Origin of the sequence: Collinsella sp. AF23-2, assembly GCF_003459245.1 — a bacterium.
Lineage (GTDB): Bacteria > Actinomycetota > Coriobacteriia > Coriobacteriales > Coriobacteriaceae > Collinsella.
The window spans coordinates 115,343-230,685 of the sequence record NZ_QRVG01000001.1 but is presented as its reverse complement, the minus strand read 5'-3'; the positions used below and the strand labels follow the sequence as shown (position 1 = coordinate 230,685).

The following is a 115,343-nucleotide window of genomic DNA, read 5'->3' as shown; positions in this document are numbered from 1 at the left end:
CTGGCCCTCGCGAACCGCATCCGCGCCAATCGTACGCGCGCGTCCAACGGCCGCAACCACAATATCAGCCGCGCGGCACTCGGCAGCCAAGTCGCGCGTATGCGTATGGCACATTGTCACCGTGGCATTGCGAGCCGTAAGCATGGCGGCAACGGGACGACCAATCACCAGCGACCGACCGACGACGGCAACCTTGGCCCCATCCAGTTCAACACCGTAATGGTCCAGCAACGCCAACACGGCCTCGGCCGTGCAAGGGGCAAAGCCCTCCCCGCGACCCGAAAGCGTGGTAAGCAGCGACGCCGGCGTCATGGAGTCAACGTCCTTGGCAGGATCGAGCGCCGCGGCAACCGCATCCTCGTCAAGGCCGGCGGGCAGCGGGCGAAACAGCAAGCAGCCGTGGACAGCGGGGTCGGCGTTGATGCCCTCGATAGCCGCCAGCAACTCATCCTGCGAAACATCAGCCGGCAACAACACACGACGCGCCTCGATGCCAACCTTCTCACAGCGCTTGAGGGCGCCACGTTCGTAAGACAGGTCGTCCTCGCGCTCGCCCACACGCACGATAGCAAGCGTCGGCACAACGCCGCGCTCGCGCAAAGCCGCGCAGCGAGCAGCGAGATCCTCAGTCAAAGCGCGGGCAACGGGAGCGCCTTTAAGCAGCACGGCCATGGCTATCCCCTCTTCCTTGCGGCGTCGGCGGCACGGCGCGCCAGCGCATCGGCGCGCGGCAGCCACGTATCCAGCAGCCCATCACACGCCGCCTCGAGCTCCTCGGCGCGCGCCCGGTCTTTCATAGACGTGGTATTGGCAAAGAGCGTCAAGCTCGCGCCCTGCATGGCGGCGCGGCAGAACACCGCACCGCATGCCACGTCGGACAGCAGCTGGCGCGAGCCCTTATCGGCCATGTCCTCGAGCAGCGCCAGCGCGCGTCCGCAGGCATCCATAATCCGATACGGAGGCATGGCCGCCACGCGCAACGCATCCTGAATCGCCGCGGGCCGAGCCGGATCATCACGGGAAATACCGTATGCCGCGGACACCTGGCCGTATGCACGAACATCCTCGGCAACCAGACCCACAAGTTCCTGCGCCAACTCGTCTGCCTTGGCAAATGCGCGCGTCAGATCGTCCGCGCGATCCGCAAGCGCGGGATTGGTTGCCCCATAACGAGCGACCATTCCGCAAAGCGAGGCGCCCAGCGCGCCCACAAAGGCGCTCGCACTGCCGCCGCCGGGCACCGGCTCGCGTGCGGCAAGCGCCTCGGCAAACTCTCGACAGGTTTTATCCATCATCTCTTGGCTCATGCGCACGCACCTTCAAGTCATATACACGGTCGGGCGGCAACCGCCAACCAACCACATCGAACACGTAATGGTGCTAAGTCTAGCCCATAAGCACATGAGCGTCAGCGCACCTGGCCATCGCGGATTTCTATGACACACGATAGGCGGCAGCGACGCAAACATGGGACACATGGCCCACGTTTCGGGACTCTCGGACGGCGGCAACTGGGGCATACATATAGATAAGGAGCCCCATGCTGGGGCAACGCTCGCCACGGCGCCGGACACAGAACGGAGGAATCACCACACAGCAAATAAAGCCATCATGTGCAAGCGCAACCGCCGATTGGCGAACCGCTGCACACGATGCCCCTAACAGACAAGGAGGACGCCACCATGAAGAAAAAGACCCTATCGATCCTTTCCCTTTGCATCGCCCTCTTTGCCGCGCTCGCCCTTGTGGGCTGCGGCGGGATCGCATCGGGCGGAGGCAGCAGCACCTCAAAGAGCGAAGGCAAGGAAAAGGCCCCCGTCGCCGAAAAGACTGACTTTATCTGGTTTAAGGTCGAGATGCCCGAGAGCGTTGGCGTGAGCGACTCCGCCGGCAAGAACGCCGACAGGGTCCAGCTCACCTTCCCCGAGAACGAGAACACCACAGTCGACCGCTTTATCCCCGTTTGGGAAGAGAAGATGACGGCAGAAGAAGCTCTTGCCGATGAGGGTCGAAAGAACAGCATGTTCCAGTGGAAAGTTGGCGACCCCGTCGAGTACAACGGCAGGACATGGCTCACCGGAACGTGCGAGGACAACCGCGGCACCCATACCTATCTCTTTACCGACGTTGAACCGGGAAGCGTCTGCGTTCTCATCGCGAACTTCGATCAGCACGAGAAAGAAGCCGAGACGCTCCTCAACTCCATCGAGTTCCCCGATGACATGGCGAAGGCAGTTGCCGAGGCACGCGAAGTTGAGATTTCGAGCATCGAGATCAAGTAACGGGACCCCGCACACGCCCACGTACGCGCGCCCCATTAAAACAACGGGCACCCAACCCCGGGGAGGGCCGACAACATCGGCCCTCCCCTCTTTTGCGCCCGCGCATATTGCCACTTAACGGCGCAAATCCGGCCCTCAGAATGGGACACATGGCCCACCCTAGCGAGCCGTCCACGCGTACAGTAAAGGCAGGTAATCCATGGGCGGTTACAGATCGAGGAGGACACGACCATGAAAAAGAAGGCCTTAGCGATTCTCACCCTCTGCATCAGTCTCTTTGCCGCGGTTGCCCTGGTGGGCTGCGGTGGCAGCGGCGGCGCTACCGGCAGTGGCGGTGGCGGCGGAGCAGAAAAGCCAGCCGTGGATATGAGGACCGACTTCATTTGGTTTAAGGTCGAGGTCCCCGAGGGCGTCGAGATCACCGACGTTGCCGGTGACACGGCCGACAGGGCCCAGTTTAAGTTCACCGAGAGCGAGCATGCGAGCGACCGCTTCATTCCCGTCTTCGACCCCGACAAGAACGCCGACGAGCTGTTCGACTACGAGGCAAAGTGGAAGGCCAACTCCGGATGGACCGAGAGCGACCCCGTTAAATACAACGGCAAGACCTGGCGCAGTGCTTACTTTACGCACTCGGGCGGCGTAACGACCGAGTACTTTACCGACGTTGACGGCGGCAGCGTTTACGTGCGCATCGATAACGTCGAGGAGCACAAGGATGCCGTCGAGACCATGATGAAGTCTCTGGAGTTTGCCGATGATATCGCCAAGGCCAAGACCGAGGCCATGGATGTTAAGCTCGACGATATCGAGATCAAGCGCTAAGCGACTGGCGAGCGCAATGGGAAACACGAGCGCAGCGCAAGCAAGCGACAGTAACCCAGCGCTTCGTACCAAGGGAGGGCCGGCCACCGACCCTCCCTTTCTTATGCCGGTAGCCGACGAACGCAAGGATGCTGGGTACCCAGATCCCCCAAGCCCGGCGGCAGCACAACATGAACAAGCACCCCAGCACGTCCGCCCACCGATTTATAACGCCGCGCAGACAATTTAAGCCGACACCTTTAAACAACTAGGCAGTATAGTGACCAAAACGAGCGCATAACCGCACCCTGCGAATGGAGGAGTTATGACCGAACACCACGCCATCAGTCGCCGAGCATTTACGCTGGGCCTAGGACTTGCGGCGTTGTCGCCGCTTGCAAGCCTGCCCGAAACCGCAGCGCTGGGCATTCCCCTGCGCGCGGCATTTGCAGAAGACGCACCCACACCGGCGGCCACCCTCGACAAGTTCGTCATTCGCCTTCGCCCCGCGGGCTATTTTCGCACCGCGAGCGTCAACGAAGACGGCAACGTCATCGGCAACGTCTGCCACCTATTTAATGACGGCACGTCCAGCAAGCTCATCCTTGAGAACGTAACGACCAAGAATGACGATACAAACTGGTATGCCATCCGCACCCTGCTCAATTTCGAAGAGCACAAGAAGACGGGCTACAGCATTTGGTCGGTCGATGGCGACTCGGACAAAGATGGAAAGGTCATCCACGTATGGAGTGGCGAGCATGACGGCAAGGCCAGTCGCTCTTTTGCGTTCAAGCGTCAATCAAACGGTACCTATATCATCCGAGACCGCACGGTCGAGAAAGAAACCGAGAAAAAAGACATTAAGTACCTGGCCATAGAAAAGGACGGCAAAGACCAGGACAACAATAAGATCTGCCATAAGAGTAAGAGCATTCCGTGGGAGCTCGAGCTTGTCGGCTACAGCATGGACAAGACCAATGCCACAGTTAGCAGCATCGACTGGACCACGTATAGCAGCTACGTCGATGGGCCATGTTGGATGAAATACGTCGACGACAACAAGTTCCTCGACGAGCTGAGCATCCCGGGTACGCATGATTCGGGCAGCTGCAGCGTCGACAACGACACCGAGCCCCAAACCTCGCTTGCAAAGTGCCAGCAGGATTACATCCCCACGCAGTTGCTCGAAGGCGTTCGCTACTTTGATATTCGACTCGGAAAGGGTGAGAACCCCGGCATCGACCACGGAGATTGCTACCTGCTCAAAAAAGACGGGAACTTTATGCATCTCTCCGATGTCATCGGGTACTTCAATACGTTTTTGAGCGAAAACCCGAAAGAAGCGCTCATCATACTCGTGTCGCGGGGCAACGACGAGGCTACCGACGAAAGCCTCACGACGGCTTTTGCCAATGTTATGGACAAGAACCCCAATCTGTTCTACACATCGAGCCGCATCCCCACGCTGGGCGAGGTGCGCGGGAAAATCGTCTTGCTGCGTCGATTTACGCTCGCCGGCAGCAGCGTAAGCGGCCACACGTGGGGCCTCGACCTCACCGAATGGGACGACAAAATCGCAGCGCACACCGACAGCGCCTCTATGTGTCTCGTTCGAGACGAGCGGGGCTTTGAAGCCGTGGGGAAAACGAGTGACGAAAAGCCCTATTGCACCAAGGTATATGCCCAGGACCATTACGAATGCACCGGAACTGACAAGATCAGCTGGGTCGATATGGCCCTGCAGGAGACGGCCAAGCTCACCCGCAACGAGGTAGATGTCGAGGACGATAACGGGGCCAAGGAGCAAGTCCTGGAGCGCTGCTGGTCTATCAACTACACCAGCTGCACGAACCACAAGCAAGGAAGCAATCCTTTTACCGCGGCGCGAGTCGTCAACGAGCATCTGTACAAGAGCCCGTACATCAATCCCAGCGGCATCGAGGATACAAAGTCAGATTACCTCAAGCACATTGGCATCATCGCATCCGACTTTGTTGATGCGGCGCTGGCCCGGAGCATCTATCAGCGCAATTACGATACGGAGCACAAGCAGACGGCTTCGTACTATCTCCCGTACTATCTCCCGACCCGCATGCGCATGACGTACGGCGACTCGCTGAGCGATGCCTCGCTCCAGGATGGCAAGACCGTTGGCGAGGGTCATTTCCGCCTTGCCGACAGCAGCAAAGCGCTCAACGCGACAGCTTCGGGCGATGCGTTTGACATCAAATATGTGGATGTCGACGCCCTGGGCAACGAGACCGTTACGGGGCTGCAGGGCTCTGTGCCCATCGATATCGATCGACGCGCGCTGACGCCCCATTTTGAGGGGCTTGAAGGCCTTAAGGCCGGCGAGGACGTGCGCGCCAAGATCACGGCGCTGCTCGACGGCAAGCTCGAAACCGATGCCTGCACGGCCCAGCTCGAGTTTGTGCACGACGCGAACGGCGCTCCGGGCACGGCAATGGCCGAGGGCGAAACATTTGCCGCAGGGACGTACTGGGTGCGCGCGAAAGGCCTTTTGGGCGACGCAGCACAGAACTACACGCTCGCCAGCGATGGAGCAGCAAGCTTTACCGTAGCGGCCTCGAGCAGTGCAGGCGGCACCGGCAGCGGCACGGGTTCCAACGCAGGCGGCACCGACAAGAACGGCGGCGGCAACAAGAGCGACCAGGGCAAGAGCTCGGGCGGAAAACTCGCCGACACGGGCGACGGCTCCGGCATTGCCGCCGGGCTCGCCGCTGCCGCCGTGGCGACAACGGTCGCCGGCGCGGCAATGCTTGCCAGTGACCGCGACAATACCGAGGACGTTAACGAATAGGCAAGCCAGTTTTTTTGGGCGCATCAACTCAATCGGGGCGCAGAATACCGTTCTGCGCCCCGATTTTCACCTTGGCCCAAACGTCGCCATAGGCTACATCACCATGTTCAGCGCGTTAACAAACTCCTGGGCCTTCGCACGGCTGCTCAGGCTAAAGACGCAAGCAGTCAACAGCCTGTTACGCAGAAAAACATCGCGGCCTTTGATTCTATTGACGCCCGTAATGTCCTTAAGATAGACAATTTCGGTGTGCTTGCCACCAAAAGCGCCCTTCTTGAGCACCTCAATACGGTTGGGGTAGACCTTAACGTCTTTAAACCTACCCGAACCTTTGTCCTGGAACAGCAAAGTGTTGTTATCCATGCGTGTCACTCCCGCGGGGTTCGCTAAAACTGCCTCTATGGCCACATTTTAGTCACCGCAAGGCTCCCATGCGAAGGTGCCAGACAGCACAGCAATTCGTGTCCGCGCGAGGCTTTAAACTAAATGCGATAAAGATGCATTCCACAAGAGGAAAGTGGGGCGACAGTGATGGGCGAACTGGTAAACCGTGGAGAATCGGCAATCGTGCCAGAAGTTTTTTACAAGCAGGTTTCCTCGATTCTCAACGCCGCTCGCGACAAGGCCTATACCGCCGTTAACTTTGCGATGGTTGAGGCGTATTGGGATATCGGCAAGAGCATTGTTGATGAGCAGGGCGGAGAGGAGCGCGCCAAGTATGGAGAGGCGCTGCTCAAGGCCCTCGCAATCAGACTTACCAAGGTTTTTGGTAAAGGTTTTGAAGCAAGAGAGATGCGTAAAATGCGTCAGTTCCATCTTGCATTTCCAATTCGGGACTCACTGCGTCCCGAATTGAGCTGGACACATTACCGCAGGTTAATACGTATTCCTGACCCCGAAACTCGAACATGGTACATGAACGAATGCGCCGATTCTCGCTGGAGCACGCGTCAGCTCGAACGCCAGATCAACACCATGTTCCGAGAGCGCCTACTTGCCAGCAAGGACAAGGAGGCCGTCACCAAGGAAATCCAAAAGAGCGCCCCGGCTCGTCGCCCCGAGGATATCATCCGCGACCCATACGTACTGGAGTTTTTAGGTTTCACGGACGATGCTGCGTTTCGCGAGAGCGATCTAGAGCAGGCACTCATAACGCATCTTCAGAAGTTCCTGCTGGAGCTTGGCCGTGGCTTCGCTTTCGAGGCGCGCCAAAAGCGCATCACCTTTGATGGGCGCCATTTCTATATTGACCTTGTGTTTTACAACTATCTGATGCGCTGCTTCGTGCTCATCGACCTTAAGACCGATGACCTTACGCATCAGGACCTGGGCCAGATGCAAATGTATGTGAACTACTACACACGCGAGCTCATGAACGAAGGCGACAATCCGCCCATAGGCATCGTGCTCTGCGCGGACAAAAGCGATTCGATTGTCGAGTACACGCTGCCCGAATACAACGACCAAGTGTTTGCCGCCAAATACCTGCCGTATCTTCCAAGCAAGGAAGAGCTGGCGCGCGAGCTGAGTGCCGAGTACCGCGCCATCAACGAAGCGACTAATGGCGAAACGCAAGGGTAGCGGCACGTTGCGACCGATACCCCCCCACGGTGTTTCATATCCCCCGACATAAGAGGAGCGCTCCTTGACAGACGGACCGAAAACAACATTGCGCGACTGCATCTATGGACTTGCCGTCGGCGACGCGCTGGGCGTTCCCTACGAGTTTATGCCTCGCGGCACGTTCGAATGCACCGACATGATCGGCTACGGCGCGCATGGGCAGCCCGCCGGCACCTGGAGCGATGACACGTCCATGACGCTTGCTGCCTGCGACTCGATTAGGGAGCTCGGGCATATCGACACCGCAGACATGCGCAGCAAGTTCGTAAGCTGGATTGCCCGTGGCAAGTATACGATCGACGGCGTTTTCGACTACGGTGATACAACCGCCCGCGCACTTCACTCCGGTAAGGGAGGCTCCGGCGAGCGCGACAATGGCAACGGATCGCTCATGCGCATCGCTCCCCTGGCGTTCACCGATGCAACAGACGAGGAGATCTGCGAGGTCTCCGCCATTACGCACGCCCACAGAACGTCGACCGACGCATGCGTTATATTTGTCGAGCTGATGAGAGGCGTGCTGAATGGCACACTTCCCTCGTGGGCGCTCCAGCTGACAAGCATACCGGAGCAGGGAATCAGGTCCGGCGGCTTCGTGCGTGACACGCTTAAGGCAGCCACCTGGTGCTTCGTCAACACTAACAGCTACGAAGAGTGCGCACTTGCCGCCGTCAACCTGGGCGACGACACCGACACCACCGCAGCTGTCGCAGGTGCGCTCGCCGGCACGGCCTACGGCATCGATGCAATTCCGCAGGAGTGGGTCGACGCCCTACGCGGAAAAGAGCTGATTGAGAACTGCTTGTTTTAGGGCGCCATTCAAGAAATAAGGTAGGAGGCATCATGGATAGGAAGATCGCGAATATCGATGAGTTCCAAATGGACGAAAACGAGACCCCGATACTCCCAACGGGACTGAGGGAGGAAGAAAACCTTTACGTCCTCCCCGACGGGCGTTACCTCCCCTGCGGGGCCTACAGGACCGCGGACGGCGGTTCGCTCATTTATGAGCCATCCGAACTAAGCTTCTTCGGGCAGATGCTTGCTCAATTCAAAGAGAGCTAAAGGCTTGATTGCCCGTTAGATCGACACTGCTCCAAACCAGGGGGTGGGCAGGATGTCTCCCACCGCGGCCTGTGAGGTAAAATCTTGACTGCCGCGGAATCCGCCTGCGGGCAACGCTCCGATCTCCGATTGGGGTGAAGCCTATGAACTTGTTTCTTGAAATCCTGCGCCTTTCGATGTATGTGACCGGCATTGCCCGGAACCTCTACTCGATCTGGCGGGCATATAAGCAGTAACGGATAGCGAAGGGAGTCATGCAAAGGGCCGGCTGCAACCGACCCTTTTGACGATAATACCTGCGTTGCCCGCGTCTCCGAAGTTTGAGTAGCTGAGGAGCGGGTTCCGCGGCACATCCTGATTTTACCCAGCGGCAAGGCTCTTTTACAGCCGTTCCACCGTTTATTTACATCTGCCAATCAAGACGAGGCTACTACGCACCTTTATTACACACGATGTTTTCAGCCTGGTATAAACAAGTTCAATAATAGAATGCAAATCCAACCATCATGTCTGATTACGAAAGGATTTTTGCCTTTTCTGCAGCAAACTCTTCCTCGGTAAGTACTCCACTCTCACGCAGTGCTGCAAGCCTCTCAAGCCTTGCAACTACATCAACCACTATCCGCCAGCGTCTCAATAGTCTGTGAAACCTGCGGATACCGCTCGAGCTCCTTCGATAGGGCATCGACTATCTTGGCAATATTCTTTGCATTTTTGCCCCCGTTTAATACGTTTGCCCTGACCTTAGATGACGACTTGACAGTAACGCCAGATCCGCCTTCAACTGGAACAACCGAAATACTGATATTTTCGCCCCAAGACCAAAGGCTCATACCAATCTCGGCTGCAACTGTTCTTGTTGTGGGCGATGCACTATCAACTTTTACTTTAGGCAGCTTTTCCATAGCTGCCTTCAAGGCATTAAACGTGTCGTCAGGAGAATACGGTACCTGAAGCTGAAGCTGCTGATCCGCAAAACCCATAATCTGGCCTCCGCTTCTTACAAGATTAAGGCTATCGGCAATGGTAGCACGTTCCCAGCAGTCTTAAATTCGTCTCATGACCTTGCGATGCAGCCCGACGCCCCGGCACCACTCCCCTACTTACCAAAAATCGCAGCGAGCAATCCCTTGCGTTTGGGCTTCTCCTCTCGGTAAGAACCCTCCGTCGCCGCTGCCACCTGACGCGGTTGCTCGCCGCCTCCACGGCGCACGATCTGGTACAGAAACGGCGACTTAACGTATTTGACCTCGATGGGCGTGGCATGCACGGTGCTCTCACCGGACAGATGCAGGCTCGGATTGAGCGGCGCCACGACGTGCGTCTCGCGTTTGTCGCTAAACACCACCGCGGCCGCGCGACCCGTCTGGCCGTTCACGGCGATGCGCACCTGCTCGCCGTCGCGGCTGTCCGTCGCCGGGCGATCGACAAAGTAGACCGGCACCATCACCAGACCATCCTTGTGCTTGCGGGCCTTGCGCGCCCATGTGCGGATGCCATTTTTATTGAGCCCCAGCACCGCCTCGGCATCGTTGCCTGCAACATCGAGCGCCAGCTTATCAATAACCACCTGGTCCTTGGTGGACGCATCGACGGAAACGACACGGAAGTCGCCTTCCTGCATGGCCGGGTCAAACGGCCCCACCTTGCCAAAGTCCCACGGCTCCAAAATGCCCATAAGGCGAACGTCCAGGTAGTTGGCCCGGGGGTATGCCCAGTCGAGCACCTCGTAGTACACCAGGGTCTCCTTGCTCATGCCCTTGCCCGGGAAGGACGCCATCATGCGCAGGTCCGCCAGCGCCATGGGGAAATAGAAGAGCATCATGTCGTTTTGGATCGCGTCTTCCACGTCGTGCCCGGCAAAGGCCTCCGGGTACTGACGCACCAGCTGCAGCGCGTTGGCACGTGCCTGCTGCGACGATATCTCACAGGGGACACCCTGTTCGGGAACGTATTCGGCACCCACGCCCATGGTCAGGCGCTTGCTAAAGGTGCCAGGCTTGAGAAGGTCGGCCACGCCAATCTTGTTGCCGCACGACGGGCACTCAAACACACGTTGGGTCGATGACCCCTCAAAGGACGCGCCGCAGAAGGGGCAGGGAATGCTCACGTGCGTCGCCTCTTGGAACTCCTGCGCCGTTCCGCGATCTTCCCACAGCAGATGCTCCAGGACCGACTGATTGCGCCAGTACGAATTGAAGAAATACCAGTCCGGGTCCTCTGGGCGCTCGAGCTGCGAGACGTGCGTGAGCTTGAGCAGCCCGTCAACCACCGTCAGCGGCGTATGACGGATACCCAGGGCGCTCTTGGGCTCCCCGGCATCCGCCTTCCACGGAATGACCGCACCGCAATAGGCGCACTCAAAGCTGCGCTTAGCCTGGTGCGAGTACATAGGGCCGCCGCAGTTTTGACATTTAATGGCAAACATCTCGTCCATGGAAACGTCCTCCTTTGCACAGGGGCTGTCGACATTAAGTATGTCGAGCAAGCAGGCACATGCCCATACCCATGTGGCCCAAAATGGACCACCCAGGCAGACGAGAAGGCCCGCTCGTTAGCACCGGCAGACTATTGCTGCATTTTCTGAGCATCGGTGCACGGCGCCCCCGCGCGAGCTACACTATCCCCTTAAACATGATTGTGAGGACGACCGCTATGCTATTTGTAAATCGGCTGGTACATACGCTTGTTCCCGGCAGCGAGAGCGAGCCGGTCGATGCATCTTGCCGCACCAACGCGGGCTTTTCCGCAAGCCTCGTCTGCATTGGCCTCAACATCACCCTGTGCCTGGCCAAGGGCGTCGCGGGCCTGCTCGCCGGCTCCGTCTCGCTTATCGCCGATGCCTTCAACAACCTCTCTGATGCCTCGAGCAACATCGTGAGCCTGCTCGGGTTCCGCCTTGCCAGCCGCCCAGCAGACGAAGGCCACCCCTATGGCCACGGCCGCTACGAGTACCTAGCCGGCCTGTTCGTCGCCGTCCTGGTTTGCGCCGTCGGCATCAATCTGATCCTCGAGTCGGTCACAAAAATCATCAAGCCCTCGCCCACCGTGTATTCGGCGCTCTCCATGGCCGCCCTTGTTCTGTCCATGCTCGTCAAATTCTGGATGGCCGCGTTCAACCGCGCACTGGGCGACCGCATCGACTCGGAGACGCTCATCGCCACAGCGCAGGACTCCAAAAACGACGTCATTACCTCGGGCTCGGTCTTGGTGGCGGCGCTTATTTCGCAGACGACCGGCTTTGACCTCGACGGCTGGGCGGGCCTGGGCGTGGGCATCTTCATTTGCATCAGCGGCATGGGCCTGGTGCGCGACGCCATCAGCCCGTTGCTGGGGCAAGCGCCCGACCCCAAGCTCGTCCAGGCAATCCGCGACAAGATCATGTCCTATCCGCAGGTCTTGGGCACACACGACCTCATGGTGCACGACTACGGCCCCGGTCGTCAGTTTGCCAGCGCCCACGTGGAGATGCCCGGCGAGGGCGACGCGTTTGAGCACCACGAGATTCTGGACACCATCGAGCACGACATCAAGCGCCAGATGGGCATTGGTATCACGCTGCACTGCGACCCCATCGCGACAACCGGCGATGACTTGCGCGGCTGGGTCAAGCGCGGCGTCATGCAAATCGATCCCGCGCTCTCCATCCACGACCTGCACGAGCACGACGGGTTCGTTTCGTTTGACCTTGTGCGTCCCGACGGCTTTGACATATCCGACGAGGAGCTGCTGGAGCTCGTCACGCGCATCGTGCACGAGCGCCGGCCCGACGTCTCATGCGTCGTCACGTTTGATTCGGGCTTTAGCTCGCCCGACCGTCCAGCAGAACAGCTGTAGCCTGTTTAACAGCTAGTTTCCCTGCGCGCCCGAGATGCCGTTTTGTAGGGCGTTCCAGGCATCTGTCGCCATGTCTCCCAAGTTCTGCGCGGTATCGCCCAGGTTTTGTGTCGTATCGCCCAGCTCTTGCGCCTTGTCTCCCAATTCCTGCGCCTTGTTGCTCAGGTCCTCCAGCATGTTGGAGCTCGAGCTGTCGGTGCCGCTTTGGCCGTCGGACGAGTTGCCCGAGCTGTTCTTATGCGTGAGTTGAATTTCAAGGTTACCGTTGTCGTTATAGTAGGCAGAAGTAACAACCCAGTTGGCATCGACGACGGGCGTTGAGCCATCATCAGTCAGGACCACGGCATTCGAAAGATCGGCGCCGCGCGACTTGAGGATCTTCTTGGCGTTGGACCAGTACTGCCCCGGGATATCGCTCAGATCGACGGTGCCAGACGAGGCGGACTCGGTTTGCTCGGCAGTGGTATCGGCCGTTGAACTCCCCCGCTTGTTGAGCATGCCCGACACGATGGCAAACACAACCGACAGCGCAAAGAAGATCGCCAGCACGATGAGGATCTTCTTGATCACGCTCGACGAACGCGACGGCTTCTTCTCCTCGTCCTCGCCATATTGCGGAATCGACTTGGGGTACTCGCGATACGGCTCGCGCGACTCGTAGCGAGACCGTGCCGTGCGAGGCATATACGTCGTCTGCTGAGGCTGCGGAATGGGATTTTGCGGCAGGTCATCATAGGGATTCGGCGTCGAGGCAGCATAAGAATCCTGCGGCGCGTAATCAAACGGATCCGGAGCTGCGTTGCCATAGGGGCCTTGCGAAGATGCAGCGTAAGAATCCTGCGCCGAGTCGCCATAGCCCATAACCCGGGTGGGCTCGGCAGAAGGCTGCGTCGCGGCGGGGTCGGTATAACCGGGGTTGGGAACAACGCGGGTCGCATCGGCGCTATCGCCAGCCTGCGCGGAACCGTAGCCACCCATTACGGTCGTCTTATCCTGGTCCATGCAACGATTCCTTTCCGTCGCCGTAAGCATCAAGTTATGCATGCATTCTACCCGCGCAAAAGCCTATGATGGGCAGAGCCCGTCGGTATCTACAAGACAAGCGCGGCTAGAAAACAAAAGCCCCGCCGTGCCTTGTGAGCACGGCGGGGCGGGCAAGCGGCTATGAGCAGCGAGCTTAGAACAGGCCGGTGATGTTGCCGTCGTTGTCGACGTCGATGTTTTCGGCCGCGGGGATCTTGGGCAGGCCCGGCATGGTCAGAACGCTGCCAGTCAGTGCGACCACAAAGTGGGCACCGGCGGAAACCTTGAGCTCACGCACCGTGATGCGGAAGTTCTCGGGAGCGCCCAGGGCCTTGGCGTTGTCGCTAAAGCTGTACTGCGTCTTGGCGACGCACACCGGCAGGTTGCCAAAGCCGTTCTCGCGCAGCTCGGCGAGCTGGCGCTTGGCGGCCGGCGTAAAGTCGACGCCGTCGGCGCGGTAGACCTTGGTGGCAATGGCCTCGAGAGCGTCGGCCACATCGGCGCCGTCCTCATAGGCAAACTTGAGCTCGCTCGGCTGCTCAATCAGACGCATGACCTCATCGGCCAGCTCGAGCGCGCCCTCGCCGCCCTTGGCCCAGACCTCGGAAAGCTTAACGTTGACGCCGAGCTTCTGGCACTCGGACTCGATGAGCTCGAGCTCGGCCTCGGTGTCCGTCGGGAAGCGGTTGATGGCGACCACACAAGGCAGACCGTAGACATTCTGGATGTTATCGACGTGACGCAGCAGGTTGGGCATGCCGGCTTTGAGGGCCTCGAGGTTCTCCTCGTTGAGGTCGACCTTGGCGACACCGCCGTTGTACTTCAGCGCACGAGCGGTCGCGACGACCACGACGGCGCTGGGGCGAACGCCCGTCATGCGGCACTTAATGTCGAGGAACTTCTCGGCACCCAGATCGGCACCGAAGCCGGCCTCGGTAATGGCGACATCGCCAAAGCGCATCGCCATACGCGTGGCCATGATGGAGTTGCAGCCGTGGGCAATGTTGGCGAAGGGACCGCCGTGGACAAACGCGGGCGTGCCCTCGAGCGTTTGCACCAGGTTGGGCTTGAGCGCGTCCTTAAGCAACGCGGCCATGGCACCCTGGGCCTTAAGGTCGCGGGCACGGACGGGCTCGCCGGCAAAGCTGTAGCCGACGACGATCTCACCCAAGCGTTCCTTGAGGTCGCTGATGCTCGTAGACAGACACAGGATTGCCATGACCTCGGAGGCGACGGTGATATCGAAGCCGTCCTCGCGCGGCACGCCCTGGGCCTTGCCGCCAATGCCGTCGATGACGTGGCGGAGCTGACGGTCGTTCATATCGACGACGCGCTTCCAAGTGATGCGCTTAACGTCAATACCGAGCTGATTGCCCTGCTGAATATGGTTGTCGAGCATGGCGGCCAGCAGGTTGTTGGCAGCACCGATAGCATGGAAGTCGCCGGTAAAGTGCAGGTTGATGTCCTCCATGGGGATGACCTGGGCCCAACCGCCACCGGCGGCACCGCCCTTCACGCCAAACACGGGACCGAGCGAAGGCTCGCGCAGGGCCACGGCGCTCTTGACGCCGCGACGACGCAGGCCATCGGCCAGACCGATGGTCGTGGTGGTCTTGCCCTCGCCCGCAGGCGTTGGGTTGATAGCGGTCACGAGGACGAGCTTGGCCTGGTGATCAGTCGGCTCGTTGAGCAGTGAATAGTCGACCTTAGCCTTGTCGAAGCCGTACGGAATAAGGTGCTTAACGTCGACGCCGGCGTTCTTGGCCACCTCGGTAATAGGCAGCGGCGTGACAGAACGTGCGATTTCGATGTCAGTAGGCATGAGCGGTCCTTTCGTTACCGAATGAGAAAAAGACCAATTCAGCATAGCACGGGCGCGCAATAGTAAAACACCCGTAACCGATGAATGGCGATATGTTTATCCAATGCTCAGCGATAGCCTACAGACTAGCCAAAACAAAGCGCCCTAAACGGTAGGTTCAATCCCCAGGTGCTCAAAGGTGCGAAGGGTTGCCTGACGGCCCTGCGGTGTACGAATCATCAGCCCGCACTGCAGCAGATAGGGCTCATAGACATCCTCGAGCGTGCCCGGGTCCTCGCCCACCGCGCTGGCAAGGGTCGTAAGTCCCACGGCACGACCGGAGAACGTCTTGGCGAGCGTCTCCAAAATGCGAATATCCATCCAGTCCAGACCGAGCTCGTCGATCTCGAAGAACTCGAGTGCCTGACGGCAGATATCGAGCTCAATGGGACCGTTGCCGCGCACCTGTGCGTAATCGCGCACGCGCTTGAGCAGGCGGTTGGCAAGACGTGGCGTGCCGCGCGAACGCGAGCCGATCTCGAGTGCACTGGGGTGGTCGATCGTCACGCCCAGGATAGTCGCCGAGCGCGTCACAATCTGCGCGAGCTCCTCGACCGTGTAGTAATCCAGGCGATATGAAATGCCAAAGCGGTCGCGCAACGGGCCTGTCAACATGCCTGAGCGGGTCGTTGCCGCCACCAGCGTAAACTTGGGAATATCCAGGCGAATCGAGCGCGCCGCCGGACCCTTGCCAATCACGATATCGAGGGCAAAGTCCTCCATCGCGGGGTACAGGACCTCCTCGACCGAACGGTTGAGGCGGTGGATCTCGTCGATAAACAGCACATCACCCGGCTGCAAGTTAGTAAGGATGGCCGCCAGGTCGCCCGTGCGCGCGATGGCGGGGCCACTCGTGGTCTTGATCTGAGCGCCCAGCTCGTTGGCGATAACGGTGGCCAGCGTGGTCTTGCCCAGGCCCGGAGGACCCGAGAAAATCACGTGGTCGAGCGTCTCGCCACGGTTCTGCGCCGCTTCGATCAACACGCGCAGGCTCTGCTTGATGTGCTCCTGGCCACAGTAGTCGTCCAGGCGCTGGGGGCGCAAAGTGCGGTCGACATCGAGGTCCTCGGCCGTCAGCTCCGAGCCCACCATGCGCTCGCCGTGCGCCATGGATGCCGCCGGCGAGTTGCCGGGCGTCGCCCACAGGTCCTGAGAGTCATCGGCTTCCCACATCACGCATCCATTCCGAGTCGCTTAAGCGCCGCGCCGAGCAGATCCTCGACACGCATATTCTGCCCATCATACCCGCTCAGGGCAACATCGGTCTCCTGTGGGCTAAAGCCCATGGAAAGGAGCGCCGCACGGGCGTCATCGATCGCCGAAGGAGCGGCGGCGGGAACCGGCATCGCAACCTGGCCGGGAATCACGTCGACCGGCACAAAGCCCTTATCCTTGGCAAAGGTGCTCTTGAGTTCCAGGATCAGGCGCTGAGCTGTCTTTTTGCCCACACCGGGTACCTTGGCCATGCCCTTGTCGTCCTCGGCCATCACCAGCGAATACAGCTGCCCCACGGTATAGGTGGAAAGCACGGCGAGCGCCAGACGCGGGCCAACGCCCGAGACAGACACGAGCCGATCGAACATCGTGCGCTCATCCTTAGAGGAAAAACCGAAAAGTGTCATGGCGTCCTCGCGCACCTGCATACGCGTGTAGAGGCGGACCTCGCCGCCGGGCGTCGGCAACGTGGCCGCAGTGCTGCCCGAGATGCCGAGCTCAAAGCCAACGCCCGACACATCGACGACAGCAGAGCTCATCGTGGACTCGACAAGCGTTCCGTGGAGCTGGGAAATCATCAGTATCCGGTTCCTCTCTGTTGATAGAACTCGCCACCGGTGAGGGCGCGGGTGCGGCTGAGGTTTACGTGGCAGATGGCGCAGGCCAGGGCATCGGCGGCATGGTCGGGATGCGGGTCGTGGTCGAGCTGTGTGAGTGTGCGTACCATGTAGGCGACCTGCCGCTTGTCCGCGGCGCCGGTGCCCACCACAGCCTGTTTGATCTGCATGGGCGTGTACTCGCCAATCTCGAGCGCGCACTCCGAAAGCGCCACAAGCGCAGCACCGCGGGCATGCGCCGTGGGGATGGCCGAACGAACGTTGGCGCCAAAGTAGATGCTCTCGACAGCAGCCGTGTCGGGTCGATAACGCTCGACGACATCCTTAAGGTCATGGGCGATATGCGACAGGCGCACCGCGAGCGGACTTCCGGCACTGGTCTCGATGCAGCCGTAGGCACGGCAGCGAACCTCGCCACGCCGCTCCTCGATAATCCCCCAACCCGTATGAGCCAAACCGGGGTCAATGCCCAAGATAACCAAACCAACCTCCCCTCGTCTTTTACCAAGCGCAAGGCAAGGCCCCGCGCATCATTCACGAACGTCTGTTCTAGAATAACACAACGCTAGCCCTATAAGTCAGCCGAGATAGAATTGTAGGTTGAGCATACGCAAGCGGGCACGCAGAGACCTAGTTCTGGCTAAAGAATGGGAACTGTCGGGGATCAACCGGCGGCTGCGGCATCGGCGTGCCCTGGGGTCCACCCTGCGGGCCACCCTGGCCGCCCATCATCTTATCGATGGCGTCCTGAACCTCGCCCTCGAACTTTTTCATTCCCTCGTGTAAACGACGCTGACCGTCTTCAGAGCGCAACTCCTCCATTTGTTCGGGCGAAATACCCAGTAGCTCGCCCAGCACGCCCATCATCTCGTTTCGCACGCGCTCGCTAGTATCCTCGTCAGCAAAACGGCGCACCTCGGCGCGCGCCAGCGAATCGACCGTCATACGCTCCTTGCCGTTAAGCCCCAGGTCGGACCACGCGAGCATGTACGGCCAGGAGCGCTCGGCAAACGAACGGGACGAAACGATCGGCGCCGTCGGCAACATGCGGCGGGCAGCCTCACCCTGACGCACGAGCATCAGCAGCAGCGAGCAGGCCTCAGGCTTGCCAGCGGCCATCGGGATGTCGTCGAAAGATCGATTGCGGTCCACGTGCGCCTCAAGCGCGCCATCGATCTCACCCGGCTCGACCCCGCCGAGCAGCTGTGCCGCGCGGTCGAGCATATCGACCGGACCGTCGAGCGTCGAGAGCGCCTGCGCCAGCACGCGCTCCATACAATCTTCCACCGCGTTGAGCGTCACGAGCTCTTGGGGCACCACGGCAGACGCGCGGTTGCGCACACGCGCCACAAACTCAAGCGTCGACAGGTACACATCGCCAAAGGGCGCGTAATCGCCCTGGTAGCCGCCGCAAAGCGCCGGCGCCGCCAGCGCGTACTCGGTTTTGGACAGCGGACTCAACGCCATCGCACCCAACTCGAGCGCCGTGTCCTCCAGCATGAGGCCCAGCGTACGCGAGCGCAGGCGCTCGGCGTCGCCCGCCGACACATCGCGGTCGAGCACGCGCGCGGCATCCGGCGCATCGCGCTCAACCGTGCGAATATGCAGGCGCTCGGCAATGGCGCGAACGGCGGCACAGCGAGCAGCCTCGGCCTCCTCCTGCGCCGGCGTAAAGATGCGGTTGCGCCCCAGCACCAGGCCAATCACATTACGTGGGCCCAGAGCGTCGACGGCCAGCGCCGCCAGCAGGGACGACGGCAAGTCGCCCTCGAGTGCCACCACGGCGCGCGACGCACCGTGGGCCCGGGCGTTGTCGCGCACGGCGAGCACCAGCGCCTGCCACAGCCACTCCTCGGAACGGAACTCGGGCAGTTCGTGATCTTCCAGGGCATCGAGCATCACGCCGCGCTGAATCTCCTGAACCAGCAGGCTCTCCTCAAAACACGGCGCTTGGGCCACCACGCGACCGCAGTCGTCGAGCACAAACGAACCGCCGGTATACACCGACTCGTCATAGGCACCGACCGGCGCCATACAGGCAAACCACACGCTGCGCTTGGATGCGATCTTGCGGTAGGCGCCGCTGCGAACGGCGGCAATGGCGGCAGTCTCGCGGTCGGTCATGTCAAACGCATTGAATTGGAAATACGCAATGAGGTCAACACCGGTCGGCAACATCTCGAGTTCGCGGTCCAAGTCAAAAATCACGGCGATGCGCACGCCGTCCACGTCGAACACCGGCGGCGCCCAACGCGTGTCGTTGTTCTCGCCACGCTGCAGGGCAATGCTCGAACGCGCCGGCACCACATGACCGTCCTTGAGCATCATGTAGTCGAGCAGCGGCTGACCCTCAAACGAAACCGCCGCGGGCACGATGCAGATCATGTCAAGCTCCTGGATGCGCTCGGCGACACCAGTCAAGCCGGCAAGCATGTCGTGCTCAAAGTCGGCAGCGCCCACCAGGCCACCGGGCATGGCGCCCATAAAGAGCGGAGCCGGAACGCACAGCACGCGCGCCCCGCGCTCGTGGGCCAGACGAGCCTGGTCCTCGATGCGGCCGCAAATGCCCTCAATATCACCCAGGCGCATATCGATCTGTGCAAGCGCGAGCTTCATGGCTCAGCCCTTTCCGTCGTAAACCATCGAAATCGTAGTAAAAGCGCCGGCCGCATGATGCAGCCGGCGCTCGCATGTGCATATGCTAGCTATGATACCCCGAGCGGGGGCGCGCTCCTAGAACGTCGCGGACCACAGCCCGTGCAGGTTGCAGTAGGCATAGACGGTACCGGTCTTGGAACCGCCGGCAAAAAACGTCGCGGGCTTCATGCCGGGCTCAAGGTAATGGACCTCTAAGCGGCCCTCGGCCTCAAGGGCGATCCACTCAATATAGTGCTCGGGCAGGCTGGGGTGCTCGACCGAGCCAACGCGTGCGCGAATCACGTGACCGTCGCGCTCGGTCTCGACAACAGGCACGTGCTTCTCGTGCGCCGCGTCCTCAGTGTTTGCGGTCAGTTCCGTGCAACCGGCAGGGGTTGCAACGTCGTTGCCAAGGGCGGCAATGAGCTTACCGTCGGGGTCCTTAAAGAATTTCGCCATGATGTTCTCCTTTGCTGACGTGCCAATGTTCTTGATGGTTCTTATGCCCAAAGGCAGACAAACCATCCACGGCATTGCAAATGAACACATAACGGGCGGGGACGATGGGGCAGCGTGCGCTATCCGCCCTGGCGGCCCCACCCGAGCGGGTTAGCGCCCGTCGCCGCCCAGCAGCGCCAGAACATCTTCGCGGGTAAACAGCGCCGACGAGATGCCGTCGCCGCCGAGCACGCTGTTGACCAGGTCGCGCTTGGACTCCTGAATCTGCATAATGCGCTCCTCGATCGTGTCCTTGGCGATGAGCTTGTACACGGTCACGGTATGTTGCTGGCCAATACGGTGCGCGCGGTCGGTCGCCTGGTCCTGCGCTGCCACGTTCCACCACGGGTCGTAGTGGATGACCACGTCGGCCGCCGTCAGGTTAAGGCCCACGCCGCCCGCCTTGAGCGAAATCAAAAAGACCGGAACCTCGCCCGCTTGGAACTGCGCGACCATCTTGGCGCGGCTCTCCTTAGACGAAGCGCCCGTGAGCTTAAGGAAGGCGATGTCCTCCTTGGCCAAGCGCTTACCGATGATATCGAGCATACCTGTAAACTGGCTGAACAACAGGATGCGATGCCCGCCGTCGAGTGCGCCGTGCACGAGCTCCATACACGTATCGAGCTTGGCGCTCCCCGCCTTGTAATCCTCGTAGTGTAGACGCGGGTCGCAGCAGATCTGGCGCAGCTTGGTGAGCTCGGCGAGCACCTTGAGCTTGTCCTTCTTAAACTCCCCAGCCTCGCGGTGCTGCACCTGCTGGGCGATGCGGTCCTGGTTGGCCAGGTAGAGCTTGCGTTGCTCGCCGGTAAGCTGTGCCATGACGGTGTCCTCGATCTTCTCGGGCAGGTCGGCCACCACGTCTTCCTTAACACGGCGCAGCACAAACGGCGACACGAGCGCCTGCAGGCGAGCGGCGCTATCGCCCTCGGCATGCTCGACGGGGCTCTCAAAGCGCTTGGCAAACGACTCGCGCGTCCCCAAAAGGCCCGGCATCAAAAAGTCGAAGATGCTCCAAAGCTCGGACAAGCGGTTTTCGATGGGCGTGCCCGTCAGGGCAAAGCGCACGCCGGCAGGCAGGCGCTTTGCGGCGCGCGCCACCTGCGTGAGCGGGTTTTTAATGTACTGGGCCTCATCGAGCACCACGCGGGCAAAATCCTGCTCGACGTACTCGTCGATATCGCGCCGCATAAGATCATACGACGTCACAACCACGCTATGCTCGGCCACGCCGGCAATCTGTACACGACGTTGAGCTTTGGCGCCCACGATGGCGCACACATCGAGCGACGGGGCAAAGCGCTCCAGCTCGGCGGTCCAGTTGTACACGAGTGAGGCCGGGCATACCACGAGCGTGGGCTTGGTGTCCCCCGCCTCCACGCGCGCCAGAATATGCGCAATCATCTGGAGCGTTTTGCCCAGGCCCATGTCGTCGGCCAAGATGCCGCCAAGGCCCAGGTGTTCGAGCGAGCCGAGCCACTGGTATCCGTCGACCTGGTAACCGCGCATCGTTGCCTTGAGCGAGGCGGGTACCGTAAAGTCCATCTTGCCGAGCGTGTCCAGGCGCTCGACGGTGCGGCTGAACGCGGCGTCGCGATCGGCCTCGAGCGCCGGCGTGCGCGCGAGCATGCTATCGACAAAAAGGGTGCTCGACGCGGGAAGCGACACGCCGTCGAGCAGGTCGACGGCATCGACACCCAGATCTTCGGCAAGGCCAAACGCGGCGCGCGCTCCCTCATCCAGGCGCACGATGTCGCCGGACGTCAGGCGCGCAAACGTCTGGTGGCGCTTGTACGAATCGAGATAGACGGCAAGGTCCGCGGCCGAAAGCCCGCTCGCGCCCAGCTCGACGTCGAGCAGGTTACTCTTGACGGTCGCACGCACCGAAAGCTTGGGCGCAGGGCGGACCGAGACCTGGCGCAGACGGTCACTGAGCATGACCTCACCCAGCTCGGACAGGGCGGACAGACCCTCGGTCAGCAGACAGAACAGGCTCTCATCATCGCGCTCCTCAAACGCCAGACCGCCCTTGTAGAAATCGAAGTACAGGGCCGCTGTATCCATAACGCGAAACTCCGCCACCTCGTCGCGGGGTGGCACACCGGGGCGCTGCTCTTCGAAGGGGCTGCCCGGAGCGCCCAGGCTAAAGAGATCCGCCGACCAATCGCCGTAGGTAACCGTAATTATGCAGGTCACGAGCCCATCGTCGACACCGATCGCCATAGCAAAGCTCGGCTCGGGTGCCACGGTATCGAGCGCGGCGGGCGCGGTGAGGTCGGTGTAGTCGCGCAAAATGGGCAGCGCCATACGGCAGAACTCACCCACCTGCTCGGCGGCAATATGGGCGGGCGTGCGGCACGGCAGCAAGCGCGACAAAAAAGGTGCGGCATGCTGAGCAAATGCAGCGTCGGTACGGCGCGCGCGGCGCGTGTCAACCAAGTAGGCGGCATCGCCCGACGCAAAGCAGTACATATCGGCGGGCAGGCGCAGGTCATAGCTACCACCAGCCGCCGGCGCGATTTTGGCGGCAAGCAGCGGTGGGCGCTTAGCGGATGCCTCGTCCTCCCCTTGCGGAGACAGCTCAACCGCCACGTCGTAGGTGCGATGCGTCGTCATCCCCCGCGACCAGGCGGGCTCAAAGGAGATGGTCTGGCCGCGCAGCAGGTCCAGCACATATACGATGCTATGCTCGGACAGCGGCAACTGACGCTCGGCAACAAAACCGCTGCGGGCAAAGTCGTACGACGCCGAACGCAAGCTTGTGATGTCATCGAGATAGGCAACTGTCGTCACAACAAGGTTGAGCAGCTTTGCCGATGTTTCGTCAAAGGCCTCAGGTGAATGGACAAACGTGAGCTTCTTGCCATAGGAGAACGTGCCGCCGCGCACGTAGGCATCGGCCATGCCGTCGATGTCCTTGACCACGTAGGAGACCGATCCACAGCGAATGCGGAACTCGAGCGCCCAGCTAAAGCGGTCAGCGAACAGCGGATTGTAGTACGGCACCAACGAGGGCTCCAATGCCGCTTTGGGGGCGTCGGGATCAACGGCACCGGCAAGCTTGCGGCGCATGCTCGCCAGCTCATCCATGCGCGCGTCCGAAAGATCGGAGAGCGCCGCCACAAGGCTCGGGCTCGTGGGGACGGGCGCCGGAAAGGGAAAGTTGGGGTTGACGGCCGGCGCTTTGGGTGCGGTGCGCGCGGGCTGTTTCGACTGCGCCGTAAACGTGCGAACCGGCGTGCGCAAACCTTCGACGGGCTCGGCGCCGCTGGCATCCAAATACGCCAGAGCCGTGGCAATAGCGTGCTTGCACATACCGGGGTAACGATAGGCGGCGGGGCAATCGCAGTCGTAGTCGATCACCTCGTGCTCGTCCATGTCGAGCGCCACGTGCGTCTTGTACAGGTCGCCACGCGAACCGCGCACCGAGCCCTCGACCGTCACGTTTTTGGAGAAGCGCGAGCCGCTGTCCTCGATCGACAGCACGGCGCCGTTGAGCATGAGCGAACGCCCCTTCATAAAGGTGCCGCTCAACGCCGCCTCTTTGCGAAGCGCCTGCACAAACGTCCCCTGCGCCATCACTTCCTCCAATCTCACCCGGGGTAGCTTAGATCACCGTCACGCGACCCTGGTTACCCACAATGGCCTTGGCCTCGGCCAGCAGCGGAATCGAGCGCGCGTTGACCTTGGCAGGCACCTCGGCGCGCAGCACGCGCCCGTCCACCTGCTCGATAAAGATCTCCACGCGGTCGCCGCCCGGGTTAGCGGTGAGCACCGTGGCCAGGCGCGCCATATTGCCCTGGCTAAAGCGGCTGTTGGGCACCATGACCTCAAACACCTTGGGCTTGTTGTTCTCCTCGTTGAGCTCGAGCGGCACGATCTCCTGCGCGATGATCTGGTCGCCGCGGTCCGAGCGCTCGAGCTTGCCCTTAATGCGCACAAAGGCATCGGACAGCTGCGCGCCGGTCTCGGGATCGACCTCGCCGTACAGGTACCCCTCGGCCTCCTTGTAGGTCTTGGGGAACACGACGACGGTGGCCTCGCCTTCCATGTCCTCGAGCTGCACGATGCCCATGGGGTCACCGTTTTTGGTCACGCGCTTGGACACGCTCGAGACCATGCCGGCCCACCACAGCGCCTTGCCCTCGGGAATTTCCTGGTTGATGGTGCCGCCCGTAGGATTCTGAACTTCGTAGCCGGTGTCGATCTGCGAGAACGAGAAGTCACGCGCCTTGGCTAGTGCATACTCAAACGGGCGCAGCGGGTGGTCCGAGACATAGATGCCCAGAACCTCCTTCTCCTGACTCAACTTAAGGTGGCGGTCCCATTCCTGGCCATCCGGATCGGGCACGCTCACCTCAAAGCCCGAGCCCTCAACGTCGCCAAACATATCGAAGAACGACGTCTGGCCGCTCGCGCGATCCTTCTGGCGCTTCACCGCGGCATCGATGATGTTCTCGGGGTTGTTCTTGTCCACAAAGTGCATCATCTGGCGACGCGGATACCCCGTGGAGTCGAAGGCGCCTGCCTTGATGAGCGATTCGATCACGCGACGGTTGGCCTGGCTCGAGTCCACGCGCTCGACAAAGTCGTGCAGCGTCTTAAACGGGCCGCCCGCCTCGCGCTCGGCAATAATCGCCTGTGCCACGCCGGTGCCCACGCCGCGGATGCCGGCCAGACCAAAGCGCACGCCCTCCTTGGTAGCCGTAAACTCGGTACCGGACTCGTTGACATCTGGCGACAGCACGGGGATGCCGTCGTGACGGCACGCCGAAACGTAATGAACGATCTTGTCGGTCTTGCCCGTATAGGACGTCAGAACGGCCGCCATGTACTCGTGCGGATAGTGCGCCTTGAGCCACGCCGTCTGCATAACCAGGATGGCGTAGCCGGCGGAGTGCGACTTGTTAAAGGCGTAAGATGCGAACTCGAGAACATCGTCCCAAATCTTCTGGGCGACCTCGCGCGTGTAGTTGTTCTTGATAGCGCCGTTCATCCAGTGGTCGTAGGTGGTCTCGTCCGAGCCATCCTCCCAGTGGAGCACCGTCGACGTGAGCAGCTTGATTTTCTTCTTAGCCACGGGCTTACGGATACGCGAGTCCGATTCGCCCTTGGAGAAGCCGCACATCTCGACGGAGATGAGCATAACCTGCTCCTGGTAGACCATGGTGCCGTAGGTTTCGCCCAGGATGTCGTCCAGGCGGTCGTCGTAGGAGACGGCCGGCTCCTTGCCGTTCATACGGTTGATGTAGGACGAAACCATGCCGGCGCCCAGCGGGCCCGGGCGGTACAGAGCGATCAATGCCACGACGTGCTTGTACTCGGTGGGCTTCATGTTCTTGATCGTGGCCGTCATGCCGGCGGACTCGACCTGGAAGACGCCGGCGGTGTGGCCGGAACCCATGAGCTTAAAGATCTCGGGATCGTCAAAGGGGATCTCTTCCTCTTTGATGTCGATGCCGAAGTTCTTTTTGATGTTTGCCTTGGCCTTGGAGATAACCGTCAGCGTGCGCAGGCCCAAGAAGTCCATCTTGAGCAGGCCCATGTCGGCAACGGTATGGCCCTCGTACTGGGTAATCTCGACGCCGCCCTTGGTGTCGAGCTTGGTGGGCACATGCTCGTTGACGGGGTCGCGGCAGATCAGAACGGCGCACGCGTGCACGCCCTCGCCACGGGTGAGGCCCTCAATCGAGAGCGCCGTGTCGATGATGCGGCGGGCGTCGTCATCCTTTTTATAGGCCTCGGCAAAGTCGGGGTTAAACAGATCCTCTTTGCCGGGTTGCTTGTCGAGCACCTGCTTGAGTTTGACCTTGGGGTCGCTCGAGACCATCTTGGACAGGTGCTGACCCATGTAGACCGGGTAGTCCAGGACGCGCGCGGCGTCGTTGATGGCCTGCTTGGCCTTGATGGTCGAGTAGGTGATGACGTGGGTGACCTTCTCGGGGCCGTAGAGCTGGCGAACGTGCTCCACGACCTCGAGGCGCCGCTCATCGTCGAAGTCCATATCGATATCGGGCATCTCGGTACGCTGCGGGGACAGGAACCTCTCGAACATCAGGCCGTTCTCGAGCGGGTCGAACGCGGTGATGTTCATGGCGTAGGCGACGATAGCGCCGGCGGCCGAGCCACGGCCGGGGCCGACGCCGATGCCGTTGTCCTTGGCCCATTGCACGTACTCGGCGACGATGAGGAAGTAGGCGGCAAAGCCCTTGTCGCAAATGACCTTGTATTCGTACTCAAAGCGCTCTTTGATGTTGACGCCACCGATCTCGCGCGTGGCCCAGTCGTCACCATAGTGCTGGCGCAGGCCCTTCTCGCACTCGCGGCGGAACTGGCTCTCGTGTGTCTCGCCGGGGTCGAGCAGCGGGAAGCGCGGCAGGATGATGGAGTCCCAGTCCAGCTCTACGTAGCACTTGTCGGCGATCTCGAGCGTGTTGTCGCAGGCCTCGGGGCAATACGGGAACATCGCCCGCATCTCCTCCTCGGTCTTCATATAAAACTCCGAGCCGGTCATGCGCATGCGGTTGGGGTCGTCGACCTTGGCGTTCATGCCAATGCACATGATGACGTCCTGCACCGGCGCGTCCTCGCGGCGCAGGTAGTGGAAGTCGTTGGTGGCAATGACCTTGACGCCCACCTGCTTGGCGATATCGATGAGCGTGCGGTCCATCTGCTCATCGGTCAGGCCGTTGTCGGTGGTGATGCCGTGTTCCTGGATCTCGATATAAAAGTCGCCAGGTTCGAAGGTATCACGGAAGGTCTCGGCCCACTTGATGGCGCCCTCCATGTCACCGCGGTCGATGTATTTGGGAATGATGCCGGCGATACAGGCACTCGTGCAGATCATGCCCTTGGCGTGGCGGCGCAGGTTGTCGAGCGTCACGCGGGGCTTGTAGTAAAAGCCCTGCACGGCTGCCTCGGAGACCGTCTGCATCAGGTTGACGTAGCCCTCCTGGTCCTTGGCCAGAAGGATCATGTGGTAGAGCTCGGGCTTATGGTCGCGAGCAAGGGTCTCGTCCGGCGTAAAGTAGACCTCGCAGCCAAAGATGGGCTTGATGACCAGAGGCGGCTTGAGCTCGTCGATGTTGCCCTTCTCGTCCCACATGGCCATGTCCTTCACATACTGGGCATGCTCGCGCGGGTTTTCCTCGGGATCGGGCTCCACCAGCTCGTCGCGGCGATCCTTTTCCAAGAAGGCCTTGTCGTGGCTCCAGGTTTTGTACTCAGGCGTGTTGTGGTTGACGGCGTCGCAGGCCAGCGCCAGGTCGGGCACGCCATACATGTAGCCGTGGTCGGTAATGGCGACGGCGGGCATGCCCAGCTCTACGGCGCGATTGACCATATCCTGGATACGGGTTGCGCCGTCGAGCATGGAGAAAACGGTGTGGTTGTGCAGATGGACGAATGCCATGTGATGAGCTCCGATGCGGGTTCGTGTTCTGACTGAACGATTTTACCGCACGGCGCGGACGGCACCCGAACCTAGCCAAACCCACACGGCTCCTCTTGCAGTTGCGGTGAAATGCGGACTGTTTGGCGGCTTTTTTGGCCAGAACAGTCCGTATTCCACCGCAAGTTATTGGGGGATGGGGCGTGGGCAGCTCCGGTTGAGCTAGAGGTTGTAGGTGACTACCTGAGGCTCGGCGGGTTCGACGAAGATGGTTGGATTCGCCTGCTCCACGCGAACGAACTTGACGGTCACGGCCTCAAAGCCCGCCTTGTGCAGAACGTCGGCGTAAACGCGCGTCTGCAAGGCGTGTTTCTCCTGCAGCTCCTCCGGCGTCTCGTCCGGCGTGCCACCCGTCTTGTAGTCGATGACCAGCGCGCGCGACGGATCGGCCGGGTCGGTGGCCAGTGCATCGATGGCGCCCTCGGCATATGCACCGTAGCGGGCAATGTCCTCGTCTTCGCAACCCAGCGAGAAGAATGGTACCTCGGCACGAACGCACGGCCACGCGAGCAGGTCGGCACGAACAGCCGACTTGAGCCAGCGGTCCAGGGCGACGTCGAAGCGCTCGCGCTGCTCCGGCGTCAGGCGCCACAGACGCGCCAGCGCATCGGCACGCGCGGCGGGCAGCTCATCGGCACCCATCTCGATCAGCCACTGGCAGGCGGCATGGAACGCCGAGCCCAGCGCCATGGGGTTGCCGGCAGGCTCAACGGCGGCCACGTCTGCATCCGTCATCTCCGAGCCATCCGACTCCGCATCATCGCCAGCCTCGTCCATGGGCACGCGCGTCTCGGCGGCACGGTCCTCGGCCTCGGCATGCAGCGCCGCGGCGATTGACGAGTAGCTATACGAGTCACGCATCGGATACGGACAGATGCCCATGCGCACGCCCGCTGCCTGGGGATACACAAGCTCAAATGAATCGGCCTTGGGGTCGGCAGGACCGGGCACAGTTGAGCGCGAAGCATTATCAGCGACATCGACATCGCCGCGAACAAGCCTGCCCTCGGCATCCAGCGAAGCGTTAGCCTCAGACGCCTGCTCGCCAAACGTAAAGTCCGACAGCGAGATGAGCTCGTAGTCGCCCGGCTGGGAGTTGTCGAACACCAAACGGTCGCTATCGAGCTGCGGCATGTCCAGACTGTCGGTCGGCAGGATGCGGCGCAGCACGTCGTAGGTCAGATCCGTCTCGACATCGAAGGTCGGCGCCGTCACCTTGCCGCGGCTCACGCCGGCGTCCATCGCCAAAATGACCAACTCGCGCGCTCGCGTCATGGCGACATAGAGCAGACGAGCCCGCTCCTCGAGCGAAAGCTGCAGGTCGGCGTTGCGCAGGCGGGCAAACGCCTCGGCGGGAGAGCCCGTCGCGCAGACGTCCTCCATAAGCTCCGGCGGCAGCCACAGCGACGTGCCCTTGCCCTTAAACGCGTGTTCAAACTGCTTTTTGACGTCATCGCCCTTCACGAAGGTCCCGTCGGCAAGCTTAACGCCATCGAAACGAGCCGGCAGCGCCACGACTTGCGCCCCACCGTCGACGCGACCCATCTGCGCCGCACCCGAGGACTTACGCACGCCAAAGCACTCGGCGACCGCCACGACCGGATACTCCAGACCCTTGGACGCATGCACGGTCATGATGCGTACCGCGCCGTCACCCTCCTCGTTGAGCGCGCCCGGGGCCTCCTTGCCCGCCAAGAAGCGGTCGAAGGCGAGCGCAATGGAGCGCGGCGAGTTGCCGAACTCGGCCTCCGCCTCGGCCACGGCGTCGAGAGCCTTGAGCACGTTGGCGGCAATGGCCTTGCCCTCGGGACCGCGCTGCGCCAGGCGCACGAACCAGCCGGAGGCATTGACCGCGTCGCGCGCGACGGCGGCGAACGAATCGCGCCCCACGCGACGAAGTGCGTAGCGTAGCACCTCGCGGGCGCGCGTCACGAGCGGCAAGCCCTGCAAGCCCGGCACGTCGAAATCGCTCATGATGCCCGCGTCGATATTCCGGCGCGAGGTCTCACCCGTCTCGCTATCGAGCTTGGTCGCCAGCGCCAGGAACTCCTGGGCGCCGAGCGCAAACATCGGCGAGGCCAGCAGCGGCATAAGGCCCTGCGCCGTATCGGCCGGATTGGCAAGCGCGCACACCAGGGCGCGCACCGTCTGCACCTCGGCTGCTTGGGCAAAGACCGAGCCGCCCGCGATGACGCAGTCGAGCCCCTGGTCGCGGAAGGCCTGCGCATAGACATCGGCGTTGGTCATGCGACCCAGCAGCAGGACCATGCTGCCCTGGGGCTGTTCTTTATCGGCAAGCGCGCGGAAACGCTCGGCAATCGCACGAGCTTTCGCCTGCGTTCGCTCCTGCGTGCTGCCACCGGCAACGAAGACCGCCTGGCGGCGCGAAGCCTTTGCCTTGAGCTTGTCCTCGCGATCGTCACTCGGCTCAAGATCCAAGAACCCCTGCATCAAACCACCAGTATCGCCGTCAAAGACGCGCGCCACATAGCGCAGCACCTCATCGTGGCTGCGGAAGTTGCGCACGAGCTTGACGAGCTCGCCGGCGGGGACATCGGAGACGGCAGCCGTCTCGGGCGCAGCAGAGGAGCCCACCTTGCGCTCCTGGCGACGGAATACCTCGACCTCGGCGCCACGGAAGCGGTAGATCGACTGCTGCGCATCGCCCACGGTGCACAGCGCGCGCTCCCCCGCGCCCGTCAGATAGCGAATCAGATCGACCTGCATCTGGTCGGTATCTTGGAACTCGTCAATCATGACCATCTTAAAGCGGCCCTCGTAGGCGGCTCGGATGGCGGGATAATCGCGCAGCGCCTCGTATGCCATGCGCAACAGATCGTTATTGTCGAGTGCGGACTGGTCAGCCTTGAGCGCACGGTACTCCGTCTCTACGGCACGGGCAAGCCCCGTCAGCGCATCAAGTGCCGGGTCACCGCAAGCCAGCACAATATTGACGAACGTGTCGGCAGCCTCTGCCTTGAGAAGCTCGACATTCTCCTTTGGGAACATCTTACTCGCCCGAGGCATGCTGCATGACATCATGAGCCGCGCCACATCCGCCATGGTCTTGCCGCTCGCCTCGAACGCGTCGATGGCCTCGAGCGCCACCTGCGCTTTCTCGGTCGTGGCCTTGCTTGCGCCCAGCGCCGCACGATAGGCATCGGCAAGCGCCGAGGTGTCGGCCTGGCCACGCGCCACGCACACATCGTCCATCCCGCCCGGCAGCTGGCTCGAGAGCTCCAGCAGGTCGCGCACCAGGCCTTTGATGGTGGTACCGGCGCCAAACTGCCCGCCCTCGCCCGCCATGGGATACCAAGCGTAGAGGGCCTTGAGCGAAGCGGCGAGCTCGGACGCGGCATCGGGCGCCGTCGCGCGCCCCAGCACATGCTCAACAGCCTGATCCATAAGCTCATCGGTATCGGTAAGCACCGTGAACTCGGGGTCGATGCCCAGCTCCAGCGCATGCGCGCGCAGGATGCGCGAGCACATGCCGTGAATGGTCGAAATCCAAGCGTCGTCGACCGTCAGGGCCTCCTCGTCCATCCCCTCGTCGATAAGCGCACGGCGCACGCGGTCGCGAATCTCGGCCGCAGCGTCTTTGGTAAAGGTAATGGCGAGCACTTGGTCCAGATGCTCGACAAACGGACCGGATTCGGGCGAGAGCGCGTAGACGATGCGGCGCGTAAGGGTAAAGGTCTTGCCCGAACCGGCGCCCGCCGAGACAAACAGCGGGCGGTCGAGCGTTTTGACGACTTGCAGCTGTTGCGGCATCAAAGTCGAAAGATCCATGGTCTACACGTCCCTCCTTACAAACGTTCCTTCGTGGTTATACGAGCAGCGCGCATGCGCGGCCTGCGCCGACGTCGGATCGACAGCGGCGACGTCGCCCGCCTCGAGTTCGCGCAAGCGCTCGGCGATGCCGGCCTCCACGCGGTCGAGCAGCGCATCGAAGTCCATGTTGCCGCCCTCGCCCGGAAAGCCCTTCTTAAGGCCCGGAATGCGGCCGTCACCGCGCTCTTCCTCGAGCAGCTCGGCGCTCGCGGCACCGCGCAACGCCGGCTTGCCGCCCTTGGTCGAAAAGTAGAGCGCCGCGCGGGTGTCCAAATCCAGCGCCCGGCGCATGGCCTGCGCGTAGATGAGTGTCTGGGTATGGGGCGGTAGCCAGCGCGGATCATCGATGGGGGCCTCACCCGACTCCTCGTCGCGAACCGTGGGGTCGGCGAGCTTAAACTCCTCGACACCCGAACGATGCTTGTAGTCGATTACCACGGCGCGATTCTCGGCATCCACATCCACGCGGTCGATGCGCCCGCCGAGCGGCCAGCCGGCATACTCAACTTTAAGATCGTTAAAGGCAAACTCCAGATAGCGCGGAGCAAAGGGGGCAAGCGCCTCGGACTCGTAGGCAAGCACGCCCTCCAGCTGCGGCAAAATCTCGGCCACCTGCCGCTCCTCCACCGGGGAGAGCGGCACAAGCGGGCCCTCCGTGCCTCGCTTGCCGGCGTGCTCGGCCAACGTCTCGTCAAAGATCTCGCGCAGCAGCTCCTGAGCGCGCGGCAGATTCTCGGGCGTCACGCGCTCCATGCCCTCCTGGGGCAGACGGGCATGCAAGTGTTCCAGCACGTCGTGGACAAAGTTGCCCTTCTCCATATTGCCAAAGCCAGCGTCGATCGACTGGGGCTTCACGCGGTACGAGACGAACCAGCATAGCGGGCAGGTCGAATAGGCCTCGATCTGCGAGGCAGACGTCAGGCGCGGCACCAGCGGCGCATCCTCGCCCTCGCCATCGCGACGACGCAGGACCAAATACGGAATGGCTTCATCGCTCAGATGCTGAGGAGCTTCGCAGGTCACGCGCTCGCGCCTAAGACCTTCGCCTGCCGCGGGATCGAAGTCCCTTACGATATCGCCCTCACCCACGCACTTCGCCTTGTCGGCGCCAACGGCCTTAGCGTCGTCAGCGGCCTTGTCGGCGTCAGCGGCCTTAGCATCGTTAGCGGCCTCGGCATGCGCCCGCAACTCGGTCCACACGGCCGCCGGATAGCACTCGCGCGCCTGACGATCGTGGGTCACACGGGCGAGCGTAACCGGACCACGCGACGCTTGTATCGCGCGGCCAAAGCGTGCGCGCAGCAAGGCCGCAGGCTCAAGCGTCACACCGCTGCGATCTAACTCTGCCGTCAGCGTTGCCAGCGGGCCCTCCTCATGTGAGAGCGGATAACTGTCCAGGTCGACGTCGGCAAACAGCACGGCATCGTAGCTGCCGGGGCGCAGGGCCGCCGCATCGGCAAGCGAAGCAAAGCGAACCTGGGCGCGTGGCGCACGGTCAACCTCGTAGGTCTCGTAATCGTAGGCGGCGCTACGCTTGTCCACCTTGGTGCGAATGTCATCGAGCACGGGCACGGTCGCGGCCTGCGACACGTCGAGCGCGCGAGCATCGTTCATAAGGATGTCGATCCCGTGGCGCAGCAGGGCCACCTCCGCCTGGCGACGGGCCTGACCGTCGAGACCACCAAGCGCGCGATCGGGCAGTGCCTCGGCAACGGCAAGCATGGCCTTGAGCGCCGTCACGGGCTTGTCGCGCCACAGCGCCTGGAACACGTCCGAGACCACGCACGGCACGTTCTTAAACCAGTTCTCGTCGCTCGCCGCTTTACGCGCGCCCCTCACCTGGCCCTGCACGCTCTGCAGCAGGCTCTTGACGCCCGCAGTGGTCTTGCTGCGCGACAGTCGCATGTTCTTATCGAAGGTTCGCGCGCTGGCGGCATCGGCGCCCGAAAGCGGACTGTAGATCCAGTCAGTAAGCTCCGGGGCGGGCCACCACTCGGTCTTGGAGGCGGTGCCCTCGTCGGCGGCCTTCATGCGCTCGATCAGATTGGCGAGCGCCGTGAACTGCCTGCCCGCAATGGATTGGGAAAACGCCGTGAACTCGGCCGTCTCGGCAGCAACGTGGCGCGCCGCCAAACGGGCAGCGAGTTCGCCGAACAGCTGGGGTGCCCGGGCGGAAACCACGAGCACGCGCGTGGGGTCGGAGTTTGTCGCGGCGCCGTCGCGCGACACGGACTCATCACATGCCGTGACCAGGTTCTCGAGAGCATCCACATAAGCGCGGGCGCGGGCATGGGGGCCGGCCACCTCTATAAAAATAGGCTGAGCAGCAGGCACAGAAGCGGTCTCGGACGCGCCGGCGTCCTCCCCCAACGGGGCGGCCTCAAACAGCACACCGCGGGCATCAAAGGCGGCAGCCAGGTCCTCGCGCATCGCCGCCTGCTCGCAAGCGAGCAGCACGACAACCTCTCCCCCGCTGCTCGCCACGGCCGACAACAGCTCGAGCAGGCTATGCGTAAACGACGTGACCCCACGCACGCAGACGGCGCGGGTGCACGCCGGAAGGTTGTCTGTCAGCACCTCGGCCATAAGGTCAGCCGCCTCGCAGGGCTCGACCATGTCTCGACGATCCAAGCCGCTCGCATAGGCGCTCAACAGCTCGAACACGCGGGCCTCGGCGTCGCTTTTGGGCTCGGGCCGAGCGGCGGCATCGCGACGGCGTTCGTCGCCCGTCCCCGCCACGCCCGGCAACACGTCGCGGGCCATACGCGCAAGCATGCGTACCATGCCTTGGCTGCGCGAGAGCGGCTGCAGAGCAGCGTCGTCGCGGCGGTCGATCATGTCCGAGAACAGCATCTGGCGCTGAAGGTTATCCACAAAGCTGCGGCCATCGCCCATAAGCTCCCACAGCGAGCGGAGCCACGATGTGGGCGTCTTGTAGTCGATACCCAGCGAAACCCCAGCTTCTGCCGCATCATGACGGCACAGGTCGAGCTCGGCAAATGTTGGCGCCAACAGAACAGCGCGCCCGTGGCGGGCAGCCAGGTCGGCCAGCAGCGCCGCCTCGGCATCGCTCAAATCCGTGCCGGCATTAGTGGTATAGATTCGAACAGGCATGGTCCTCCACTCAAACCGTTCGCAATATTCAACGCATCTATCCTACCCGCCTGCACGGACAACCTGACCCCAATGCACCAGATCCCCTCGATGATCCGTTTTCCTCCGTCCCCAAGGGATCAATTTCGACACACAAAAACCGCCCCCGAAGGGACGGTTCTGCGCAATTCGTTTGTTGCCGCTGGCCTACTCGCCATCCTCCAGTTTGATGAGGATCTTGCGATAGCCGCCGTACTCGCCGTTGAGTGCCTTTGAAACGCGGCTCACCGTAGTGGACGAAGCGCCGGTGCGGGCCTGAACCTCAACATAAGGCTCGCCCTCATCCAGATAACGCGCAACCTGCAGACGCTGCGATAGATCGCAGATCTCGCGCGGCGTGCAGATATCGGTCAAAAACGCTTGGATATCCTTCTCGTCATCCAAAAGACTAAATGCGTGGACCAGCTGCTTGACATCAGGCTTGTCAAACATGTTCTCGATATTCATCGATCACCGCCAAACCCGCCAAAAGGCATCGAAGTTGATACTGACATCGGGCATCGTTCGCCCGTTCTATGCAATAGGGCAACGCCTGTGGCTTTTGCCCGTAGCAGTTTAGCACACCACCAAACTAAAGCGACAAAACTCTCTGCCAGCGGCGCGTTTTCTAGGACGAACGCCGTTTTGAAACCGAATGCGCACGTAAGCTCCACGAATATCTGAGACAATGGGCGGCCGAACAAGGCGGCACACCCGAGCGGCCGTCCAAGCTGCCGCAGCAAACCGCTTCACGCGACACCGACGCACCCTGCGCAAGAAAGGATTCACACCATGCGCTTTATGCTTAACTGGCTCTTTACCTCGATCGCCATCGCGATTGCCACGTTCCTCGTCCCCGGCATCCAGCCCTTCGGTTTTGCCGAGGCCTGGGTCTGTTTCGCCTTCGTGGGACTGTTCCTGAACATCGTCGATTCGCTCGTCAAGCCGTTCCTGACGGTTATCTCGCTGCCGCTCACGATCATTACGCTGGGTATTTTTCAGCTCGTAGTCAACAGCTTTATGCTCGAGCTGGCCAGCTATCTGTCGGTCAATCTGCTGGGCGCGGGCATCTCCATCGCCAGCTTTGGATCGGCCTTTATGGGCAGCATCCTGGTGTCCATCATGCGCAGCATCCTCGACAGCATCGCCGAGGGCTAAAACGGCCATTCCGGCCGCGCCCGTCTCAACAGCCCAAAACGAAGGCCGCCCATCACAAAAATGGGCGGCCTTCTTATTTGCCAAGTCTCAAAGGGCGAGAGAATCTGCCATTTCCACCCCGTCCCCAAATGGCAGGTGGGCTAGATCACGTAGTCGTAGCCTTCGTTGGGAGCGACAAGTTGATCGAGCGTCACACCGTCGAGGTAGTCGTTGATAAGCTTGTCCAGGTTCTTCCACACGTCGAGCGTGGGGCACTCGTCAGAGCGCGAACAACCCTTGCAGTCGCCATCCAGGCAGGCGACCGGCGCCAGGCTGCCCTCGGTCAGGCGCAAGATCTCGCCCACCGTGTACTGCTCGGGCGGGCGCGTGAGCACATAGCCGCCGCCCTTGCCGCGCATGCCCGAGAGCATGTTGGCGCGCACGAGCGTAGCCAGAATATTCTCGAGGTACTTCTCCGAAATACCCTGACGCGCCGCAATCTCTTTAAGCGGGATACGGCCTGTCGCCTGGTGCTCGGCCAGGTCGACCATAACGCGCAGGGCATATCTGCCCTTTGTGGAAACCAACATATATATAGCTGCCTTTCGGTCTTTTAATTCGTAGAAATTCTAGCCGAAAAATTGGTTTTGAAAATACCTATTCCCGTCAAGATGGTTAATCGACTCGTAATAATCTTCTATTTCCTATTGCGTTACTAGGCTTTGGTGTCTACTATGCTTGCCAACAGCAAAACGAACAACCTATAAGGTTTGTGGGTTTCGCTGCCACACACACCGTAAAACCACACGGTATCCAGTCATTTGAACACTTTGGAGGTTCACCATGAGCAATGTTTACACGTCCATCGATCAGCTTATCGGCCACACCCCGCTTCTGGAGCTCACCCACTTCGAGGCCGACGAGGACCTCAAGGCCCGTGTGCTCGTCAAATTGGAATACTTCAACCCCGCCGGGTCCGTCAAAGACCGCGTCGCCAAGAACATGATTGACGAGGCCGAGAAGGCCGGCAAGCTCGTGCGCGGTGGCGACTACACCATCATCGAGCCCACGAGTGGCAACACCGGCGTCGGCATCGCCTCGGTGGCGGCGGCCCGCGGCTACAAGGTGATCATCACTATGCCCGAGACCATGTCCGTCGAGCGCCGCAAGCTCATGCAGGCATACGGCGCACAGCTCGTGCTCACCGACGGCTCCAAAGGCATGAAGGGCGCCATCGCCAAGGCCGAGGAGCTGCAGAAGGAGACCCCCAACAGCATCATCGCCGGCCAGTTTGTGAACCCCGCCAACCCCGCCATCCACAAGGCCACGACCGGCCCCGAGATCTGGGACGACACCGACGGCAAGGTCGACATCTTCGTCGCCGGCGTTGGCACCGGCGGCACCGTGACCGGCGTGGGCGAGTTCCTCAAGGAGCAGAACCCCGAGATTCAGGTCGTCGCCGTCGAGCCCGCCACCTCCCCGGTGCTCTCTAAGGGCCAGGCCGGCCCGCACAAGATCCAGGGCATCGGCGCCGGCTTTGTGCCCGACGTCCTCGATACCCAGGTCTATGACGAGATCATCCCCGTCGAGAACGACGACGCCTTTGCCACCGGCCGCGCCGTGGGCCACAAGGAGGGCGTGCTCGTGGGCATTTCGTCCGGCGCCGCCGTGTGGGCCGCACTGCAGCTGGCCAAGCGCCCCGAGAACGAGGGCAAGACCATCGTGGCGCTGCTCGCCGACACCGGCGAGCGCTACCTGTCTACGGCGCTCTTCCAGGACTAGAGCTTCTCGTTCTTAGAACGAGTCCAAGGCACGCCGGTCTCCCCTCTCTTCTGGCAGCCTGAGCCCATCTCGTTCGGATGTCCCACGAGACGTCCGAACTTGCTACAATGTCTGCGGCGCGGAACCAGCCTCCCGCGCCGCTTTTCTTTTTTGGCCATATGCCACCAAGGAGAACCTCCCCATGCACAACAAGCGCGTGCTCGTCGCCATGAGCGGCGGCGTCGATTCCAGCGTGACCGCGTATCTGCTAAAAAGTCAGGGCTACGAATGTGTCGGCGCTACCATGCGCCTCACCTGCCCCGCACCCGACCCCACCACGGGCATGAGTAAGGTCGACCGCGACATCGCCGATGCAAAGGCCGTCGCCGAGCGCCTGGGGATACCCCATCACGTGCTCGACTTGCAGCAAACCTTCGACCGCAACGTGATCGAACGCTTTGTGAACGCCTACCAGGAGGGGCTGACGCCTAACCCGTGCATCATCTGCAACCGCCATATTAAGTTTGGCGCGCTGCTCGATGCGGCACTCAATATGGGCTGCGATTACATCGCCACGGGCCATTACGCCAAAACAAGCCAAGCGGCAGACGGCACCCGGCAGCTGCATCGCGGCGAGGACCCTAAAAAGGACCAAAGCTACTTTTTATATTCGCTTACGCAGGAGCGCCTGGCGCACACGATCTTTCCGCTGGCAGGCCTGGACAAGGAGCACGACGTGCGCCGCATTGCCGCCGAGCAGGGCTTTGCCAACGCCAAGAAGGCCGAAAGCGAGGACATCTGCTTTATCGCGGATGGCGACTATGCGGGCTATATCGAGCGTCGGTGCGGACATCCCGCTACACCGGGCGATATCGTATGGCGCGACGGCAGCGTGGTCGGGCGCCACAACGGCGCGCTGCGCTACACCATCGGCCAGCGCAAGGGCCTGGGTGTCGCGATGGCGCATCCCGTGTATGTGACGGGCGTCGACGCCGCCAACAACACCGTGCATCTGGGCGAGGCCGAGGACCTGACGGCCACAGCGCTCACAGCCAACGACTGGATCTGGAGCGCCCCTGCCGACCGCATGGAGGCAAAGCTCGATGCCGGCGGCATTCGCGTGGGCGCCAAGTACCGCTACCGTCAAAAGGACCAGGCGGCGACCCTTACACGTGGCGCCGACGGACAAATGCTGCTGACTTTTGATGAGCCGCAGCGAGCCATCGCCCCCGGCCAGGCCGTCGTCGTCTACCGCGGCGACGTCGTCCTGGGCGGGGGCACCGTGACCGGCGCACTTAAGTAGCCGCGGGTTTATCGCTGCACGTGTCGAAGTACCTCAACAGCGGCACCAACCTCGATTATGCGACGCTCGAGGCCGCGGCGGATGGCCTCGAGTCGACCCTCCGCCGTGGCCCATTCGCTCTGCGAAAGAATCTCGATCGCCTCATCAACAAATCCGTTGAGCCGCGATGAATCGAACCAATCGAGCGAATCCGCAAGCGCCAGCTGGACGGAAGGGTCGGGTCCAAACGGCTTGGCGGCAAACCCAAACTCTCCAGCTACGAGCACAGCGGTTGGCACGTTATACCACAGGCAGTTGCCGCTATCGAACAGCGGTGCATGCCTTATCTCCAAGGTATCGACATTGCGGATGATGCCGAAGTTTCGCCAATGGCGATCGCTGTTGGCCAAAAGGGCATCGCAAACGATCATCTGCGACATAGACCTTCTCACGGCAGCCTCGTCTGCTCCATGCTTACCAAGGAAGCGGCAGTACCGGTCGTACGTCGAGCTTCCTCGCTGACCGCCAAGGGCGTTCTTAACGTAAACGGCTGGAACGTATTCCTCGCGGCCATCAAGAAAGTCATCGCACAGACACACAGGGCCATCGAACATCCGCTCAACCGTATAAGGAACAAACTCGCCCTCCGACAGCAAGCGACGGTGCAGGGCCGTTGCAACCGCCTCGTTAAAGGGTCGCTGGTCATCCATGCCGCATCCTTTAGCCAAGACGCGAACGCCGCGGCGGATCACCCATGATTTAGGGAGCTCGCCCTCGGACGTGTTGTCGGGGTTTTTAAGGCCGATGCCCTCCAGCCAACCCGAACGCCCCTCGGGCGCAGACCGCTCAAAATCATTCTCGAAGTAATTGATGTTTTGCCATTTGAGTTCGTCGCAATCGGTCGGCCGCAGCCAATAGCAATCCGAAAGCGAGAGGCCCAGGCACTGAACCGGCACCTCAACGCCGCTGACAACCCCCAGCTCGCGGTAGCGCGAGATAAGCCCAGGGCGAACATCGGGCACCGACCGATGCCCCCACCACGCGTTGAGCTCCCGCTTATTCACCGTTGGAGAAAAGCTCGAACACGTGTCAAACGGCATTCGTTGCGTATCGAGGACCTCGGCGATTTCGAAGGGAAACTCGCGCGTCGGATCAAATGAGACATGCGCGACCTCATGGTCGGCCGACATCAGCGTAAACTTGCGCCCCACATCGGCTGCAGGACGGCGCCCTCGTTTGCGGACCTTTTGATAGGCGATCGCGGAATTATACTCAACCATCTTCCGTCCACCCACAGTATTGCATGCGAGCGTTCCGGATGCCGCCAGTTGCGATATGCGAGCCTTTGTGACGCCTAGTAGACGGGCGGCATCACCCATAGATAAGTATTCCGATGTATCCATGCGCCGCATCACCTCGTTAAGTATTTCACGCGTTAAAATAACTTATCTTATACAGGATAATACTAAACGGACTGAATTGAAAAAAGGCCCGAGCAATCGGGCCTTAGAGCAATTGGTCAGCCAAGCTATGAACCGCTTCCCCTAGCGCTGAACGTAGGCGCGAACGAGCTCGTAGGTATTGCGCGCGCCGTCGATGTGGCTGCGCTCGTAGTTGTGGCTCGCGTACACGCCGGGACCGATCAGGCCGTGGCGAATGTCGTAACCAGCCGAAAGCGTAGCCTCGACGTCGGAGCCGTAGTGCGGATACACATCGATCGCGTAGTCGAGCTCAAGCTCGCGCGCGATGTTGGACAGCGTCGTCACCAGGTCGTAGTTGTACGGACCGCCCGAATCCTTGGCGCAGATCGAAACCATGCGCTCGGTGCAGCCCAGATCGTCGCCCACGCAGCCCATGTCCACGCTGATCATCTCGCGCGTGTCGGCCGGCACAAAGGCGCCGCCGTGACCGACCTCCTCGTACACGGTAAAGAGCAGTGACACCTTGCGCGAGAGCGTCACCTCGCCGTCAGCAACGGCGCGAGCCAGACCCAGCAGAATCGACGCGGACAGCTTGTCGTCAAGGAAGCGGCTCTTGATGTAGCCGCTCTCCGTCACCGTGGTGCGCGGATCCATAGCGATGATGTCTCCAGCCTGAATGCCCAGCTCGAGCACGTCGTCCTTGCTGTCGACGTTCTCGTCGAGCAGGATTTCCATGTTCTTCTCGATGGTCTTGACCGGCTCATCGGCCACATGCGCCGAAGGCTCGGTATTGAGAACCACACCCGTGTAGACATTGCCATCGCGCGTGTAAACGGTGCAGTTCTCGCCATCGGCCGTAGACCACTGATGCCCGCCAAGCGTCGTGGGACGCAGGCGACCATTGTCCTTGATGGAGCGCACCATGGCGCCCAGGGTATCGACATGGCTCGCCAATACGAGCGGCTCGCCCTCGCCGCCAAGCTCAACCAACACGTTGCCCTTATTGGAGCGCTCGGGGCCAAAGCCCATATCGCGCAACGTTTCCATTAGATAGTCAGTAGCCGCACGGGTATAGCCCGTAGGTGAAGCAATAGAAGTCAGCGTCTTCAACTGGTCAGTAATATAGGAGAGCGTCTCCTCTAGAGAAGCATCAACATTAGAAGCCATATGCATCCTTCCAAGTAAAACTAAGACCGAGCCCCGATTTTAACCTTTCTGCACGTGCAATACTCTAGAAACCGAGCCGACTCCAGACGTCCCCGCACCGGTTTTGTGCACGCGCTCGGTTTACAGTCCCAATCTTGCATAAATCCTATCGGTATCTGCATAAATATGAGGCATCTATTTGCTTCGTCTCAGGGTACCCCACCTTGGACCGTGCAAAATACGGAGTATTCAGCACCGTGGACCCCGTCAGCCCCATCGCAAACGGCAAAGCGACGCGGTTACAGCAGTGTTGCAGGTCGTCGCAAACCAAAAACGCGGTGGCAGCCCCCTCCGCTCATCGATAGCCCGCCCACAAGGGCTGTCGATGGGCGTCTGCGGGCCACTGCGGCCCATTCACAACGTTATGCATTTTTCAGAGCTTGCTGAATACTCCCAAAAATGCACGCTGAGAAGTGCACCACCTATCCGCAGCGGGCAGCATGCCTTGGTTTTGCCCATCTTGGGGCATCGGCGCGGCACAAAAAGCCCCGCCGCGCGTAGCACGGCGGGGCCAGCAGCAAGTCAAAAGACCATACGCCTACGGGCGAAGGACCACCAAACTGGGCTAGGCAGCCGGGCAGATCTTCTTGAAGAGCTCGATGACGTCGTCGAGCGTCGCCTCGCGCGGGTTGCCCGGGAAGCAGGCGTCAGCCATGGCGTCCTTGGCCAGGACCTCGATCTCGTCGGCCTTCATGGCCTCGCAGACATGCGGAATGTTCACGTCGGCGGAGAGTTGCTTGACGGCGGCGATGGCGGCGTCGGCAGCCTCGTCGGTGCTCATGCCCGTGGTGTCAACACCCATGGCAACGGCAACCTTGGCCAGGCGCTCAGCGCAAACCGGCTTGTTGAACTCCATGGCGATCGGCAGCAGCATGGCGCAAGCGACGCCGTGCGGAGTGTCGTAGTGGGCAGACAGGGTGTGAGCCATGGCATGGTCGATGCCCAGGCCGACGTTGGAGAAGCCCATGCCGGCGACATACTGGCCAAGAGCCATACCCTCGCGGCCGGAGCCGGGCTGACCAGACTTGGCCTCGGCAACGGAGTCGCGCAGATTCTCGCTGATCAGCTTAATGGCCTCAAAGTGGAACATGTCGGAGAGCTCCCAAGCACCCTTGGTGGTGTAGCCCTCGATGGCGTGGGTCAGAGCATCCATGCCGGTAGAAGCGGTCAGGCCGGCGGGCATGGAGGCCATCATGTCGGGGTCGACGACGGCGACCTCAGGGGCGTCGTTGGTGTCGACGCACACGAACTTGCGGACCTTCTCGGGGTCGGTGATGACGTAGTTGATGGTCACCTCGGCGGCGGTACCGGCGGTCGTCGGCACAGCGATGGTGAACACGGCGTGGTTCTTGGTGGGAGCAACGCCCTCGAGGCTGCGGACATCGGCAAACTCGGGGTTGTTGATGATGATGCCAATGGCCTTTGCGGTGTCCATGGAGGAGCCACCACCGATGGTCACGATAGCGTCAGCCTCGGCGGCCTTGAAGGCCTCGACGCCGTCCTTGACGTTCTGGATAGTGGGGTTGGGCTTGATCTCGGAGTAGAGGCTCCAAGCGATGCCGGCGGCGTCGAGCTCGTCGGTCACCTTAGCGGTAACGCCAAACTTGACCAGATCGGGGTCGGAGCAGACGAAGATCTTCTTGTAGCCGCGACGCTGGAGCTCGCCGGGAATCTCCTTGATGGCGCCGGAACCATGATAAGAAATGGTGTTGAGAACGAAACGATTAGCCATTGATAGCCTCCCATCGTGTGCGGGGCACCCATTACGCCCCACGCTATGAGTCCCATCCTAACGCTTTTGAAACCAAAAACACGTGAGAACGTCAAAATTGTTAAAGCGTTTCAACATAATAACGGAGCCCCAGTCCTTCCCTCCCGACAGCAGCGAAGGCTAGATTATAGGAGCAATCGCCCAAAGGATACGACCAACTCAGCCTATAAATTGTTTCTGTTTTAGCAATATATGTTTGACAATACGTTTATAAAAGGATACTTTATAGTAATTAATATGCATGCAGCAAATAGTGTCATTCATTTTGTTAGAAATTGCCCATGCGGTTATTGCAGCTGCATGTACTGCAACGTACAGCGTAATTCTCCGCACGAAGCAGAAGACGGTTCCAATTCGATCGAGGCGATGACGCGTGATGGCTACTGGTCCTAAATCGAGCAAGACGGCTACAAACGAATATCGAATCTCAATTGAAGGTAACCCTTATCCGCATGCTCTGGCTCTCGTCAACCCAGCGGGAGACAACCTCAACATCAAAAGACATGGGTTCACGGGTCCACTAGGACAGCTATTGAGTCTTAAATACACCGTTTATGACGATGCAAATGAAAAGCTCTTTACTGTCGTCGACGGTGGTTTTAGTAACATGCCCAGGGTTGCGCTCATCATCGAACACAAGGAAGTTGCGGTGTTCGATTATGGCCTAAACAGACTTGAGATGAAGTGCGTAACGAACATACCGAATTACACAATAAAAGGTAACTTCCTATTTGGAGATTACGATATATTCAGTCAACGGGAAGTGAAGCTATCTTCAGTTAACGTCCTTCAATGTGATAAACAATCGTGCTTTAACATACAGGTTTTGGATAAAGCCGAATTAGCCGCCGCAATTGGAATACCCACAGCCATTGCCCTTCTGAGGGCTCGGATTGAAGAGCATCTCGAATAAATTGCAAAAAGCAGTTCGTAACAACATTCAGGAGCTAGATAGTTTTTTTTCTGGCTCCTGAATGTTGTTACGAACATGCACCTTAGCGCTTAAGACTCGTGGTCTGCCAGTCAGCTACGATGCGGGCCCATTTCCTGTGCAAGTCGCGTTCGCGATCGATAAACATGATGGCAAACGCGATAAACAGCAGCATGCTCGCCACCGCAATGGCGTGCAGCCCCATGCGCTCGATGCACCAGTTGCCCTGCACGGCGCCAAACACAAAGGTGAAGATCACGCCAAAGTACAGTGCGCCGTTTTCCAAAAAGCCGCGCTTGTGGGTGATGATATAGTCGTCCACGTTTTGCAGGGCGTTGCGCAAGTTGCCGATGCACATGGTCGTAGCGATGCCGTGACCGTGGATCTTGCGGAAGCTCTCGACCTGCATACCGCAAGCAAACGAGGTAAGGCAGTTGGCGAGCAGGTTGAAATCGCCACCGGGGATAAAGCTCACGCCCAGCAAGATGACGGCTTCAAAGAACACCGTCACCTGGCGCCAGTGAATCACACTGCCAAACCGCTCGTGAACCAGGTCGGCAAGCATAATGCCCACGGCAAACGACACCACGGGAAAGAAATAGCGTCCCGCCAGAGCCCAGTTGCCCTCCGAGATGCTCACGCCCACCAGCAGGATGTTGCCCGTCTGCGCGTTGGCGAAAACATGGTCGCGCCCAATGTACGAATACACATCCATAAAGCCACCGGCGAGCGCTAAGATGATGCCCAGCTCAATAGACTCCGATATCTGTTTGGCACGCTGCATCGTCGTGCATCCTCCTTGTTGACGACCCTCTCGTGCGTTGGCGGAGACATAGCCGCCGTTCATACTGTAACCCATTGACAACATGGCGTGTGCGCGAGACGGGTTCTCCAACGCGCAGATACACAGTCTGGAAACAAACGGCGGGCGCGGCACCGACACCCGAGACCTCGTGTACTCCACCAGTCTTTTTAGCCCCGTCCCAAAAAGACTGGTTACAATTACGTGCAGCATACAAACACCGGGAGGGATCGTGGCAAAAAAGCCCCAGGACGCTCAGCACAACCAGCACGGCAAGCATGCCCAGCGCGGCCAGCAGCAAAAGCGTGGCGGCAAGGCCCAGGGTGGCCACGCCACTCATGCCCAGGCAGCGCCCGCCCGCCCCTGGCGCCCGGGCCGCGATAAGTTCCTCCCCGTCAGCCGCGCCGACATGGATGCGCGCGGTTGGGACCAGTGTGACTTTGTCTACATCTGCGGCGACGCCTACGTGGACCATCCCAGCTTTGGCATGGCCATCGTCAGCCGCGTGCTCGACGCGCACGGCTACAAAGTGGGCATTATCTGTCAGCCCGACTGGACCGACCCCGCCAGCATCACCGTGCTCGGCGAGCCGCGCCTGGGCTTTCTCGTCAGTGCCGGCAACATGGACTCCATGGTCAACCATTACTCGGTGACCAAGCATCGTCGCCACACCGATGCCTACACCCCTGGCGGTAAAGAGGGGCACCGCCCCAACCGCGCCGTCACGGTCTACGGCAACCTCATCCGCCAAACGTTCAAGGACGCGCCCATCATCATCGGCGGCATCGAGGCGAGCCTGCGTCGTCTGGCCCACTACGACTACTGGCAGGATAAGCTCAAGCGCTCGGTGCTGCTCGACTCGGGCGCCGACATCCTCATCTACGGCATGGGCGAGCACGCGATCGTCGAGATCGCCGACGCGCTCGACGCGGGCCTGCCCGTCGACCAAATCACCTATATCAACGGCACCGTCTACCGTACCAACTCGCTCGACGAGGTCTACGACTACGACCTGCTGCCCAGCTGGGACGACCTTGCTGCCGACAAGCTCAACTACGCCCGCAGCTTTAACGTGCAGCAGCAGAACATGGATCCCATCACCGGGCATCGCCTGGTAGAACCCTACCCCAACAGCGTCTATGTGGTGCAGAACCCGCCGAGCGCCACCCTCACCACCGAGGAGATGGACGAGGTGGCCGAACTCCCCTACGCACGCGATTGGCATCCCGATTACGACGCAGCGGGCGGCGTCCCGGCTTTTGCCGAGATCAAGTTTTCCATTAGCTCCAACCGCGGCTGTTTTGGCGAGTGCTCGTTTTGCGCCCTCACCTTCCACCAGGGCCGCGTGCTGCAGATGCGCAGCCACGACTCGATCATGCGCGAGGCCGAGCTGCTCACGCGCGACCCCGAGTTTAAGGGCTACATCAACGACGTGGGCGGACCGACGGCCAACTTTAGCCGTCCCGCCTGCGACAAACAGCTCAAGCACGGCGTGTGCAAGAACAAGCGCTGTCTGTGGCCGAGCGTATGCAAGAACATGGTGGTCGATGAGAGCGGCTACACGCAGCTGCTGCGCGACCTGCGCCAGCTGCCAGGCGTCAAGAAGGTCTTCGTGCGCAGCGGCATCCGTTTTGACTACACCATGGCCGATACCTCGGACGAGTTTTTGCGCGAGCTTTTGGAACACCATGTCTCGGGCCAGCTGCGCGTAGCACCCGAGCATGTGAGCGACGCCGTGCTCTCCGTAATGGGCAAGCCGAGCCGCGCCGTCTACGACGCGTTCTGTCGCAAATTTGAGCGCTTGAACCGTGAATACGGACTCAAGCAGTACGTGGTTCCGTACCTGATCTCGAGCCACCCCGGCTCGACGATGAAGGAAGCGGTGGAGCTTGCCGAGGCTGTGCGCGACATGGGCTACATGCCCGAGCAGGTACAGGACTTCTACCCCACACCGTCCACGATGAGCACCTGCATGTACTACACCGGCGTTGACCCGCGCACCATGCAGTCGATCTATGTGGCGCGCGACCCGCACGAGAAGGCTATGCAGCGCGCGCTCATCCAATATCGCAAGCCCGAGAACTACAAGCTCGTGCGCGAGGCACTGGAAAAGGCTGGCCGTCGCGATCTGATCGGCTACACCAAGCATTGCCTGATTCGCCCCGTGCCGCCACGCCCGGGCGAGACCTCTGCCGGCGGCGGGCATGGCACCGGCAAGAAGGGCGGCAAGGTACACGGCGGCGCCGGCGCTGGCAAGGGGCCTAAGGGCAGCAAGGGCCACGGCGGCATGTCGCGCGCGCAGAACACCGCAGGCCGCAACCGCGCAGCTCAGGGGCGTCAGGGTGCCAACGGAGGCGGTCGCCGCAACTAGCGAAGTGGTGCACTCGCTGCGTCCATCCCACACGCTTGGCGCAGCGAGCGCATTGCCTCCACCAGGATCACGCCGGCGATTGCGACCGTGATTATCACGTCGAACGGCGTGTTCACAAACCAGAGCAACGTCATGAGATACGACCCGGCGTTAAAGGCAAAATGTAGCAGGATCGTGTAGCGGAGCTTTCCGGTCGTCACGAGCACCCAGCCAAAAATGAGGCCGGCAGCGCCCGCATAGCAGCCCTGCACCCAGTTCATGTGCATAAAACCGAAGATCGCCGCCTGCAGCACGACCGCCGTGGCGATACCCCACGTGCTCGGGGCCGCCCAAGGCACCATGGCGCCGTCCTGCGCACCCGCACGACGCCGGCACTTCCAGAGCGGACGGCACTGCGGGTTAAATGCTCGGAGCGAAAACTCAAAAATGATGCCACGCACCAGCAACTCCTCGCAAAACGGAGCGCCGAGCACCGTGGTCAGGACGGCCAGGTAGCTCGTGTCGCCCATGCCTGTTTCCTCGACAAGTTCACTGTAATCGGTCGCGACCTCGGGCAACAGCGACAGCACGGCGTCGGTCACGTAGCCAACGACCACCTGCAGGGCAAGGCCGATCACGATAACGCAGACGATGCGCCTCCATGCTTTGCCTGCTCCCCCGCCAAGCGGGCGCTCGCCCTGCCAGCGCGCCATAAACGAGCGCGGCCACAGATAACGCCACCACAGCAGCGCCATCAAAAACGATACCGTCTGCGCGACGGCCTGAAGCAATTGAATGTCGAGGTCATCGATTGAAAAACCCATGAACACCGATGCGACGCCAAGGGCGGAGAACAAAACGACGCTCAGGGCTATATCGGCAGCGACGACGCCAAAACAGGCAAGCGCCCAAATCATCGCATTGAGCATGCCAACCTCCTCTCGACGGGTAGTCATATAAGAACGTCCCCAACGACTAGTCATTGGGGACGTTCTTCAACGACTAGTTGTTGGGGACAGTCTTTGCCGAAGGCCCCGTTGGGCGAGATGTCGAACGGAAAGGTGCCGCAACGATTGAACGCGGCGATAAACATGCGGATGGCGTTGGACGGCGTGGTGCCCACGAGCTGGGTTGCCGCCGCGAAGGCTGCCTTCTCCTCGGGCAAGACCTTCGCGACAACCGGGGTCATGTGTTCTGCCATGGCGCTTCCTTTTTGAAACGACGGTGGTGCGGATAGATGCGGGCCACGCGGCTGGGCGACGGGCTGTGAAGGCAACCCGATTGGCCCGCATCCGGAGTTTGTTTCTGCGGCGTTGGTATTACTTGGTATTCCTAAGTATTACCCCGCAGATAGAATACCACACCCGACCCCATGGGGACGGAGGAAAACGGATCATTTTGTTGCTGAGTTAGTATTTAGAGCGTGATGATGTCCGAGATATCGAGGGCCTGAGCGTCGGAGGCGTCGTGTGTGGCGAACAGGAGTGTGCGGTCATCGAGGAGGTCGAGCACGACCTCGGCCGTCGTATCGCGCGCGGCGACATCCAGGCCGGTAAAGGGCTCGTCCAGAATCACCGCACCGCCCGGGCACAGCTGGGCTCGGGCAATCTCGACGCGACGGCGCTGCCCATCCCCCATATCAGCCCTTTGCGCGAAACGGCAATGCCCCGTCCGCGCAAGTGCACGAACGGGGCATTGTTCAAGTTATGTGGTCAGTGACTCTTTTGCGCCGGCGACCTTCTGTCATTACTTAAGCTCGGGCCAGAAGTCCTTGTTGGCCTCGATCATGTCGTCGAGAACTTCCTTGGCGACCTTCATCGACGGCACGGTCTTGTTGAGCGTAAAGGCCTTGAGCGCTTTCTCGTACGAACCCTCGATCGTGGCCTCGACCACGAGCTTCTCGGAGTTCAGCTGCTGCATCATGAGGCCCTGCTGGAACAGCGGGATGTTGTCGCGGCTGATGACCTCTGGGCCGTTCTTGCCAATGTAGGCAGGCAGCTCGACCATGGCGTCGTAGGGCATGTTGGGGATAGCGCCCTTGTTCTCGCAAATGACCAGGAAGCGCTGCTTGGTGTCGTTCTTCAGAGCGATAGCCAGGTCGGCAATCCAGTCGCCGTGGCTGCCCGCATAGAACGTGCTCTCGTCGATCTCACCCGTCTTCTCGTAGTGGTCGATGCCGTCGAAGAGGTTCTTCTCGCGCGTCTCCTCGACCTCGTTAGCACGGGTGCGCTCGGGGTTGGAATGCTCGACGAACTCCTTCTGCTGCAGGTAGTAGTTCAGATACGTGTTGGGCAGGTACTCCGGGAAGCACTCCATGATCTCGTACTCGCCCTTCCAGACGTAGTACCAGCTGCCCTTGGTGTGGCGGTTCTGCTCGGGGTGCTCGTCGGTGGCCTCCTCGGGCTTCTTGGACATCAGCGAGCCCATGCCCTTGAGGTACGAATCGGGCAGCAGAATCTCGTGCTCCTTGATGTACTCGCGCAGCTGCGGGAGCACCTCCTCGCCCTTGTGGCGGATCGAGGTGAACCAACCAAAGTGGTTGAGGCCAAAGTAATCGTACTCGACATCCTTCTTGTCGATATCGAGCGCGGCGCAAACCACGTCGATGATCGCGATCGGCATGTCGCAGATGTTGATGATGCGAGCGTTGGGACGCAGCACGCGGCAGCCCTCGGACACGATGGCAGCGGGGTTGGAGTAGTTGAGAATCCAGTAGTCCTTCTTGGCGTACTTCTCGACGTCATCGATCAGCTCGACCATGGGGAAGATGGTGCGCATGCCGTAGGCAAGGCCGCCGCAGCCGCAAGTCTCCTGGCCCACGCAGCCGTGACGCAGCGGAATCTTCTCGTCCTGCTCGCGCATGGCATAGCCGCCCACGCGCATCTGGGCAAACACGAAGCTCGCGTCCGTAAAGGCAGTCTCCTTGTCGGTGGTCACCGTGAGCTTGATGTCCAGGCCGAGGTCCTCGTGCAAAATCCAGTCCACGAGCACGCCGATCTTGCGCTGGCGCTCCTCGTTGATGTCGTACAGACGAATCTCGTCAACGTCGAGCTCGTCCTTGCGCAGAGCGATGGACTTGACGATGCCGGGGGTAAAGGTGGATCCGCCACCACACAGAGTAATGATCATTGTTTACTGCTCCTTCTCAATTGCGTTTTCGACCTTGTCGCGCATCTCGGCGACCTTCATGCCAAAGATGATCTGGATATTGTTGCCGTTGCGGTTGATGCCGCTGTTGGGCACGTGGTTGATGAGGTCCTCATTGATGAGGTCCGGGTTCTTAACGTTCACGCGAAGACGCGTAAAGCAGTTCTCGAGCTCCTCGATGTTGTCCTTGCCGCCAAGACCTGCGACCAGGTCGGCGATGCCTGCATCGACGCCCTCTGCGGGGGCCGCGGCAACAGCGCCCTGCTTCACCGCGACAGACGCGGCGGCCTCGCCCTCGGCAACGGACTCAGCAAGCTCGGACTCTTCCTCGCGACCAGGCGTGTGGAGGTTGAGCTTCTTAATAAGGAAGGTGAAGAGGAAGAAGTACAGAGCGGCGTTGACGACTCCAAGCACCAGCATAACCGGCCAGTTGGTCTTGTCGACACCGAGGACCAGGTTGGAAACCACGATGTTGATGATGCCGCCTGCAGTCGAAGCGGGCACGGAGAGGACCTTGAGCAGAACCAGGAAGATACCGGAAAGAATCGAGTGAACGACAAAGAGCACGGGAGCGGCAAAGACAAAGAGGAAGTCCATGGGCTCGGTGACACAGGAGAGCACGGCGGTGATGATCAGCGGGATGATAACGGCCTTGGTCTTATCCTTGTTCCCCTTGTAAGCGGTGAAGATAAAGGCGAGACCGATACCGATGTAGGGCCACAGGTTGTTGAAGGTGTAGCTGTTGAAATAGGTGCTATCGGAGAAGGGCTGGCCCGTCATTGCCATCTCGGCGACACGGATGGGATAGGCGCCGGCGATAACCTGATCGCCCAGCGTAAGGGTGCCGCCCACATCGGAGAACTGGAACGGGGTGTAGATGAGGTGGTGCAGACCGGTGGGAACGAGCAGCTTGTTGAGCATGCCGTAGATAAACAGACCGATGTTGCCCGACTCCTTAATGATGCCGGCAACGGAGGAGATGGTACCCTGAACCGGAGGCCAAACGATGCAGAAGCCAGCGCCCATGATCCAGGAAATGATGATCATGATCAGGAACGGGAAGCGAACGCCCGAGAACATCGAAAGAGCAATGGGGAACTGCTTGTTCGAGTACTTGTTGAACACGGCACCGGTGATGCAACCAAGAATGATGCCGCCAAACACGCCGGTATCGAGCACCTGAATGCCCATAACGGTGCTCTGGCCGGTTCCGGTAAGGCCGAGCATGCCGCTCGCTTCGGCAAGAGAGCCGGTGGCGTTGAGCACGATGTTGTTAGCCTGCAGGAACAGGAAGAACGACATCAGGGCGATCAGCGAAGCATGGCCCTTGTTCTTCTTTGCCATGGCGCCGGCGATGCCCACGCAGAACAGAATCGAGAGGTTGTTGATGATAAACATCAGCGACTGATAGACAACGGCGCCCACAAGCTGGAACGGACCGGAGCCCAGCACAGGGATCACGGCGCAGATGGTCTTGTTGGTCAGAATAATGCCCACGATGAGCAGAATGCCGGCAACCGAGAGATACATCATCGGCTGAACGATTGACTTCGCGAACACCTCCAACGGCGCTTTGAAATTGAACTTCTTTTTTGCGGTCATAGCGGTACTCCCCTTCCTTTTCCGCAAATTGAGACAGATGTGCCCTGGACAAGGCCATAAGCCCTGCCTTATATCAATCGATGTGTGGGCACGTTATGCCTAGAGACCAGGTTCTCCAAGCAGGTTAACAATGTGATACGCGAGATAGCTCTTCTCGGCATCGGTAACGACAACGTTATAGGTAGACGCTAAGTGGTCGGCAATTGACTCCGCGCACGAGAATGCGCACGGATACGCCGTTTCATCGATTCGGAACAGCGCGTCGCCATTGATTTGCCCGGCCGCAGGATCGAGCGCCCGCTGTGCGAAAAACTGCAGGTGACGAACGAAGCGTTCATAAGGCAGCGAGGTGTCATCGAGGGTCGTGGCATAGCGCTCGGAAACAATCGCGAGCACGTCGCGAACAAGCTGGACCGAGATGATAAGACGGTCGGAGCGTTGCGGCATGGTGGCGTTGACGATATGCAGCGTGATAAAACCCTGCTCTTCTTCGCTCATCTGGAAGCCCATATACTCCTTGATAATCTGCAGCGCACGGCCCGCAAGCGCATACTCCTTGCGATAGAACTGCTGGATCTCGAGCAGCAACGGATTCTCACAGGAGACGCCCTTGCGCTCACGCTCCAAAGCAAGGCTGATATGGTCTGCAAGAGCAATGAGAATCTTGTCGTTGACATCAACATTGAGCTCTCGACGGAGCATCTGAACAATGTCCTCGGCAATCACGAGGTTGACGGTGGGAATGGACTCCAAAAGATGTGCCAAGCGGTCAATCGTACGCGAATCCTGAGAAGTGCCCTCCTGCAGTGCATAGGTCTTTTCGACCGATGCTTCATCGACAGCGTCGCCGGCATGACGGCCAAAGCAGAGGCCTCGACCGATGACAATGAGCTCGGAGCCATCGTCCGAAGTGACCATTGCGACGTTATTGTTGAAAACTCGCTTGATAACCACGGTACCCACCACAAGAATTTACTCGGAAAGCCAGACGACAGGCTCTTTAACAGCAACAGGGCCGGAAGCGTGCTCACGAAGAGTCGAGTTCTCCGAACGCTCGCACACGATAACGAAGACCGTGGGATCGAAGCCGGCGGCGCGGACCGCGTCGAAATCGACCTCGACGAGGGGCTGGCCCGCGTCGACATGGTCACCCTGAGCAACAAGCGCATGGAAGCCCTTGCCCTCAAGTTTAACAGTGTCGATTCCGATATGCAGCATCACCTGAGCAGAGCTGTCGTCGGACATGATGCCCAGCGCGTGCTCAGTCGGAAACAACGCCGCGACGGTGCCGGAAACAGGAGCGCACACCGTTCCCTCTTGGGGAACCACGGCAACGCCATCGCCCACGGCGCGGCTGCTAAAAGCGGGGTCATTGGTTTTTTCCAGATGAACAAGCTCGCCGGAAACGGGAGCGAGGATTTCGAACTCGGAAGATGCAGTCTTCTGCTCATCCGAACCGCCCATCAGGCGAGAAAAGAAACCCATGGTGGCATGTCCCTTCATAAATATAGCCCAACCAAAATCAAGCGAATGCATCCATAGAGACACACCCGTTCAAAGACTTTGGTTAGGCCCACGTCCGAGGGACTCGGTAACCTTCCGCATTTCTTTTTACGGGACCTATTGTAGATAAGCCCAAAGCCAGAACAATCATTATGACCGGTGAACGGTATTTATTCTCCGATAAACGGTTTTTAGGCGATATTTGGATGTCTCTATAGTTTTGTAACCCTCGTGGCTATTCCCGGTGAGGCACCCGACCCCGTATCGCGGCGCATGTCGCCCCCAATCTGGGTATCCGGTGCATGGTGCCCTATTGTCTTGCATAATTTCGCTTGCGTCATGCATAAAAAGACGGGGGCACCCCTTCCCGTCCCAACGTACCCCCGCTTGGACCGTGCAAAAACCGGAGTATTCAGCATCGCGGTCCCCGTCGGCGACGCCGCGAATCGGGGAAGCCGCGCAATCGGCGTCATTTTGGGGCCCGGCGCGACGCGAAACGTGTGATATCGCCGCGCCGGACCCCGTCCGCCAACCCAAATAGTCTGTCGAAGGATCTCGCTGGCCCAAAAAGACGCTTCCGGTGCGTATGCAGCCGCCCCGGCCTGCTGAATACTCCCAAAAATGCACGGTGCACCCGAGGGGACCCGTGCATGCCGTGAAAAAACACGCTCACATCCAAAAGAATGCGAGCGTGAAAGCCAAATGGCAGCAGGGGTGCCAGACGGCGAGCGGAATCCCTGGCGTATCCGCCCGGGCACCGCAGCCGCCGCGTGTCAGTGGGGAGTTTCACGTTCTCCGTCGATGCCAGAACCCCGCATACGCGAATCTCCAACTAAGCCGATAGCCCACATCTCTTGCCGCGACCGTCTCCGTGCATTTTCGTTAGGGAGCCGGCCCACCTCAAACTGCGCCCACTAAAAAGGACCCCGAGCATAGTCTGCTCGGGGTCCAAATTCATCTCGCCTTACCGCGCGACACGTGTGTTACTTGCGCTTGCCGCCGCCGTCGCCGGGACGACGGGAGCTGCCGCCGCGCTTGCCGCCACGATTGTTACCATAGCTGCTACGGTTATCGCGACCGCCGGCACGACCGCCGCGGGAGCCGGCCTGGTTGCCGCCGCGCCCGCCGCGATAGCCGCCACGGCGCTCCTCGCGGGTGTCGTCGTAGTTGCGCCAGTCATCGCGACGATCGCGGCTGGCACGCGGATCGCGACGATCACGCGACTCATTCGAACGACCGGCGAGGCTGCGACCACCGTTGCCACGAGCGCCCTCGCGACGCTCGCCACCGCGGCCGCCCTCGCGGCCTCCGCGCTCGTCAAAGCGCTTGCCGCCGCGGGACTCGCCGCCGCGGGTACCACGCTCGTCACGCGAGCCACGGCCTTCGCCGCCACGGCGCTCATCGCGCCCGCCGCGCTCGCCATCGCGACCGGAGCGACGACGGTCACCCGAACCGCGCTTGCCACCGCGCGAACCGCGGCCCTCGTCCTCGCGCTCGACACGACGACGGCCACCGCGATCCCCATCCTCGCGACGGCGGCGATGCGCCTCGCCCTGGAACTGCTTGGCACGACGCTCGGCACGGTTACCGCGCGGGGCCTGCTCGACGGCAGCGGCACCGCCGCGCTCCTCGGCAGCTACCTCGCGGGCCACGCTCTCAACAGCCTCGTCTACGCGAGCCTGAACGCCCTCGCGCACGCGGGTCTTGCCGCCGCGCTTGGGACGGCTCGGACGCTCGCCGTCGCCGCGGCGCTCGTCGCGACCGCGGTTGGAACGACCGGCAACATCGCCGTAATCGTCGCCGTTGCGCTTGCCGTCGCGACGCGCCTGCTCAAGCTTCTTCTTGCTCTTGGACTTGCCGCGCTTGGTCTTCTTCTTCGCCTTAAAGGCCGCAGGGTCGCGCTCGGGATCAACCGCGGGCGGGTTGGGACCCACGTGCAGGTCGCCGGCCTCGTAGATGTCGGCGGTCTTGTCCATGAGCTTCTCGATCTCGTAGAACTCGTCCACGTCCTGCTCGGTCACAAACGTGATGGCCCAGCCCAGCTCGCCGGCGCGGCCCGTACGGCCAATGCGGTGGATATAGTCAGTCGGCTCGGCCGGCACGTCAAAATTCACAACGTAGCGCACGTCGCTAATGTCGATGCCGCGGGCGAGCACGTCGGTTGCCACCAGCACGTCGACGGTGCCGTCGCGGAAGGCCGAAAGGGCACGCTCGCGCTGGGCCTGGCTGCGGTTGCCGTGAATCGCGGCGGCCTTGATGCCCTTACGCTCCAGACGACGGCAGCAGCTGTCGGCGCGGTGCTTGGTGCGCATAAAGACGATAGTGCGCTCCGGACCCTCCTTCTTGAGGAACTCGGGCAGCAGGTTGTTCTTGGCCTCGATGGACACCGGGAACACAAGCTGGTCAACGGTGTCGGCGGTCGACGTGGCGGGCGCGATCTCCACGCGAGCCGGGTCGCTCACCAGGTCGGTGATCTCGCCCACGGCCTCCTCGTCGAGCGTCGCCGAGAACAGCAGCGTCTGGCGCTCGGCCGGCGTCTCGCGCACAATGCGGCGGACGGCGGGCAAAAAGCCCATGTCGAGCATGCGGTCGGCCTCGTCGAGTACCAGCACTTTGACCTCGTCCAGGTGGCAAGCACCCTGCTCGATCAGATCGACCAGACGGCCCGGCGTGGCGACCAGAATGTCGCAGCCGTACTTGAGCGCCGCGGTCTGCGGCTTGTAGCTCACGCCGCCCACGACGGTCACGGCAACGTGGCCCGTGACGTCGGCGATCTTGCTCGCGACCTCGTCGATCTGCTGGGCGAGCTCGCGCGTGGGGGTGATGACGAGCATCACGGGGCCACGGCCGTTGCCCTCGGGCTTTTTAGCACCGCGACGGCGGTTGCGGCCGCCGCGCTCGCGCACGGGTTTGGGAGGAGCGATGTGCTCCAGATTGTTCATGGTCGGCAGCAAAAAAGCGGCCGTCTTGCCGGTGCCAGTCTGAGCGGCAGCAAGCAGGTCGCGGCCCTCGAGCACCACGGGGATTGAGCCGGCCTGCACGGGCGTCGGCGCCGTGTAGCCCAGGTTCTCGATGGCACGAAGCATCTCGTCGGAAAGGCCCAGCTCGTCAAAGGCGGGCAGGCTCTCGGTAGCGGACTCGACGGCCTGGGCGGCGCTGGCCTCGTCGGCAGCATCGAAGGCAGCCTGGGTCATGGCCTCGCGGGTCTCGTCCAGAATCTCGGCGTCCGTGACGTCGGATACAGAATTACGCATATGTTGTTGTTCCTTATCTGCACGCGCAATGAGCACGGCATGCGGCCGCGCGGGCGTGCTTGGTAGTGCGCTAATACATACAAAAACAGGTGCGCACAGAGAGGACGTTGCTCAGCACGCTGGCGATCGCTTTGGCAGCCCTATCACGCGCCGTCCAGACGCAGCAGCTCTAAGCGATGGAGCAGATTCGCCGCGGGTTAGTATACCCGTGCTTCGCATGCCCCCACGTAAACCACAGATGACGGGGCGGTCGGGGCCGATTGTCTCAATCTGTAACAGTTACGAGACAAAACCGGGTCTACACATTACAGATTGAGACGAACTCAAACATCGCAAAACATAATCTCGATCTGAAACAGTTAGAGGTCATTTTCCCCGCTAGATGTTACAGATCGAGATGTTTGACATGAGCTGCCAACGATTGAGCAGCCACCCGCATCTGTAGCGAAATGTCATACATTCTCACCTCCACTGGACACCCCCTGGGGGTATGGGTGTATAGTATCGGCAGGTTAACAATTCCAACACCGAACCACGGAAAGGAGAAGCCATGGCTCAAGATAAGTTCGACGTGGGCGGCATGACATGCGCCGCCTGCCAGGCGCACGTGGACCGCGCCGTAAGCAAACTCGACGGCGTCCAAAGCGTCGCGGTCAACCTACTCGCTGGTTCCATGATGGTCGACTATGACCCCGCGCAGGTCACCTCCGACGATATCTGCACCGCCGTCGACCGTGCGGGCTACTCGGCCTCACCCGTCGATGCGGGCACCGGTGCCGCCGGCTCAAGCGGCAACACGCAGGTCAGGTCCGGCGCCGCCCACATGGAGTCGCCCACCAAAAAATTGGAGGCCGCCGCCTCTGCCATGCGCGCCCGCCTCATCGTCTCGATCGCCTTCCTCATCCCGCTGTTCTACATAGGCATGGGGCACATGCTCGGTTGGCCACTGCCCGGCATCTGCACGGACCACATCCACAGCATGACGCTCGCCCTCACCGAGCTTGTCCTGCTCATCCCCATCGTCTACGTCAACGACGCATACTTTATCAACGGCTTCAAATCACTCGTGCACGGCGCGCCCACCATGGACGCTCTCATCGCCGTCGGCGGCACCGCCTCCATCGCTTGGTCGCTCTATGCCATGTTTATCATGGCCGACCAGCTGGCCACAGGTCAGGTGCACGAGGCCATGATGACGGGCATGGACAACCTGTATTTTGAGAGTGCGGGCACGATCCTGTCGCTCGTCACCGTGGGCAAATACCTCGAGACGCGCAGCAAGTCCAAAACCGGCGGCGCCATCGAGGCGCTGATCGACCTGGCGCCCAAGACCGCGACCGTCGTTGCCGACGACGGTACCGAAACCACCGTCGACGTCGACAGCATCCTTCCCGGCCAGGTCCTGCGCGTGCGCCCCGGAGAGTCCATCCCCGTCGATGGCGTGGTGCTCGAAGGCAGCTCGGCCGTGGACGAGAGTGCGCTCACCGGCGAGTCCATCCCCGTGGAAAAGACCGCCGGCGACACCGTCAACGCCGCCACCGTCAACCGCACCGGTTCGTTTACCTTCCGCGCCACGCGGGTGGGTGCCGAGACATCGCTCGCCAAGATCATCCAGCTCGTCGAGGACGCCAACGCCACCAAGGCGCCCATCGCCCGCATGGCCGACAAGGTCGCCGGCGTGTTCGTGCCCGTGGTGTTCGTGATCTCGGCCGTGACCTTTGCGGTGTGGATGGCACTGACCGGCAGCATAAACGAGGCGCTCACCTCCGCCGTGGCCGTGCTGGTGATCAGCTGTCCGTGCGCACTGGGTCTGGCCACGCCCGTCGCCATTATGGTGGGCACCGGCAAGGGCGCCGAAATGGGCATTCTGTTTAAGAGCGCCGAGGCGCTAGAGAACCTGCGCAGCGTGGGCACCGTCGTGCTCGACAAGACGGGCACCGTCACCCGCGGCAAGCCGGCCGTGACCGATATCGTGGTTGCCGCACGCGCCGACGGCTCGCCCGCCATGAGCGAAAAGGCGCTGCTCAAGCTGGCCGCCGCGCTGGAGCGCTCGAGCGAGCACCCGCTGGCCGAGGCGATTATGGCCGAGTGCGAGTCGCGCGGAATCGTCGCGCGCATGGTCGAGGACTTTGCCGCCGTGCCCGGGCGAGGCGTTACGGCACGCGAGGGGCAGAATGTCATCGCAGCCGGCAACGTGCGCCTGATGAACGAGCTGGGCGCGGAGGTGCCCGCCGGTCTTGCCGAGAAGTTCGCTGCCGAGGGCAAGACGCCGCTGTTCTTTGCCAAGAACGGCGAGCTTGCCGGCACCATTGCCGTGGCTGACGAGGTCAAAGAAACGAGCGCCGAGGCCATCGCCGCGCTCCGCAAGCTCGGCGTCGACGTGCGCATGCTCACCGGCGACAACCGCGTGACGGCCGAGGCCATCGCCCGCCGCGTGGGACTCACCAGCGAACAGGTTATCGCCGACGTCCTCCCCGCCGACAAGGAACGCCACGTGCGCGAACTGCAGGATGCGGGCGGCAAGGTCGCCATGGTGGGCGACGGCATCAATGACTCCCCCGCCCTGGCGCGCGCCGACGTGGGCCTTGCCATTGGCACCGGCGCCGACATCGCCAAGGAGGGCGCCGACGTGGTGCTCATGCGCAGCGACCTCATGGACGTCGCCCGCGCCATCGAGCTGTCGCGCGCCACGATCCGCAACATCAAGCAGGACCTGTTCTGGGCACTGTTCTACAACGGTATCGGCATTCCGCTCGCCGCGGGCGTGTTCTTCCCGCTCACCGGATGGCAGCTCTCGCCGATGTTTGGAGCTGCGGCCATGAGCCTGTCGAGCGTGTGCGTCGTAAGCAATGCGCTGCGCCTGCGAACCTTTAAGCCCAAAGTGGCAAAATAGGATCACTATGACGTCCATTTAGAACGGGTTTTCCAGGTGCCCGAGATTGACCTGAAAGAGGAGCAACGCGTACTTTGGTACGCGAGCGACGGCTTGAAGGTCAAGGTCGGGTGCCTGGGAAAGCCGACACAACAGAGAGGAATACCCATGCGTTACACAATCAAGACTTCCGGCCTCATGTGCGGCCACTGCGACGCCACCGTCGAGACGGCGTTGCTCAACGTTGCCGGCGTGACCGACGCCGACGCCGACCACGAGACCCAGACCGTCCAGGTTGAGTGCGCCGACACCGTGACCGCCGAGCAGCTCGCTGCCGCCGTCGAGGGCGCCGGCGAGAAGTTCCACGCCCTGTCCGTAACCGCCGCGTAACGACTCACGCGCACCCCGACCAGAAACGAGGACCCGCCATGATGGCAGACCACAAATCGGTGACCCGCATGCTCAAGACGGCACGCGGCCAGATCGACGGAATCTTGCGGATGGTCGATGAGGACCGTTACTGCGTCGATATTTCCACGCAGCTCATGGCCACACAGGCGCTCATTGCGCGCATCAACGCCGACGTGCTCAAGGCGCATATCGAGGGCTGTGTGACTTCGGCAATCGAATCGGGCGACGAAGACCTCAAAGCCGCCAAGCTCGCCGAGATCGAACGCGTCGTCGACAAGCTCTCCAAATAATTGGGGACATTGAGGGCAGACTTCTTTGCGCCATCTTGGTGTATCGGGGATAGGTATGTTTGCACCACCTTGGTGTAGATTAACCTGTCCCCCTTGCTCTAAATCGGGTATAAAGGCGTGCGGTATATCGAACGAAAGGCAATTCGCATGAATGACTTTATGAAGGGCCGCAACGGCGCCGACGAGCTCACCATCGTGATGGGCTTTACCGGCATCGTCATCGCAATGATCGGATCGCTCGCTCGCATCCAGTGGCTCAGCTGGATCGCCATCGCCGTCATCGTGATCGGCGTGCTGCGCGGCCTGTCCAAGAACATCGACGCGCGTCGCAAGGAGAACGCGGCCTTTGTCGCCGCGACCGCGAACGTCCCTGGCTTGGGCAAATTCGTCGCCAGCTTGGGCGGCGGCGCTGCGGCGGCCAACGCTTCGCGCACAGCCGGAACGAGCAAGGAAGACTTTGAGCGCGCCAAGCGCACGGCCAAGAAGATGTGGAAGGGCCGCAAAACCACGGCATACCTCAAGTGCCCCAACTGCGGCCAGATGCTCTCTGTTCCCAAGGGCAAAGGCAAGATCCGCGTCACCTGCCCCAAGTGCCACGCCAAGATGGAAACCCGCTCCTAGCGCCCGCACGCGGGACAAATTAATCAGGTTTGTTTGTCCCAAATCTTAAGTATTTGTTCGATAAAAAAGCCGAGGCCTCGTGTTGAGACCTCGGCTTTTTGCATGCGGTAATGGAGTTGTCCCTTTGTCACATCTACGCCACGCCGTCGCGGGCAAGCTCCTCAGCCAGCGCTGCGGCAGGCATGGCCATAATCGCGTCGAGCTCGGCATCCACCTCGGGGATGCGCTTCACCTTCAGCTTGCGCACCAGATTGCCGCGGCACATTACGTGTACCGGCTCACGCAGGGCACACAGATCATCGAGCGGATTCTTGCGCGTCACCAGGATATCGGCGGCCTTGCCGCACTCGATCGTACCGGTCTCGCCGCCCAGCCCCAGGAGCTCGGCATTGACCTGCGTGGCCGTATGCAGCGCAAAGGCGTTGCTCACGCCCACGTACTTGGCAAAATAGGCCACCTCGCGCCACATGTCGTACTGCGTCACGAACGGGCAGCTTGAGTCCGTGCCCAAGCCCACCTTAACGCCTGCATCCAGGGCGGCGCGAGCGCTCTCGATAATGCCCGAGCACACGATGTCGCCGTTGTTCTTTTGCGTATCGGTCGAATGGGTCTTTTCCGGGTCGAGCAATACAAACGCTAGCGCCGGGCTGATCGTGCAGGTAACGCTGGGCGCACGTCCCTCGAGCTGCGTGCCCGCGGCGCCACGGTACAGCTCCAGGATCTCGGGCGTCATCGGGGCACCGTGCTCGATCGTATCGACGCCGGCCTCAAGCGCGGCCTTCACGCCCTCGGTACTCTCGACATGGGCCATAACCGGCAGGCCCACCTCGTGCGCCGCCTTGCACGCCGCCGCGGCAACCTCCACCGGCATACGCAGCACGCCCGGCTCGCCCACCTCGGTCGCATCGAAAACGCCGCCCGTCACGAACAGCTTGATGACATCGGCACCGCGCGCATACAGGTCTCGCACCTGCTCGGCTGCCTCGACGGGGCTGTTGGCCACCTGGGCGAACAAGCCCGCACCATGGCCGCCCGGCACCGTGACGCCCGTTCCCGGCGCTACCAGACGCGGACCCTGATACTTACCGGCGTCGATAGCGTCGCGCACGGCAATGTCGGCAAACAGCGGGTCGCCCGCGCCGCGCACCGTGGTCACGCCGCTTGCCAGCTGCTGCTGGGCACTGCCCTTGAGGATGCGGCGGACGATGGCACGCCCCACGGGATTATCGAGCTTCTTCATCAGCGCTCCCGCATCGCCGGCCGAGACAGGCTTGCCCGAGCCGCACAGGTGCGCGTGCATATTGATGAGACCGGGCATGAGATACGCACCGCCCAGGTCGATAACCTCGGCACCCGCGGGCGCCTGCGCCACAGCACTCGGCCCCATCCAGGTGATGACGCCGCGCTCAACAGTCACGGCCATATCGGGTTGCGGCTCCATATGCTCCGAACCATCCAGAATGGTCGCATTGATAAACAATGTGGGACGATCGGCAGATGCCATATCGAGCTCCTCCCTCACGATTAACTTGAACATTTGTCCATTATCACCCAATGCAGCGACCTAAAGTCGAGCATATCGGTTAACGGAGGGACGAGAGAGATGTGAGGGCAAACGGAGACAGCGTGGCGATACTTCGGCCGTGCTGACGAAACACCTCAATCTGTAACAGTTAGGCCGCCCCCCAGGCCGTTAAACGTTACACATCGAGACTTATCAGCAGCTCCTACTCCCACTCCTGCTCGTAGATGTTGAGGGACTTTACGTACCGTCCCTGGGCGCCCATGATGTCGCGGACCAGACGCAAGAAGAAGCTGATGCACGAGGTGTCAAAGCCGTCCTGCAGATCCTCGGGATGCACCGCACCCGGTCCGTCGACCGCCGTGTCGTTCAGGCGCGCGATGTCATACAGGTAGAGCTGTCCCGCCGTAAGCCAGACATCGTCGACGCAGGCGAGGCGCACCGCAATCGCGCCGTCGTTCCAATGCTCCTTCTGCACGATATGCGGGTCGTAGACATCAAAGCGATGATCGGTGCGCGTGTCCTTCAGCACGACCATGCCGGACGCAGGATTCTTGTCCAAAATGCCAAAGCGCGAGAAATACTGCGTGTCGCGTACCCGCTCGAGCCGCTTGAGCGAGGCAGGCGAAAGCGATGCCGGCGGCTCGTCAACATATAGCTCGAGCAGCGTTTTGCCATGGCGATAGGGGCGCTCGAAGAGCAGCCAATCGGTAAACGCCATGTTGTAGGCCATGATTTCGTTTTGAGAAGGTTCCTCGCAATAGCTGAGCCACGGGTCGACGATAATCTCGAACTGTTCGCGTGCCGGCTCCAGAAATTGAAACTTCCGCAGCATCCAAAAGTGAGCCATGTCGGCAATATCGTTGCCGACGGCTTCAGCCAGCTCTGCTCGGTCAAAAGCGTGGTCAGTCATGGCATCCTCCTCAAACTGATGGACCTCAATTTGAGCTTACGAGGAGGGTGGGCAGCCACGACCAGCGCGGGCAAAATAGGCCTCCGACTGCAAACCAGATGCTGACCAAACACTTGACGAAAAGCTTGACCGAAAATGTGCACCGCAACAAAACCGCAGGTAGACATAGACAGCCAACCAACCCTTTTGAGCCAGATGCCCGCAGCCACCACAGAAACAACAGGTGACCACAGCCCAAGAAGTCGACAAATGAACACCCGCACGTCGACAAACGCGCAAACTGCTCGCAAATCCGCAAGGAGTGTCCCCGAATGCCGGCACAAAAGGAACGTCCCTAACTGTCGGCACTTAGGGACGTTCCTTTTGTGCCGGCAGTTAGGGACAGCCCTTGCCGATTCGATTGATGAATATCTCCGTGACTACTTTACAGTTCCAGTGCCTCGGCGACTTCGGCTGCGCAGGCCAGGGCATCGGCCATGGCACTCACCACGAGCGAGCTGCCGTTGCGGGCATCACCCGCCACATACACCGGCGCGGCATCAGCGGCGACGCCCTCCGTGCGAGCCGCGAGATGCGAGCCCTCGGCAGCCATCACCGGCAGCGGACGACCAGCGGTGGCAACAGGCACGCTCACCGCATCGAACACACCGTACTCCGGACCCGTAAAGCCGCAGGCGATGAGCACCAGCTGCGCTGGCACCTCGTGCTCGGAGCCCGCGATGCGCTCGGGCTTTCCCGCCGACCAGTCCAGATCGACCACGCGCAGACCCGCAGCCGCACCCTTCTTGTCCAGCAGCACCTCGAGTGTATCCACGGCCCAGGCACGCATCTCGCCACCCATCGCAGCGATAGCCTCCTGCTGGCCGTAATCGGTCTTCTTAACGTTGGGCCACTGCGGCCAGGGGTTGCCTGCCGCGCGCTTATCGGGCGCAGCCGGCAAGAACTCAAACTGGCGCACGCTGCGCGCGCCCTGACGCACCGCGGTACCCACGCAGTCGTTGCCGGTATCGCCACCGCCAATGACCACGACGTCCAGGCCGCGTGCGTCAATAGCAGGCTCACCGCCATCGAGCACCGAGACGGTCGAAGCCGTCAGGTAGTCCACCGCGTACACCACGCCCGGAGCATCCACGTTCGCAGCCGAAAGACCGCGGGGCGCACGAGCGCCGGCAGCCACCACGACGGCGTCAAAGCCATTGAGCTCGGCCGTCACCGCAGGGTTCGTAACGTCGGCACCAAGCTCAAACACAATGCCCAGCTCACGCATGAGCGCTACACGGCGCTCGACCACAGACTTCTCGAGCTTCATGTTGGGAATGCCGTACATGAGCAGGCCGCCCGAGCGGTCGTCACGCTCAAACACCGTCACGCGGGCACCGCGACGTGCAAGCTCCCATGCAGCCACCAGACCAGCAGGACCGGAGCCCACCACGGCAACCGTGGGTGCGCCCTCCCCCGCCGGCTCAAAGCGACGTGGGCCGCCGTTGGCCCACTCACAGTCGCTGATCGCACGCTCGTTATCGTGAATCGTCGTGGGTTGGCCGTCGACCGAGCCCAGGTTGCACGCGGCCTCGCACAGTGCCGGGCACACGCGGCTCGTGAACTCAGGCATGGGCGAGGTGAGCGACAGGCGCTCGGCAGCCTCATCCCAGCGGCCGCGGTACACCAGCTCGTTCCACTCGGGAATCAAGTTGTGCAGCGGGCAGCCGCTCGGACGTGCCTTGCCAAAGCTCGCGCCCATCTGGCAAAACGCCACGCCGCACATCATGCAGCGGCTCGCCTGGGCGCGACGTGCGTCGTCGTCGAGCTCCACGTACAGCGGATCGAAATCACGGCTGCGCTCCTCCACGGGGCGAAGCTCGTGGGTCACGCGATCGATATCAAGAAAAGCACCGGGCTTACCCATGGCACTTACGCCTCCTTCTTGGTCGAAGCAACAGAGCTGGCGGCCGCGGACGCAGCACCCGCAGCACCGCCCGCAATATCGAAGCGAGCGACATCCGCGGCGCTCGCGCGACCGGTCACGATGTCAAACGCCAGTTCCTCTGCCTGCGCATGTGTCTTGCCGGCAGCCTCGCTCGCGGCGACAATCGCCAGCACACGCTCGTACTCGGTCGGAATGACCTTCACAAAGTGCTTGCTCATCGTCTCAAAGCTGTAGAGCAGCTTGATGCCGCGCGGGCTCTGCGTCGCGTCCACGTGCTCCTGGATGAGCTCGCGAATCTGCGCCAGCTCGCCGGCAGTCGGGGCCTTGAGCTCAACGCTCTCGTGGTTCACGCGGGCATCGAGCGTGCCGTACTGGTCAAAGACATAAGCCACGCCACCCGTCATGCCGGCAGCGAAGTTCTGCCCGACCTCGCCCAGGATGAGCGCCAGGCCACCCGTCATGTACTCGCAACCGTGGTTGCCGCAACCCTCGACCACCACGGTGGCACCGGAGTTGCGTACGCCAAAGCGCTGGCCGGCCAGGCCGTTGATGAAGCCACGGCCGCTCGTGGCGCCAAAGAACGCAACGTTGCCCACGATGATGTTTTCGTCGAACTTATAGGTCGCATGCGGGTTGGGGCGCACCGACACCTCGCCGCCCGAAAGGCCCTTGCCAAAGTAGTCGTTGGCGTCGCCGCACACGTTGAGCGTAATGCCGCGCGGCAGGAAGGCGCCAAAGCTCTGACCGGCCGAACCATCGCAATCGATGGTGATGGAGCCGGCGGGCAGGCCCTCGGGATGCGCCTTGGTCACCGCGTTGCCCAGGATGGTGCCCACGCAACGGTTGACGTTGGCGATATCGGCGCGGAAGCGAATCGGACGCAGATGTGCGCGGGCGTCGGCCGTATAGGGCACAAACAACGTGGAGTCGAGCGTCTTGTCGAGCTCGCTGTCCGCGGCCATCTGCGGCAGGAAGTGGCGACCGTCGGCGCCCGGAATATGGGCACCGAACTCGCAGGTCGCGCTCGCCAGCACGGGCGACAAATCGAGCAGGTTGGCCTTGCGGTTGCCCGGGACCTCGATCTGGCGCAAGCACTCGGGATGGCCGACCATCTCATCGACGGTGCGGAAGCCCAGGCTCGCCATGACCTCGCGCAGCTGCTCGGCAACAAAGAGCATAAAGTGCTCGACGTGCTCGGGCTTGCCGCGGAAGCCGCGACGCAGGCGGCAGTTTTGCGTAGCGATGCCGGCCGGGCAGGTGTCCTGCTGGCAGTCGCGCTGCATGAGGCAGCCCATGGAGATGAGCGGCATGGTCGCAAAGCCAAACTCCTCGGCGCCCAGCAAGCAGGCGACGGCAACGTCGGTGCCGTCCATGAGCTTGCCGTCGGCCTCGAGCACCACGCGCGAGCGCAGGCCGTTTTGCAGCAGCGTCTGCTGGGCCTCGGCAAGGCCAAGCTCCAGCGGCAGACCCGCATGCCAGATAGAGTCGCGCGCAGCGGCACCCGAGCCGCCATTGTGACCGCTGATCAAGATCTTGTCGGCAGCACCCTTGGCCACACCGGTGGCGATGGTGCCGACGCCCGCCTCGCTGACCAGCTTGACCGACACGCGTGCGCCGGGGTTGGCGTTCTTAAGGTCGAAGATGAGCTCGGCCAGGTCCTCGATAGAGTAGATGTCGTGGTGCGGCGGAGGCGAGATCAGGCCGATGCCGGGCGTGGACTGACGGACCTCGGCAATCCAGGGGTAGACCTTCTTGCCGGGCAGGTGGCCGCCCTCGCCGGGCTTGGCGCCCTGGGCCATCTTGATCTGAATCTCGAAGGCGCTGCACAGGTAGCGGCTCGTCACGCCAAAGCGCGCGCTTGCCACCTGCTTGATGGCGGAGTTCTTGGAGTCGCCGTTAGCCAGCGGGGTCTCGCGACGCGGATCCTCGCCGCCCTCGCCGGAGTTGGAACGGCCGTGCAGGCGGTTCATGGCGATGGCCATGCACTCGTGTGCCTCTTTGCTGATGGAGCCGTACGACATGGCGCCGGTGTTAAAGCGGCGGACGATGTTGAGCGCGGGCTCGACCTCGTCGAGCGAAACCGGCGTGCGGCCGCTGGCATCAAAGTCGAGCAAGTCGCGCAGACGCACGGCACGGCCGGTGCGGTGCAGGCGGGCGCTGTACTCCTTAAAGGTGTCGTAGCTGTCCTCACGGCAGGCGGTCTGCAGCAGGTAGACGGCCTGGGGGTCGATGAGGTGTTCCTCGCCGCCGAGCGGGCGCCACTTGGTCAGACCCAGCGTGGGCAGCTGATCGGGAGCCGGGCTCTTAAGGATAGCGAGCGCGGCGTCGTAGCGCTCGTTTTGCTCGCGCTCAACGTCCTCGACGCCCATACCGCCCACACGGCTCACCGTGCCGGCGAAGTACGCGTTGACGAACTCCGGCGTAAAGCCCACGGCCTCGAAGATCTGCGCCGAATGGTAGCTCTGCACCGTGGAGATGCCCATCTTGGACATGATGGAGACGATGCCGGCAGTCGCAGCCTTGTTGTAGTTGGCGATGCCCTGCTCGGCCGTCACGTCCAGGTCGCCGTGTGCCGCCAGATCGCGGATGCACGCATGTGCGTTGTACGGATAGATGCCGCTCGCGGAGTAGCCCACCAGTGCCGCAAAGTCGTGCGGAGACACGGCGTCGCCGCTCTCCACCACGATGTCGGCAAAGGTACGCACGCCGGCGCGGATCAGGTGGTTATGCACGCAGCCCACAGCGAGCAGCGACGGCACGGGCACCTCGCCCGCAGCGGCACGATCGCTCAACACCACGATGTTCACGCCATCGCGGACCGCAGCCTCAACGTCCTCTGCAAGCTGTTTGAGCGCAGCCTGCAGCGCGCCCTCGCCGGCATCGCGGCGGTAGACGGCACGGAAGCGACGGGTCTTAAAGCCAACACGGTCGATGGCACAGATATGCTCGAACTCTTCATCGTTGAGCAATGGGCGCTCCAAGCGCACCAGCTGACAGGCCGTGCGGGAATCCTCGAGCAGGTTGCCGTGGTTGCCCAGGTAGAGCGTGGTCGAAGTCACCATGTGCTCGCGCAGGGCATCGATCGGAGGATTCGTGACCTGAGCGAACAGCTGATAGAAGTAGTCAAAGAACGAACGCGTCTTCTTGGACAGGCAGGCCAGCGGTGCATCGATGCCCATCGAGGCGAGCGGGGCCTTGCCCTGCTGGGCCATGGGACGCACGACCTCGTCGACGTCATCCCAGTGGTAGCCGAGCTTGGCCATACGCACGGCGGCGGGCACCTCGGCGTCCTCGGCGGACGCGGGCGCGGCGGGCTCATCGAGCGCGTCGACGGTCAGCGTCTCCTCGGCAATCCAATCACGGTAGGGCTTTTCCTTGGCGTAACGGGCGCGCAGCTCATCATTGTAGATGACGCGCCCGCGGGCAAAGTCGACCTCGAGCATCTGGCCCGGCCCCAGACAGCCGCTCGTCACGATGTTCTCGGGGCTCACCTCGATGGTGCCCACCTCGCTTGCCAGCATAAAGCGACCGTCGCGCGTCACGTAGTAACGAGCGGGGCGCAGGCCGTTGCGATCGAGGGCGGCGCCCAGGGTACGGCCGTCGGTAAAGGCGATGGCCGCCGGGCCGTCCCACGGCTCCATGAGCATGGACTGGTAGGCGTCGTAGGCGCGGCGCTCCTCACTCAGGCTGTCGTTGTGGTCCCACGGCTCGGGCAGCAACATGGACGCGGCACGCGTGAGCGGGCGACCGTTCATGACCAGGAACTCGAGCACGTTGTCCAGAATCGCGGAATCGGATCCCTCGCGGTTGATGATAGGCATCACGCGCTCAAGATCGTGCTGCAGCACGGGGCTGTACAGGTTGGGCTCGCGGGCGCGAATCCAGTTGACGTTGCCCTTGAGGGTGTTGATCTCGCCGTTATGGATGATAAAGCGGTTGGGGTGCGCGCGCTCCCAGCTGGGCGTGGTGTTGGTGGAGTAGCGCGAGTGGACGAGCGCCACGGCCGTCTTGACGGCGGCGTCGTTGAGGTCGATGAAGAAGCGGCGCATCTGCGTGGCGACGAGCATGCCCTTGTACACGATAGTGCGCGAGCTCATGGAGCAGACGTAGAAGATCTTGTCGCGCAGGGCAAACTCGGCATCGGCCTTCTTCTCGATAGTGCGACGGCACACGTACAGGCGACGCTCGAAGGCATCGCCGGCGGGCGTGTCGTCGGGGCGGCCCAGAAAGGCTTGCAGAATGGTGGGCATGCAGGCGCGTGCCGTCTCGCCCAAGTCGTGCGGGTCGACGGGCACCTCGCGCCAAAAGAGCAGCGGCACGCCGGCCTCGGCGCAGCCCTCCTCAAACACGCGACGGGCATCCTCTACGCCCTTGTCGTCCTGCGGGAAGAACAGCATGGCCACGCCATAGTCGCCCTCTGCCGGCAGAATCTGGCCGCACTTTTGAGCCTCTTTGCGGAAAAAGTGATGCGGAACCTGGAACAGGATACCGGCACCGTCGCCGGTGTTCTTCTCGAGTCCCGTACCGCCGCGGTGCTCCAAGTTGACCAGAATGGACAGTGCATCGTCCAGAATCTGGTGATGGCGCTCACCGTTGATATCGGCAAGCGCGCCGATGCCACATGCATCGTGGTCGAATTCGGGGCGATAAAGGCCCTGCTGTTGAGCGGAATCTGCCTGCATCGCGATCCTCCCCTAGATATTTAGACAGTCAGTTGAATAGGCATAGTAGGAGCATCAGGGCATCGTTGTGTTTCCCGCCCGTTTCGAAACAATCGCGTAACGCACACCTTACGAGTGGGCACCGCCGACCTCAAGGGCGGCAACAAGGCGCCCAAGTTCGGCTTGTAAGCTCACCGCTTCAAACATCTCAATCTGTAACAGGAGGAACCGATTTTGGCGCCTAGATGTTACAGATTGAGATTTTCTGCGGGACGGTTTTGGTTTGTCTCGATCTGTAACACGAAGGGTCGGTTTTGGCGGCAAACTGTTACAGATCGAGACATTTCGGCAGCCCCTTTCACCATCCCATTCAAATACAACAATTTTGTTAGTCTTGGTTAACTTTTAAGCTTAAAACGGGTATCCTTTGCGGCGTCAAGCAAACGGCACACAGGAGCGCACCATGCTCAACCATCTCAAACAACACTTTGGCTCCCGACGCACCGGTGGTCACGGAGGCCTAGACATTGCGCGGCATATCGGCCCCGGGCTGCTCGTGACCGTCGGCTTTATCGACCCGGGCAACTGGGCCTCCAATATGGCCGCGGGCTCGCAGTTTGGCTACGCGCTGCTGTGGATCGTCACGCTGTCCACGATTATGCTCATCGTGCTGCAGCACAACGCGGCGCACCTGGGTATCGCCACGGGCGCCTGCCTTGCCGAGGCCACGACACGTTACCTCCCCCGCTTCGTCGGGCGTACGGTGCTCGCCAGCGCCTATCTCGCGACCATCGCCACCGCCATGGCCGAAGTCCTGGGCGGCGCGATTGCCCTTCAAATGCTCTTTGGGCTGCCCGTGCGCGCGGGCTGCGTCATCGTGGCGGCAGTATCGATGGCGATGCTCATGACGAACTCCTACAAGCATGCCGAACGCTGGATCATCGCCTTCGTAGGCGTGGTAGGACTCTCGTTTTTGGCCGAGCTTGCACTAGTCAAGGTCGACTGGCCGCAAGCCGCCGCAAGCTGGATCACGCCCAGTATGCCCACTGGCTCTGCCGCGATTATCGTGAGTGTCCTGGGTGCGGTCGTTATGCCCCACAACCTTTTTCTGCACTCCGAGGTCATCCAATCCATGCACTTCGAAGGCCAAGGCGAGCAGGTTATCGAAGAGCGTCTGCGCTACGAGCTCTTCGACACGCTCTTTTCGATGGGCGTGGGCTGGGCAATCAACTCGGCCATGGTCATCCTGGCCGCAACGACCTTCTTTGCGCACGGCATGGTCGTAGACGACCTCGCCGTCGCAGCGGCCACGCTCTCCCCCATCTTGGGCCCGGCGAGCTCGACCATCTTTGCGGTAGCGCTGCTGTTCGCGGGCCTCTCGAGTAGCGTGACGGCGGGCATGGCGGCGGGAACCATCACTGCGGGCATGTTCGACGAGGAATACGATATCCACGACCGACATTCCTCGATCGGGGTGGCGGCCTGTTTCGTCGGCGCAGTGACGGCGTGCCTGGTCGTCCCAAATCCTTTTGAAGGTCTCATCTGGAGTCAGGCACTGCTGTCGCTTCAGCTACCGATTACGGTCTTTGTGCTCATACGGCTCACCAGTTCACCCCGCGTTATGGGCAAATACGCCAATTCGCGCCCGCTCAACGCGCTGCTCGTAGGGATTGGTGCCGTCGTGACGATTCTCGATGTCGTGTTGTTGACAGGGATGTAATGGGGCGGGGCACCTATCTAGGCAAACGTCTCGATCTGTAACATCTAGAGCCGCTTTTGATGTCTAGATGTTACAGATCGAGATCATTCCGAGGGACAGCTCCGTTTGTCTCAATCTGTAACAAGTGGACCCAATTTTCACCGTTAGATGTTACAGATTGAGACCTTCTGCCGGACGGTTTTGGTTTGTCTCGATCTGTAACAGGAAGACCCGTTTTGAGCCGTTAGACGTTACAGATTAAGACAAAAGGTCGGCCGGACTCACAACAGACAGGATCGGCCAACAGCAACCGTGATCCCTTGGGGGCGGAGGAAAAGGGCCCCGGCCGAGAATTCGACCGGGGCCCTTGGACAGAGTTATGTGTTGCTGCAAGTCGTGTGCCTGCGAGCTACTCCTCGACGAGCTCAAACTGATCGGGACCGACGCCGCACACCGGGCACACATAATCCTCGGGCAGCTCGGGCGTATCGACCTCAACCTCGTAACCGCAAACGACGCACACGAACTTATACGTCTTCTTCTCCTCAGCCATGATGTTCTCCTCTCGAACGTGACTGGTGATGTACTTCATTTATCAGTATAGATTCTCAATAATATAATGCAAGTATTTTTAAAACATTTCTAGCCTTGATACGAGGACGCCTTCGGAGGCGTCTTGCCCTTCAGGACCTTATGGTAGTAATCGTAGGTGAGCGGCGTCTCGTCACTCAGGCGTTCGGCATCCTCGACCTCGCCGATAAACAGTAGATGCGTGCCCACATCCACAGTGTCGATCAGACGGCAGCTAAACAGGGCCGCCGCATGCTCGGGCACATAGGGCATGCCCAGAGCCGTCTCGCGGGTCTCGTATTTGGCAAACTTGTCATAGTTGCTGCTGGTGCGAAATCCAAAGTTGCCAATGTAGAGCATATCCGCCGTCTGGTCGATCACGGTCAGCGCAAAGGCCTTGGCAGTCTCGATCACGCCAGCGGTCACATTTTCCTTGTTTACGGCAACCGAGATGCGAGGTGGTGCTGCCGTCACCTGCACCGCCGTGTTGATAACGCAGCCGGCACGCAGCCCGTCGGCCGCGGCACTCACCACATAGAGCCCACTCGGCATGGTAAAGAACGCAGTTTTGTCCATAACAAGTACTCCCCTAACCCGGGATTGAACCTTAAGGCTGTATGTACCCATAAAAAGCGGCGCCCATAACGGACGCCGTCTTTTGGAAATGTATAGCAAAACAGCAAGGAAGACGGGACGGGCGCGGTAGGGCACCTTCCCGTGAACTCGCTCCTAGCGGTTGCGTTCTTTAAGGGCGCGATCGATTTCGCGTTGAACATCGCGTTTGGCCATGTCCTCGCGCTTGTCGTAGAGCTTTTTGCCTCGGCCCAGGCCCAACAGCAGCTTTACGCGGCCGTCGGTATTAAAGTAGAGCTCCAACGGTACCAGCGCATAACCACGGTTGCGAAGTTTGCCGTCGAGAAAATCAATCTCCTTGCGGTGTAGCAGCAGACGACGACGGCGATCAGGATCGCGATTCCACACGCCGCCATGGCTATAAGGGTGAATATGCAGGCCAACGAGCCAGCACTCGCCGCCACGAATCAGCGCGAAGGTATCGGTGATCTGGCAGGCGCGCTCGCGAATCGACTTGACCTCGGTGCCACTCAGCTCAATGCCGCACTCAAACGTCTCATCGATAAAGTACTCGTGATGTGCCGAGCGATTCTTGGAAATGAGCTTGCGCTCGCGCTTACTGGGCATCGCCGGCCTCCTTGGCGCCATCGGCGTTTGAACCCGCAGCCTCGCGCTTTGCCCTGCGCTCGGCATTAAGCTCGGCATCGCTCTCGCGCACCAGCTTGATAATCGCCGCGCATGCCTCCTCGCCCACCAGGTCGCGGGCACGGACCGTCAGACGCGTAGCCTCCTGCTTGTCGCCGTCGCTTGCAGCATCGGTCGCGCACATGATCAGGCAGATGGCGATCTCGGCCGAAGGCGAGGTCGGCACGCCCTGCAGGGCGAGCTCACCCATCACATGGTCGTCACTCTCGTCCGCGGCATCCGGATAGGTGGTATGGATCTTGTTGAGCAGGCGCGTCGTATGCGCATCATTGGGCGCCAGGCGCAGCGCCAGACGCGCGCAGCCCACGGCTGCCGAAATGTTCTCGGTCTCGGGCTCCAAGAAGTACTGACCCAAGTTGGTGTAGGCACGTGCGGCGCACTTACCGTCGCTCGCGCGCTCCAGCACCGAGAACGAGAGCGATGCCCACTCCTGCTTGTCCTCGAGCGCGCGGAACAGCTCGGCCAAGTCCAAGCGATAGTTGCAGTTCATGGGATCCCAACGCACGGCCTGCATCAGGGCATTCCGAGCACTCACATAATCCTGCTGGCGAATGTAGGCAAACGCCATGTCGGAGTACAGGCGGTCAAAGGGAACCTCGACCTGCACCAGCTCGCGCGGATCCTTCTCCACGCGGCGATAGGCCAGGCGCTCAAACTTGCTGTCGAAGCTAAAGTACTGGCGCTTCTCCTCCGTCTTGCATTCAGCGTCGATATACTCCTCGGCAAGCTCCACCAGACGCTCCAGCAGCGGCGTCGCCGTAGCCAGGTCGCCCTGCGCCAGATAGTTCTCGGCATACGTGATGTCTTCCAAGCTGATAGGCAGGTCCATGACAACTCCTCGGTCCGGGCGGCAGACTCAACGCGCGCCTTAAATATCGGTCAATACACAAAACCCGGGTCTCTTACGAGGCCCGGGCGTTCAATTTTGGTAGCCCGTACCAGATTCGAACTGGTGATCTCCGCCTTGAGAGGGCGGCGTCCTAAACCGCTAGACGAACGGGCCATATGTAGCAAATGCAATGGCTGGGATGGAGGGAGTCGAACCCCCATTGACGGAACCAGAATCCGCTGTCCTGCCATTAGACGACATCCCAATGACTGCATCGCTGCGCTCGGCTGTGCCTTTGCGCAAGAAAGAAATATACGGGAAGTCCGGCCGTGACGCAAGCCCCAATTTTGACTTTTTTGAAATTCAGTCAAATACGGCCGACACGTGAAGGACCTGTGAAGCGCCAGCGACACGTACGGCGCCAAAGCCCGTAAAACATCCCGCATCTACCGCTGGTAGATTACAACAATGCAGCACTCACGGCTGATGGCACAATCGAACCGTCATCATTGCACGGATATCGAGGCGCCATGGACGAAGAGCTTGATTACCTATGGGAGACCCTGGGCCTCGAGATCACTGCTGACCTTTGGCCCGAACGGGACAAAATCCATCCCACTCTGCGCCCCGCCATCACGGTGATGCAGGCAAACTACCGCCGTGCATCCTTTTTGATCATGCGGATGTCATGGCACGCGGGACTCCCCGACCTTAAGCGAATCCAGGCAAGCCTCGTCGAGCTGTCCGGTATGCCGACTGTCATATCCGAGGCGCACCTGGAGCAGCGACAGCGCGAGCGACTGCAACAGCAGCGGATTCCCTTTATCTGCCCCGGCGTTCAGGCATATCTGCCCTTTATGGACGAGGAGTACTGGAGCGGCAAGCCCAACAAGCACGTAAAGGTCTACGATCCGCACGAATGGGCACAGCTCGATGATTGAGCCGAGCGAGCCCGCCGATGGAAAACACGTCCCACCCTGAGCACTCAAAACGGGTCGCACTTTCCGCAGCCGCTACAGCAACGCCTCGACCCAAGCCGATTCCCTAAAGCCGGGAATCGCAAAGTCGTCGCCCACCAACAGCGGACGCTTGACCAGCATGCCGTCGGTCGCCAACAGCTCGCAGCATTCCCGATCCGTCATGCCCGCATCTAGACGCGCCTTCAGGCCCAGCTCTCGATATTTCATGCCCGACGAATTAAAGAAGCGCCGCACCGGCAGTCCCGAACGAGCAATCCAGGTCGCAAGCTCATCAGCCGTGGGATTGTCCAAAACGATATCGCGGTCGATATACTCTACCCCGTGTTCGTCCAGCCATGCCTTGGACTTCTTACAGGTCGAGCACTTGGGATATTCAACAAACAGTACGGTCATGGGAATCCTCCGAATATAGATCGGCCAACGCAGGCACACGCCACACGAGGCGCCTTCGTATGATGGGCCAATTGTAGCCCACGGGTCAAACGCTAAACGAACCGTACCCCGAATCCGCGTTTGATGAACGGCAGCAGCTCCATTGCCTCGGGCGTGATATGGCCCGCAACGTTCATGCGCTCGTCACCGGAAAGATCGACCCGCGCGATCTCAAGCTCGCCTTCGTAGCGCCCATATCCGCTATTACTCACAGCGATCGACCCCGCCTTTCGAAACAGTTCGGCACCGGCATCCATCGGCACGGAATCCGGTTTAAGCGTCGTACGCGACTCCTGAGACCTAAAGATGAGGGTGCTCGAATCGGGCCGGTCGTGATGAATCTGCCCACGCACATAGGCATAACCGGGTTCAAGCTCGCATTGCAGGTCCACGTATCCGGCGGAAACTTGAGCAAACTGCGCCCATCCCGCATCGGAAAGATCGGGGTCGCCGACCAACACAATGTCGCAATCGGCGCCATGTGCAAGCTCAAGCATATTGAGAGCAACCTGTGCCGCGCGACCGCGCTGCGCCTCGACCGTCGGCAGTCCCTCGAATACCGGCCCGCGAACGTTAGCATCACCCGGCACAAAAGCCATGATTTCGAATCCAAGCGCCGCAAGACGAAGATTCACCCGAGCAATGTCCTCCAGAGCTAAACCGGTATAAGGCTTGGGGTAAAAATTGTGGCAGGCGGCAAAACGAGCCACATCGGCACCGGCCTCACGCCACGATGCGATTTCATCGGAACTCACCGTCGATGCATTGACCACAATGCGAAATACTCCGGACAGCTCCGCGACCCGCTGGGCGCTAAAGCCATAGTCCAAACGAAGGTATTCCAACCCCAGATCGCGCAGGTCCTCGATGCGCTCAAGCCCGAGCAAATCGCACGTGCGCGGTCCCACATCGGCAATGAGCGCAATGCCGCGGGCGGAAAGCAGCGACAGTACATGACGGACCTTATCGGTATACGCCGCTCCCCCATCCTCGGGAATATGCAGTGAGGTAAACGCATAGCGCGCACCCGCCGCAGCACCACGCTCAATCGTCCGCTCAATATCCTGCAGAGGGCTGGAAAGATAAATCGAAATACCCGTTTTCACGCTTCAACGCTCCTTCAAAAAAGGCCGGCGGAGCAGTTAGCCCCGCCGGCACAACCATAGCATCAAGAAATCTGCCGCGCGCCGCGAGCTCTGAGCAACACGGCTCGCGATATCAAACTACTCGCCAAAGAACTCGTTGATCTTCTGCTCGTCGACGCCAAAGAACCACGTCAGGACAAAGCCGGCGGCATAGGCAAGCAGCATAGCGGCAACGTAGCCGAGCTGCTGGCCAGGAACGACGATCAGCAGGCCAAACAGACCGGAAACGCCCTGAGAAACCGTGCCGATGTGAAGCAGCGCCGCGAGCGCGCCACCAAATCCGGCACCCAGGCAGGCCGTCACAAACGGGCGAACGAGCGGCAGCGTAACAGCATACATCAGAGGCTCGCCCACACCCAGGATTCCAACGGGAATGGACTCGGCGACGTACTTCTTGAGTTTGGCGTTCTTGGTCTTAAAGTACAGCGCCAGACCGGCACCGACCTGGCCGCCGCCAGCCATCATAAGGATGGGAAGCAGGTAATTGATGCCCTTGGTAGCTCCGTCGGGATCGTTGAGCATAGCGTGGATCGGCGTGAGCGCCTGATGCAGGCCGACGGACACCAGCGGCAAGAAGCCTGCCGACAGGATATAGCCGCCCAGGACGCCCAGCTTCTCGAAGATAAAGGTCAAAACGCTAAAGATGGCAGTCGTCAGCCATGCGCCAACCGGCTGGATGACGAGCATCAGAGCAAAGGCACCGATGATGAGCACCAGCAGCGGGGACAGGAACGTGTCGAGTGCGTTGGGCATAACCTTGCGAATCTGACGCTCCATCCAGGCAAAAAATGCACCAGCGATGAGAGCCGCGATCATGCCGCCCGCTGCGGGGTTGTACTGCGCATTGGTGAGCGGCAGCAGAATGGCAGTGGCAGGATCAGCCGCGCCAGGCGCAAGCAGGGGCATGGCACTGTTGGCGATGCACATCATGCCAGCGATGCCGCCCAGCGCAGCGGAACCACCAAACTCACGTGCCGCGTTATAGCCCACCAAGATGGGCAGATAGGCAAACAGGGCCCAGCCCATGGAACGAATGCCCTGGTACCACCACTCGCCTGCAAGCGCTCCTGCCGTCGAGACGTTAATGACGTTGCAGATACCGTTGACGAGGCCAGCCGCAATGATGCCGGGAAGCAGAGCGACGAAGACATTGGAAATCTTCTTGAGGAAGGCCTGAACCGGCTTAGACTCGTACTTGGCCTTCTGCGCGGCCTTGTTTGTGGCCGCAGCGTCAACCACGCTCTCGTCGGCAACACCTTTCGCAAGGCCGGTGAGCTTGGAGAACTCCTCGAGCACCTTATTCACCTTGCCCGGACCCAGCACGATCTGCATCGTGTCGTCCTCGACCAGGCCCATCACGCCGTCGAGTGCCTTAATACCCTCCGTGTCGACGCTGCCCGTGTCTTTGACGGTCACGCGCAGGCGCGTCATGCACGCCGCGTTTGCCAGCACGTTGTCTTTACCGCCCAAAAGGTCCAGCAGCTTTTGAGCCAGCTCTTTGTTCGTCATAACTCCTCCTTGTATTGGGTATCTCGTTTGGATGTCATATCAGCTCACGCCGCGCACCTATTGGGCATCGGCATTGCTCTTCTCATGGCCACTCACCGCAGCACGGACATGGCCTCGCGCTCGCTCAAGAGCTACCGCAGCCTGCTCGACATCGCAGTCCAGCAGTACCGAGACAATAGCGGTTTTTACGTGGCCGCCGGCATCTGCAAGCGCCTGAATAGCGCGCTCGCGCGTGCAGCCGGTCGCCTCCATCACGATGTTCTGGCCGCGCACCACCAACTTCTCGTTCGTCTGCTGCACATCGACCATCAGGTTTTGGTATACCTTGCCGATCTTGACCATGGCACCGGTCGAAATCATGTTGAGAATGAGCTTTTGAACCGTTCCCGCCTTGAGCCTCGTTGAGCCGGTCAGTACCTCGGGACCGGGCACGGGTTCAATGGCAAGATCTGCGCTCTCCCCGATCTTCGACCCTTGGTTGCAGGCAATTGCAATGGTCTTGCACCCAGTTGCCTTGGCGTACATAAGGCCGCCCACCACATAAGGAGTACGGCCGCTTGCCGCCAGGCCAACGACAAGATCCTTCTCCGAGAGTCCACGCTCTCGCAGGTCGTTCGCGCCAAGCTTCTCGCTGTCTTCGGCACCTTCGACAGCCTTGATAAAGGCCGTCTCGCCTCCGGCAATGAGCCCGACAATCAGATCGGGTGACACGCCAAACGTGGGCGGACACTCCGAAGCGTCGAGTACGCCCAGACGACCGCTGGTGCCTGCGCCCATGTAAAAGACGCGCCCGCCGCGCTCGAGTGCCTCAGCAGCCCAGTCGATTGCTGTGGCAACCTGGGGCAACACTTTCGTGACCGACTGGACGGCACGAAGATCCTCATCGTTCATCGTCGTGACGATTTGCAGCGATGTCATCGTATCGAGGTCCATTGACCTTTGATTACGCTGTTCGGTCGTGAATTTTGTTAAATCGAGCATTTCATTCACCTCATCTTTCCTGTTTCTCGATGTAGTTTTGCTTAATGACATGCGTCGCCCGTTCGTAGTCGCTGGCAACGTAAGCAGCGTACAGGGCATCGACAACCATAAGCTGGGCCATACGCGAAGCCATGGCACCGCTGCGGACCAAGGGTTCACTCGCAGCGACGCCGAGCACGGCATCGGCCATGGTGGCAAGCTTAGATGATCCATCTACTTTGGTAACGGCCACAACGGGACAGTTGTGACGTTGAGCCTCGGCGGTGCAGTCCAGCACCTCTTGCGTCAAGCCCGAGTAGCTAAAGGCGATTGCCATATCGCCCTCATGCATGTTCTTGGCACACAAGAGCTGATCATGCCAGTCGTCGTACAGATGGCACTCTTTGTCGACACGCATGAGCTTTTGCGCCAGATCGTGCGCGACCAAACGGGAGGCACCAATACCGAACAGATTGACCGCGCGTGCCCGCTTAAGACGGGCCGCGCATCGCTCCAAGACGGTGTAATCGAGCGTTCGCGCCGTCGCCTCGATCGTACGCACGTTGCTTTTCATCACCTTCCCCACGATACGTTCGACGCTGTCATCCATGGAGATGTCCTCGAGGGCTACGTCTTTCTTGTCACCTAAGAGCGCCAGCTCGGCAATCAGTTCACGCTGGAACTCCTTGTAGCCCGCAAAACCCAAACGCTTGCAAAAGCGCAAAATGCTCGAGGGCGAGGAGAACGTGGCATCGGCAAGACCGCGGACGGACAGCCCGACCACCTCGTGCGGATGAGCGCTTACATATGCGATGACATTGCGTTCCGCCGGGCTCGCGCTGAGCTCACGCTCGCGAAGCCGCAAAAGCAATCCGTTTGCCATCTCAAACACCTCCGTTGAGAAGAATTAAAGACCAACGAATGATTCGTACCGGATACAAACAGCTTTTACGGTACATTGTGCCGCATCGTGGCGCACAAAGGGCGAGCGTTCTACCGCTCGCCCCTCAAATCCGACCGCTCGGAAATACGCGCGACACAAAATAATTCAACAAGGTCGCATTATCAGAAACGGGTTTGTTACCGGCTAGCGCCTCGCATGGGCGCCGATCGGCCGAGTCGCATGGCGCACCAACGCCGCTGCCAGCAATACCAGCAGCATGGCGGTGACATAGCCCCCAGCATCGAATCCTAAATCGATAACGTCGAAATGCCTGCCGGGAACAAAGATCTTATGTACCTGATCGCCAACGGAGCAGGCGGCGCAAAAGAGCAATACGGGCACGCAACGGGAGCATACGCTCCACGGACGCCTGGAAAAGCAAACCACGACCACCGAGGCGAACAATCCGACGAAGAAAAACTCTACGGTATGGGCAACGCGACGGACGTTCGTGCCCACCCACATGCGAATGGAAGCAAGTCGGCCAGACCGGACATTCGAAGCAGCCGAATCGGTGCCCCCGGTCATCCCGTTCTCGGTCTGAGCTTCACCCGCGACATCGGCAGCCTGTACGCCCGTAGCCTGACCCTCCACCACACGCGCGGTGGACTCGCTCAGCAACGACGTCTCCACCGCATTTTGCTCCGTCAGCACCCAGATGCCCGCCAGCGTTGCAGCGAACAGAACGATCGCGGTCCATCCGATTATTTGTTTTACGCGCGCCAAGGGCCTACCTCCTTTTTTGAATATCAGCGAGTGTAGCCCCAAATGACATCGCCATCGTATCAAAATTTGAATCGCAACAGGAAGCGACAAAGCGACGCAAACCCCTACCCCGCCTCGCGCATCCAGCGATCAAACGTCCCCACGCACACGCCCAGGCACTTTGCTGCCTGGCTGCGGGTAATATCGCCCGCCTCATAGCTATCCCGTACCAGATCAAACTGAGGAGGGCACGGCTTGCGAGGTCGACCGAAACGGACCCCCTCGCGCCCGCGCCGCTGCAATTCCCTCCGCTTGGCGCCGATGGATATTCTCGCGCTCCACCTGCGCCACGTAGCTCAGCAGTTGCAGCACAATATCGGCAATCAGGGCATTAGTCACATCCGGCGTGCCGCTTGCCCTGGCGCGCGTGTCAAGCAATGGCATGTCCAACACCACAATGGCAACCCCGAGCTCCTTGGTAATGCGACGCCATTCCTCAAGAATCTCGGAGTAATTACGACCAAGTCGGTCGATAGAAAGCACCACCAGCACGTCCCCGTCTCCCAGGACGTGCAGCAGCTCGCGATAGCGCGGTCGATCGAAGTCCTTGCCGCTCGCATGGTCGGCATAAATATTCGCCGAGCCCACGCCATAGGCGCCCAGCGCATCCAGCTGCCGATTAAGATTCTGATCGCGCGAACTCACCCGCGCATAACCATACACCGTCGCCATCTCATCCCCGCTTTCTTGTAAACCTGCCAAAAAGGGACAGGTTTATTTTGGTAGGTTTTACCTCTCAAATAGCAGGTAAGCGGGCGGCCGAGCAGACGGCAAGGTAGCCATGATCCAAATGCGGAGGGCGGCCCCGAAAGACCGCCCTCCGCTCTCCCGCCACGAGTCGGGATTTAGCTAATGGATAAGCTTAAAGTCCAAGTGCCCACGCGTGGTATTGACGCGCGAGACCTCGATAATCACGCGCTGGCCCAGTTCATAGCGAGTCCCCGTGTCGGCGCCCGTCAGCGTAAGCGCATCCTCGTCGAACTCGAACCACTCGTTGCCCAGGCTCTTGATCGAAACCAAGCCTTCGACCTGCGTCAGGTCCAAGCGCACAAAGAGACCCATGCTGCTAACCCACGAGACGGTTCCGGCATAGCGCTCGCCCAGACGGTCCTCATAGTACTGGGCAATCTTGATCTTTTGCGTCGCATGGCTAGCGGCATCTGCCGCGCGCTCGGCATCGCTGCATGCGCGGCAGATCTGCGGCAGAATGCGCGGCAGCGACTCGCGCCCCTTGCCGATCAGCCGCGGCGTACGGACCAGGGCGTCCTTGCCGCCGAGCTGCTCATAGGCCAACTGCAGTTTGAGCACGCGGTGCACCACCAGATCGGGGTAGCGACGGATGGGACTCGTAAAGTGACAGTAGCACGGCGCGGCGAGCGCAAAGTGGCCCTCGTTGCGCGGCTTGTACAGTGCGCGCTGCATGCTGCGCAGAAGCAGCGTGTTGACGAGCGGTGCGTTGGCCGTACCGGCGGCAGCATCAACTGCAGCCTGTAGCTCATCGGGACTCCCCAGGGCAATACCGGCAGCACGGCGATCGTCGATGATGCCCAGCTGCGCCAGCGCAACGGCGGCACCGTGCAGGCTATCGGGGCTCGGATCCTCATGCACGCGATAGCAAGCCTCGATATCACGGTCTGCCAGCCACTCTGCAACGCACTCGTTGGCGAGCAGCATGGCTTCCTCGATAAGCGACGTGGCACACGAACGCTCACGCGCCACAATCTGCACGGGCACTCCGTCCTCGTCCAATAGAGCGCGAATCTCGGCCGTGTCAAAATCGACTGAGCCGCGGACGCGACGAATACGACGGCGAAGTTCGGCGAGTTCGTTGGCGGCGACAAGGAAATTGCCGAGGTCGACGTTGCAGCCGCGGGCGGCCTTCTCGCACGCAAGACCGCGCTCAAGCGCCTCCTCGCGCGAGGCCTCAGCAGCCGCAACATCCTCGGCCGCACCCTCCAGCACCCCATACTCCACCGCGCCGGCGCGCACCAGCAGCGCCTCGGCGCCGTCATAGTCCATACGCACACGCGAGCGAATCACGCTGGGGTACGGATCGTAATGCCGCACGCGACCCTGCGCATCGAGCTCAATGTCAACGGTAAACGCAAGACGGTCCTCGTCAGGGCGAAGCGAGCACAGGTCACAGGACAGGCGTTCGGGCAGCATGGGAAGCACGCGATCGGCCAGATACACCGATGTCGTACGATGGCGAGCCTCAAGATCGATATGCCCGTCCCAAGCCACATAGTGAGAAACGTCAGCGATATGCACACCCAGCTTGTAGCCACCCTCGGGCGTGCGCTCAAGCGAAATGGCATCGTCAAAGTCGCGCGCGTCGACCGGGTCGATCGTGATGACAAAGCGGTCGCGCAGATCGCGGCGGAGCGGGTCCTTAAGCGCCGCGGACACATCGAGCGAAAGTCCCTCGGCCTCGTCCAGCGCGGCCTCGGGATAGCTATCGGTATAGCCGTAACGCGCCATCACATACTGAACGCCCAAATCCGGCGCGTCATCTCCGCCAATGCGGCGTTCGATCGTCACGGTGCCTGATTCCAGGCGCGTCGGGTAGGTCAAAATGCGCGCGACAACGGCATCACCCGGGTGAACGCCCAGACGATCCGCCGAGGTATCCTCGGGCAGAATGAAGAAGTCAGCCTTCAGGCGCGAATCGAGCGGCTCGATCACACCGAGCGGACCAGCGGTCTGGTACGTACCCACCACGCTTATGGCTGCGCGCTCAACCACGCCTTCGATCACGGCGCACCGCTCACCGTGCGGGCTGTTCTTAATGCTCACGGCAACGGTATCGCCATCCATGATCTCGCGCTTACCGCGGCCCATGACCTTGTAGTCGCCGCTCTCGGTTATGACATAGGCGCCATGCTCATGGAGCTGCACGCGCCCGGTCAAGCTCGGACGGCGTTCGCTGCGCACCGGCCCGCGCTTATTGCGAGCTCCACGCTTATGCTTGTTATTGCGCCCCATGGCGCCTCCTTGCTATCGATGACGAACTCCAAAGAGTCTACCCAAATGATTCGCTTTCCTGCCGTTCCCTTGGGATCAAAAAACGGGCCGCCCCATAAGAGACGACCCGTTGGAAGGGATGAATTCCAGGCATGCCTACACGCGCAGGTAGCGGCGCATGGCTATGGCAGAACCAAAGAGACCGATAATCACACCGACCAGAATCAGCGCAGCATAGGTCACCAGGTAGTACTGCATCGGCAGGGCAAACGACATCCAGCCGATGCTCTCCTGCAAACGCGGAATCATCAGATTGCGCAGCAGCTCCAGAACGCCGATGGAAAGCAGCGAGCCCAAAATGGCCTGCAGTACGCCCTCGGTGATAAACGGGCCGCGAATGAAGCCGTTGCTGGCGCCGACCAGACGCATAATCGCAATCTCACGACGACGCGCCGTGATGGACAGGCGAATCGTGTTGTTGATGAAGATGAATGCGATAAAGGTCAAAAGGCCAACGAGCACCACGGCGGCGATGCGGATGTAGTTGGTCACCTGGAACAGGCGGCTCACTTCCTCTTGGCCGTACAGCACGCTCGCGTTGACGTCGCCGTCATCCGCGATCTTCTGGAAGTCGGCGTTCTTCTTGAGCTTCTGGGCCGTGCTCTCGACCTTGGACGGATCGTCCATCTCAATTGCAAACGAAGCCGGCAGCGGGTTCTGGCCATCGAGCGCGCTCATGGTGGCGTCGGCGTTGCCCGACATCTTGCTCGTATACTCGGCCAGCGCGTCGTCCTTGTCCTTATAGGTCACGGACTTGACGTTATTCCACGTCTTAAGCTCGGCCTCAAAAGCCTGAACATCGGCCTGATCGGCGTCATCGCTAATGAACGCGTTGATGACAACCTGATCCTCGACGGTGCCGATCACGGAGTTCAGCATCGCGGAGCCCATGATGAACAGGCCGATGATAAACAGCGAAAGGAAGATCGTGATGACGGCGCCGAGCGAGGTAGTCCAGTTACGGAAGAAGTGACTGATTGCCTCTTTGAAGGAGTAGCCCACGTTAGTTGGTGCCATAGTTGCCGTAACCTCCCCTCTCCTGGTCGCGGATAACGTGGCCGCCCTCGAGGGCGATCACGCGACGGTGCATGCTGTCGACCATCTCGCGGTCGTGCGTGGCGACGATCACGGTGGTGCCGGTGCGGTTAATACGCTCGAGCAGCTTCATGATGCCCAGCGAAATCGCCGGGTCGAGGTTGCCCGTGGGCTCGTCACAGATCAAAAGCGGCGGGCGGTTGACCATGGCGCGGGCAACGGCAACGCGCTGCTGCTCGCCACCGGAAAGCTGATCGGGCAGCGAGTCCATCTGATCAGCCAGGCCGACCAGACGCAGCACCTCGGGAACCTGGCTGCGAATAACGCCCTTGGGCTTGCCGATGCACTGCAGGGCAAACGCCACGTTTTCGTAGGCAGATTTTTGAGGCAGAAGCTTAAAGTCCTGGAACACGGCGCCAATCTGACGGCGCAGGAACGGAACCTTGCGATTCTTGATCTTCATGAGGTCCTGACCGGCAACCAGGATGCGGCCGCTCGTCGGCTTGACGTCGCGGTTGAGCGTCGACAGCAGCGTGGTCTTACCCGAGCCGGAATGACCGACCAGGAAGACGAACTCGCCCGGATAGATCTCGATGTTGATGTCGTCGAGTGCAGGCTTGTTGGGCTGTGCCGGATAGATCTTGGTGACATGCTCCATAAGGATGACGGGCTCGACACCGGCCTGCTTGGCCATCTTCTTGCGGCTGGCTTGCGGATCGATGGGCGCAAACACCGACGTAAAATCGGGGTTGTTGAGCGCGTTATCGAGGCTTGCGACCTCGGCGGCCTGATCGCTCTCGACCACCGGGGCAGCAGGCTGCGTGGGATCGGGAATAGCGGCAAAGAGACCGGACTGCGCAGGCTGAGGAACCGGCGTCGCAGGGGCCATGGGGTCGGGAATGCCGGCCATGCTAGGCTGCGGCGCGGCGGCGCCAGCCTGAGGCTGCTCCACGCGAGCGGTCACAGCCTGAACGGGCTCAAAACCCGCCGTGCCGGAAAGCGCAGCATCGCTGGTGGGATTGTAGGCAAAGGGATCGGATGCCGGCTGTGCCTGATCTGCCGGCTGAGCGGGGGCCTGAGCAACAGGCTGGCCCTCTGAATCCGGAGTGGCGAAACGACTGCCCTGGACGCCTGTCTGCGTCTTGGGGGCATCATCGCCCGCACCGGAGGTACGGAAGTGGTTACCCACTGGTGCTCCTTATCGTCGTGCGTTTAAACTACATGAGCGCCTTGTATTTTAGCAGCATTAGCTTTGCTGCACATAAGAAGCATGGCGGGCTTTGGGATCCCACCGGCCGGGCGCAGGGTTACTCTCCAAATCGTCCTCGGACATGTCGGAGCCTCCGCTGCGCACTACGTGCGGCGGGGGCTCCTCCGTCCTGCGGAAAGATTTGGAAAGTAACCCTGTGTCCGGCCTGCAATAACTAAGGGGTCGCTGCGTTTTACTTGGGTGCAGCAGCGCCGTGCTTGGGGGCTGAATTGCACTTTGTTGGGATGGGCCCGTTTCCCGGAGGAAGCCCTTACTTGGCGCGGGCCTAATTTGTTTGTTGCCGACAAAAAACAGGGGCGTCCTCTTTGAGGACGCCCCTGTTATGGATTGCATACGGTTGCTGAAGCGATACTTTGCCTCGCCTTGTCCTAAGCCAAGAACTCCTTGGTGGTTGCCACGATGTTGGCGGCGTCCAGGCCGTACTTGTGCAGGAGCTCGGCACCCGGGCCAGACTCACCGAAGGTGTCGTTGACGCCGATCTTCTTGAGCGGCGTCGGGCACTGCTCGCACAGGACGTCGGCAACGGCGCTGCCCAGGCCACCGATCACAGAGTGCTCCTCGACGGTCACGACGTGGGCGGTCTTGGTGGCGCTCTTGACGATCAGGTCGGCATCGATGGGCTTGATGGTGTGCATGTTGATGACCTCGGCGTCGATGCCCTCGGCAGCGAGCTGCTCGGCAGCCTCGAGAGCCTCGCCGACCATCAGGCCGCAGGCGATGATGGTCACATCGGCGCCCTCGCGCATGACAATGCCCTTGCCCAACTCGAACTTGTAGGTCTCGGGGTCGTTGATAACCGGCGAGGCCAGACGGGCGAAGCGCATGTACACGGGGCCGTCGCACTCGTAGGCGGCGCGCGTCACGGCACGGGCCTCGATGTCGTCGGCGGGAACGATAACGGTCATGCCGGGGATAACGCGCATCAGGGCGATATCCTCGCAGCACTGGTGCGTGGCGCCATCCTCGCCCACCGAGATACCGGCGTGCGTGGCACCGATCTTGACGTTAAGGTGCGGGTAGCCGATGGAGTTGCGGACCTGCTCAAAGGCGCGACCAGCGGCGAACATGGCAAAGGTGCTCGCAAAGGCAACGCGACCGGTGGTTGCGATACCGGCGGCAACACCCATCAGGTTGCTCTCGGCAATGCCCACATCGAAGAAGCGATCGGGGCAAGCGGCCTTAAACTTGCCGGTCTGCGTGGCGGCGGCCAGGTCGGCGTCGAGGACCACAAAGTCATCGTGCTCGTTGGCGAGCTCGACGAGGGCCTCGCCGTAGCTTACGCGCGTGGCGATTTTCTTGACGTCTGCCATCCTAGAGCTCCTCTCCGGCGGCCGTGAGCTCTGCCATGGCCTGCTCAAACTGTTCATCGTTGGGGGCCTTACCATGCCAGCCCACCTGGTTCTCCATGAAGGAGACGCCCTTGCCCTTCGTGGTCTCGGCAATAATGGCGGTCGGCTGACCCTTGGCAGCGCGAGCCTCGGCAAAGGCGGCGCGGATCTGATCGAAATCGTTGCCGTCGGCAAGCTCCACCACGTGGAACTTAAAGGCGCGGAACTTGTCGGCGAGCGGCATGGGGTCGTTGACCTCCTCGACGGGACCATCGATCTGCAGGCCATTGTGGTCGACGATCACGCAAAGGTTATCGAGCTGCTGGTTGCCGGCAAACATGGCGGCCTCCCAGACCTGGCCTTCCTCGCTCTCGCCATCACCCAGCAGGGCGTACGTGCGGTAAGTATCGCCCCAGTGCTTGGCGGCAACGGCCATGCCCACGGCGGCGGAGATGCCCTGGCCGAGCGAACCGGTGGACATATCGACACCCGGGGTGTCGTTCATGTTGGGATGACCCTGCAGGTGGCTACCGATGTGGCGCAGCGTCTCGAGATCCTCCTTGGGGAAGAACCCACGCTCGGCGAGCACGGCGTACAGACCAGGCGCGCAATGGCCCTTGGAAAGCACGAAGCGGTCGCGATCGGCCTTGCGGGGATCGGCCGGGTCGACGTTCATTTCCTCAAAGTACAGATAGGTCATGATGTCGGCAGCGCCGAGCGAACCGCCCGGATGGCCGGACTTGGCAGCGTGCACACCGGTGACGATGCCCTTCCTTACCTCGTTGGCAACCTTTTTGAGCTCTTCGTCGCTCATTGTGCCTTCCTTTCATCCTCATTAGACAAAATGCGCACGGCACAGAAGGTCATCCCAACACAGCCGCAATGCACGTACGTTATTCATTATGCTGGAAACTGATGGCTTTACCAGAGTTTTTATCATTATTTGAACAATTGAGCAGGCAGAACCGCTGATGAAACGGTTTATCAATGTGAACGTCTTTTGGATGGGACGCAGCCTGCCCTACGCGTTAATGTCCTTGAATCCCTCGCCAAAGGTTTCCGTAACATCGGCAACCGTCACAATGGCGTGAGGATCACGCTCACGCACGATCGTCTTGAGGGTATTGAGCTCTCGACGGCTCACGATGACCATAATCACCGGCTTCTCGGCACCCGAATACATGCCAGTCGCCTTAAACTTGGTACAACCACGACCCAGGCCATACATGATATCGGCAGCGATATCAGGGAACTTGTCCGAGATGATGAGTACCATACGGCGTTTGTTGCCACCATCGACCACGGCATCGATCACATAACCGCTAATGACCATCGAAAGACCTGCATAAAGTGCGTTTTCGATTGAAAAGACCGGAGCCGACAGCGCGCATACGGCAACATCGATCGCCATGACGGTCGAGCCCACGGGCAGTGAGGTATTACGCGAGATGATTTGGCCAATCGTGTCCGAGCCGCCGGTGTTGGCGCCGGCGCGCAACACCATGCCGTAACCGATGCCCGTAATAATGCCGCCCCACATGGCAGGGAGCATCAGGTCCGCATCCGCCAGAGGTGCTACAAACGGGGCGAACAGATCGGTAAAGAAGCCCAGCAGCACAAAGCCCGTCGCGGTCTGCACCACGTAGAACATGCCGCCCTCGCGCATAACGACCAGCAACAGCAAGGCGTTCATCACGATCGTCTGAATACCAACGGGAAGTGATAGGCCGCGCGATGCGCCGACCGCCTGGATAATGGTGGCAAGGCCCGTAACGCCACCGGCAGCAAGGCCGTTGGGAATCAAAAACAGGTCGGTCGCGATGGCGGCCAGAGCGCATCCCAACATAATCTGGGGCAGGTCGTGAAAGAAGTTCATCGAAAGAATGCGCTTAATGTCCAGACGATATGCCATGCAGCCTCCCTCAAAAAAGCGCACCCAAACGGATGCGCTTTGAACTTCTTCTTATGTTCGATTCTACCGATTCGCCGGACAAAAACCACCCCTGCGCAGGGTTTGCTTTGGATACAAAACCACCCTGCTCGGAGGGTTTTAATCCATTTCCACATAAACCGGGCGGTTTATGCAGATGGGGTCTCCGCGTCAGCGTTGCCGGTGGCCCAGCGATGGTAGCCAATAACAAATGGGTCCAGGTCACCATCGTCAAGAACGGCCTCGACATTGCTGGTCTCCACGCCCGTGCGTAGGTCCTTGACCATCTGATACGGGTAGAGTACGTAGCTGCGAATCTGGTTGCCAAAACCAATCGTGGTCTTGGGTCCGCGGATCTCATCGAGCGCCTCAGCACGCTTCTCGAGCTCAATCTCGTACAGGCGAGCCTTGAGGATCTGCATGCACGCGGCCTTGTTCTGGATCTGGCTGCGCTCGTTTTGGCAGGTAACCACAATGCCGCTGGGGAAATGCGTCACGCGCACGGCGGAGTCGGTGGTGTTAACGCCCTGACCGCCCGGGCCGCTCGCGTGGTACACGTCCACGCGGATGTCATCGGGACTGATTTCGATGTCGATATCATCGGGTAGCACGGGGATGACCTCGACGCCGGCAAACGTGGTCTGGCGGCGCTTCTTGTCGTCGGTGGGGCTAATGCGAACCAAGCGGTGGACGCCGGCCTCGGCGCGCAGCATGCCAAATGCGTCCTTGCCCTCGACGGTAAAGGTCGCGCGGTCGATGCCGATGACCTCGGCTGCGGGACAGTCGTTGATGGTGACCTTCCAGCCGCGACGCTGGCAGTACTTCATGTACATCTTAAAGAGCATGAAGGTCCAGTCCTGGGCCTCCAGACCACCCTGTCCGGGCTTGATGGTCACAATGGCATCGCCGTGATCGAACTCACCGGTAAACCAGCTCGAAAGCTCAAGCTCATCGATGACACGTGCCAGGCGCTCAGCCGTGGCTGTAGCCTCCTCGCGAAGGGCGGCGGCGTCGGGGTCATCCCCCATCTCCTCGGCAAGCTCCAGCGCCGCGCGGGCGTCAGATAGCTCGCCGCGCGCGTTGTCCACGGCAGCGATATCTTCCTTGGTGCGCGCGATTTCCTCCATGGCGGCACGGGCGGCGTCGGCGTCATCCCAAAAGCCGGGGGCCACGCTTTTGGCCTCGAGCTCGGTCACGCGCGTGCGCTTTTCGTCCAAGTGGAGATACGACTCGACCTCACCGAGCCGGTCCGCAAACGCGTCCAGCTCGGCGGGCGTTACCTCTAAAGCCTCAGCCATTAACGATTCCTGCCGTGGCAGTACTTAAACTTCTTGCCGCTACCGCAGGGGCACGGGTCGTTGCGGCCCACGTTGACGTACGGATCGTCGCTCTCGGACTTGCGATAGGTGGTCACCTTGCCACCATTGTTGACGGCAGCCGGACCACCCTGGACAGCCGTGCGGGCCTGCACCTGCGCCTGCTTGCGCAGCACCGAGTCGCCGTTGTCACCATCGACCTCGGCAGGACCGGAGAAGTGCGCACCCTCGAGCGCGGGCTCCTCCTTGTGCTCCACGGCACGCGGGGCAGCCTTGATCTCGATGCGCAGAACCGTGCGCAGGTAATCCTCGTACATGGTGTCGACGAGTATCTGGAACGCGCCGTAGGCCTCGGTCTTGTACTCGACCAGCGGGTCGCGCTGGCCAAAGCCGCGCAGGCCGATGCCGGTCTTGAGGTAGTCCATCTCCTGCAGGTAGTTCATCCAGCGGGTATCGATGACGCGCAGCATGACCTGGGTGTTGAGCTCGCGCATCAGGTCCTCGCCCAAGCGCTCGGCTTTCATGTTGTAGCACTTCTCTACGTAAGCCAGGACATCGGCAGCTAGGGCCTCATAATCCTCGTCGGGGAACTTCGGCGTATCGATGTGGCCGGTGAGCTCTACAACCCACTTGCGCAGGCCCTCCAGGTCGCGCTCGCCATCGTGACTGTCCTTGGTGCAGAACTCCTGCACGCAGCGGTACACGGTATCGTGCATGACCTCGGTGATGTGGTCGGTCAGATCCTTGCCGTCCAGAATCTTATTGCGCTCGGCGTAGATGACCTGGCGCTGCTTGTTCATGACGTCGTCGTACTCAAGAACGCTCTTACGCATGGAGAAGTTGATGCTCTCGACCTTGTGCTGGGCGCTCTCGACAGCCTTGGAGATGATCTTGTGCTGGATGGGCATATCGTCGCCCATGTCAGCCGTGACCATCATCTTGGAGACGCGGTCCATCTTGTCGCCGCCGAACAGGCGCATCAGATCGTCCTCGAGCGACAGGTAGAACTGGGTCTCGCCCGGATCGCCCTGACGGCCGGAACGGCCGCGCAGCTGGTTGTCGATACGGCGGGACTCATGGCGCTCGGTGCCGATAACGGTCAGGCCGCCGGCGGCAAGAACGCGCTCGCGCTCGGCCTTGCAAGTCTCCTTGGCCTCGGCGTTAAACTGCTCAAGCTGCTCGGGCGTTACGTCCTCCATGGTCAGGCCCTCGTACTCCAGGCGCTCGCGCACCAGCTCGTCGGGGTTACCGCCCAGCAAGATGTCGGTACCGCGGCCGGCCATGTTGGTAGCGATGGTCACGGCGCCATAGCGACCAGCCTGGGCAACGATATGGGCCTCGCGCTCGTGGTGCTTGGCGTTGAGGACCTCGTGCGCGATACCGCGCTTCGTGAGGGCGGCGGACAGCTTCTCGGAGCTCTCGATGGAGACGGTACCCACCAGGACCGGCTGGCCCTTAGCGTGACGACGCTCAACGTCGTCGGCAACGGCGTTGTACTTAGCCTGAATGGTGCGGTAGACCAGGTCCTCGTGGTCCACGCGCTGCACGGGCTTGTTGGAGGGGATGACCTCGACGGGCAGCTTGTAGATCTCGCGGAACTCGGCGTCCTCGGTGAGTGCCGTACCGGTCATACCGGAGAGCTTGTCATACAGGCGGAAGTAGTTCTGCAGGGTGATGGTCGCCAGCGTCTGGTTCTCCTCGCGCACGAGCACGCCCTCTTTGGCCTCGATGGCCTGGTGCAGGCCCTCGGAGTAACGGCGGCCTTCCATAATGCGGCCGGTGAACTCGTCGACGATCTTGACCTCGCCGTTGGTGACCACATACTGCTTGTCGCGGTGGAACATGTACTGGGCCTTCAGCGCCTGCTGCAGGTGGTTGACCAGCTGGCCGGAGAGATCGGCATAGATGTCATCGATACCCAGGCGGCGCTCGATCTTCTTAAGACCGCGCTCGGTGGCAGCGATGGTGTGCTTGGCCTCGTCCATGACGTAGTCGCCCGTGGGTTCAACGTCCTCGGTGGCGGTAAGCATGTCGTGCGACACGTCCTCGCCGCGCTCAAGGCCACGCACGGCACGCGCGAAGTCCTTGTAGGTACTGGCGGACTTGGTGCCAGCGCCCGAGATGATCAGCGGGGTGCGAGCCTCATCGATCAGGATGGAGTCAACCTCGTCGACGATGGCGTAGTTGTGGCCGCGCTGCACGCGCTGCTCGGGACGGGTAACCATGTTGTCGCGCAGGTAATCAAAGCCGAACTCGGAGTTGGTGCCGTAGGTGACGTCGGCCTGGTAGGCCGGGCGCTTGAGCTCGAGCGGCATGTTGTTCTGGAGCAGACCGACGGTCATGCCCAGGTACTTATAGATGCGGCCCATCCACTCGGAGTCGCGCTTGGCAAGGTAATCATTGACAGTAACGACGTGCACGCCCTTGCCGGCAATAGCGTTGAGATAGCCAGCCAACGTGGAGACGAGGGTCTTACCTTCGCCGGTCTTCATCTCGGCGATGTGGCCCTCGTGCAGCGCCATGGCGCCAATGAGCTGCACGTCAAAGTGGCGCATACCCATGGTGCGCTTGGAAGCCTCGCGCACGGTGGCAAAGGCCTCGGGGAGCATGTCGTCGAGCGACTCGCCGTTGGCGTAACGCTCGCGGAACTTATCGGTCTGGCCGCGGAGTTCCTCCTCGGTCATCTTCTCAAACTGGGGCTCAAGACCGTTGATCTGGTCGACGATCTTGTAGTAGCGCTTAAGGTCCTTATCGGATCCAAAGGACAGCAGCTTTGACATGAATCCCATGTGGTTTTCCTTTTTGGCCATCGCCCACGCCGTGCAGCTGCGGGCGAGTTAAACACAGATGATTGTACTTTAGCCAAACAAGGCGCGGCCTATACGGTCGAGCTCGACCGCCACGTAATAACTATGACCAACCTGCCGCAATGGAACGGGTTTATTTTGGCAGGTTTTATCTGAGCAAACGCCGTCTCTCTGCCATTTGGTGCCACGGGGACAGGTTAGCTTGCACCAATAAAAAGAAAAGGGCCGCGCACCCAAATGGATGCACGGCCCTCATGCCATGAATGCGAGTGATTCCGCGGCGAGCTATTTACTCAGCAGCCTCGGTGGTCTCGGCCTCGGCAGCGGCCTCCTCGACGGGAGCCTCTGCGGGAGCCTCGGCGGCCTGCTTGGCAGCCTCCTCGGCAAACTTAGCAGCACGCTTGGCCTTCTCGGCAGCCTTAGCCTCAGCGGCGGCCTTGCGAGCGGCCTCGGCCTCAGCAGCCTTGGCGGCCTTGGCAGCCTTGGCCTCCTCAGCCTTCTTGAGCTGGGCGGCAGCGGCGCCACCGAACTTGTCGGCGAAGCGCTGGACGCGTCCACCGGTGTCGACGAACTTCTGCTGGCCGGTGTAGAACGGGTGGCACTCGTTGCAAAGCTCGACCTTCATCTCGGACACGGTAGCGTGCGTCTTGAAGGTGTTGCCGCAGGAGCACGTCACCGTGCACTCGACATACTGGGGATGGATACCCTGCTTCATGGTAGGACTCCTTATTGGTCAGGCGCTGGTTACCGATCAGCGCATAAGGCGTCTTGGTTTCCGACCAAGACAACAAACTCGGCTATGGTACCACGGCGCCGCATGTCCCACAAAAGGTTCACGGTCTTTTCGGCACGACACGAGCTGGCCCTTGAATATCAACTATCATCCGAACACTCCCCCACATTCATCCTTCGTATGTATCGAGGTATTCCTGCTTGAGCGTCTGCGAGGACGACTTGATCTTTTCCACGAGCGTGCCGGCCTCGATGAAGTAGAACGAGTCGGTGAGGTCTGCCAGGTCGTCGAGCAGATGGCTTGAAATGAGCACGCTGCGTCCCCGCGCCACCTCGCTGCGCATCGCGTCGCAGGAGGTTTTCCGCTTTCCCGGATCGAGGCCGTTCAGCGGTTCATCGAGGATGAGGTACGGGCAATCGGTCGCTATCGCCATGGCAAGCTTTACCTGCTGCTTCATTCCCGTCGAGAGTTTACGGGCCGGCTTGTCGAGATATGGGGAGATTCCGAGGGAGCTGCAGAGCGAGTCGATGTCGGCGGCCGATTTCCACGCATCCCTAACGAAAGCAAGGTGCTCGAGGGCTGATAGCGTGGGGTAAAGATCCGTGCCGCCTGAAGAGCTCAGGTAGACGAGTTCTGCAAATTCGGCTGATTGACGTTGGCTGATTCCGTCTGCCACCAGGCTTCCCGAGTGGATACGGGTGGGAAATTGGCCCGACAGCGCTTCAAGAAAGGTGGTTTTCCCCGAGCCGTTGGGAGCAATGAGGCCCGCCGCCGTTCCCGGGCTCAAGAAAAGCGATCCGATTGAAAGTATCGTCGTGCTTCCGTATCCCACGCTCACGTCCAGAAGCTCGAGCCCATGGCGCTTTTTCGCGGGTTCAGACTGTTTGGGCGAACGTGTCGCAACGGCGCCGACCGCAAAAAAGACCGCGACGTATATCAGGGCCACGGCAAGCATCGATGCACCGCTTGAACCGGAGTCAATGAATTCTGTTGGGAAGCATCCTACGTAACCCGTTGCCTCGATAGGCGAGAACACGGCCAGCGGCAGGAGCTCGAGCGCGGCATTATGCCCCAGTGCCGAATCGGACAATAACGGGAATGCCGGGGCCGCGACAAGCAACGCGGAGGTAAGGGGGCCCGCGAAGACGCGCCTCGTTGCGGTCGATAGGACGACGGAACAAACGGATATCAAGGTTCCACCCGCGAGCAGCGCGAGAAGTATGGTCGTGAAGACGTCTCCCGCGGTCGTGGTAGTGAGCGCGCCGTTATGGAAGAAGGCGATCGGGTACCCGATCTGCCCGAAGCCGTTTAGGGCCAAGGCGTAAATACTCCCGGGCGCAAGGCCGGCGAGGAGCATCGCGGTCCCCGCGCCAATTATCGAAAACACGGTTTGGATAAGGCGCCGGAATTTGGGCACGGGCGCCTTTGCCGCCAGGGTCCCGGGCCTTGTGGCGCCGAGCACGAGTATCGACGAGAGAAGGAAGGGGATGAAGGGAAGGAAGGACGGCGCCTGGGCAATGGCGTAGGGCAGGAAGGAGAGGAACGGCAGGTCGTTTGCGGAGGCCGGGATATCCGCGATGCCGGAGCTGCTCAGAGCGCGGCAATATGCGAGCTCTGCGTCATTGGTCTCCTGGTCCCCCACGATGGACCCGGATTGGAAGCCCTCGTCCATGAGCGCGTAGTAGCTCTCGGCAGAGTCGAGAAAGGCGGCGTCGGTTTGAGCGGCGAGGGCGGCGTTCGCGTATCTTGCAAGCTCAGCGTCATCTTGCTGCTCTGGCGATAGGTCTGTGCCGCTGGCCTGGGGCGCGCGCGTATTGAATGCGTCGACAAAGCCCTGCATGCCCTGCTTCATAAAGAAGGGGCCGTAGATGGGTGAATTGAACGCAATGGGGACGGAAAAGGCTGCAGCAAGAACGAGCGTGGAAATCCATACGGCCTTGTCTCTTAGGATTAGTTTGAGAAGAAGTCGACAGTACATTCAGAAGCACCTGCATTCCTCAAAGAATCGTTAGATTAAAAGTAACAGACCGAATGAAGATGCGTGCGATGGGGGCGAGGCGAATGGCTGAGCGGTATTGATACGCGGGTTCAACGGCATCATATTGACCACATAGATTTTTAACTTGCATTTCTACCCGCCCTTTTCGTAGAGTCGCCGATACGTGCTTAGCGCACCCTCGGCGCGTCCGGCAGGCTTTGCGAAATGGGATCCAGGAGACTTCGGCGCAGCATCATCTTGCGGAATGCTTCTAATGAGCCTCCCATCCTTCAAAAACAGAATCTCATCGCACAGCCTATCGACCGAATCCAAGATGTGGGATGACATGATGATGCACGTACCAGAATCGGCCAGCTTCCTGAGAATCTCGGAATGCAAGTCCACCCTGCTGGGGTCGAGCGCGTTCATGGGCTCATCTAATAGAAGGTACCGCGCGCCCGTCGCATACGCAATCGCCAGGGTAAGCTGCTGCTTCATGCCCTGGCTCAGAGTGCGGATCCTCATCTTCGCGAACTCGCCTATCTGCGTTTGTTCCACTATCTCTTCGATATCGCGAGCGTGCGGCCACATATCGCAAACCATCTTGAGGTGATCTTCCGCACGCAATCCGGGATACAGCAGCGTCCCCTCACCAGGTGCATAGAAGATCATAGAACGGACCTCTCTCGCACCCGTACCCTGCACCTCATCCAGAACGATGCTCCCGTCCACGCGAGGACCCGGCAAACCTGCCATCGCACGCAGCAACGTCGTCTTTCCATGCCCGTTCGGAGCGACGAGACCGTAGACCGTACCCGGGGCAAACTCAGCGTTCACCGAATCTACGAGCACCTTCTTTCCATAAGAGATCGTCAGCGTTTGAAGGTCAATCATCGAGATCATCCCCTTTCGATCTTTGGAACACTCAGGCGCACCATCAACGGAGATACGGCGCCCAAGACCACCAGCAGAGCGCCCGATGCGCCGACGACCTCTCCAAAAGGCATCGCGTTCGTCCCTCGCCCAAGGAACCCAATCGTCCCCACCTGGGAAGCGGGATCAAACGAGGCGAATGGAGCCAGCAGCGCGACGCCCATGCCCACGCTTTCAACATGAGCGCTCAACGAACCCAACACCAAGAGAACCGCGCAAACCATTCCGGTGACAACGGGGTTGCGGCTAATCGCTGCTGTCAACGCAGCGACGACGGAAATCACGCCGTATGCCATGACCAGCAACGGAATACTGCACAACACCGCCTCCCCCACCATGGACGTTGTCGAAGCTCCCGCCCGAATGAGAGCGACGGGATACTCCGATCCACCCGCACCGTTCTTAATCACGGACACAACGACAGCGGGAACCATCGACACCAAAAGCAGCACCAAGCCAAGCAGGAGAGCCAGCGCAACAGCCGTCAGAAAACGCACATGCGCTGTTGCGGGGATCTGGAGAACCAGAAGGGAACGACACTGCAGGTGGGTGCACGCGAGCGATGTGACAACCACGGGCAACAGCAAAAATAAGGAGGGAAGCGCTGCCTGGAGATACGAAAGGAGGATTAATGGGGGCATCTTCGTACTTAACTCGTAAACCTTGGGTTCCGGCAAGCTCGCGATCGACTCAAGCAGAAGGGCGCGCGCCTCCGCACGAGAAGGAGTCTCCGGCTCGATTCCGATCGATTGCAGGAGAGTCGCATCTGCCGCGCCCAGCTCACCTCGAGCGCGCTCGTACGTCGCAAGGCTTCGAAACCCCTCCGCAGGCATAGGCGCGTACACGAAACCCGAAAGAGCATCCCGCATGTCTTCCAGGGCCGCTTTGCCCTCGACGTCCATATTCGCAGCGTTCTGCTCTAGATACCGATCTATTGAACGGAGCTCCCCATCCCTATACCGAACAGCGGAAACGTTATCAGCGTCAGGAAACATCTCGACCAGAGCCGGGGCCAGCATCGTCGTCGACATTGCAATCGCGCATACGGCGAGGGTAGGAGAACGCAGGAGCAGTTTCCCCATCGTTCTTACGTATGCAACGGCGGAGGCACAAGCGCTCGAACGAGTTGCCGTTCTCGATGCAGTGAAGGAACCTCTCTCAAGACAAATCGGGGATATCGGGCACGCGCAGCCGCTCTTTCCAGCAACGCAAAGCAGGCTAATTGCCAGCACCTCGATCCCGATTGCGCATACGAGGGCAATCGCGCCACGCTCGAAGCAAAGTCCAGGCAGATTCACTATCTGCGTTGTCGGGTACGGGCTATAGGCGCCGACGGTCAACTCAGTGTTCGCATACGTAAGGGGATTCAACAGGGCGAACTCACGTAAAGCGATGGATCTTCCGTAATACCCGGGAACCATCGTCACCCCCATCAGGGCACATACGAACACGATTCCAAGCGTAGGGTTATTGGCAATCTTCACGGCAAGGTGAACGACAAGCGAGATGAACGCTGCCACCAAGAATTGCAAGATGGCCGTCTGCGCGAACACCAGCCAAGCCGGTTTGATAACCGGAGTCGCATATTGAATGTAGCCTATCGGATAGAACGGCGAGCCCGGGCCATTCTTCACAAGCGCGGCGATTATCCCTGGAAGATTGATGGCGAGGACGGCAAGCATTGCAAAAACACTCGCCCATACGCTCGATGCAACAAGTCTACCCAGCTCGCCCATCGGTGCCTGGATGATGAGCTTTTCACGTTTGTTAAGACGCGCGGCAAGGAACGAGACGGCAACGGCCGTTGCGACCCATAGCAAGTACTCCTTCGATCCGTCATAATAGGTGTACTCTCCATCCGATATCTGCAGAAACGGAAGTAGGGGAGAGAGCGGTGCCAAGATAAGACGTCCCGCGGCAAGAGGGTACAGAAGCGCGGGCATGCTTGATGAAGAGGTATAGACACCGTCCTCCCCCGCATTCACAAGCGCATCCGCATAGGATGCTGACAATTCCTGCTCAACACGGGTTATTCCCGACTCGAGGTATTCGACCCGTCCGTCGATGCCAGCCGCGCTCCTGAAGACGGGCAGAGCACAAAGAACCATCAACGCAACAACGACAACACAGAGCGACCTGGAGGAGAGAAGCGACCTAAAGATCGCCTTCGAGATTTTGAGCATATTCATCGCCAACCTTAACCTCATCCAGTCGGAACAGAGGGGCCGAACAAAATGCTCGGCCCTTCCTCGCATCTAGTAGGTGCTATAGACAAATTGCCATTTATCAGTTGTGCCAAGAACACCACAGGAGCACATTGCAGCGAGGCGGGATTCCCTATGATGCGCGGATCGGCGATAGCCATTTCGGTAGGAGATCGTCTTGTAAGAGATGTTGAACATCGAGATGCTGTGCCCGCTTACGCCGCGAGGACAGCTGTAGCTCCAGTAGGTATCGACGACGTCGTCCGTATACCCGAGGGGCTCAACGAGGGCACACTGGCTGCTCTCCTGGGAAGGAGGCATCGGGGTATCCGCAAAAGCGGGGGCTCCCGGCAGCAACAGACAAAGAGCGAGGCCGAGGAAAACCAAGAGCTTACACGACTTAACAGTACTGAACATAATCCTCTCCAATCTAGAGGGGTTTCGGTTGCAGCATGCTGTGATTACTTGCCTGCAAAGTCAATTTAACATAAACTGTTAAAAAGTAACCTGAGTTTTTTAAATTCTTCGGAGGTTATTATGAGTTCCGACAATCGCACTCCCCGGCTTCATTCCTTCCGCATCGCATGTGCGATAGCCTCTGCGACCCTTTGCGCCACCGCCATCGCACAAGTGGCGTTCTCCTTAAAGCCAGCAATCGAAGTGCTCGACAACCCTGTAATTGCAGACTCCCCCGCGTATCCAGCCCTTGCGATCTCGACATTGGTCCCTGCCGTCATCGGTATCGCTACGACCATCCTCAGCGCCGTTCTCGTGTGGACGATCAAGAGCGGAGACCCCTTCAAGAAAGGGTCTGCGACATGCTTGAAGGTGCTCGGCATTCTCTTCGTTGTTCAAGCTGCCACCAGCCTCTACGCCGGCTCACTCAAAACCTCCGTTTCGATGTTTGGCGGCGAGGGGGCCGTCGGCGCCCAAGAGATCGCTTCATCATTCGATTGGACCTCTCTGGTTCTCGGCATCGTCCTGTTCATGCTTTCCCAGCTCTTCTTGTACGCCCGAGAGCTGTACCTCGACTCCGACGAGATTGCGTAAGGAAACGCCATGCCCGTAATTGTTCGCCTCGACAAGATCATGGCCGAGCGAAAGATTTCCTCGAACGAACTTGCCGAAAGGATTGGAACCACGCCCGTGAACCTGTCCCGTATTAAAAAAGGGCATATTCGCGGCATTCGCTTCAACACACTCGAGCAGCTATGCCTCGCCCTTCGTTGCCAACCCGGAGACCTTCTCGAAGTCATGAGCGAAGAGGATGCCCGAAAGGAGTTCGGACTCGATTGGTCCGCCGAGGATTAGAGGGCGGTCGTACTCGCCCTGCACACGGGGATGCGAATCGGCGAGGTCTGCGGCCTTCGGTGGTGCGATGTGGATTTCGAGACGGGCCTGATCTCGATCAGACACTCGGTGGCGTACGCGAAGGGAATGGGTTCGTTCATCAAGGACACCAAGACCCATGACGCCAGGGGTATCCCCATCGACCCGGTCGGCCTACTCCCCTTCCTGAAGGAGACCCACGAGATCGACTGCGGAAAGCTGCGCTTGCGCGGCCTTACCGGGGCGGTCGAGATCGGGGACTGCTACATCCTGTCGGAGCCGGGCGCGACCTTCGCGACGACAAGCTATATCCGCAGGGCGTTCAAGACGTTCTCGGAGACCAACGGCCTCATGGGCACCAACGACGAGCTGATCACGTTCCACGGCCTTCGCCACACGTTCGCAACGCAGTGGATCCGCCAAGGCGGCGATATCAAGGCGCTCCAATCGATCCTCGGCCACAAGGACGCCATGGCGACGCTCAACGTCTACGCCGACATCGAGCCCATCTCCAAAATCCATAACATGCTGCGCGCCACGCCGTGCCTTTGGCGCGGGCACCTCGGGCCGAGGGTCGATCCGGGTCCCATGTTCCAACAGAGGATCCAGGAGTCCATCGAGACGCTCCAGGCGTTCGGCTACGGCATCACCGAGCCGGACGACCGAAATATCGCCATACGCGACGTGAAGACGAACAGTTGGCTCTAGCTCACCGAGTACGCGGCAGTGCTGGGCCCATCCCAACTGAGGTCACGGTGGTCCGATAGGGGCGCCGCCCGCGGCATGCGCCGCGGAGCGGTATCCCCTACCGAAGGGCGGGGATGCCCTCCGCTTCCAGTTCGGAATCAGCCGTCGGAGGCGTTCGGCTGACTGCGGGAACGGCCTGTCCGCTCAATGTGTTCGGCTGAGATCGGAAATCAACCCAACACGAGCCGGACACGCGCCAGACGGCTCTTCCCCGTACGGCCTTCCCCCTTACGCTCATGTTGCAGGCATGTAACGCCGCAGCGAGCGCGCCTTTTTTGCGCCAGACAGGTACAATGATGAACACTGTACCGTAGCGGAGCGCCCCGCGCGCGCCGCAATCACGCGAAAGGGTTTCCCATGGCCGAGATCTCGTCCTCCCGTATCGTCATCACCGTCCTTGGCAAGAACCGCCCCGGCATCGTCGCCGGCGTCACCCGTGTCCTGGGCGAGGCCAACGTCGACATCCGCGACATCACGCAGTCCATTATCGAGGACATCTTCACCATGACCATGCTGGCCGATACCGCCGAGTCCAAGCTCGACTTCGCTGAGCTGCAGGAGGCCCTGGCCGAGGCCGGCGAGCTTTCGGGCGTCAACGTGTCCATCCAGCGCGAGGACGTCTTTAACTTTATGTACCGCCTGTAGCGAACAGGCCGTGCAGGAACAGGCCGGCGCATCTGCACTCAAGCACGCCGCCCCCACACGGCCCGGAGAGGAGCGCACATGGCCTACGACGCCAAGAAAATCTATTACCGCTTCGATGACCACTTGAGCCGACTGGTTCTGGATTACGAAGCAAGCCGCCAGATTTCGTCTGAGAGCGAAAGCCTCTACCACGGCCTGCCGACCGACCCTTATGACGAGGGCTTGTTCGAAGAGCACAATGTCAAGCGCGGCCTGCGCAATGCCGACGGCTCGGGCGTGGTCGCGGGCCTCACTCGTATCTCGGATGTGCACGGCTACAACAAGGTCGACGGAAAGGTCGTGCCCGATCAGGGCAAGCTCACGCTTCGCGGCTACAGCATCGAGGATCTGGTCAACAATGCCCAGGCCGAGAATCGCTACGGCTACGAGGAAGTCGCCTATCTGCTTATCACGGGTTCGCTGCCCAACAAGGAAGAGCTCGACGGCTTTTGCGAGCGCCTGGGCGCCTTTAGACACCTGAGTGACGAGTACGTTAAAGAGTTCCCTATGACCACGGTGTCGTCGAGCATCATGAACGTGCTCCAGCGCGCCGTACTGTTGCTCTACGCCTTCGATGCCGAACCAGACGTGATCACGCCCGAGCACGAAATCGACGTCGCCATTTCCATGCTCGCACGTCTCCCGCGCATCGCCGCCTTCGCACACATGGCCTCGGTCGCCAAGCTTCGCGGCTCCGAGGTTCACGTGCCGCACCCCACGCCCGGTCTCTCCACCGCCGAGACCATCCTACAGGTCTTGCGCGGTGGCATGGCGTTCACCCGCGACGAAGCCATGCTGCTCGACGTGATGCTCATGCTGCATGCCGAGCACGGCGGCGGCAACAACTCCACCTTCGCTTGCCGCGTGCTGTCGTCTTCGGCCACCGACCCGTATTCCGCCTACGCCGCGGCTATCGGCTCGCTCAAGGGCCCGCGCCACGGCGGTGCCAACGCCAAGGTCGTGTCCATGCACGAGGACATCCGCGCGCATGTCTCCAACTGGGAGGACGAGGACGAGGTCGCAGCCTACCTGGGCAAGATCCTCGACAAGCAGGCCTTCGACGGCACGGGCCTCATCTACGGTATGGGCCACGCCGTCTATACGCTCAGCGACCCGCGCGCCGAGGTCTGCCGCCGTTACGCGCGCACGCTTGCCGCCAAGAAGGACCTGGGCGATGAGTTCGCGCTCATCGAGCGCATCGAGCGCCTGGCACCCCAGGTCATGCGCGACCACGGCATGACCAAGCCCATCTGCGCCAACATCGACCTGTACACGGGCTTTATCTACAAGATGCTCGGCGTGCCCGAGACGCTTTTTACGCCGTTATTCGCCGTCGCCCGCATGGCCGGCTGGTCGGCACACCGCATGGAAGAGCTCTTCTGCGCGCACCGTATTATTCGCCCGGCCTATCGTCCGGTGATCGAGCCGCTGGAGTACAAGCCGATCGCCGACCGCTAGGACGCGGACCGTTATAGAACTCGAGCGTGGCCAGGGCATCACCGCCCTCGGCCACGCTTTTTATGCCAGTAGAAAGGGCTGCATCGAATGATTGTTTTTTCCGATATGGATGGAACACTGTTGACGAGCGACAAGCAGATGGGCGACGCCACCTGGGCGATGCTCGACGAGCTCGCACGTCGCAGCATTGAGTTTGTACCGTGCACGGGGCGTCCGCTGTCGGGCGTCTTTGAGCCCATCCTCGCCCATCCTGCCGTGCACTACGCGGTCTGCGCCAATGGCGCCAGCGTCTGGCAGCTCGACGACGATGTGCCCAACGATGCCTCGCGCGCCACGCGCATTTTGAGCCGTCCGCTCGATCGCGGCATTGCCCATCGCGTCCATCGCATCGCCGCCGGCCACGATGTGACCTTCGATATCTTCGCGGATGGGCAGTGCTTCCTCCCCCGCTCGCTTTACGGGCGCCTGGATGAGTTCTGCGGCGGTGACCCCCACATCGCGGCTTCGCTCAAGCGCACACGAACACCGATCGACATGGATATCGACAGTAAGATCGACGGGGTCGAGACGCTCGAACGCATCGCCATGTACTGGCACGACCCGGCCGATCGCGACGCCATCGCGGCTGAGCTCGACACGCTCGGAGGCATTGAGGTCACGCGTTCTTACGCCATGAATATCGAGGTCATGGGTGAGGGCGCCACCAAGGGAACGGCCCTCACGTGGCTATGCGAGCACCTGGGCGAGCGTCTCGTCGACGCCTGGGCGTTCGGCGACAACATCAACGACATCCCCATGCTGCAGGCAGCGGGCCACGGCATGGCCATGATCAACGCCGAGCCCGAGGACCGCGACGCCGCCGACGCCATCACCGAGTTCGACAACGACCACGACGGCGTCGCCCGCACCATCATGGCTGCCCTCGCCTAGCAGCAGCAACCCGGCAGGGCAGCTAATTTGGGACGGGGCTATTTTAGCTGCCCGCTTGTGTGGGGTAGCTAAAATAGCCCCGTCCCAAATTAGCTGCCCCAGTCACAGTAGTCGTTGGGGACACTCTTCGCGAAAAAGCTGCAAGGACTGTCCCCAGCTGCCGGCAGAAAAGGAACGTCCCCAACTGCCGGATTAGGCGAGGCTCTCCAGAACGTGGCGGAGCTCCTGCTGGACGGCGTGGTCGCGGTTACAACCCACCACGCGATCGGCCACCGCCTTAAGCGCGGGGCGCGCGTTTTCCATCGCGCAGCCCGTGCCGACAAAGCGAATGATCTCGTAGTCGTTCATCGAGTCGCCAAACGCTATGACCTCGTCGCGATCAATGCCGTAATGCTCCGCGAGCTGCGCGATACCCGAGGCCTTCGATACACCAGGCTGCATGGCATCGATCCACGCGTTGCCCGAAGGCGCAAAAGTAAAGAGCTGACCAAGTTCGCGCTGTAGCACGTACGCACTGTCCATAACCGCACTGTCGTCGCAAAAGATACTCGCTTTGATGATATTTACGCTGGGATCGGGCAGCTCCCAAATACGCTCGGCATTGGGAAGGTCCTTATCGACCTCACGCACGAACTTGCACTCGTCATCGAGCAGGAAGGACTTGGTTCGGTCAAAGAGCGCAAGATGCAGATTGGGAAACGTCCTGACGGCTTGGGCGAGCCTTCGAATCGCCAGGTGGGAATACACCTCACGGTCTACCATCTTACCGTCGGCGTAGACTTGGGCGCCGTTAGCGGCGACAAAGTCCATCTTGTCGCGAACGGGCGCAAAGAACTCGCACAGGCGATCGTAGCGACGACCTGACGATGCGGCGAAATGCACGCCATGCTCGTGTAGCGCCAGAATCAGTTCGTAGGTCTCGGGAGGCACCTGGCCGTTTTCGTCAAGCAGTGTGCCGTCCATATCGGATGCAATCAGTTTAAACATAGAAAAGCTCCCTTCGGGCTTAGTAGTGAAAACAGATGTATATCTGAAAACACCGTACCCAAAGGGAGCTCGAATAAGACCCCGTAGTTATAAACGTTACATGGACCTAGCAAATAGCTCACGCGCGCCAGAGGCCCCACGGTCGCGACGTCAGGCAGCCCGCCAAAGAGTGTCCCCAACGGCTAGTCGTTTAAGAACGTCCCTGATGACTAGTCGGCGTAGGTGAAGGTTGTGACGTCGAACATGCCCTCGGGACGGATGCGGAGCGTCGGGATCACCGGCAGGGGCAGGAAGATGATGCCCATGATGGGGTCGAGCGGCGGCTCGATGCCCATGGCGCGCGCCTTGACCATAAAGTCGTCGTGCTGCGCCGCAACGTCTTCGGCAGCGCCCTCGCTCATCAGGCCGCCGAGCGCCAGCGGAATGCGCGCCACGACCTCGCCGTTGCGCACCAGCACGTGGCCGCCCTGGCCCACGGCCTCAACGGCAGCCATCATATCCGCCGCATTGTCGCCCACCACGCACACGTTGTGCGAGTCGTGGCCGATCGTGGAGGCAATGGCGCCACCGGTGATGGTAAAGCCGCGCACCCAGCCGCGACCGATATGCTTGCCGACCAGGCCCAGGCCAGCGGGGCCGTCGCCGTCGGCGCCCTCGGCCTGCAGCGACACGCCGCGGCCATGGCGCTCAATCAGCATAATGCGGCGCAGGCCCTCGGTGTTCTTGGGGCGAACCATGCCCGTGATGGCCTTGCCCGGCACCACGTCAATCACGGCCTCGCCCGGCTTAAAGGCATAGTCGAATACGTCGAGCGAAAGCTTCGGCAGCTTAACGGAGGCGCGTAGCTCATCGGCAAGGGCCGCGACCTCGGCCATCTCGGGTGCAATCTCGCCCACAAAAGTGCCGTCCTGTGCCACGAGCGCGCCGGCGGCATACACGCGATGCGGAGCCGTGGCAAACGTCAGGTCGTTGAGCACCAGCAGGTCGGCACGCTTGCCCGGGGCAATCGCACCACGCAGCTCGTGTGGGTCGCGGCAACCGTGGTCCAGGCCAAACGCCTCGGCCGTGGAGAGGGACGCCATAGAGATAGCGACCACGGGGTCGATGCCGGCCTCGATAGCCGCGCGGCAGGCATTGTCGATCATGCCGGTCGCAAGCGCATCGGAAGGGGCGCGGTCGTCGGTCGCGAAGCAGCAGCGGCGGGCGCGCGCGGGATTCTCTAGCAGCATCGGCGACAGGTTGGCCAAGTCGTGGCTACACGTACCTTCGCGCAGCATCACATACATGCCGCGGGACAGTTTATCGAGCGCCTCCTCGGGAATCGTCGACTCGTGGTCGGCGATAATACCCGCCGCGGCATAGGCATTGAGGTCCTTGCCGGCAACGAGCGGCGCATGACCGTCGACTTGCTTGGACGGCGTCTGGTTAGCGGCATCGATGCGAGCACAGGTCTCGGGATCGGCCATAAAAACGCCCGGAAGGTTCATCATTTCGCCCAGGCCAAAGACATCGCCCGGATGCTCGGCAAAAAACGCCTGCATATCGGCAGCCGAAATAACGGCACCGGCCTGCTCGTCGGGCAGCGCGGGCACGCACGAAGGCATCATGTACTTGATGGAGATGGGTGCGCGGCGGCCGTCCTCGATCATAAAGCGCAAGCCGTCGAGACCGGCAACATTGGCAATCTCGTGGCTGTCGGCAATGGCGGTGGTAGTACCGCGCGTCGCGGCCATGCGAGCATACTCGGCGGGACGGATGTTCGAGGACTCGATATGCAAATGCCCGTCAATAAAACCGGGAGCGAGATAGCGACCCTGGCAGTCGATGACCTCAGTTGCCTCGTAGGTGCCAGCAGCATCGTCGCGACCATCGTAGAGCACGCCGACGATCACACCGTCCTTGACGGCAACGCTACCGGGCGCCACACGCTGGCCATACACGTCGACGATCTGCGCATTGGTAAACAGCGTGTCGACGGGCACGCGCCCCTCGGCAGCATCGATCACAGACCTCATGACCTCAACGGACATACATACTCCTTTAACCGTAGAAAAAAGCTGCGGAGCGGACAGACCTTCACCGCAGCAAGCCAATAGCCATTGTATGCCAAAAAGAAAGTCCCGCTAACACCCCTTCCGCTTAACGGCACCGCCAAATGATCCCTCCGTCCCCAAGGGATCGTCGCAACCAAAAAGGCCGCAGTCGGGATTCCCGGCTGCGGCCTTATTGCACTTGTGAGGTCAACTCGCTCGTTAGACCAACTTAAAGCCCTTGCGCTTGCCCACGGAGAGGGTGTCGCCCAGCTTGAGGGCGCTCGGATCGATGTTGTAGCTCTTGGGAGCCACAGCCTTGCCGTTGATCTTGACGCCGCCGCCGTCGATGTCGCGGCGGGCCTGACCGGCGCTGGCCGAAAGGCCCAGGTCCTTGAGCAGGCCAGCGAGGTAAATCTGGCCCTCGTCGTTGACGGTCAGCTCAACGTGCTTCTCGGGGAAGTCGGCAAGCTGGCCCTCCTTGAACACACGGTCGAACTCGGCCTGAGCCTCGTCGCCGGCGCCAGCACCGTGGTAGGTGTCGCACAGGTCGCGGCCTAGAGCGCGCTTGAGCTCGTAGGGGTCGGCGGAGCCATCGGCCAGGGCGGCATCGATCTTGTCGACCTCGGCCGGGGTGAGCGAACTGGCCAGACGATAGTACTTGCCAATCATCTCGTCGGGGATGGACATGGTCTTGCCGAACATATCCTTGGGAGCATCGGTCAGGCCGATGTAGTTACCGTAGGACTTGGACATCTTACGGACGCCGTCGGTGCCCTCGAGCAGCGGCATGGTGAGCGCGATCTGCGGTTCCATGCCCATCTTCTCCATGAGCTCGCGGCCGGCGAGCAGGTTAAAGAGCTGGTCGGTGCCGCCCATCTCGACGTCGGCCTTGATCTGCACGGAGTCGAAGGCCTGCATCACAGGGTACAGGAACTCGTGCAGGGCAATCGGCGTCTGGGACTGGTAGCGCTTGGTAAAGTCGTCGCGCTCGAGGATGCGGGCGACGGTGAACTTGGAGCACACCTGCAGCAGGCCGGCCAGGTCCATCGAAAGGATCCAGTCGCCGTTGTGCACGATGGTGGTCTTCTCGGGGTCCAGGATCTTCATGGCCTGGCTCACGTAGGTCTCGGCGTTGGCCTCGATCTGCTCCTGCGAAAGCTGCGGGCGGGTGGAGTTCTTGCCCGAGGGGTCGCCGATCAGCGCAGTGCCGTTGCCGATGATAAGGGTGACGTTGTGGCCCAGGTCCTGGAACTGACGCATCTTGCGCAGGGGCACGGCATGGCCCAGGTGCAGGTCGGGGCTGGTGGGATCGACGCCGAGCTTGATGTTGAGGGGCTCGCCCTTCTCAAGCTTCTTGCGAAGGTCGGCCTCGGGGACGATCTGCGCTGCACCCGAGGTGATGATACGCATTTGCTCGTCAACAGACAGCATTGGGTATCCTCCTTTTGCTATAGCACCCTCACCGGATACGGCGGTGCTGGAAGTTCATAAACCCACTAATAATAACCAAAACAGCGCGACGCGGCACCTACGACAGGAAAATCCTCGTCCTGCCGCACGCGTCGATAACGACCGGCAAACGCGTGCCGTCACGTTCGACCAAAAAGCGCGCCTGCTGACGGCGCGAGCAGTCACGGCAACGGACCTGCCCCGTTGCATCCGTGGCGCAGGCGCCCTCGGCAGTCAGCAAGCAGTGCTCGCACACCATGAGCTCGGGACGGTCGGCATCGACAGGCCCCAAGACACCGGGGCAAGCGGCAAGTTCGGCAACACGCTCCGCATCATTGCCGAGCAACTCGGCCGACAAGCACACCCGCCCCGCACCGAGTCCGCGCAGCCAGGTAAGCGTGGCCCGATTGGCACAGAACACCGGCGCCGCCACGTCAAACGTTGTGCCCAGCTCGCGGGCCATCGCCACTTGTCCCAGATTGCGGCAGACGACGCGCCCGGCACGCTGCATAAGCGCCCGAGTCCGCTCGGCGTCGCCCGCGCGGCACACTTCGTCGAGCACCACCGTTGTATCGGACAGATCTCGCTCATCGCGCGGACCCACATCCATCAGCTCCCAGGCAAAGACCATACGAGCAAAATCCTCGCGCTTTGCCGGCCCCGCCGACCCCACCAACTCCGTCGACGCACCGCCATCCACCGCAGCGCCCTCAAAGGGCAGCACCTCAACGGCACGCGCAACGGGCGCAATCGCATCCGCCTCGGCCCGCATGCGCTCCAACACCGCCGCCGTCTGATCCAACACGCCGGCGCTGCGAATCAGATAGACCTCGCAGCCCGCGTCCACCTTACGTTTGCAATGCACGACGATGCGCTCCCCCGCAGCGGCATCCACGGGGCAAGGCACCTGTGGCCAGCGCTTGGGCACATCGGGACGCGCGTCGGCACCCGGGTAAAATCGGATTTCGAGCGTATCGCCCGCCGCCACGGCGGCATCAAGCTCAACCGTCACCTCTTCGTGACCCACCGCCACCAAGTGGCCCACGCGCACGCCCTGGTTGATCGCGCGCTCAAAGCTCATGAGCTCGGCACCCGAACGACCCCGCAGGTAAGCATCGGTAAACCCACGGTTAAACGACCTTCCCAGCTCGCGTTCAAGCTCTTCCACGGCACCGGAGTCCCACGCGCCGTCGCACAGCATATCGAGTGCCCGACGCCACACCCTCACCACGTTGAATACGTAATCGGGATTCTTCATGCGCCCCTCGATCTTGAGCGATGCCACGCCGGCGGCAACAAGCTCGGGCAGGTGCGCGATACCCAGATAGTCACGCGGACAAAGCAGGCGGTCTCCCTCGACGGCAACAACACTCTGCCCCGCCTCGTCCACTAGGTCGTACGCCAGACGGCACGGCTGCGTGCAGTCGCCGCGCATCGCCGAGCGCCCACGCCGCAAGGCCGAGAACTCGCACGCCCCCGAATAGCCGATGCAAATCGCACCGTGGCAGAATACCTCGATGGGCACGCCCGTGGCACATAGCGCCGCAATCTCGTCGACCGTCAGCTCGCGTGCCGTCGTCACGCGCTCGACCCCCAGCTCATCGGCGGCAAGCCGCACGGCACCCTCGCTATGAGCGCCCGCCTGCGTGGACAGGTGAATCTCGACCCCGGGAATCGCCGCGCGCAGCGCGCAGGCCAACCCGGCATCGGCGACAATCAGAGCATCGGCGCCCAGCTCCAGTGCATGAGCTCCCAACGCCACCGCGTCGGACAACTCATCGTCAAACACGAACACGTTGAGCGTTACGTACACACGCACGCCATGGGCATGCGCCACGGCGCAGCCGCGCGCAAACTCGTTATCCGTAAAGCCATGGGCGCTCACACGGGCGTTAAAGCCGCCCAACCCCGCATAGATGGCATCGGCGCCCGCGGCGATGGCCGCAAGCATCTGGTCGAGCCCGCCCGCCGGCGCCAGCAGCTCGGGCAGCGCCGCACCGGCAGCATCCAATCCAGTCTCGTATTGTCCGCTCGGCCCCATCGTCCGAATCGCCATCGACAAACTCCTTACCAAGGTATGCATTCACTCTGAAAAATGCCGTCTTCCAGCATACACGAGGCCTCGCGCGCCCCGTTTGGTTTATCGTGTAATAACTTATGTCCATCCTGCCCCGACGGCACATCCACCGTCTGGCACGACATGCCTGGAGGTCAATATATGGGTCCTCGCCAACGACAGGGACACAGCCGTTCAAAGACGCACGCCCTGCCCATAATCCTGCTCTCGTTTTTGGGCTTTCTGCTGATTGCGGGCGTGGCGTTTGGCATCGGCATGGTCGGTAACGTCAACCGCTGGCTGTCCGATCTGCCCGACTACACCGACGCCAACGCGTATCTGGTGAGCGAGCCCACCGAGATCGTCGACTGCAACGGCAACAAGATCGCGAGCTTCTACACGCAAAACCGCAAGTCCATCACCAAGGACGAGGTCTCCCCCTACGTGCTGCAGGGCACCGTTGACGTCGAGGACGAGCGCTTCTACGAGCACGGCGGTATCGACCTGTGGGGTATCGCGCGTGCTGCGGTGGCAACCCTCGGCGGCGGGCACGAAGGCGCCTCGACGATCACCCAGCAGCTTGTGCGCAACACCATCCTGCAGGAGGAGCAATTCGACTCGACCATTGAGCGTAAGGTGCGCGAGGCCTACATCGCCATCAAGATGGAGGACATGTACTCCAAAGACGAGATCCTCATGATGTACCTCAACACCATCTATTACGGCCACGGCGCCTACGGCATCGAGGCCGCAGCCGAGACCTATCTGTCCAAGAGCGCCGCCGACCTCACCCTGAGCGAGGCCGCGCTGTTGATCGGCCTTCCCAACTCGCCCTCGCAGTACGACCCCACGGTCAACCCCGACCTGGCGCTGTCCCGTCGCAACAAGGTCCTCGACAACATGTTGCGCCTGGGCCACATCACCCAGGAGGAGCACGATGCCGCACAGGCCGAACCCATCACCCTCAATGTGACCGAAATCTCGGGCAGCGGCGTCGACGTATACTCGCAGCCCTACTTTGTCTCCTACGTCAAGCAGCTGCTGGAGCAGGAGTTCTCGACCGACGTGCTCTTTAAGGGCGGCCTGACCGTCAAGACCACCATCGACCCCACGATGCAGCAGGTGGCAGAGAATGCCGTCCGCGAGCAGCTCGACACGCTCTCGCTTGACGGCCTGGACATGGGCATGGTCGTCGTCGACCCCAAGACCGGCTACATCAAGTGCATGGTGGGCGGCTACGACTACAACGCCGACGAGAACCACGTAAACCATGCCACGGCCAAGCGTCCCGTCGGCTCCACCTTTAAGGCCTTTACGCTGGCAACTGCCATCCAAAACGGCATGAACCCCAACGTCACCCTCAACTGCAACTCGCCGCTCAAGGCCAAGGGCACCACGACCGAGGTCCAAAATTACGCCAACCAGAGCTATGGCAACATCACGCTTAAGCAGGCGACGGCATACTCCTCCAACACCGGCTACATCCAGGTGGCGGAAGCCGTCGGTAACAGCAAGATCATCTCGCTCGTCAAAAAGCTCGGCATCGACCCCGCCAAGGACAACATCGAGGACGTTCCCGTCATGACCCTCGGCACCGGCTCGATCTCGCCGCTCGAGATGGCCGCCGCCTACGCGACGTTTGCCAACGGCGGCTACTATCGCCAGCCGATCGCCATCACCGAGATTGACTCTCGTACCGGTTCGGTGCTGTACCAGCACACCGACAATCCCTCACAGGTGCTTACCGAGGGCGAGGCCGCCGCGGTCACCGATGTTCTGTCCGGCGTCATGAAGGGCAGCGGTACGGGTGCTGCCGGCGCTCTGAGTGTCAACCAGCCCTATGCCGGCAAGACGGGCACCACCGACAACACCACCAACCTGTGGTTCTGCGGCTATACCCCGCAGCTGGCGTGCGCCCTGTGGACCGGCTATTCCGCGGGCGAGATCCCCATCCAAAAGTACGGCACGGACCTGCTGGGCGACAGCACCAACCTGCCTGTCTTTAAGCGGTTTATGAACACCGTTCTGACCGGTACCGAGCGCGAGGAGTTTGCGACCGGAACGGCGCCCACCTACAAGAACAACAGCGTCTGGAAGTTCTACGGCACCAACAACACCAAGAAGTCGGAGAACGACGACAAGGACAAGGACGAAGAGGAAGAGGAAACCACCACAACGACTACCACGACGACCACGACCACCGAGACCACGGGCGGCGACACCACCGGCGGCACCGGTACGACCGGTGGCTCGACGGGTGGCTCCACTGGTGGTTCGACCGGCGGCGATGGCGGCACGCCTACGCCTACGCCTACGCCTACGCCTACGCCCACTCCCGACCCCTCGCCCACGCCTGACGATACGGTCGGCTAAGAAGTACGCGACTAAAGCCAACAAGGCCCCGAGCAGCTTATTGAACTGCTCGGGGCCTTTTAGTTTGAAGCGACCTGGTGGGCGGTCTTTATACCGGCAAACAAAAAGGGGGTACCGACCAACGTCGATGCCCCTTACAAGCCACTATGTCAGCGCACACAATGCCGAGCGCACGACCCGCACACCTACTTGCGAGAATTGCTCAACTTATTGATCAGCGCCTCGAGACGCTCGCCGTCCTCGGCCGTCTGGGCAATAACCAAAATCGTATCGTTGCCGGCAAGCGAGCCAAGCACATCGGGTAACTCTGCCGCATCAACGGCGGCGGCGATGCCGGAAGCCGTGCCAGGCTGAGCCTTGATCATAACCAGATTATCAGTACGCAGAACGCCCGTTACGAGCTCGGAAACCATACGCTGCAGGTGCAGGTCCTCTGCCAGAACATAGATGCCCTCAGGGAGCTTACGCAGCCCCATATCGGCAATATCGCGAGAGACAGTCGCCTGCGTGCAATCAAAGCCCATAGCACGGAGCTCATCGACCAGCACGCGCTGCGTGCGGACATCCTTATTGCGCACAATATCTCTAATGGCATCCTGGCGCCCATTGCGTTTTTTAGCCATACAAACCCTCTCTCCAAAAGATGGCGGAGACAATCAATCAGTGATTGAATAGTTTAACGCTATTTGAAGGCTTTTGTGTATAAGAACGCATTTCGAAACAATTCTATGCAAGTTTGTTTCGTAATGAGCCGTTTAGGCGGTTTTTGCGCCCGTCCGGTTAAGAAAAGCTGCCAGATGCGTACACATCACGCAGCGCGCGGGCTTGGCGCTGGCGATCGGCCCAAACAACAGACCGAGTCCCCGATGGTTATCCTTGAGCGCGGCGACCATCTGACGGGTTCGAGGCGCCTCGAGCATATCACGCATGCGGGCGGAACGCTCGATTGACGACACCCCATGCGGGCTCAGACACAAATTCTCGATGCAGGCGACCAGTCCGGCAAAGTAGAACTTTTGGCTTGCCAGCTTGAGCCGACCACCGCTATCTGCTTCCGAGAGTGAGTCCGCAAGCTCGTCGAGCACTCGAGTGTCATCGGATATCCTGGCATACATGGTGGGATCAAAGGCATCTGTAAGCTTAGGTGCCGCCGCGTGGAAACAAGCGTCGCCGCAGCCGGACACGAATCGTGCCTGCGAGAGCGCATAAGCCATAAACTCAACCGTACGGTACGCCTTGCCGCGCGACAGGCATGCCTCAAACAGCGGACGGCTATACATCACGCCAGAGGTCTGAGCGACTAGGCCGCCCAAAATCAACTGGGGCAGCCCAGTCACCATAGAAGACTCGTCTTCTATGGCAATAGAGGCAGCATCCAAGACGCGCGAATGACGCTCGCGATGCGCATCGTATCGATCGAGCGACACCGAGGGGAGCACAATGTCTGCCGCAGTATCGCACGCGATATCGACCATCTTGGAAAGGGCCTGCGGAGCAAACCACTCATCGGCGTTCATGGCGATGATTTGAGAGCCGCGCGAGGCATCAA

Annotated in this window: 88 protein-coding genes, 2 tRNA genes and 1 pseudogene (2 of these 91 running past the window's edge); 25 read left to right on the top strand and 66 right to left on the bottom strand. The window is 60.9% G+C overall.

The window, feature by feature from the left end:
* Nucleotides 1-672, bottom strand: partial view of a bifunctional 5,10-methylenetetrahydrofolate dehydrogenase/5,10-methenyltetrahydrofolate cyclohydrolase gene (locus tag DWY03_RS01000; protein ID WP_117839722.1) — the 5' portion only. The gene continues 183 nt to the left of window position 1, outside the view; the window shows 672 of its 855 coding nt (coding positions 1-672); the start codon lies at nt 670-672; its stop codon lies off the left edge, out of view.
* A 2-nt stretch (nt 673-674) separates the two neighbouring features.
* Nucleotides 675-1,307: a cyclodeaminase/cyclohydrolase family protein gene (locus tag DWY03_RS00995; RefSeq protein WP_117839721.1), complete on the bottom strand. Its 633-nt coding sequence runs from the start codon at nt 1,305-1,307 to the stop codon at nt 675-677.
* Nucleotides 1,308-1,682: 375 nt separating this feature from the next.
* Between DWY03_RS00995 and DWY03_RS00990 the strand changes: the two genes are divergently transcribed.
* The 3 genes from DWY03_RS00990 to DWY03_RS00980 all read left to right on the top strand — a co-directional run bounded on the left by DWY03_RS00990 (nt 1,683) and on the right by DWY03_RS00980 (nt 5,910).
* Entirely contained in the window at nt 1,683-2,282 is a 600-nt protein-coding gene (locus DWY03_RS00990; protein WP_117839720.1) for a hypothetical protein, read from the top strand.
* Nucleotides 2,283-2,513: 231 nt separating this feature from the next.
* Entirely contained in the window at nt 2,514-3,107 is a 594-nt protein-coding gene (locus DWY03_RS00985; RefSeq protein WP_117839719.1) for a hypothetical protein, read from the top strand.
* 304 nt (nt 3,108-3,411) lie between these two features.
* The gene (locus DWY03_RS00980; RefSeq protein WP_117839718.1) at nt 3,412-5,910 is read left to right on the top strand and encodes a phosphatidylinositol-specific phospholipase C; all 2,499 of its coding nucleotides are present in this window, start codon (nt 3,412-3,414) and stop codon (nt 5,908-5,910) included.
* Between the two features lie 93 nt (nt 5,911-6,003).
* Here DWY03_RS00980 and DWY03_RS00975 read toward each other — a convergent pair whose 3' ends face one another.
* The gene (locus DWY03_RS00975) at nt 6,004-6,273 is read right to left on the bottom strand and encodes a hypothetical protein (RefSeq protein WP_117839717.1); all 270 of its coding nucleotides are present in this window, start codon (nt 6,271-6,273) and stop codon (nt 6,004-6,006) included.
* Between the two features lie 168 nt (nt 6,274-6,441).
* Here DWY03_RS00975 and DWY03_RS00970 point away from each other — a divergent pair, with 168 nt between their 5' ends.
* The 3 genes from DWY03_RS00970 (at nt 6,442) to DWY03_RS00960 (ending at nt 8,598) form a co-directional block, all read left to right on the top strand.
* On the top strand, nt 6,442-7,491 hold the full coding sequence (locus DWY03_RS00970) for a YhcG family protein (protein ID WP_117839716.1): 1,050 nt from the start codon (nt 6,442-6,444) through the stop codon (nt 7,489-7,491).
* 64 nt (nt 7,492-7,555) lie between these two features.
* Complete coding sequence (locus tag DWY03_RS00965) at nt 7,556-8,344, top strand: ADP-ribosylglycohydrolase family protein (protein WP_117839715.1); 789 nt, start codon at nt 7,556-7,558, stop codon at nt 8,342-8,344.
* A 32-nt stretch (nt 8,345-8,376) separates the two neighbouring features.
* Nucleotides 8,377-8,598 (top strand): hypothetical protein, encoded by a 222-nt coding sequence (locus tag DWY03_RS00960; RefSeq protein WP_117839714.1) that lies wholly within the window; start codon nt 8,377-8,379, stop codon nt 8,596-8,598.
* A gap of 514 nt (nt 8,599-9,112) precedes the next feature.
* Here DWY03_RS00960 and DWY03_RS10325 read toward each other — a convergent pair.
* The 3 genes from DWY03_RS10325 to DWY03_RS00945 all read right to left on the bottom strand — a co-directional run bounded on the left by DWY03_RS10325 (nt 9,113) and on the right by DWY03_RS00945 (nt 11,035).
* The gene (locus DWY03_RS10325; RefSeq protein ID WP_117764911.1) at nt 9,113-9,283 is read right to left on the bottom strand and encodes an SHOCT domain-containing protein; all 171 of its coding nucleotides are present in this window, start codon (nt 9,281-9,283) and stop codon (nt 9,113-9,115) included.
* A complete protein-coding gene (locus DWY03_RS00950) occupies nt 9,210-9,581 on the bottom strand; it encodes a DUF1499 domain-containing protein (RefSeq protein ID WP_055250926.1) in 372 nt (123 codons plus the stop codon). The genes DWY03_RS10325 and DWY03_RS00950 overlap by 74 nt, the downstream gene beginning before the upstream one ends.
* A 116-nt stretch (nt 9,582-9,697) precedes the next feature.
* Nucleotides 9,698-11,035, bottom strand: a complete 1,338-nt coding sequence (locus DWY03_RS00945; protein WP_117839713.1) for a hypothetical protein — start codon at nt 11,033-11,035, stop codon at nt 9,698-9,700.
* Nucleotides 11,036-11,253: 218 nt separating this feature from the next.
* Here DWY03_RS00945 and DWY03_RS00940 point away from each other — a divergent pair, with 218 nt between their 5' ends.
* Nucleotides 11,254-12,435 carry a cation diffusion facilitator family transporter gene (locus tag DWY03_RS00940; RefSeq protein ID WP_117839712.1) on the top strand — a complete coding sequence of 394 codons (1,182 nt, stop codon included), beginning with the start codon at nt 11,254-11,256 and terminating at the stop codon, nt 12,433-12,435.
* Nucleotides 12,436-12,447: 12 nt separating this feature from the next.
* Here DWY03_RS00940 and DWY03_RS00935 read toward each other — a convergent pair whose 3' ends face one another.
* The 12 genes from DWY03_RS00935 to DWY03_RS00880 form a co-directional block, all read right to left on the bottom strand.
* Entirely contained in the window at nt 12,448-13,437 is a 990-nt protein-coding gene (locus tag DWY03_RS00935; RefSeq protein ID WP_117839711.1) for a hypothetical protein, read from the bottom strand.
* A gap of 175 nt (nt 13,438-13,612) precedes the next feature.
* On the bottom strand, nt 13,613-15,280 hold the full coding sequence (locus DWY03_RS00930) for a formate--tetrahydrofolate ligase (protein WP_117839710.1): 1,668 nt from the start codon (nt 15,278-15,280) through the stop codon (nt 13,613-13,615).
* Between the two features lie 144 nt (nt 15,281-15,424).
* Complete coding sequence (gene ruvB, locus DWY03_RS00925) at nt 15,425-16,492, bottom strand: Holliday junction branch migration DNA helicase RuvB (RefSeq protein WP_035137349.1); 1,068 nt, start codon at nt 16,490-16,492, stop codon at nt 15,425-15,427.
* Complete coding sequence (ruvA, locus tag DWY03_RS00920; protein ID WP_099431955.1) at nt 16,492-17,112, bottom strand: Holliday junction branch migration protein RuvA; 621 nt, start codon at nt 17,110-17,112, stop codon at nt 16,492-16,494. Before ruvA ends, ruvB begins: the two co-directional genes overlap by 1 nt.
* Entirely contained in the window at nt 17,112-17,633 is a 522-nt protein-coding gene (ruvC, locus tag DWY03_RS00915; protein ID WP_022095142.1) for a crossover junction endodeoxyribonuclease RuvC, read from the bottom strand. Before ruvC ends, ruvA begins: the two co-directional genes overlap by 1 nt.
* A 148-nt stretch (nt 17,634-17,781) precedes the next feature.
* Nucleotides 17,782-19,767, bottom strand: a complete 1,986-nt coding sequence (locus DWY03_RS00910) for a hypothetical protein (protein WP_117839709.1) — start codon at nt 19,765-19,767, stop codon at nt 17,782-17,784.
* Between the two features lie 117 nt (nt 19,768-19,884).
* Nucleotides 19,885-20,247: a desulfoferrodoxin family protein gene (locus DWY03_RS00905; RefSeq protein WP_089572163.1), complete on the bottom strand. Its 363-nt coding sequence runs from the start codon at nt 20,245-20,247 to the stop codon at nt 19,885-19,887.
* Between the two features lie 150 nt (nt 20,248-20,397).
* Nucleotides 20,398-23,862 carry an SNF2-related protein gene (locus tag DWY03_RS00900; protein WP_117839708.1) on the bottom strand — a complete coding sequence of 1,155 codons (3,465 nt, stop codon included), beginning with the start codon at nt 23,860-23,862 and terminating at the stop codon, nt 20,398-20,400.
* A gap of 28 nt (nt 23,863-23,890) precedes the next feature.
* Entirely contained in the window at nt 23,891-27,694 is a 3,804-nt protein-coding gene (gene dnaE / locus DWY03_RS00895) for a DNA polymerase III subunit alpha (RefSeq protein WP_117839707.1), read from the bottom strand.
* Nucleotides 27,695-27,895: 201 nt separating this feature from the next.
* A complete protein-coding gene (locus DWY03_RS00890) occupies nt 27,896-31,522 on the bottom strand; it encodes a UvrD-helicase domain-containing protein (protein ID WP_117839706.1) in 3,627 nt (1,208 codons plus the stop codon).
* Nucleotides 31,523-31,525: 3 nt separating this feature from the next.
* On the bottom strand, nt 31,526-34,678 hold the full coding sequence (locus DWY03_RS00885) for a PD-(D/E)XK nuclease family protein (RefSeq protein ID WP_117839705.1): 3,153 nt from the start codon (nt 34,676-34,678) through the stop codon (nt 31,526-31,528).
* Between the two features lie 186 nt (nt 34,679-34,864).
* Complete coding sequence (locus DWY03_RS00880) at nt 34,865-35,164, bottom strand: YerC/YecD family TrpR-related protein (RefSeq protein WP_022094855.1); 300 nt, start codon at nt 35,162-35,164, stop codon at nt 34,865-34,867.
* Between the two features lie 324 nt (nt 35,165-35,488).
* Here DWY03_RS00880 and DWY03_RS00875 point away from each other — a divergent pair, with 324 nt between their 5' ends.
* Nucleotides 35,489-35,854 carry a phage holin family protein gene (locus DWY03_RS00875; protein WP_055250947.1) on the top strand — a complete coding sequence of 122 codons (366 nt, stop codon included), beginning with the start codon at nt 35,489-35,491 and terminating at the stop codon, nt 35,852-35,854.
* Between the two features lie 140 nt (nt 35,855-35,994).
* Here the strand turns inward: DWY03_RS00875 and DWY03_RS00870 are convergent, their stop codons facing one another.
* On the bottom strand, nt 35,995-36,423 hold the full coding sequence (locus DWY03_RS00870; protein ID WP_117564502.1) for an Rrf2 family transcriptional regulator: 429 nt from the start codon (nt 36,421-36,423) through the stop codon (nt 35,995-35,997).
* A gap of 253 nt (nt 36,424-36,676) precedes the next feature.
* Between DWY03_RS00870 and cysK the strand changes: the two genes are divergently transcribed.
* Together cysK and mnmA are read left to right on the top strand one after the other, a co-directional pair.
* Nucleotides 36,677-37,615 carry a cysteine synthase A gene (cysK, locus tag DWY03_RS00865; RefSeq protein ID WP_055250951.1) on the top strand — a complete coding sequence of 313 codons (939 nt, stop codon included), beginning with the start codon at nt 36,677-36,679 and terminating at the stop codon, nt 37,613-37,615.
* Between the two features lie 181 nt (nt 37,616-37,796).
* On the top strand, nt 37,797-38,897 hold the full coding sequence (gene mnmA / locus DWY03_RS00860; protein ID WP_197032761.1) for a tRNA 2-thiouridine(34) synthase MnmA: 1,101 nt from the start codon (nt 37,797-37,799) through the stop codon (nt 38,895-38,897).
* 8 nt (nt 38,898-38,905) lie between these two features.
* On the opposite strand, the gene DWY03_RS00855 is transcribed toward mnmA, so the two are convergent.
* From DWY03_RS00855 to fucO, 3 genes are all read right to left on the bottom strand, one after another.
* The gene (locus tag DWY03_RS00855) at nt 38,906-40,156 is read right to left on the bottom strand and encodes a DNA-binding protein (protein WP_117839704.1); all 1,251 of its coding nucleotides are present in this window, start codon (nt 40,154-40,156) and stop codon (nt 38,906-38,908) included.
* A 264-nt stretch (nt 40,157-40,420) separates the two neighbouring features.
* Nucleotides 40,421-41,464, bottom strand: coding sequence for a M42 family metallopeptidase (locus tag DWY03_RS00850; RefSeq protein WP_117639792.1), 1,044 nt, complete (start codon nt 41,462-41,464; stop codon nt 40,421-40,423).
* A 604-nt stretch (nt 41,465-42,068) separates the two neighbouring features.
* Nucleotides 42,069-43,235 carry a lactaldehyde reductase gene (fucO, locus tag DWY03_RS00845; protein ID WP_022094861.1) on the bottom strand — a complete coding sequence of 389 codons (1,167 nt, stop codon included), beginning with the start codon at nt 43,233-43,235 and terminating at the stop codon, nt 42,069-42,071.
* A gap of 415 nt (nt 43,236-43,650) precedes the next feature.
* Here fucO and DWY03_RS00840 point away from each other — a divergent pair, with 415 nt between their 5' ends.
* Nucleotides 43,651-44,187 carry a hypothetical protein gene (locus DWY03_RS00840; protein WP_117639794.1) on the top strand — a complete coding sequence of 179 codons (537 nt, stop codon included), beginning with the start codon at nt 43,651-43,653 and terminating at the stop codon, nt 44,185-44,187.
* An 82-nt stretch (nt 44,188-44,269) separates the two neighbouring features.
* On the opposite strand, the gene DWY03_RS00835 is transcribed toward DWY03_RS00840, so the two are convergent.
* Entirely contained in the window at nt 44,270-44,989 is a 720-nt protein-coding gene (locus DWY03_RS00835) for a YoaK family protein (protein WP_117839703.1), read from the bottom strand.
* 250 nt (nt 44,990-45,239) lie between these two features.
* Between DWY03_RS00835 and DWY03_RS00830 the strand changes: the two genes are divergently transcribed.
* Nucleotides 45,240-47,378 (top strand): YgiQ family radical SAM protein, encoded by a 2,139-nt coding sequence (locus tag DWY03_RS00830; protein WP_231500727.1) that lies wholly within the window; start codon nt 45,240-45,242, stop codon nt 47,376-47,378.
* Here DWY03_RS00830 and DWY03_RS00825 read toward each other — a convergent pair.
* From DWY03_RS00825 to DWY03_RS00790, 8 genes are all read right to left on the bottom strand, one after another.
* Nucleotides 47,375-48,286, bottom strand: a complete 912-nt coding sequence (locus DWY03_RS00825; protein ID WP_158558589.1) for a CPBP family intramembrane glutamic endopeptidase — start codon at nt 48,284-48,286, stop codon at nt 47,375-47,377. The two genes, DWY03_RS00830 and DWY03_RS00825, sit on opposite strands and share 4 nt — an antisense overlap.
* Nucleotides 48,287-48,336: 50 nt before the next feature.
* On the bottom strand, nt 48,337-48,558 hold the full coding sequence (locus tag DWY03_RS00820; RefSeq protein WP_117757910.1) for a hypothetical protein: 222 nt from the start codon (nt 48,556-48,558) through the stop codon (nt 48,337-48,339).
* 215 nt (nt 48,559-48,773) lie between these two features.
* Nucleotides 48,774-48,995, bottom strand: a complete 222-nt coding sequence (locus DWY03_RS00815; RefSeq protein ID WP_117839700.1) for a hypothetical protein — start codon at nt 48,993-48,995, stop codon at nt 48,774-48,776.
* Nucleotides 48,996-49,103: 108 nt separating this feature from the next.
* A complete protein-coding gene (locus DWY03_RS00810; protein WP_117634836.1) occupies nt 49,104-50,486 on the bottom strand; it encodes a 6-phospho-alpha-glucosidase in 1,383 nt (460 codons plus the stop codon).
* Between the two features lie 3 nt (nt 50,487-50,489).
* The gene (locus DWY03_RS00805; protein WP_117839699.1) at nt 50,490-52,106 is read right to left on the bottom strand and encodes a PTS transporter subunit EIIC; all 1,617 of its coding nucleotides are present in this window, start codon (nt 52,104-52,106) and stop codon (nt 50,490-50,492) included.
* A gap of 99 nt (nt 52,107-52,205) precedes the next feature.
* Nucleotides 52,206-53,060, bottom strand: a complete 855-nt coding sequence (locus DWY03_RS00800; RefSeq protein ID WP_231500728.1) for a PRD domain-containing protein — start codon at nt 53,058-53,060, stop codon at nt 52,206-52,208.
* Between the two features lie 18 nt (nt 53,061-53,078).
* Nucleotides 53,079-53,591, bottom strand: coding sequence for a PTS glucose transporter subunit IIA (locus DWY03_RS00795; protein ID WP_158558588.1), 513 nt, complete (start codon nt 53,589-53,591; stop codon nt 53,079-53,081).
* A 1,001-nt stretch (nt 53,592-54,592) separates the two neighbouring features.
* On the bottom strand, nt 54,593-56,863 hold the full coding sequence (locus DWY03_RS00790) for a DEAD/DEAH box helicase (protein WP_187364953.1): 2,271 nt from the start codon (nt 56,861-56,863) through the stop codon (nt 54,593-54,595).
* A 550-nt stretch (nt 56,864-57,413) separates the two neighbouring features.
* On the opposite strand from DWY03_RS00790, the gene DWY03_RS00785 reads away from it, so the two are divergent.
* The 4 genes from DWY03_RS00785 (at nt 57,414) to DWY03_RS00770 (ending at nt 61,057) form a co-directional block, all read left to right on the top strand.
* The gene (locus DWY03_RS00785; protein WP_117764949.1) at nt 57,414-59,756 is read left to right on the top strand and encodes a cation-translocating P-type ATPase; all 2,343 of its coding nucleotides are present in this window, start codon (nt 57,414-57,416) and stop codon (nt 59,754-59,756) included.
* 147 nt (nt 59,757-59,903) lie between these two features.
* Nucleotides 59,904-60,125 carry a heavy-metal-associated domain-containing protein gene (locus DWY03_RS00780; protein ID WP_006235338.1) on the top strand — a complete coding sequence of 74 codons (222 nt, stop codon included), beginning with the start codon at nt 59,904-59,906 and terminating at the stop codon, nt 60,123-60,125.
* Nucleotides 60,126-60,163: 38 nt separating this feature from the next.
* Complete coding sequence (locus DWY03_RS00775) at nt 60,164-60,436, top strand: metal-sensing transcriptional repressor (protein WP_055285698.1); 273 nt, start codon at nt 60,164-60,166, stop codon at nt 60,434-60,436.
* 147 nt (nt 60,437-60,583) lie between these two features.
* A complete protein-coding gene (locus DWY03_RS00770) occupies nt 60,584-61,057 on the top strand; it encodes a hypothetical protein (protein WP_117839697.1) in 474 nt (157 codons plus the stop codon).
* Between the two features lie 133 nt (nt 61,058-61,190).
* Here DWY03_RS00770 and DWY03_RS00765 read toward each other — a convergent pair whose 3' ends face one another.
* The 4 genes from DWY03_RS00765 to gltB form a co-directional block, all read right to left on the bottom strand.
* Nucleotides 61,191-62,561: an amidohydrolase family protein gene (locus tag DWY03_RS00765; RefSeq protein WP_231500729.1), complete on the bottom strand. Its 1,371-nt coding sequence runs from the start codon at nt 62,559-62,561 to the stop codon at nt 61,191-61,193.
* A gap of 223 nt (nt 62,562-62,784) precedes the next feature.
* The gene (locus DWY03_RS00760; protein ID WP_117839695.1) at nt 62,785-63,492 is read right to left on the bottom strand and encodes a hypothetical protein; all 708 of its coding nucleotides are present in this window, start codon (nt 63,490-63,492) and stop codon (nt 62,785-62,787) included.
* A 424-nt stretch (nt 63,493-63,916) separates the two neighbouring features.
* The gene (locus DWY03_RS00755; protein ID WP_117839694.1) at nt 63,917-65,398 is read right to left on the bottom strand and encodes a glutamate synthase subunit beta; all 1,482 of its coding nucleotides are present in this window, start codon (nt 65,396-65,398) and stop codon (nt 63,917-63,919) included.
* A gap of 5 nt (nt 65,399-65,403) precedes the next feature.
* Complete coding sequence (gltB, locus tag DWY03_RS00750) at nt 65,404-70,101, bottom strand: glutamate synthase large subunit (RefSeq protein ID WP_117839693.1); 4,698 nt, start codon at nt 70,099-70,101, stop codon at nt 65,404-65,406.
* Nucleotides 70,102-70,543: 442 nt separating this feature from the next.
* On the opposite strand from gltB, the gene DWY03_RS00745 reads away from it, so the two are divergent.
* Nucleotides 70,544-71,800 (top strand): Nramp family divalent metal transporter, encoded by a 1,257-nt coding sequence (locus tag DWY03_RS00745; RefSeq protein WP_117839692.1) that lies wholly within the window; start codon nt 70,544-70,546, stop codon nt 71,798-71,800.
* A 388-nt stretch (nt 71,801-72,188) separates the two neighbouring features.
* Here the strand turns inward: DWY03_RS00745 and DWY03_RS00740 are convergent, their stop codons facing one another.
* The 6 genes from DWY03_RS00740 to DWY03_RS00715 all read right to left on the bottom strand — a co-directional run bounded on the left by DWY03_RS00740 (nt 72,189) and on the right by DWY03_RS00715 (nt 74,721).
* Nucleotides 72,189-72,332: a rubredoxin-like domain-containing protein gene (locus DWY03_RS00740; protein ID WP_055251878.1), complete on the bottom strand. Its 144-nt coding sequence runs from the start codon at nt 72,330-72,332 to the stop codon at nt 72,189-72,191.
* 89 nt (nt 72,333-72,421) lie between these two features.
* The gene (locus DWY03_RS00735; RefSeq protein WP_117839691.1) at nt 72,422-72,925 is read right to left on the bottom strand and encodes a flavin reductase family protein; all 504 of its coding nucleotides are present in this window, start codon (nt 72,923-72,925) and stop codon (nt 72,422-72,424) included.
* 153 nt (nt 72,926-73,078) lie between these two features.
* Entirely contained in the window at nt 73,079-73,549 is a 471-nt protein-coding gene (gene smpB / locus DWY03_RS00730; RefSeq protein ID WP_006235325.1) for an SsrA-binding protein SmpB, read from the bottom strand.
* Nucleotides 73,539-74,456: a hypothetical protein gene (locus tag DWY03_RS00725; protein WP_117564212.1), complete on the bottom strand. Its 918-nt coding sequence runs from the start codon at nt 74,454-74,456 to the stop codon at nt 73,539-73,541. Before DWY03_RS00725 ends, smpB begins: the two co-directional genes overlap by 11 nt.
* A 97-nt stretch (nt 74,457-74,553) precedes the next feature.
* Nucleotides 74,554-74,630: transfer RNA gene (locus DWY03_RS00720), tRNA-Glu, on the bottom strand.
* Between the two features lie 17 nt (nt 74,631-74,647).
* Nucleotides 74,648-74,721 (bottom strand) — tRNA-Gln (locus tag DWY03_RS00715).
* Between the two features lie 265 nt (nt 74,722-74,986).
* Between DWY03_RS00715 and DWY03_RS00710 the strand changes: the two genes are divergently transcribed.
* Nucleotides 74,987-75,397 carry a hypothetical protein gene (locus DWY03_RS00710; RefSeq protein ID WP_089572222.1) on the top strand — a complete coding sequence of 137 codons (411 nt, stop codon included), beginning with the start codon at nt 74,987-74,989 and terminating at the stop codon, nt 75,395-75,397.
* Between the two features lie 72 nt (nt 75,398-75,469).
* Here DWY03_RS00710 and DWY03_RS00705 read toward each other — a convergent pair whose 3' ends face one another.
* The 19 genes and pseudogenes from DWY03_RS00705 to DWY03_RS00615 all read right to left on the bottom strand — a co-directional run bounded on the left by DWY03_RS00705 (nt 75,470) and on the right by DWY03_RS00615 (nt 99,733).
* Nucleotides 75,470-75,829: an arsenate reductase family protein gene (locus DWY03_RS00705; protein WP_117839690.1), complete on the bottom strand. Its 360-nt coding sequence runs from the start codon at nt 75,827-75,829 to the stop codon at nt 75,470-75,472.
* Nucleotides 75,830-75,921: 92 nt separating this feature from the next.
* Nucleotides 75,922-76,974: a MupG family TIM beta-alpha barrel fold protein gene (locus DWY03_RS00700; RefSeq protein ID WP_117839689.1), complete on the bottom strand. Its 1,053-nt coding sequence runs from the start codon at nt 76,972-76,974 to the stop codon at nt 75,922-75,924.
* A 117-nt stretch (nt 76,975-77,091) separates the two neighbouring features.
* Complete coding sequence (locus DWY03_RS00695; RefSeq protein WP_117839688.1) at nt 77,092-78,522, bottom strand: PTS transporter subunit EIIC; 1,431 nt, start codon at nt 78,520-78,522, stop codon at nt 77,092-77,094.
* 57 nt (nt 78,523-78,579) lie between these two features.
* Nucleotides 78,580-79,503: an N-acetylmuramic acid 6-phosphate etherase gene (gene murQ / locus DWY03_RS00690; RefSeq protein ID WP_117839760.1), complete on the bottom strand. Its 924-nt coding sequence runs from the start codon at nt 79,501-79,503 to the stop codon at nt 78,580-78,582.
* Nucleotides 79,504-79,513: 10 nt separating this feature from the next.
* A complete protein-coding gene (locus DWY03_RS00685) occupies nt 79,514-80,365 on the bottom strand; it encodes a MurR/RpiR family transcriptional regulator (protein WP_117839687.1) in 852 nt (283 codons plus the stop codon).
* A gap of 204 nt (nt 80,366-80,569) precedes the next feature.
* The gene (locus DWY03_RS00680) at nt 80,570-81,151 is read right to left on the bottom strand and encodes a VanZ family protein (RefSeq protein WP_158558587.1); all 582 of its coding nucleotides are present in this window, start codon (nt 81,149-81,151) and stop codon (nt 80,570-80,572) included.
* A gap of 104 nt (nt 81,152-81,255) precedes the next feature.
* Nucleotides 81,256-81,862: pseudogene (locus DWY03_RS00675) on the bottom strand (recombinase family protein).
* A gap of 177 nt (nt 81,863-82,039) precedes the next feature.
* Nucleotides 82,040-84,175, bottom strand: a complete 2,136-nt coding sequence (locus DWY03_RS00670) for a ribonuclease R family protein (protein WP_117839685.1) — start codon at nt 84,173-84,175, stop codon at nt 82,040-82,042.
* Nucleotides 84,176-84,310: 135 nt separating this feature from the next.
* Nucleotides 84,311-85,231: a permease-like cell division protein FtsX gene (gene ftsX, locus DWY03_RS00665; protein ID WP_089572231.1), complete on the bottom strand. Its 921-nt coding sequence runs from the start codon at nt 85,229-85,231 to the stop codon at nt 84,311-84,313.
* Nucleotides 85,218-86,438, bottom strand: coding sequence for a cell division ATP-binding protein FtsE (gene ftsE, locus DWY03_RS00660; RefSeq protein WP_117839684.1), 1,221 nt, complete (start codon nt 86,436-86,438; stop codon nt 85,218-85,220). Before ftsE ends, ftsX begins: the two co-directional genes overlap by 14 nt.
* Nucleotides 86,439-86,887: 449 nt before the next feature.
* On the bottom strand, nt 86,888-87,829 hold the full coding sequence (locus DWY03_RS00655; RefSeq protein ID WP_117839683.1) for a transketolase family protein: 942 nt from the start codon (nt 87,827-87,829) through the stop codon (nt 86,888-86,890).
* Between the two features lies 1 nt (nt 87,830).
* Nucleotides 87,831-88,661: a transketolase gene (locus tag DWY03_RS00650; protein ID WP_117839682.1), complete on the bottom strand. Its 831-nt coding sequence runs from the start codon at nt 88,659-88,661 to the stop codon at nt 87,831-87,833.
* A 207-nt stretch (nt 88,662-88,868) separates the two neighbouring features.
* Nucleotides 88,869-89,759, bottom strand: a complete 891-nt coding sequence (locus tag DWY03_RS00645; protein WP_117839681.1) for a YitT family protein — start codon at nt 89,757-89,759, stop codon at nt 88,869-88,871.
* A gap of 167 nt (nt 89,760-89,926) precedes the next feature.
* The gene (prfB, locus tag DWY03_RS00640) at nt 89,927-91,075 is read right to left on the bottom strand and encodes a peptide chain release factor 2 (RefSeq protein WP_117839680.1); all 1,149 of its coding nucleotides are present in this window, start codon (nt 91,073-91,075) and stop codon (nt 89,927-89,929) included.
* On the bottom strand, nt 91,075-93,882 hold the full coding sequence (secA, locus tag DWY03_RS00635; protein WP_099432022.1) for a preprotein translocase subunit SecA: 2,808 nt from the start codon (nt 93,880-93,882) through the stop codon (nt 91,075-91,077). Before secA ends, prfB begins: the two co-directional genes overlap by 1 nt.
* Nucleotides 93,883-94,189: 307 nt before the next feature.
* Nucleotides 94,190-94,615: a 50S ribosomal protein L31 gene (gene rpmE / locus DWY03_RS00630; RefSeq protein ID WP_006235303.1), complete on the bottom strand. Its 426-nt coding sequence runs from the start codon at nt 94,613-94,615 to the stop codon at nt 94,190-94,192.
* A gap of 187 nt (nt 94,616-94,802) precedes the next feature.
* The gene (locus DWY03_RS00625; RefSeq protein ID WP_158558586.1) at nt 94,803-96,485 is read right to left on the bottom strand and encodes an ABC transporter ATP-binding protein; all 1,683 of its coding nucleotides are present in this window, start codon (nt 96,483-96,485) and stop codon (nt 94,803-94,805) included.
* A gap of 279 nt (nt 96,486-96,764) precedes the next feature.
* Nucleotides 96,765-97,505 (bottom strand): ATP-binding cassette domain-containing protein, encoded by a 741-nt coding sequence (locus DWY03_RS00620; RefSeq protein ID WP_117769450.1) that lies wholly within the window; start codon nt 97,503-97,505, stop codon nt 96,765-96,767.
* A gap of 5 nt (nt 97,506-97,510) precedes the next feature.
* Nucleotides 97,511-99,733, bottom strand: a complete 2,223-nt coding sequence (locus DWY03_RS00615) for a hypothetical protein (protein WP_117773355.1) — start codon at nt 99,731-99,733, stop codon at nt 97,511-97,513.
* A 552-nt stretch (nt 99,734-100,285) separates the two neighbouring features.
* Here DWY03_RS00615 and DWY03_RS00605 point away from each other — a divergent pair.
* From DWY03_RS00605 to DWY03_RS00580, 6 genes are all read left to right on the top strand, one after another.
* Nucleotides 100,286-100,798, top strand: a complete 513-nt coding sequence (locus tag DWY03_RS00605) for a DUF2975 domain-containing protein (protein WP_006235293.1) — start codon at nt 100,286-100,288, stop codon at nt 100,796-100,798.
* A 9-nt stretch (nt 100,799-100,807) separates the two neighbouring features.
* Nucleotides 100,808-101,059 carry a helix-turn-helix transcriptional regulator gene (locus DWY03_RS00600; protein ID WP_006235292.1) on the top strand — a complete coding sequence of 84 codons (252 nt, stop codon included), beginning with the start codon at nt 100,808-100,810 and terminating at the stop codon, nt 101,057-101,059.
* Nucleotides 101,060-101,077: 18 nt separating this feature from the next.
* Nucleotides 101,078-101,785, top strand: coding sequence for a site-specific integrase (locus tag DWY03_RS00595; RefSeq protein ID WP_255360342.1), 708 nt, complete (start codon nt 101,078-101,080; stop codon nt 101,783-101,785).
* 396 nt (nt 101,786-102,181) lie between these two features.
* On the top strand, nt 102,182-102,469 hold the full coding sequence (locus tag DWY03_RS00590; RefSeq protein ID WP_117839678.1) for an ACT domain-containing protein: 288 nt from the start codon (nt 102,182-102,184) through the stop codon (nt 102,467-102,469).
* Between the two features lie 78 nt (nt 102,470-102,547).
* Complete coding sequence (locus DWY03_RS00585) at nt 102,548-103,966, top strand: citrate synthase (RefSeq protein ID WP_117773359.1); 1,419 nt, start codon at nt 102,548-102,550, stop codon at nt 103,964-103,966.
* A gap of 87 nt (nt 103,967-104,053) precedes the next feature.
* Complete coding sequence (locus DWY03_RS00580) at nt 104,054-104,896, top strand: Cof-type HAD-IIB family hydrolase (protein ID WP_117773361.1); 843 nt, start codon at nt 104,054-104,056, stop codon at nt 104,894-104,896.
* A gap of 192 nt (nt 104,897-105,088) precedes the next feature.
* Here the strand turns inward: DWY03_RS00580 and DWY03_RS00575 are convergent, their stop codons facing one another.
* From DWY03_RS00575 to DWY03_RS00560, 4 genes are all read right to left on the bottom strand, one after another.
* On the bottom strand, nt 105,089-105,883 hold the full coding sequence (locus tag DWY03_RS00575) for a Cof-type HAD-IIB family hydrolase (protein WP_117773363.1): 795 nt from the start codon (nt 105,881-105,883) through the stop codon (nt 105,089-105,091).
* 209 nt (nt 105,884-106,092) lie between these two features.
* The gene (locus DWY03_RS00570) at nt 106,093-107,913 is read right to left on the bottom strand and encodes an adenine deaminase (protein ID WP_117773365.1); all 1,821 of its coding nucleotides are present in this window, start codon (nt 107,911-107,913) and stop codon (nt 106,093-106,095) included.
* A gap of 222 nt (nt 107,914-108,135) precedes the next feature.
* Entirely contained in the window at nt 108,136-109,347 is a 1,212-nt protein-coding gene (gene tyrS / locus DWY03_RS00565) for a tyrosine--tRNA ligase (RefSeq protein WP_035137437.1), read from the bottom strand.
* A gap of 97 nt (nt 109,348-109,444) precedes the next feature.
* The gene (locus tag DWY03_RS00560) at nt 109,445-111,421 is read right to left on the bottom strand and encodes a U32 family peptidase (protein ID WP_158558585.1); all 1,977 of its coding nucleotides are present in this window, start codon (nt 111,419-111,421) and stop codon (nt 109,445-109,447) included.
* Nucleotides 111,422-111,583: 162 nt separating this feature from the next.
* Here DWY03_RS00560 and DWY03_RS00555 point away from each other — a divergent pair, with 162 nt between their 5' ends.
* Nucleotides 111,584-113,794, top strand: a complete 2,211-nt coding sequence (locus DWY03_RS00555) for a transglycosylase domain-containing protein (RefSeq protein WP_117839676.1) — start codon at nt 111,584-111,586, stop codon at nt 113,792-113,794.
* Nucleotides 113,795-113,979: 185 nt separating this feature from the next.
* Here the strand turns inward: DWY03_RS00555 and DWY03_RS00550 are convergent, their stop codons facing one another.
* Together DWY03_RS00550 and DWY03_RS00545 are read right to left on the bottom strand one after the other, a co-directional pair.
* Nucleotides 113,980-114,417, bottom strand: coding sequence for an arginine repressor (locus DWY03_RS00550; RefSeq protein ID WP_006235280.1), 438 nt, complete (start codon nt 114,415-114,417; stop codon nt 113,980-113,982).
* A 132-nt stretch (nt 114,418-114,549) separates the two neighbouring features.
* On the bottom strand, nt 114,550-115,343 hold the 3' portion of the coding sequence (locus tag DWY03_RS00545; RefSeq protein ID WP_147335432.1) for a glycosyltransferase. It continues 205 nt past the right edge of the window; the window shows 794 of its 999 coding nt (coding positions 206-999); its start codon lies beyond the right edge, outside the window; the stop codon is at nt 114,550-114,552.

Excerpts from the sequence above, each read along its gene's own strand:
- DWY03_RS00585 (WP_117773359.1), top strand. The coding sequence starts at position 102,548 with ATGGCCTACGACGCCAAGAAAATCTATTACCGCTTCGATGACCACTTG.
- DWY03_RS10325 (WP_117764911.1), bottom strand. The coding sequence starts at position 9,283 with ATGCCCTATCGAAGGAGCTCGAGCGGTATCCGCAGGTTTCACAGACTA.
- DWY03_RS00900 (WP_117839708.1), bottom strand. The coding sequence starts at position 23,862 with ATGGCGCAGGGGACGTTTGTGCAGGCGCTTCGCAAAGAGGCGGCGTTG.
- DWY03_RS00875 (WP_055250947.1), top strand. The coding sequence starts at position 35,489 with ATGCGCTTTATGCTTAACTGGCTCTTTACCTCGATCGCCATCGCGATT.
- DWY03_RS00745 (WP_117839692.1), top strand. The coding sequence starts at position 70,544 with ATGCTCAACCATCTCAAACAACACTTTGGCTCCCGACGCACCGGTGGT.
- DWY03_RS00620 (WP_117769450.1), bottom strand. The coding sequence starts at position 97,505 with ATGATTGACCTTCAAACGCTGACGATCTCTTATGGAAAGAAGGTGCTC.
- DWY03_RS00815 (WP_117839700.1), bottom strand. The coding sequence starts at position 48,995 with ATGGGGGATGGGCAGCGCCGTCGCGTCGAGATTGCCCGAGCCCAGCTG.
- secA (WP_099432022.1), bottom strand. The coding sequence starts at position 93,882 with ATGGGATTCATGTCAAAGCTGCTGTCCTTTGGATCCGATAAGGACCTT.
- DWY03_RS00935 (WP_117839711.1), bottom strand. The coding sequence starts at position 13,437 with ATGGACCAGGATAAGACGACCGTAATGGGTGGCTACGGTTCCGCGCAG.
- DWY03_RS00670 (WP_117839685.1), bottom strand. The coding sequence starts at position 84,175 with ATGGGGCGCAATAACAAGCATAAGCGTGGAGCTCGCAATAAGCGCGGG.
- DWY03_RS00975 (WP_117839717.1), bottom strand. The coding sequence starts at position 6,273 with ATGGATAACAACACTTTGCTGTTCCAGGACAAAGGTTCGGGTAGGTTT.
- rpmE (WP_006235303.1), bottom strand. The coding sequence starts at position 94,615 with ATGAAGCAGGGTATCCATCCCCAGTATGTCGAGTGCACGGTGACGTGC.
- DWY03_RS00930 (WP_117839710.1), bottom strand. The coding sequence starts at position 15,280 with ATGCCTACTGACATCGAAATCGCACGTTCTGTCACGCCGCTGCCTATT.
- DWY03_RS00550 (WP_006235280.1), bottom strand. The coding sequence starts at position 114,417 with ATGGCTAAAAAACGCAATGGGCGCCAGGATGCCATTAGAGATATTGTG.
- DWY03_RS00980 (WP_117839718.1), top strand. The coding sequence starts at position 3,412 with ATGACCGAACACCACGCCATCAGTCGCCGAGCATTTACGCTGGGCCTA.
- DWY03_RS00820 (WP_117757910.1), bottom strand. The coding sequence starts at position 48,558 with ATGGCAGAACACATGACCCCGGTTGTCGCGAAGGTCTTGCCCGAGGAG.
- DWY03_RS00950 (WP_055250926.1), bottom strand. The coding sequence starts at position 9,581 with ATGGGTTTTGCGGATCAGCAGCTTCAGCTTCAGGTACCGTATTCTCCT.
- DWY03_RS00710 (WP_089572222.1), top strand. The coding sequence starts at position 74,987 with ATGGACGAAGAGCTTGATTACCTATGGGAGACCCTGGGCCTCGAGATC.
- DWY03_RS00725 (WP_117564212.1), bottom strand. The coding sequence starts at position 74,456 with ATGGACCTGCCTATCAGCTTGGAAGACATCACGTATGCCGAGAACTAT.
- tyrS (WP_035137437.1), bottom strand. The coding sequence starts at position 109,347 with ATGCTGTCTGTTGACGAGCAAATGCGTATCATCACCTCGGGTGCAGCG.
- DWY03_RS00910 (WP_117839709.1), bottom strand. The coding sequence starts at position 19,767 with ATGAAGCTCGCGCTTGCACAGATCGATATGCGCCTGGGTGATATTGAG.
- DWY03_RS00805 (WP_117839699.1), bottom strand. The coding sequence starts at position 52,106 with ATGACCGCAAAAAAGAAGTTCAATTTCAAAGCGCCGTTGGAGGTGTTC.
- DWY03_RS00810 (WP_117634836.1), bottom strand. The coding sequence starts at position 50,486 with ATGATCATTACTCTGTGTGGTGGCGGATCCACCTTTACCCCCGGCATC.
- DWY03_RS00765 (WP_231500729.1), bottom strand. The coding sequence starts at position 62,561 with ATGGCATCTGCCGATCGTCCCACATTGTTTATCAATGCGACCATTCTG.
- murQ (WP_117839760.1), bottom strand. The coding sequence starts at position 79,503 with ATGCTCGATTTAACAAAATTCACGACCGAACAGCGTAATCAAAGGTCA.
- DWY03_RS00850 (WP_117639792.1), bottom strand. The coding sequence starts at position 41,464 with ATGGCTTCTAATGTTGATGCTTCTCTAGAGGAGACGCTCTCCTATATT.
- DWY03_RS00615 (WP_117773355.1), bottom strand. The coding sequence starts at position 99,733 with ATGAATATGCTCAAAATCTCGAAGGCGATCTTTAGGTCGCTTCTCTCC.
- DWY03_RS00600 (WP_006235292.1), top strand. The coding sequence starts at position 100,808 with ATGCCCGTAATTGTTCGCCTCGACAAGATCATGGCCGAGCGAAAGATT.
- DWY03_RS00655 (WP_117839683.1), bottom strand. The coding sequence starts at position 87,829 with ATGGCAGACGTCAAGAAAATCGCCACGCGCGTAAGCTACGGCGAGGCC.
- DWY03_RS00575 (WP_117773363.1), bottom strand. The coding sequence starts at position 105,883 with ATGTTTAAACTGATTGCATCCGATATGGACGGCACACTGCTTGACGAA.
- DWY03_RS00555 (WP_117839676.1), top strand. The coding sequence starts at position 111,584 with ATGGGTCCTCGCCAACGACAGGGACACAGCCGTTCAAAGACGCACGCC.
- DWY03_RS00580 (WP_117773361.1), top strand. The coding sequence starts at position 104,054 with ATGATTGTTTTTTCCGATATGGATGGAACACTGTTGACGAGCGACAAG.
- DWY03_RS00840 (WP_117639794.1), top strand. The coding sequence starts at position 43,651 with ATGGCTACTGGTCCTAAATCGAGCAAGACGGCTACAAACGAATATCGA.
- ruvB (WP_035137349.1), bottom strand. The coding sequence starts at position 16,492 with ATGTGGGAAGCCGATGACTCTCAGGACCTGTGGGCGACGCCCGGCAAC.
- smpB (WP_006235325.1), bottom strand. The coding sequence starts at position 73,549 with ATGCCCAGTAAGCGCGAGCGCAAGCTCATTTCCAAGAATCGCTCGGCA.
- DWY03_RS00945 (WP_117839713.1), bottom strand. The coding sequence starts at position 11,035 with ATGGACGAGATGTTTGCCATTAAATGTCAAAACTGCGGCGGCCCTATG.
- DWY03_RS00775 (WP_055285698.1), top strand. The coding sequence starts at position 60,164 with ATGATGGCAGACCACAAATCGGTGACCCGCATGCTCAAGACGGCACGC.
- DWY03_RS00645 (WP_117839681.1), bottom strand. The coding sequence starts at position 89,759 with ATGGCATATCGTCTGGACATTAAGCGCATTCTTTCGATGAACTTCTTT.
- DWY03_RS00755 (WP_117839694.1), bottom strand. The coding sequence starts at position 65,398 with ATGGGTAAGCCCGGTGCTTTTCTTGATATCGATCGCGTGACCCACGAG.
- DWY03_RS00940 (WP_117839712.1), top strand. The coding sequence starts at position 11,254 with ATGCTATTTGTAAATCGGCTGGTACATACGCTTGTTCCCGGCAGCGAG.
- DWY03_RS00705 (WP_117839690.1), bottom strand. The coding sequence starts at position 75,829 with ATGACCGTACTGTTTGTTGAATATCCCAAGTGCTCGACCTGTAAGAAG.
- DWY03_RS00650 (WP_117839682.1), bottom strand. The coding sequence starts at position 88,661 with ATGAGCGACGAAGAGCTCAAAAAGGTTGCCAACGAGGTAAGGAAGGGC.
- DWY03_RS00855 (WP_117839704.1), bottom strand. The coding sequence starts at position 40,156 with ATGGTTGAGTATAATTCCGCGATCGCCTATCAAAAGGTCCGCAAACGA.
- DWY03_RS00835 (WP_117839703.1), bottom strand. The coding sequence starts at position 44,989 with ATGCAGCGTGCCAAACAGATATCGGAGTCTATTGAGCTGGGCATCATC.
- gltB (WP_117839693.1), bottom strand. The coding sequence starts at position 70,101 with ATGCAGGCAGATTCCGCTCAACAGCAGGGCCTTTATCGCCCCGAATTC.
- DWY03_RS00785 (WP_117764949.1), top strand. The coding sequence starts at position 57,414 with ATGGCTCAAGATAAGTTCGACGTGGGCGGCATGACATGCGCCGCCTGC.
- DWY03_RS00685 (WP_117839687.1), bottom strand. The coding sequence starts at position 80,365 with ATGGCAAACGGATTGCTTTTGCGGCTTCGCGAGCGTGAGCTCAGCGCG.
- DWY03_RS00880 (WP_022094855.1), bottom strand. The coding sequence starts at position 35,164 with ATGAATATCGAGAACATGTTTGACAAGCCTGATGTCAAGCAGCTGGTC.
- DWY03_RS00770 (WP_117839697.1), top strand. The coding sequence starts at position 60,584 with ATGAATGACTTTATGAAGGGCCGCAACGGCGCCGACGAGCTCACCATC.
- mnmA (WP_197032761.1), top strand. The coding sequence starts at position 37,797 with ATGCACAACAAGCGCGTGCTCGTCGCCATGAGCGGCGGCGTCGATTCC.
- DWY03_RS00790 (WP_187364953.1), bottom strand. The coding sequence starts at position 56,863 with ATGCGTAATTCTGTATCCGACGTCACGGACGCCGAGATTCTGGACGAG.
- cysK (WP_055250951.1), top strand. The coding sequence starts at position 36,677 with ATGAGCAATGTTTACACGTCCATCGATCAGCTTATCGGCCACACCCCG.
- DWY03_RS00590 (WP_117839678.1), top strand. The coding sequence starts at position 102,182 with ATGGCCGAGATCTCGTCCTCCCGTATCGTCATCACCGTCCTTGGCAAG.
- DWY03_RS00695 (WP_117839688.1), bottom strand. The coding sequence starts at position 78,522 with ATGACGAACAAAGAGCTGGCTCAAAAGCTGCTGGACCTTTTGGGCGGT.
- DWY03_RS00780 (WP_006235338.1), top strand. The coding sequence starts at position 59,904 with ATGCGTTACACAATCAAGACTTCCGGCCTCATGTGCGGCCACTGCGAC.
- DWY03_RS00890 (WP_117839706.1), bottom strand. The coding sequence starts at position 31,522 with ATGGATCTTTCGACTTTGATGCCGCAACAGCTGCAAGTCGTCAAAACG.
- DWY03_RS00995 (WP_117839721.1), bottom strand. The coding sequence starts at position 1,307 with ATGAGCCAAGAGATGATGGATAAAACCTGTCGAGAGTTTGCCGAGGCG.
- DWY03_RS00740 (WP_055251878.1), bottom strand. The coding sequence starts at position 72,332 with ATGGCTGAGGAGAAGAAGACGTATAAGTTCGTGTGCGTCGTTTGCGGT.
- DWY03_RS00885 (WP_117839705.1), bottom strand. The coding sequence starts at position 34,678 with ATGCCTGTTCGAATCTATACCACTAATGCCGGCACGGATTTGAGCGAT.
- dnaE (WP_117839707.1), bottom strand. The coding sequence starts at position 27,694 with ATGGCATTCGTCCATCTGCACAACCACACCGTTTTCTCCATGCTCGAC.
- ftsX (WP_089572231.1), bottom strand. The coding sequence starts at position 85,231 with ATGGCACCAACTAACGTGGGCTACTCCTTCAAAGAGGCAATCAGTCAC.
- DWY03_RS00795 (WP_158558588.1), bottom strand. The coding sequence starts at position 53,591 with ATGGGTTTCTTTTCTCGCCTGATGGGCGGTTCGGATGAGCAGAAGACT.
- ruvA (WP_099431955.1), bottom strand. The coding sequence starts at position 17,112 with ATGATTTCCCAGCTCCACGGAACGCTTGTCGAGTCCACGATGAGCTCT.
- DWY03_RS00960 (WP_117839714.1), top strand. The coding sequence starts at position 8,377 with ATGGATAGGAAGATCGCGAATATCGATGAGTTCCAAATGGACGAAAAC.
- DWY03_RS00760 (WP_117839695.1), bottom strand. The coding sequence starts at position 63,492 with ATGACTGACCACGCTTTTGACCGAGCAGAGCTGGCTGAAGCCGTCGGC.
- prfB (WP_117839680.1), bottom strand. The coding sequence starts at position 91,075 with ATGGCTGAGGCTTTAGAGGTAACGCCCGCCGAGCTGGACGCGTTTGCG.
- DWY03_RS00825 (WP_158558589.1), bottom strand. The coding sequence starts at position 48,286 with ATGCTCAATGCGATGATTTGGGCGCTTGCCTGTTTTGGCGTCGTCGCT.
- DWY03_RS00970 (WP_117839716.1), top strand. The coding sequence starts at position 6,442 with ATGGGCGAACTGGTAAACCGTGGAGAATCGGCAATCGTGCCAGAAGTT.
- fucO (WP_022094861.1), bottom strand. The coding sequence starts at position 43,235 with ATGGCTAATCGTTTCGTTCTCAACACCATTTCTTATCATGGTTCCGGC.
- DWY03_RS00870 (WP_117564502.1), bottom strand. The coding sequence starts at position 36,423 with ATGTTGGTTTCCACAAAGGGCAGATATGCCCTGCGCGTTATGGTCGAC.
- DWY03_RS00570 (WP_117773365.1), bottom strand. The coding sequence starts at position 107,913 with ATGTCCGTTGAGGTCATGAGGTCTGTGATCGATGCTGCCGAGGGGCGC.
- DWY03_RS00735 (WP_117839691.1), bottom strand. The coding sequence starts at position 72,925 with ATGGACAAAACTGCGTTCTTTACCATGCCGAGTGGGCTCTATGTGGTG.
- DWY03_RS00985 (WP_117839719.1), top strand. The coding sequence starts at position 2,514 with ATGAAAAAGAAGGCCTTAGCGATTCTCACCCTCTGCATCAGTCTCTTT.
- DWY03_RS00905 (WP_089572163.1), bottom strand. The coding sequence starts at position 20,247 with ATGGCGAAATTCTTTAAGGACCCCGACGGTAAGCTCATTGCCGCCCTT.
- DWY03_RS00990 (WP_117839720.1), top strand. The coding sequence starts at position 1,683 with ATGAAGAAAAAGACCCTATCGATCCTTTCCCTTTGCATCGCCCTCTTT.
- DWY03_RS00560 (WP_158558585.1), bottom strand. The coding sequence starts at position 111,421 with ATGGCGATTCGGACGATGGGGCCGAGCGGACAATACGAGACTGGATTG.
- DWY03_RS00605 (WP_006235293.1), top strand. The coding sequence starts at position 100,286 with ATGAGTTCCGACAATCGCACTCCCCGGCTTCATTCCTTCCGCATCGCA.
- DWY03_RS00625 (WP_158558586.1), bottom strand. The coding sequence starts at position 96,485 with ATGAAGCAGGGCATGCAGGGCTTTGTCGACGCATTCAATACGCGCGCG.